This is a genomic window from Pseudomonas sp. B35(2017) (genome assembly GCF_002113645.1).
GTDB classification, from domain to species: domain Bacteria; phylum Pseudomonadota; class Gammaproteobacteria; order Pseudomonadales; family Pseudomonadaceae; genus Aquipseudomonas; species Aquipseudomonas ekonensis.
The window spans coordinates 1-115,343 of record NZ_NEIZ01000005.1; the positions used below are offsets into that span (position 1 = coordinate 1).

Below are 115,343 nucleotides of genomic sequence, written 5' to 3' on the forward strand. Positions count from 1 at the left end.
CCTGATCCCATCCCGAACTCAGAAGTGAAACGATGCATCGCCGATGGTAGTGTGGGGTTTCCCCATGTGAGAGTAGGTCATCGTCAAGATTAAATTCCGAAACCCCAACTGCGAAAGCGGTTGGGGTTTTGTTTTGCCCGCAGGAAAGTTCGTACAGCACACCCAGCCTCCGTCCGGCTGTCACAATCAGTCGACAGTGCTAATGTTCTGCCCTGGTTTTGTTCTTCTCCAAGGAATCCTCCATGCCGGACGCCCAGTCCCTCAACCCTGCATTCATGGTTGTTCAGAGCAACAGCCTGGACGAGCTGCGCAGTCTGGTGGTGAGCGTCATGCGGCGTTATCCGCTGGCACCCCTGGAGAATGAGATCGCTTTGGTGCAAAGCAACGGCATCGCCCAGTGGCTGAAGCTGGCACTGGCCGAGGAGCCCGGCGAGGATGACTCGGGCGGTTGCGGCATCGCCGCCGCCATCGACGTGCAATTGCCGGGCAGCTTCATGTGGCAGCTCTACCGTACGGTGCTGGGGCGGGACGAGATTCCGGCAAAGTCCTTGCTCGACAAGGCCCCGTTGACATGGCGGTTGATGCGTCTGCTGCCGCAGGTCATCGAGCGACCGCACTTCGAGCCGCTTCAGCGATTCCTCACCCGTGACACCGACTTGCGTAAGCGCTATCAGCTTTCCGAGCGCCTCGCCGATCTCTTCGACCAATACCAGGTGTACCGTGCCGACTGGCTCGAGGACTGGGCCGAGGGCCGTCATCAACTGCGCAGCGTCAGAGGCGAGATCAAACCGCTGCCGCCGGCCAGTTGCTGGCAAGCCGAGCTTTGGCGTGCGCTGCTCGACGACGTAGGTGCAGAGGGCATGGCCCAGAGTCGGGCGGGGGTTCATCAACGGTTCATCGAGCGCATCAACAACCTTGAGAGCGCGCCTGCCGCCATACCTCCCCGGGTCATCGTCTTCGGGATCTCTTCGCTGCCCGCCCAGGTTCTGGAGGCGCTGGCAGGGCTGGCCCGTTTCAGTCAGGTGCTGCTGTGTGTCCACAACCCGTGCCGGCACCACTGGGCCGACATCGTCGCCGACAAGGACCTGCTGCGGCACCAGTACAAGCGTCAGACACGCAAGACCGGCATGCCCGTGGTCCTTGATCCGGATTCCCTGCATCAGCATGCCCATCCGCTGCTGGCCGCCTGGGGCAAGCAAGGGCGCGACTACATCAACCTGCTCGACAGCTATGATGAGCCCGACAGCTACCGTGCGGCCTTTCGGGATGGGCGCATCGACCTGTTCAGCGAAACGCAGCCCCATACGCTGCTCAATCAATTGCAGGACGACATCCTCGAGTTGCGCCCCCTCAATGAGACGCGTGAGCGTTGGCCCGCCGTTGTTCCGGAGCAGGACGAGTCCATCCGTTTTCACGTCGCCCATAGTGCCCAGCGTGAGGTGGAGATTCTCCACGACCAGTTGCTGGCCCGCTTCAGTGCCGACCCCGGTTTGCGTCCCCGCGACGTGATCGTGATGGTGCCTGACGTCGACAGCTATGCGCCCCACATCCGGGCGGTGTTCGGCCAGCTCGACCGCCGCGACCCGCGTTTCATTCCTTTCACATTGACGGACCAGGGCCAGCGCGGACGCGAGCCGCTGCTGATCGCGGTCGAGCATCTGCTCAAGCTGCCGGACAGCCGCTTCCCGGTCAGCGAGATCCTGGATCTGCTGGATGTGCCGGCCTTGCGCTTGCGTTTCGGGGTGCACGAGCGTGATCTGCCCACCTTGCACCGCTGGATCGAAGGTGCCGGAGTACGTTGGGGCCTGAACGCCCGGCAGCGTGCCGGACTGGGCCTTCCGGGCGAACTCGAGCAAAACAGTTGGAGCTTCGGTTTGCGCCGGATGCTGCTCGGTTACGCGGTCGGACATTCCGATGCCTACGAACAGATCGAGCCTTACGATGAGATCGGCGGCCTGGACGCTGCGCTGATCGGCCCCCTCGTCGCCCTGCTGGATGCATTGGAGCTTGCCCACCGGGAGTTCATGCAGCCAGCGCGACCTGAGGAGTGGGGGCGCCGGTTGCAGGCCTTGATGCAAGTGTTCTTCAAGGCCGGCGATGAACACGATGAGTACCTGATCACCCAGCTCGAGGATCTGCGGGAGACCTGGCTGGAAACCTGCGACGCTGTGAGGCTGGAGGACGAGCTGCCACTGACCGTCGTTCGGGAAGCCTGGCTGGCGGGGCTGGATCAGGGGCGTTTGTCCCAGCGCTTTCTCGCCGGTGCCGTGAACTTCTGCACACTGATGCCGATGCGCGCCATTCCTTTCAAGCTCGTTTGCCTGCTGGGCATGAACGACGGAGACTATCCGCGGGCGCAGCCTCCCCTGGATTTCGACCTGATGGGCAGCGACTACCGGCCGGGCGACCGTTCGCGACGCGAAGACGACCGCTACCTGTTGCTCGAGGCCCTGCTGTCCGCGCGTCATCAGCTCTACATCAGTTGGGTCGGACGCAGCATTCGCGACAACAGCGAACGTCCTCCTTCCGTGCTGATCGGTCAGTTGCGCGACCATATCGCCAGCGGCTGGCACCTGGGCGACACTGCCGAGAGCCTGGTGCACGTCCTCACCGAGGAACATCCTCTGCAGCCATTCAGTTCGCGCTACTTTCAGGAAGGGCGAGCGCTGTTCAGCTATGCCAGCGAATGGCGGACTCTGCATGAGCGCCAGGAACCCGGCGCCGTCACGCCGATGCTTGAGCCCCATGTGCCGGAGGAGCCCCTGAGCCCGGCGTTGCTGCAGGACTTTCTGCGCAATCCGGTTCGCCATTTCTTTACCCAAAGGCTCAAGGTCCATTTTGAATCTGCCCAGGCGCCACTGGCGGACGAAGAACCTTTCGTGCTGGACGCCTTGCAACGCTACACCCTGAGCGACAACCTGCTGGAAGCCGCACTGGGGCACCCGGACGACGCGGCAACGGCGCTGGAGACGCAGGCCCGTCGTCTGCAGAACAGCGGGTTGTTGCCGATGGCCGGGTTCGGCGAGTGCCTGCAGCGGGAGTTGATCGAGCCGCTGCCGAACCTGCTGCAACGCTATGGGCAGTTGCTGGCCTTGTGGCCGACGCCGCTGACGGGCGCCATTCCGGTCAGTCTCGAATGGCAGGCGCTGCGCCTTGAGGGATGGCTTGGCGGACTGCATCAGCGGGCGGACGGCGGGCTTCTGTCCGTCACCACCATCCCCAACGGCATCGGATCGGTCAGGAACCGCAAATGGCATCGTCTGACCAAACCGTGGGTCAATCATGTGTTGGCCTGTGCCAACGGCGTGTCCTTGACGACCGCACTGGTGGCCAGCGATGACTCGCTGCTGCTCGATCCCATCGCTTCGGACAGCGCCTGGCGGATCCTTGAGGACATGCTGCTTGCCTGGCAGACGGGGATGCGTCAGCCGCTGCCCGTCGCCGTGAAGACTGCTTTCGCGTGGCTGACCCAGAGCGATCCGCTCAAGGCCGCAGCCGCTGCCCGAAAGGCCTATGAAGGGGACGGCCTGACCAGCGAGGGCGAGCGGGGCGAAAGCCCGGCCCTCGTCCGTCAGTTCGCTGACTTCGATGCGTTGACGGCCGACGAAACCTTTCCGGATTGGTGCGGTGCCTTGTATCGCCCATTGCTTGAGGCCGGTTGGCGTTCGTTGAGCGAAGAGGGGAACCGTCCATGACCGCAAAGACGCCTCTGGCCCTGACCTTTCCGTTGCATGGCAGCCAGCTGATCGAAGCCAGTGCCGGCACCGGCAAGACCTTCACCATCTCTGCGCTTTACCTGCGGCTGATCCTCGGCCATGGGGGCGAGCAGTCAGGCTTCGGCCGTGAGCTGCTGCCGCCGCAGATTCTCGTGGTGACCTTCACCGATGCCGCCACCAAAGAATTGCGTGAGCGGATCCGCACCCGCCTGGCCGATGCCGCGCGCTTCTTCCGCGACGAGACGCCGGCGCCGGACGCCTTGATCGAAGCCCTGCGCGAACAGTTCGATCCGCAGCGCTGGCCTGGCTGCGCCAGTCGCCTGGACGTCGCCGCGCAGTGGATGGACGAGGCCGCCGTGTCGACCATCCACGGTTGGTGCCAGCGCATGCTGCGCGAGCATGCCTTCGACAGCGGGAGCTTGTTCACCCAGACGCTGGAGACCGACCACACAGAGCTGCTCGCCGAGGTGCTGCGCGATTACTGGCGTCTGTTCTGCTATCCGATGCAAGGCGATGCCCTGAACTGGGTGCGCAGCAACTGGGGCGGGCCTGCGGCCTTGCTGCCGCGGATACGGGGCCTGCTGTCCAGCGTCCGTGAAAGCGACGAGAGCAAGACGCCTGCCGAACTGATCGAAGAATGCCTGCAGCAACGGCGAGCAGCGATGCTTGAGCTGAAAACGCCTTGGCGGCGTTGGGCCCCCGAGCTGCTTGCGATCTGCCACGAGGGCGTTGCGGGCAAAGCGGTCGACGGCCGCAAGATGCAGGCCCGCTACTTCGAACCGTGGTTCGAGAAGCTCACGGCGTGGGCCGAAGACGAGGCGCTCGAACAACTCGACATCGGCACAGGGTTCACCCGTCTCACCCCCGATGGCATGGCCGAGGCCTGGAAAGGCGTACCTCCAAGCCATCCTGGGCTGGAGGCCATGTTGACGCTCAAGGCGAGCCTCGACGCGTTGCCCACGCCTGATGCCGCCGTGCTGGTGCATGCCGCCGGATGGGTCGGTGCCCGCTTCGAGGCCGAGAAGCGCCGCCGGGCCGAGATGGGCTTCGACGACATGTTGCTGCGCCTGGACGCGGCATTGCGTGCCGACGGCGGAGAGCGCCTTGCCACGCTGATCCGTGAGCAGTTCCCGGTCGCCCTGATCGACGAGTTCCAGGACACCGACCCGGTGCAGTACCGGATCTTCGACAGCATCTACCGCATCGGGGACAACGATCCCGAGACCGGGCTGTTCATGATCGGCGACCCCAAGCAGGCGATCTATGCCTTCCGCGGCGCCGACATCCACACCTATCTGCGGGCCCGGCAGGCCACCGCCGGCCGGTGGCATACGCTGGACACCAACTTCCGCTCCAGCCACGGCATGGTCGATGCGGTGAACCATGTGTTCGACCATGCCGAATCCCGGGAGGGAGGGCGAGGCGCGTTTCTGTTCCGGGAGAAGGACGGTGACAACCCGGTGCCGTTCCAGGCCGTGAAGGCCCAGGGGCGAACGGAGCGGCTGCAAGTGTCGGGGCAGGATGTCGCTGCGCTCAACCTCTGGCAGTTGTCCGTCGATCAGCCCTTGTCCGGTGCGGTCTATCGCCAGCAGTTCGCGGCGGCCTGCGCCAGTGAGATCGTGTTCCGACTCAATGGCGGGCAGACCGGGCAAGTGGGCTTCGCGCAAGAGGGCAAGGCATTCAGGGGGCTGAGGCCGGCGGACATCGCGATCCTGGTGCGCGACGGCAAGGAGGCCAAGGCGGTGCGCGACGAACTGGCGAAACGCGGCGTGCGCAGCGTTTACCTGTCGGACAAGGACTCGGTCTTCGCCGCCCAGGAGGCCCGTGACCTGCTCGGTTGGCTTAAGGCCTGCGCCGAACCGGACGTCGAACGCTCGCTCAAGGCGGCCTTGGCCTGCGTCACGCTGAACCTGCCGCTGCTGGAGCTGGAGCGCCTCAACCGTGACGAACGGGCCTGGGAAAACCGGGTGATGCAGTTTCGCGGATACCGTGAACTCTGGCGCAAGCAAGGCGTGCTGCCCATGCTGCGGCGACTGCTGCACGACTTCCGTCTGCCGCAGACATTGATGGCGCGCAGCGACGGGGAGCGGGTGCTGACCAACCTGCTGCATCTGTCCGAGCTGCTGCAGCAGGCCGCCGCCGAACTGGACGGCGAACAGGCGCTGATCCGGCACCTGGCCGAGCATCTGGTGTTGTCCGGGCAGGCGGGCGAGGAACAGATCCTGCGCCTGGAAAGCGATGAGCAACTGGTCAAGGTGGTGACCATCCACAAATCCAAGGGGCTCGAGTATCCGCTGGTCTTTCTGCCGTTCATCTGCTCGGCGAAACCGGTGGACGGCAGCCGTCTCCCGCTGCATTACCACGATGCACAGGGCGAGGCGCAGGTGAGCCTCAAACCCACGGCGGAGCTGGTCGCCCTGGCGGACGACGAACGTCTGGCGGAGGATCTGCGCCTGCTCTACGTTGCGCTGACCCGTGCGCAGCATGCTTGCTGGCTGGGGGTGACGGATCTCAAACGCGGCAACAGCAACGGTTCGGTGCTGCACCTGTCCGCATTGGGTTACCTGTTGGGCGGCGGTACGCCGTTGGCCGAGTCCGCAGGATTGACCCGGTGGCTGGAGGACCTGCGGCAAGGCAACTCCTCGCTCAGTCTCGAGGCGATGCCCCTGGCGACCGACGAGCATTACCAGCCTCCGGGCGACGACGCGACGCTGCGTCCGGTGCTGATGCCGGCACGCAGAGCCAGCGAGAACTGGTGGATCGCGTCCTACAGCGCCTTGCGCATCAGTGATGTGTTGAGCGATGGCCCGGAGGAAGCGCCCGAGAGTCCGCAGGCGCAGAAGCTGTTCGACGATGAGCGCCTCGACCCCGATGCGCCACAGGAGACCGTCGAAGGAGGCGCCGATATCCACCGTTTCCCCCGTGGCCCCAATCCGGGGACGTTCCTGCACGGCCTTCTGGAGTGGGCGGGCGAGGAAGGTTTTGCCGTGTCCGGCGACGCGCTGAAGGATGCGGTCGCAAGGCGTTGCAGCCGACGTGGCTGGGAGTCCTGGATCGTGACCTTGAGCGAATGGTTGCGGCACCTGCTCAAGTCGCCCCTGCCCGTTGGCGAACAGCCGCCGGTGGTGCTCGAAGGGTTGCGCCAGTACCGGGTGGAGATGGAGTTCTGGTTCGCCAGCCACAAGGTCGACGTGGCGAAGCTGGATGGCCTGGTGCGCCAGTTCACCCACCGTGGCGTGGCACGGGCCGCCGCCGAAGAGGTGCAGCTCAACGGTATGTTCAAGGGGTTCATCGACCTGACGTTCGAACACGATGGCCGTTACTACGTGGTGGACTATAAGTCCAACTGGCTCGGTGCCGACGACACCGCCTACACCGATCAGGCGATGGAGCAATCGATGCTCGACAACCGTTACGACCTGCAATATGTCCTGTACCTGTTGGCGCTTCACCGCCAGCTCAAGGCCCGTCTGGCGGATTACGACTACGACCGGCATGTCGGCGGTGCGCTGTACCTGTTTCTGCGCGGCAGCCGGGCGAACAGCCGGGGCGCATACTTCACTCGGCCGCCGCGGGAGCTGATCGAACGCCTCGACCGGATGTTCCAGGGCAAACCGGAACCCAGAAGCGAACCGGCCTGGGAACAGGGAGTCTTGCTATGAGCCGCACGTTCGCCGATCTGCTGCCCACACCGCTCGCCGCCGACAGCCTGGCCGGCCTGGCACCGTTGACCTGTGCCGATGACTTGCTGATCCTGCTGACCCGTTGGGTCGAGCGCGGCTGGCTTCGTGCACTGGACAAGGCATTTGTGGCGTTCCTTCACGAGCTGGCGCCCGAGGGGGATCCATTGGTGCTGCTTGCCGCGGCGCTCACCAGTCACCAGCTCGGCCACGGGCATGTGTGCCTGGACGTGTTCGAAACCCTCAAGGCGCCGGACTTCGCCCTGTCGCTGCCGCCCGAAGGCGATGTGCAGACGGGCGCGCGGCTGTTGCCGTCGCAGTTGCTCGCCACGGTCGAGGGGCCCCACTGGTGCAAGGTGCTGGCCGGCAGCCCGCTGGTGGCGTTGGCGGCCGATACGGGCGTAGCGGCGTTGCAGCGTCCGCTGGTGCTGTCCGGCAAGCGTCTGTACCTGCGGCGTTACTGGTCCTACGAGCGGCGCATCGATGTCGCGTTGCGCCTGCGTCTCGCGCAGCCCGAAACGACCCCGGACGACCTGCCGCAGCAGCTCGATGGATTGTTCGGCGCGGCGAAGGGATCCGCCGTGGTCGACTGGCAGAAACTGGCGTGTGCCTTGGCGGTCCGGGGCGCCTTCAGCATCGTCACCGGAGGGCCCGGCACCGGCAAGACCACGACGGTCGTGCGTCTGTTGGCCTTGCTCCAGGCGCCGGCGGTGACGGCCGGTCAGCCGTTGCGGATCCGTCTGGCCGCGCCCACCGGCAAAGCGGCCGCGCGCTTGACCGAGTCCATCAGCCAGCAGGTGCAATCGCTGAAGGTCCCGGAAGCGGTTCGGGACAAGATCCCCACGGAGGTGACCACGGTTCACCGTTTGCTCGGCAGCCGGCCCGGCACCCGGCACTTCCGTCACCATGCAGGCAACCGCTTGCCGCTGGATGTGCTGGTGGTCGACGAGGCGTCGATGATCGATCTGGAGATGATGGCCAACCTGCTCGATGCCTTGCCGCCCCAGGCTCGGCTGGTGTTGCTGGGGGACAAGGATCAGCTGGCCTCCGTCGAGGCGGGGGCTGTGCTGGGGGATCTGTGCCGCGATGCCGAGAACGGCTGGTACAGCCCCGAAACCCGGTGCTGGCTGGAGTCGGTCAGCGGCGAGTCCCTGCAGGACAGCGGCCTTCAGGAGGACACCCAAGGGGTGTATCCGCTGGCCCAGCAGGTGGTGATGCTGCGTCACTCGCGGCGTTTCGGCGAAGGCAGCGGCATCGGCCAGCTCGCACGGTGCGTCAATCAGCAAATGCCGGAAGAGGCTCGACGGGTGCTTGCTGCCGGCAACAATAGCGATGTGTTCGCCTTGCAGCTCAAGAACGAGCAACACCATCAACTGGAACGCCTGGTGCTCGACGGGCGAGGTGAGGGCCCCCAGGGCTATCGCCATTATCTGAACGTATTGCGCGATCGGCGTCCGGCTGCGGGGACGCCCCTGGAGCAGCCGGCATGGGCCGACTGGGCGCGCGAAGTCCTGCAGGCGTTCGACACCTTCCAGCTGCTGTGCGCCGTGCGCAAGGGGCCTTGGGGCGTCGAGGGCTTGAACCTGCGCATCGCCGAGGCCTTGCTCAAGGCGCGCCTGATCCCAAGCGACCAGCAGTGGTACGAGGGGCGACCGGTGCTGATGACCCGCAACGATTACGGGCTGGGCCTGATGAACGGCGACATCGGCATCGCGTTGTCGTTGCCCGGGCAGGACGGCGACGACGCGGGCAAGCCGCTGCTGCGGGTGGCGTTCCCGCGCAATGACGGGCGCGGCGGCGTGCGGTTCGTGTTGCCGAGCCGGCTCAACGACGTCGAGACCGTTTACGCGATGACCGTGCACAAGTCCCAGGGCTCGGAGTTCGCCCACACGGCCCTTATCCTGCCGGATGCCTTGAATCCGGTGCTGACCAAGGAGCTGATCTACACCGGCATCACCCGGGCCAAGCATTGGTTCACCCTGATAGAACCTCAAGAGGGCTTGTTCGAGGAGGCCGTGCAACGCAAGGTCAAGCGACTGAGCGGGCTGATGCTGGAACTGGAGGAGGGGATCGGGCACAGCGCGTGAAGACAGCGGCGTTTGGCTGCGCGAACTGACCGACCGGTCAGGGGGCTGGCGTCTCGCTGGTGTACTTGCGCTGTGCTATCGTTGCGGCATCATTTTGTGACGATCCAAGAGAATCCCTGCATGAAGCTGGCTGTCTGGGCCACAGAGCGCGTGGTTGGCTGCAAGCAAGCGCTGCTTGTGGGCCTGCTCTGTTTGCTGACGGGCATGGCGGTCGCCCAACCACAGGCCCCGGCGGGCATGGCCGAGCAACGGGCCAAGTCAGTCACTCAGGTGGTCCTGGGCATCCTCAGCTATGCGCGCTGGCCGGTCGAGCCGGCGCAATTGCGTCTGTGCATCGTCGGCCCCACCGAATACACCGATGACCTGGTCAAAGGCACCACGCAGGCCACGGGACGTCCGGTGGTCGTGCGCCGGCTGCTGGCCGACAGCCCGGCCATCGCCGGCGAGTGCGATGCGGTGTACATCGGCAAACTCACGGCAGAAGAACGCAGTCGCCTGTTCGCCTCCTTGACCGGCCATCCGGTGCTGAGCATCAGCGAGGGCGGCGACCAGTGCACGGTCGGCAGTCTGTTCTGCCTGCGGGTCGGCGACGAGCAGGTGTCCTTCGAGGTCAACCTCGATTCCGTGGCCCGCAGCGGCGTGCGCATCCATCCGAGCGTGCTGCAACTGTCTCGACGCAAGTCGGCGGTGCCATGAAGCGCAAACGATCCATGGGGCGTCCGGCCCTCGGCGCGGTGATCGGCCGTGGTCATCTGATCGTCGCGCTGGTCGCGGTGGCGATGGCCAGCGTTTCCCTGACCCTGTTGGGCGTGCTGGCGCTGCGGGTCTACGCCGACCATAACCTGCACTTGATCGCCCGTTCGATCAGCTACACCGTGGAAGCCGCTGTGGTGTTCGACGACAAGGCGGCCGCCACGGAGGCGCTGGCGCTGATCGCCTCGACCGAAGAGGTGGCGGATGCTCAGGTGATCGACGAGGAAGGCCAGTTGCTCGCCCGCTGGCAGCGCCCGGAAAACGGCTTGATCTCCGAACTGGAAATGCAACTCGCCCGCACCATCCTGGAAAAGCCCATCAACTTGCCGATCCTGCATCAGAACCGCGAGATCGGCCGCATTCTGCTCACCGGCCACGGCGGCAACCTGATGCGTTTTTTGCTGAGCGGCCTGGCGGGCATCATCCTGTGCACGGCGATCAGCGCCTGGGTCGCGCTCTACCTGGCCCGCCGCCAGTTGCGCGGGATCATCGGCCCGCTGCACAGCCTCGCCGCCGTCGCCCACGCCGCCCGCAGCGAGCGGGCGCTGGACCGGCGCGTGCCGCCGGCGCGGATCGCCGAGCTCGACAATCTGGGCAACGACTTCAATGCCCTGCTCGATGAGCTGGAGTCGTGGCAGACGCACCTGCAGAGCGAGAACGAGACCCTCGCCCACCAGGCCAGCCACGACAGCCTCACCGGATTGCCCAACCGCGCCTTTTTCGAAGGCCGCCTGATCCGCGCCCTGCGCAGCGCCAACAAGCTCCACGAGCGGGTGGCGGTGCTGTTTCTCGACAGCGACCGGTTCAAGAGCATCAACGACAACTTCGGCCACGCGGCCGGCGATGCGGTGCTGGTGGCGGTGGCCAACCGGGTGCGGGCGCAGTTGCGCGAAGAGGATCTGGTGGCGCGCCTGGGCGGCGACGAGTTCGCTGTCCTGCTCACGCCCCTGCACAAGACCGAAGACGCCGAGCGCATCGCCGACAAGATCCTCGCCAGCATGGACATGCCCATCGCCTTGCCGGGCGATACCAGCGTCGTGACGTCGCTCAGCATCGGCATCGCGGTCTACCCCGATCATGGCGCCACCCCCGGCGCGCTGCTCGATGCCGCCGACGGGGCGATGTACCAGGCCAAGCGCCTGTCCCGCGGCGCCCAGTTCACCGCCGGGTCGGAGGATCCGGTCGTCAATCTTCAAACCAGGAGCTGAATCCCGTGTTCTCACTTCCCCTGCGATTGTTTGCCAGTTTGCTGCTGATGGCCGTTCTGGCCCTGACCGGTTGCCAGTCCGTTCCGCCCAAAGGCCTGACCCCGGAGCAGATCGCCGTGCTCAAGCAGCAAGGCTTCGAACTGACCGACGACGGCTGGGAGTTCGGCCTGTCGGGCAAGGTGCTGTTCGGCAGCGATGACGACAGCCTGAACCGGCAAAGCACCGAGATCGTCGAGCGCATCGGCAAGGCCCTGACCGGCGTCGGCATCGAGCGGGTGCGGGTGGACGGCCATACCGACGCCTCGGGCAAGGAAGGCTACAACCAGCAGCTGTCCCTGCGCCGCGCCCAAAGCGTCAGCAAGGTCCTGAAAACCGTCGGCATGAAAGAAGAGAACATCCAGTTACGCGGGCTGGGCAGCAGCGAGCCGGTGGCGTCCAATGCCACCGCGACCGGACGCAACGAAAACCGCCGGGTGTCGATCGTGGTCAGCGCCGACTAATCGGCAAAGCGCATCTCGCGGCTTTCCCCCATCAACAGCGCCTGGTTGCGCTCCGTCACCTCGCGGATGTAATCCCACAACAGGGTGATCCGCTTCAACTTGCGCAGATCCTCCCGGCAGTACATCCAGAACTGCCGGGTGATGTCGATTTCCTCCGGCAGCACCGGCAGCAGGCGTGGATCCTGTGCGGCGAGGAAGCACGGAAGGATCGCCAGCGACCGCCCTTGCTGCGCCGCCACGAACTGGGCGATCACGCTGGTGCTGCGCAGGTGCGCGTTGGCGCCGGGCAGCACATTGGCCAGGTAGAGCAGCTCGGAGCTGAACGCCAGGTCGTCCACATAACTGATGAACCGGTGCTGGCTCAGATCCGCGGGGCGGCGGATCGGCGGGTGCTGGTCGAGGTATTCCTGGGTCGCGTACAGCTGCAGGCGGTAGTCGCAGAGCTTGCAGCACACGTAAGGCCCGTGCTCCGGCCGCTCCAGGGCGATGACGATGTCCGCCTCGCGCTTGGACAGGCTGATGAAGTGCGGCAGCGGCAGGATGTCCACCGAGATCGCCGGATAGTCATCGACGAAACGGCTCAACTGCGGGGTGATGAAAAAACTGCCGAAGCCTTCGGTGCAGCCCATGCGCACATGGCCGGACAGCGCGACGCCGGAGCCGGACACCTGCTCGCAGGCCATGTGCAGCGTGCTTTCGATCGATTCGGCGTAACTGAGCAGGCGCTGGCCTTCGGCGGTCAGCACGAAGCCGTTGGTGCGCGACTTCTCGAACAGCAAGGTGCCCAGCGCCGCCTCCAGCGAACCGATGCGCCGCGACACGGTGGTGTAGTCCACCGCCAGGCGCTTGGCTGCCGTGCTGGCCTTGCGGGTGCGGGCGACTTCGAGGAAGAACTTGAGGTCGTCCCAGTTCAGCGACCCCAGCGAGGTGATGTTTTTTTGCATGATGGACGGGCTTATATGTGCGTTCTTATTAGAAGTTTGCACATCTATACTCCAAAAACGGTCCGACAACCAATGTGCGGCACACGCCTCCTCCCAAGGCGGACCTTTCGCCTTGGCTCCCAAGATAAAAACAAGTTCCGGAGACCAGCATGAACGCATCGCTCACGCCCAACGACACCACGGTCCAGAAGGTCAAGCTGCTGATCGACGGTGAATGGGTCGAATCGCAGACCACCGAGTGGCACGACATCGTCAACCCGGCGACCCAGCAAGTCCTGGCCCGGGTGCCGTTCGCCACCGCCGCCGAAGTCGATGCCGCGGTCAGCGCCGCCCAGCGCGCCTTCCAGACCTGGAAACTGACCCCGATCGGCGCGCGCATGCGCATCATGCTCAAACTGCAGGCCCTGATCCGCGAGCACTCCAAGCGCATCGCCGTGGTGCTCAGCGCCGAGCAGGGCAAGACCATCGCCGATGCCGAGGGCGACATTTTCCGTGGCCTGGAAGTGGTCGAGCACGCCTGCTCCATCGGCTCCCTGCAAATGGGCGAGTTCGCCGAGAACGTCGCCGGCGGCGTCGACACCTACACCCTGCGCCAGCCGATCGGCGTCTGCGCAGGCATCACCCCGTTCAACTTCCCGGCGATGATTCCGCTGTGGATGTTCCCGATGGCCATCGCCTGCGGCAACACCTTCGTGCTCAAGCCGTCCGAGCAGGATCCGCTGTCGACGATGCTGCTGGTGGAGCTGGCCATCGAGGCCGGCATCCCGGCCGGCGTGCTCAACGTGGTGCACGGCGGCAAGGACGTGGTGGACGGCCTGTGCACCCACAAGGACATCAAGGCGGTCTCCTTCGTCGGTTCCACCGCCGTGGGCACCCACGTCTATGACCTGGCCGGCAAGCACGGCAAGCGCGTGCAATCGATGATGGGCGCCAAGAACCACGCCGTGGTGCTGCCGGACGCCAACCGCGAGCAGGCGCTCAATGCGCTGGTCGGCGCCGGTTTCGGCGCGGCCGGGCAACGCTGCATGGCCACCTCGGTGGTGGTGCTGGTGGGCGCGGCCAAGCAATGGCTGCCCGACCTGAAGGCGCTGGCGCAGAAGCTCAAGGTCAACGCCGGCAGCGAGCCGGGCACCGATGTGGGGCCGGTGATCTCGAAGAAGGCCAAGGCGAGGATCCTCGACCTGATCGAAAGCGGCGTCAAGGAAGGCGCCAAGCTCGAACTGGACGGCCGCGGCATCAGCGTGCCGGGTTACGAGAACGGCAACTTCGTCGGCCCGACCCTGTTCTCCGGGGTGACCACCGACATGCAGATCTACACCCAGGAAATCTTCGGCCCGGTGCTGGTGGTGCTGGAAGTTGACACCCTTGACCAGGCCATCGCGCTGGTCAACGCCAACCCGTTCGGCAACGGCACCGGCCTGTTCACCCAGAGCGGCGCGGCGGCGCGCAAGTTCCAGGCGGAGATCGACGTCGGCCAGGTCGGCATCAACATCCCGATCCCGGTGCCGGTGCCGTTCTTCAGCTTCACCGGTTCGCGCGGCTCGAAGCTCGGCGACCTCGGCCCGTACGGCAAGCAAGTGGTGCAGTTCTACACCCAGACCAAGACCGTGACCGCGCGCTGGTTCGACGACGACAGCGTCAACGACGGCCCGAACACCACCATCAACCTGCGCTGAGGAACCGGCCATGAAAATCGCATTCATCGGGCTGGGCAACATGGGCGCGCCGATGGCGCGCAACCTGATCAAGGCCGGCCACTCGCTGAACCTGGTGGACCTGAACAAGACCGTGCTGGCGGAGCTGGAGCAACTGGGCGGCACCATCCGCCCGACCGCGAAGGACGCGGCCAAGGACGCTGAGCTGGTGATCACCATGCTGCCGGCCGCCGTGCATGTGCGCGGCGTCTGGTTGGGCGAGGACGGCGTGCTGGCCGGCATCGGCAAAGGCGTGCCGGCGGTCGATTGCAGCACCATCGATCCGCAGACCGCCCGCGATGTGGCCGCTGCGGCCGCCAAGCAAGGCGTGGCCATGGCGGACGCGCCGGTCTCCGGCGGCACCGGCGGCGCGGCGGCCGGTACGCTGACCTTCATGGTCGGCGCCACGCCGGAGCTGTTCGCCACCCTGCAACCGGTGCTGGTGCAAATGGGCCGCAACATCGTGCATTGCGGTGAGGTCGGCACCGGCCAGATCGCCAAGATCTGCAACAACCTGCTGCTCGCCATTTCCATGGTCGGGGTCAGCGAGGCCATGGCGTTGGGTGATGCGTTGGGTATCGACACCACAGTGCTGGCCGGGATCATCAACAGTTCCACCGGGCGCTGCTGGAGTTCGGAGATGTACAACCCGTGGCCGGGCATCGTCGAAACGGCGCCGGCCTCGCGTGGCTACACCGGCGGGTTCGGTGCGGAGCTGATGCTCAAGGATCTGGGCCTGGCCACCGAAGCGGCGCGGCAGGCGCACCAGCCGGTGATGCTCGGCGCGGTGGCGCAGCAGCTGTACCAGGCGATGAGCCAGCGCGGGGAGGGCGGCAAGGACTTCTCGGCGATCGTCAACAGCTACCGCAAGCCGCAGTAGTCGTCAGCCCCACGCCTCAAGTGCTGCAGATGCAGTGACAGTCAGAATGCAGTAGGTGTTGCCGGGAAACCGCGTCGGGCGGTCTCCCGGCTTTTTTGCGTCAGGCGAACACGAAATACTTGCGCACGGTCTCGACCACTTCCCACGTGCCCTTCATGCCCGGCTCGACCACAAAGATGTCGCCGGCGCGCAGGTGGATCGGCGCCATGCCGTCCGGGGTGATGATGCAATAGCCTTCCTGGAAGTGGCAGTACTCCCATTTCACGTAATCCACCCGCCATTTGCCCGGCGTGCAGATCCAGGTGCCCATGATCTTGCTGCCGTCTTCGCTGGTGTAGGCGTTGAGGTTGACGGTGTGCGGATCGCCTTCGAGCTTCTCCCATTTGCAGGCGTCGAGAACCGGCAGCGGGTGGGTGTCGCGCAGAACGGTGATGGGGGCGGTGGCGGTCATGGGGACTCCGGCAATGGAATGGACGAAAGGAATCCGCACCCTATAGCGCGTGGTGTCTGTGCTGTTGTCTGCGCTCGACATCCAGTTGCCCATAAACGCAGTTGCGCCGCAGGCCCTGTTGTTCTTCCTGACGCCGTGCGTTGCGCGAAGGTCGAATTGATGTGGAGCAAAAGTTCTGAAGTTATAACTTATTTAATTGTCCGGTTTTGTTTCTTCATGCGTCTGGAGAGTGCCTGCTCAAGTTAGTGCTTTAGTTCGACCGGCAGCACCTGGCGAAGCAGCGCCGGCGCCATACCGTATACCGTCTCTGTTAAGTAAATGTGTCGTGTCTCCTGAGGTTTGCACCATTGGGGTGCGATGGGCAGGCTCTTTTGTATGTCCGTGCCAAGTGGTCGAAAAACTTCGGAAAGTCCGTTGACTCTCCCCTTAAGGTCAGAGTTTAGATTGCCGCCGCGTGAGAAGTTGTTGTGGGAAAAGTTACTTCTCACGGACGGAATCCATGAAGTAATCACGACATATACGGAGATAAAGATGAACAATCCATTGGACTTGGAAAACGTCATTGCCAGCACCCGCGAAATCCTTGCGCAACTGTTGGTGATGGGCGCCGATGAAATCGACGAGCACAGCAGCATCGTCGAAGACCTGGGCGCCGATTCTCTGGACATCGTCGACCTCAGCTTCCAGCTGGGTCGCCAGTACGGCTGCACCTTGCCCAAGACCAGCGTGCTGGATCACGCCGTTGCCGTGTGCGGTGACGCCAGCGAGTTCCTGGCCAACGGCCGCATCACCGAAAGCGGCAAGGCGTTGCTGGAGCAGAGCCTGAGCGCCTATGCCCCGGACCAGCTCCACGCCGGCATGCAACCGGCCCAGGTGTTTGCCGCCACCACCGTGCGCAACTGGGCGCAGCAGTGCCGCAACCTCTTCAACTACCTGCCCAAGGCTTGCCCCGACTGCAATGCCCATCAAGCCGTGCTGAACGAGCGTCAGCAAGTGGTGTGCGGCGCTTGCAGCGCGCGCCTGACGCCGGCCGACGGCGATGAGGTGTCCCGCCAACTGGTCGAGCGCTTTGTGGCTTCCCACGTCAAAGAAGCGGTCTAGGAGTTCCCATGCGGGCACGAGAAGTCTGTGTGAGCGGGTACGGCCTGGCGGCGCCGATGGCGCTGGACGCCGCCACGTTGTTCGAGCGGATCAGCCGCAAGCGATCCTGTGTCCGCGAGCATCCATGGTTCAAGGCGCTGGGGTTTCACAACAGTGCGGCCGGGTTCATCGATGACCAGCAGTGGCAGCGGATCACGGCGGGGTTCGGCTGCAACGCAGCGCAGCATCCGCGGCAAAGCGTGCTGGCCGACTATGTCGCCCGGCAGGCCCTGCAGCATGCGGGCCTGACGCCGGCGGATTTCGCCCGCAGCCGCAGCGGGCTGTTCCTGGGCGCCAACAAGTACTGCGCCGACAGCCATGACCTGCAATGGGTTGCCCGTTGCATGGACGAGGCGGGTCAGGTCGACCTGGACCGACTGCTGGAGCGTCCGGCGACGTCGGGCACAGCGTTTGCCCGGCGGGTCGATCAGCAGACTCAGGATCTGGCCGAGCGGCTGGGCATCCGCGATCACGTCTCGACCCACTCCGACGCCTGCGCCGCCGGCACCATGGCCATCGGCAGCGCGTTCCGGGCCATCGAGCGCGGCGAGATCGATCTGGCACTGTGCGGCGCTGTGGAGTTGATGGCCAACGAGTTGCCTTACTACATGTTCAACAGCCTTGGCGCGATCTGTCAGGCGGACTTGCCGGCCAGCGAGCAGAGCCGGCCGTTCATGCCCGACCGCAGCGGCTTCGTGCTCAGCGAAGGCGCGGCCCTGGTGGTGCTCGAATCCGCCGAGCATGCCCGCCGGCGCAAGGCCAAGGTGCTCGGTCGGGTGCTGGGCTACGCCAACGTGTGCGAGGCCCAGAAGATGACCTCCAGCAGCCGGGACGGCAGCAAATACGAGGAATGCATGGAAGCGGCAATCGAAGACGCCGGCCTGCTGAGCAGCGCCGTGCAGCACGTCAACACCCACGGCACGTCCACCCAGGCCAACGACAGTTGCGAGGCCCTGGCCCTGCAGCGCGTGTTCGGCGATGTCCAGGACCATGTGACCTACACCGCCAACAAGTCCGCCGTCGGCCATTCCCTGGCCGGCAGCGGCGCAATCGAGGCGGTGCTGTCGCTGATCAGCCTGCGTGACGGCGTGCTGTTGCCGACGCTGAACTATGAGCCCGAGCGTGCCGACTACCCGGCGCTGCGGTTTCTGGATGAACCGTTGCAGCAGTCGATCAGCGTGGTGATGTCCAATTCCTTCGGGTTCGGCGGCATCAACAGTTCGCTGCTGCTGGGGAGGGCGTGAGATGAACAGCGTCTTTATCCATGCGGCGGCCGTGCTGAACGCCGCCGGCAGCGAATGCGCCGATCTGTTGGGCGCGCCGACGTCGGCGCAACGGTTGGCCTTCGACGCCGAGCGTCGGGCGTTTGCGCTGGCGCCGCTGCGCCTGGCCGGCAACCTGTTCGACCGCAAGATCCAACGCAGCGTCGAGCCCCAGGGCCTGCGCCTGCTGCACTGCGCCGCCCGCCTGGCCCCGGCGCTTGCGGCCCTGAACCTGCCGCCGGAGCGCATCGCCCTGACGGCGGCGATTCCGGAGGTCGACGCGCCGAGCCCGTGCTGGGACGCGGTGCGGGCCATCGCTGAGCAACCGCAGAAAAAAGTCGCGCAACTGTTGGCCAATACGCCGCCGTTGCACGCGCTGACCTTGCTCAACAGCAGCGTGATGGCCTACGTCGCCGAAGCGCTGCAATGCCAAGGGCCGATGGGCGGTTTCTGTTCCGGCGACAACGCCGGACTCGATGCGCTGATCGAAGCCAGCCGCCAGATCGGCGAGCAGAACGCCGATGCGGCGTTGGTGGTCAGCAGCAGCCCGAACCTGACGCCGGCGCTGTACCTGCGCGAGGCGGATCCGTCGGGCGAGCCGGTCCACGGTGAAGGCGCCGCTGCCTTGCTGCTGTCCGCCAGCCCTCCCTCCGGTGCCGGGCAGGTGTTGCGCGTCGCCGGATTCGCCCGGGGCTACACCCGCGATCCGCAGCGGGCGCAAGCGGTCGGGCGGCGGGTCATCGAACAGGCGTTGAGCGAGGAAAGGCTGCTTCCCGGCGATGTCGGCCTGGTCGTGGGCAATGCCGGCGACCCGCACTGGCAGGCGCTGTTCGACGCGCCGCCGAGGGCGGTGCGCAGCATCCTGCCGATGACCGGCGACCTCGGCGCCAGCACGCTGCTGACCGAAGCGGCCCTGACCCTGCACCAAAGCCTGGAAGCGGTGGAGCCCGGCTACACGTTGCTGGTCAGCCACAGTCGCGGCGGCCATTGGGGCGCCTTGCTGCTGGCCTGTGAACCCATGGAGAAGTACGCATGAGCGCGACACGGATTGTGATTACCGGCATGGGGGCCGTGACCGGGTTCGGTTTCGAATGGCAGACCCTGTGGGAAAAGATGCTCGGCGGCGAACATTGCGTGCGCCCCTGGCAACCGGAAGACCTTGGCGAGGAACCGTTTCCGGTGCGCTACGCGGCCGCCGTCGACATGGCGCTGATGCCGCAGCGGCTGCAAGGCCATCCGGCCTGGGACATGCCGCTGGAGCGGCGCAGTCGGTTCGGCTGGGTGGCCGCCACCCAGGCGGTGGCCGACAGTCGCCTGACCCCCGACCAACTGCGCGGTGCGGCCGTGCTGTGCGCGTCCGGCGCGCCTCAGCACATGCTTGCCGACATGTTGCTGGCCCAGGCCCCGGACGGCCGCGAGGCGGACTGGCCGCACCTGATGAACCGTGCGGCGCAGGTGAGCGAAGAAGGTTCGCTGCGTCAGGGCAACGACCGCCTGGCTCGGGTGATCGCCGACGACCTGGGCTGCGAAGGCCCGGTGATCAACATCAGCAGCGCCTGCGCCGGCGCGGCCCAGGCCATCGGCAACGCGTTCCAGATGATCCGCCGCGGCGAGGTGAGCGTGGCGCTGGCCGGCGGCGCGGACTCGGTGCTCAATCTCGACACCATGGCCGCGCTGTACCTGCTCGGCGCCGCGTCGGGCGAGCAGCGTTGGGGCGCCGATCTGTGCCGTCCGTTCGACCGTGACCGCAGCGGCCTGATCGCCGGCGAGGGCGGCGGCTTCGTCGTGCTCGAAAGCCTTGAGCACGCCTTGGCGCGCGGGGCGACGCCCTACGCTGAGGTGCTCGGTTTCGGCAGCAGCCTGGACGCCTACAAGGTCACCGCGCCGCAACCGCAAGGCCGGGGTGCGGCGCTGGCCATGCAGGCGGCGCTGGACGACGCGGGACTGCGCGCCGCGCAGATCGACCTGATCAACGCCCACGGCACGTCCACGCCGCTCAATGACGTGGCCGAAACCCTGGCGATCAAAAGCGTGTTCGCCGAGCAGCGCCACTACCGCTCGCTGGCGGTGAGCGCCAACAAATCGCAGTTCGGCCACCTGATCGCGGCGGCCGGCGCGCCGGAATGCATTGTCACGGCCCTGGCCTGCCTGAACGATCTGGTCACGCCGACCGTGAACCTGCACCACGCCGATGAGCAGTGCGACCTCGACTATTGCCCCGGCGAAGCGGTCAGCCGCCGGGTGGATTTTGCGCTGAGCAATTCCTTCGGCTTCGGTGGCCTCAATACCTCGCTGGCGCTTGGCAAATACCGGGAGCAAGGACAATGAACATGGACTCTGTACAGGTTGCCATCGCCGGCAGCGGTTGCGTGCTGGCCAGCGGCCGGGGCCCGGAGCACCTGTGGTCGGCCGCCGTCGAGGGGCGCAGCGGCATCGTGCCGTTGAGCTCGCCCCTGTTTCGCAGCGAGCGGATCGCCGCGTTCGGCCATGTCAGCGAGCAGGCGCACCAGCGCAGCCGTCAGGATGTCCCGCAGAACCTTCAGCGCTACTGCCCGCCGGCGGTGATCTGGGGCGTCAGCAGCGTGCGCCAGGCGTTGGCCGAGGCGGGGCTTGAGCCGAGCGCCGACGGCCTGCGCTACGGACTCTATTGCTGCCAGGGCGGGTACACCCATCCGTCGGTGGCGTCCTACGGCGAACTGCTGGACGAGTGCCGCGACGCCTCCGGTGCCGACATGCAGCGCCTGGCGCAGCGTGTGCTGCAGGAGCGCGCGCTGGATCCGTTCCTGGTGCTCAAGAGCCTGAGCAACGGCTTGCTCGGCATCGTCAGCCTGGCGCTGAAGCTGGAGTGCGAGTGCAACGCCTACATGCAAGGCGTTGCCGGCAACCTGGCCGCTCTGCGCGAGGCGCGGGCGGCCCTGCAAAGCGGACGCATCGATGCCGCGATCGTGGTCGGTGCCGGCAGTGAACTCGACCCGCTGGCGCTGGCCGCCCTGGCCGAGGCCGGGGCCATCGGCACCGACGGGCCGGTGAGCCTGCGCGCGTTCGACCGTCAGGGCGGCGGCGGGATCGCCGGCGAAGGTGCCGCCGCGCTGATCCTGCGCCGTGCCGACGATCTGCCGCCGGGGCCGCAGGTCTGCCTGGCGGAGCTGGCCGCGCACCCGCGCCTGGAGTCGTTGAACCTGCCGGATCGGCAAGCGGATCTGCTGATCGGCAGCGCCAGCGGCGACCCGCAGCAGGACGCCGACCTGGCCCGCACGCTGGCCCGCACCGGCGCCGCGCACATCACCAGCGGCGTCGGGGTCACCGGCCTGCTCAGCGGTGCGCCGAGCTTGGTCGATCTGATCCTGGCCCGCCAGGCCCTGGTCGCCCAGTGCGTGCCGCCGGTCATCGGCCTGGAGCAGCCGGTGGATCCGCACCTGCCGTTCGTGGCCGGCGGACACCGGGATGCGGTGCTGCACGACTGCTTGATCGTCAACCGCGACACCAACGGCTTCAGCGCCTGTTACCGACTCGATTTACGGGCGGCCGACTGACCGCCCGAACGCAATGCATCGCCTCTCGTTTTTTACCCAAGGGATATGACTGTCATGGATTACCGCGATTACGTACGTCCGAAATTCGTTGAACTGATGCAGGCCCTGGGCCTGGAGTGCCAGTTTCACCGGGCATTGGGCAGCAAGCTGTTCTACCGCGACCCGCAAGGCGCGGAAGTCACCGTCACCGATTTCCTCGGCGGCTACGGCGCCGCGCTGTACGGCCACAACGATCCGCAATTCGTCGATCAGCTCTGCGGCCTGTTGCGCGCCGACGTGCCGTTCAACGCACAGATGTCCGTGCGCGGCGCGGCGGGGCAGTTGGGCCGTGAGTTGAGCGAGGCGTTCAACCGCGAACTGAACAACACCGAGCGCTACATTTCGACCTTCTCCAACAGCGGCGCCGAGTCGGTGGAGATCGCGGTCAAGCACGCCGAGTACCGTCGCCAGAAAAACCTGCAGAAGGCGTTCGACGAGCGCGACTTCGCCCTGGCCGAACTGACCGCCAGCGACAAGGCCTATGTGGAGCTTGAGGTCGATGACCTGGACCTGCCGCCAGGCCTGCTGCCGGCCCACCTGACCACCGTGACCGTGCGTCAGGTGGTGGAGGCGGTGCGTCAGCACAACCTGGCGCAACTGCACGTCGAGCCGGTGTTCCTGGCCGTGCGCGGCAGTTTCCACGGCAAACTGGTGAACACCGTCCAGCTGACCTACGGCAAGCAGTACCGCAAGCCGTTCGCCCGGTTCGGCCTGAACGTGGAGTTCATCGATCCGCATCAGCCGCAGCAGCTTCAGGAACTGCCGGCCCGCCATCAGCGCCACTGGCTGAACCTTGAGTGGAGCGGCGAGACCTTGCAGGTGCGCCGCGACGCGTTCAGCGCGATCACTGCCGTGCTGCTGGAGCCGATCCAGGGCGAGGGCGGGATCAACGAGTTCGCCGGTGCGTTCTACCTGGGCCTGCGCAAACTGTGCAACGAGCAGCAGTGCCCGCTGATCATCGACGAAGTGCAGTCCGGTTTCGGCCGCACCGGCACCTTGCTCGGCGCCAGCCACTTCAACCTGCAGGGCGACTACTACTGCCTGTCGAAGGCCCTGGGCGGCGGCCTGATGAAAATCGCCGCGACCGTGATCCGCGCCAGCCACTACGAAGTCGATTTCAGCTACATCCACAGTTCGACCTTCGCCGAGGACGATGTCTCCTGCCACATCGCCCTGTCTGCCCTGCGCCGTCTGTTCGAGAACGACAGCGCGATGCTCAAGGACGTGGAGCGCAAGGGCGAATACCTCAAGTCTTCGCTGCTGGAGCTCAAGGCGGCGTACCCGGACGTGATCGCCGATGTGCGCGGGCGCGGCCTGCTGCTGGGCTTCGAGCTGCATGACCTGACCGGCAGCAGTTCGCTGGTGCAGGCCTCGGCGCAGTACAACGACGCGCTGGGCTACATCATCGCCGGCTACCTGCTGCAGTTCGAATCGCTGCGCGTGGCGCCGTCGGGCAGCAACGCCAACGTGATCCGCCTGGAGCCGCCGGTGTGCATCACCTTCGAGGAGATCGACGGCCTGATCGGTTCGTTGCAGAAGGTCTGCGACATGCTGCGCCGCCGCGACGCCTTCCCGCTGGCCGCCGGCGTGCTGGCCGGCACCGTCCCCGGCGTGCCGGCCCGGGACACCAGCTTCAAGGGGGACGAAAGCCTCCCAAAGCCTGACGCGAACGTCCGCGTGGTCGCGCGCGTGGCGTTCATCAACCACCTGATCGACGCCGACATGCTCAGCGATGTCGACCCGTCGCTGGCCACCCTCAGCCCCGAGCAGAAGCGCGAGTTCATCAAGCGCATGGCCCCCGAGCGCCGCGCGGCGCCCATCGGCCCGGTGCAGATCCGTTCGAAGCTCGGCACGGCGGTGGAGTTCACCCTGTACCCGCTGTGCATGCACTCCGACGCCATGGCGGAGTACATCGCCAACGGCGACCTGGAGACCATCCGCGACGAAATCGGCAACCGCATCCGCGATGCCCGCGCCGACGGCTACAGCGTGGCCGGGCTGGGCATGTACACCTCGATCGTCACCAACAACTGCCAGGCGCTGAAGATTCCCGACATGGCGCTGACCTCCGGCAACGCGCTGACCATCGGCATGGGCCTGGAAGCCATCGAGCAGGGCTGCAAACAGCAGGGCCTGGAACTGGCCCGGCAGACCGCGGCGGTGGTCGGCGCCGCCGGCAACATCGCCTCGACCTATGCCTCGCTGCTGTCCGCCGGCGTCGAGCACCTGATCCTGATCGGCAGTGGCCGCGACGGCTCCCTGCGCCGCCTGGAGAAGACCGCGCAGCAGATCTACGCCGACGCCGCCCGGGCGATCCTCAAGGGTGTCGCCGCCGATGACCGCCTCGCCAGCCGCCTGCAAGGGCTCGACGGCATGGACGCCTTGCTGCAGGCCCACGGCGCCGGCGCCGACCTCGGTCAGCGCGTGGCGAAACTGGTCGAAGAACGTCTGGGCGCGAACGCGTTCATCACCGTCAGCAACGATCTGGAAGTGCTCAAGCAAGCGCGCATCGTGCTGTGCGCGGCGAACGCTCCGCAGCCGTTCCTCGACGCCCGGCATTTCGCCGAAAGCAGCGTGATCTGCGACATCGCCGTGCCGCTGAACGTGGACCAGAACCTCTCCAGCGAGCGTGCCGACGTGCTTTACATGCACGGCGGGATCGTGCAGACGCCGATGGGCGACGGGCTGGCGCCGAACGTGCGGGCCTACCTCAAGCAGGGGCAGCTGTATGCGTGCATGGCCGAATCGGTGTTGATGGGCCTGTCCGGAATGAAGCAGCACTACTCCTACGGCGACATCAGCCGCGAGCAGGTGCAGCAGATCCGTGCGCTGGCCGCGACCCACGGTTTCAGCCTCGCCCAATTCAAAACCGCCAACTCGCTTTAAGGAACGGTCATGCCGAACAAAACAGCAGTGGTGACCGGCGGCAGCCGCGGCATCGGCCGGGCGATCGTCCTGGCCCTGGCCGGCGCGGGTTATCAGGTCGCGTTCAGTTACGTACGTGACGAAACGGCGGCGATGGAGCTGCGCGGGCAGCTCCAGGCCCAGGGCGTCGAGTGCCTGGCGCTGCAATGCGATGTCGCCAGCGCCGACAGCATCCGCGCCTTCTTCGAGCGGGTCGAGGCGCATTTCCAGCGCATCGACCTGTTGGTGAACAACGCCGGCATCACCCGCGACGGCCTGCTGGCGACGATGCCGGTCAAGGACATCGTCGAGGTGATCCAGACCAACCTCGTCGGCACCCTGCTGTGCTGTCAACAGGTGGTGCCGGGCATGATGCGCCAGCGCGGCGGCTGCATCGTCAACATCGGTTCGGTGGCGGCGCAGAAGCCCGGCAAGGGCCAGAGCAACTACGCCGCCGCCAAGGGCGGGGTCGAAGCGCTGACCCGCGCCCTGGCGGTGGAGCTGTCGCCGCGCAACATCCGGGTGAACGCGGTGGCGCCGGGCATCGTCAAGACCGAAATGAGCACCGCGCTGATCGGCAGCCAAGAGGAGGAAATCCAGTCGCGGCTGCTGATCAAGCGTTACGCCGAACCTGAGGAGATCGCCGAGGCGGTGCTGTACCTCGCCGAGCGCGGCCTCTATTTGACCGGGGAGGTCCTGCCGGTCAACGGCGGGCTGAAGATGCCATGAACCGCACCATCCTGATCACCGGTGCCGCCAAGGGCATCGGCCGTGCCGTGGCCGAGGCCTTTGCCGCCGACGCCGGCAACCGTCTGATCCTGCTGGATCTGGATCTGCCGCAGTTGCAAGGCTGGCTCGATGCGCAGCCGCAGCGGATCCGGGCACAGGTCGAGACCCACCGGGCGGACATCGCCGACCTGCCGGCCATGGAAACGCTGTTCAAGGCCCTCGGCAAACAGGTCGCGCAGGTCGATGTGCTGGTCAACAGCGCGGGCATCTGCAACGAGAACGAACCCGATGACCTGCTCAACTGGCACCGGGTGATTTCGGTCAACCTCAACGGCACGTTCTACGTCACGTCGTTGTGCCTGCCGCTGATGCCCGACGGCGGCCGGATCATCAACATGTCGTCGATCCTCGGCCGCGCCGGCAAGGTGCGCAACACCGCGTACTGTGCCTCCAAGCACGGCATCGTCGGCATGACCAAGGCGCTGGCGCTGGATCTGGCGTCGCGCCGGATCACGGTCAACGCGATCCTGCCGGCGTGGATCGACACGCCGATGCTGCAGGGCGAGCTGGCGACGCAGGCGGCGATGGCCGGGCTGACCCAGGAGCAGATCCTGCGCAACGCGAAGAAGAAACTGCCGATGCGCCGTTTCATCGAGAGCGAAGAGGTGGCGGCCATGGTGAGCTACCTGGCGAGCCCGCAGGCGGGGGGCGTGACGGCCCAGAGCCTGGTGATCGACGGCGGCGTCGGGTTGGGAATGTAGCGATGCCCAGACTTCACATCAGCCGGGCCGCCTGGGCCGCCGTGGCCTGCCTGAACGCGGGGCCGGCGCTGGCCGGCCTCACGGCGCAGGACCTGCAGCCGGACTACGCCGACGCCGAGGTCGGCGTGGCCACCGCCGTGCGGTTGCACGGCGATGACCGGGTCACCCAGAAGGCCGTGTATTTCAAGGCCAACCTGGAGGACAACTGGGACGGCGGCTACTACAAGGCCAAGGGCCGCGTGCGCTATGACGCCCGCTACGACGGCAGCAACCCCTACGGCGAGCGGGCGCGGGACAAGTACCGCTTCGACGCCGACTGGCGGCACCTGTACGTCGGCCATTCGTTGGGCGACGGCGAGGTGACCGTCGGCTGGCAGCAGGTGGTCTGGGGCCGTGCCGATGAACTGCGGGTGCTCGACCAGATCAACCCGCTGGACTACCGCGACGGCCTGACGCCGCTGCTGGAGGACAGCCGCATCGCTGTGCCGATGGTGCGTTTCGCCCAGCCGGTGGGCGAGTGGGAACTGGAGGCGCTGTGGATCACCGGTTTCGAAAAGAACCGGCCGCCGGTGGCCGGCAGCGAGTTCGACGCGCCGCTGTTCGCCGTGCCGGACCCGCAGTATTTCCTGGTCGACTCCAAGCCCGGCTATGACGGTGACCAAGGCTTTTCCTACGGCCTGAGCGCCAACGGCCGGATCGGTGCGGTGGACACCAGTTTCGTCGCCCTCAACGCGCGCCAGCAGGATCCGGTGTACGCCGTCGAAGGCCTGGCCGAGGACGGCCGCACGCGTCTGGAACGGCGGTTCCCGCGCTACACCATGGGCGGTGCGGGGCTGGCGATCGATGCCGGCCACAGCATCGTGGTGCGCAGCGAAATCGCCTGGTTCGACCGCTGGCGGGTCACCAACCCGACCCGCGGCTACGGCGCCGACAGCACGCCGATGGTCAAGTCGCTGCTGGGCGTCGACTACCTGTTGCGCGACTGGCTGATCTCCGCGCAGTGGCAGCGTCAGCAATTGGTCGACTGGCAGGCCGGCATGGTGCAGGACAAGCTCGACCACCTGTTCACCCTGTCGGCCGAAGGCACCCACTGGCAGGACCGCCTCAAGAGCCGGCTGGTGGTCGCCGCGTCGCCACCGTTCCACGACGATGCGCTGCTGCAGGGCATCTTCACCTACAAGCCGGTGGACTGGATCAAGCTCGGGCTGGAAGTCGACGTGTTCTTCGGCAAGCCGGACCGCTCGTTCGGCGAGTACAGCGACCGCGATCAGGTGCGGCTGTCCGCCGGTTATCTGTTTTGACCCCATGACGCCTGCGTGCCCCGGCGTACAGGCCTGAAACGACTCAAACAACGAAAAGGGAAGCTCACATGTTGCCGTTACTGAAAACCATGACCGCCGCCGCGCTGATCCTCGGTGCCGCCTGCGCGAACGCCGCCGGCCAGAACGCCGACGACATCATCCAGAAGGTGCGCGACCGCAACGACGGCACCAGCTTCATGTCCCAGGTCTCGCTGATCCTGCACGACAAGAAGGGCAACACCCGGGTGCGGGAGTTCACCTACCTGCAGAAGGATTACCCGGACAGCGACAAATTCAGCATGTACTTCTCCGCGCCCACCGACGTGCGCGACGTGGCGTTCCACATCGAGAACCCCCACGAACCCCTGGGCCTGGAGGACAGCCAGTGGATGTACCTGCCGGTCAGCCGCCAGACCCGGCGCATCTCCACCACCGACAAGCGCGGCTCGTTCATGGGCAGCGAGTACTCCTATGCCGACCTGGACAAGATTCGGGTCAAGGACTACTCGCAGGTGCTGGTCGGCGAAGAGCAGGTCAAGGGCCGCGACTGCTACGTGATCGAGCGCGAACCGGCCTCCCCGGAGGTGCTGGCCAAGACCGGCTACAACAAGCTCAAGGTGTGGATCGACAAGGGCAACTTCCTGGTCATGCGCCAGGACTTCTTCGACATCAAGGGCGTGCTGATCAAGCAGATGCGCACCCAGAAGGTCGAGACCATCGATTCGATCGACAGCATCGTGCTGAGCGAGACCGAGCACTTCATCGACGGCACCCGTTCGGAAATGCGCTTCAACCAGCTGCAGTACAACGTGCCGCTGGAAGACCGCCTGTTCACCCAGACCGCCATCAAGCGCGGCCTGAAGACCGGCGACCTGCCCGAGTTCGCCGTGTCCGCCCGCTAACCGGGCGCCGCCCCGAAGACCCTGGAACGCATGATCATGGAAAGATACCTGAACTTCGTCGAGCGCCATGCGCGGGCGATCGTTTTCCTGCTGGTGGCGATCACCGCGTATTTCACCTATACGCTGGGTGCGCTGGTGTCCGACACCAACCCTTACCTGCTCAAGGACACCCACCCGGCGCGCAAGACCATCATCGACCTGCAAGGTGAGTTCACCGGCACGTTCGACTCGGTGATGGTGGCGCTGAACAACCCGCAGACGGTGTTCAACAAGGACACCCTCAACGCGCTGTTCTCGCTGTCGCAGTCGGTGCGCAAGATGATCCTGGCCAACGACGCCGACAAGGAACAGCTGGCGCAGATCGTCGCCGGCCATCCCGACGACAGCCGCGCGCAACTGCTGACCCGAGACATTCTGGAGGACGGCTTTTCCCAGAACGACTACGCCCAGGCCAAGGCCCTTCGCGACCATGCCCAGAGCGAGGGCTGGGATCCCCACGACCAGCTGTTCCTGACCTTCCTGGCCGAGCGGATCAACCCGATCCGCGAAATGGCGTCCATGGGTGACCTGGAGAACATCGTCCTGACCGACGGCGGCGAGCTACTGATCCACAAGACGCTCAACGCCTATGACATGGATCCGGCGCTGGTCGAATCGCAGATCATGGGCAACGAGCTGATGGTCGACGGGGTGGTGTCCAAGGACAAGAAAGTCGCGATGCTGGTGGCCGAGCTCGGCACCAAGCAGGACGACGCCCAGGCCCAGCTGCGCGCCTACCAGATCGTGCGCGGCCTGGTCGCGCAGTACCAGGCCGAGCACCCGGCGTACAAGGACGAGATCTTCATCGCCGGGATGCCGATCTTCATCGCGGCCCAGCAGGAAATCATCGACCACGACCTGGCGGTGCTGTTCCCGATCGTGTTCCTGCTGATCACGCTGCTGCTGATCTTCTTCTTCCGCAAACCGCTGGGCGTGCTGCTGCCGCTGTTCAACATCCTGTTCTGCACCATCTGGACGCTGGGGCTGATGGCCCTGTGGCGGGTGCCGTTCGACCTGCTCACCAGCGTGTTGCCGGTGTTCCTGTTCACCATCTGCTGCTCGGACGCGATCCACGTCATGGCCGAGTACTACGAGCAGAAGAACGCGGGCAAGAGCAACCGCGAGGCCAACCGCCGCACGCAGCGGCTGATGGTGGTGCCGGTGGTGCTGACGACCGTGACGACCATCGCCACGTTCCTGATCTCCACCACCAACAACATCGTCAGCATCCGCAACTTCGGGGTGTTCATGTCCATCGGCCTGACGGCGGCGCTGATCATTTCGCTGCTGCTGATTCCGGCCTGGATCTCGATCTGGGGCAAGGACCCGACGGCGCAGGCCAAGGTGGCGGTGCACAAGGAATCGGTCATCTCGCGCTATCTGGTGGCGTTCTGCGCGTGGATGATCCGCTTCCGCAAACCGATCCTGGTGGTGCTCGTGCCGTTGCTGGCGCTGGCGACGGTGTTCACGTTCCGCGTCGACATCGAAGACTCCGGCATCGCCTACTTCAAGCCGGACAGCCACATCCGCATCTCCGACCAGTTCATCAACCACGCCAAGGTGGCGGGCACCGCGCCGGGCTGGATCGCCATCGACAGCAAGGAACCCCGTGGCGTGCTGACCACCGAGACGGTGCAGTTCATCGACCGGCTCGACCGCTTCATCAAGCAGCAGCCGAACGTGAGCTACGGCTATTCGCTGGCCACCTACGTCAAGCGCATGAACCTGGTGCTCAACGACATGGACCCCGCGTACCTGCGGGTGCCGGAGGCGGTCGAGAAGGTGTCCTCGGTCAACGACGACGGGCAGGTCGAGCAGTTCGAGGTGACGGGCAACTCACTGATCGAGCAGCACGTGATGCTGTTCGAGAACGGCGGTGGCTCGGACCTGAACAACGTGCTCAACGCCGACTTCTCCAAGGCGTTGACCCTGTACACCATGACCTCGTCCGTGGCCAGCGACTACCAGGGCATGCTGGACCGCCTCGACGCCTGGCTGCTGGTGAACAAGCCGGCCAACCTGGAAGTGACCCACGCCGGCACGCCGCTGATCTGGACCGGCGTGCTGCAGGAGATCACCCAGGGGCAGGTGCTGAGCTTTTCCCTGGCGCTGGTGGTGGTCACGCTGATGATGATGTACTGGCTCAAGTCCGTGCGTCTGGGCCTGCTCGGCATGCTCACGCTGCTGACCACGTCGGTGACGGTCTACGGCTTCATGTTCCTGTTCCACATCGAGCTGAACATCGGCACGACGCTGGTGACGTTCCTGGTGGTCGGCGTGGTCGACTACGCGGTGCACCTGCTGTCGCGGATCAAGCTGCTGGTGCAGGAGGGCGTCGAAGTCGATGCGGCGATTCTGCAGGCGATGCACAGCGTCGGCCGTTCGACGGTGATCAACGTGGTGATCTTCTCCGTCGGCTTCATGGCCCTGCTGTTCTCCGACTTCAAGCCGATCGTCGACCTGGGGGCGCTGGTAGCCATGGCGCTGTTCTCCAGCGGGGTCATGACCATCGTGCTGGTGACGCTGGTGTCGCCGTTGTTCTTCGGGGCGGTCGTTCCGCTGGCGCAGGTGGCCGACACACACTCTGCCGGTGGGGAACCGGCCATGAACTGATTCGGCGAAAACCGCTTCCACCGGCCCTGGTACGGCCTGCGGGAGCGGTCACCCGGTGCAGCAGGACATTCAGTTCAGTGTGTTGCCGGAGTTTTTTTCGCCTTGGCGGGCGATGCGCTCGAACTGACACTCTTGGCGCGCATCGCTGAGGTTGTTCTCAAAGGCTTCCAGGCCATCGTGCAACTGCCGCAATTCGCCGATCCGGGCCACCAGATCGGCTTTTTTTTCGGCGATCGCCTGCTGCGCCATGTCCCAGGGGAACACGTCGCCGCGGTAGCTGTTGAGGATCACCTGAAGTTCCTTGAGCTTGAAGCCCAATTGCTGGGCGCACTTGATGAACGTCAGCACCTCGACGCTCTCCTGGCTGTAGATCCGGTATTTGCCCTCACGCCTGGGCTCCGGCAACAGGCCGATCTCTTCGTAGTGGCGAATGCTTTTGACTGTGGTGCCCGACAGCTGGGCGGCTTTGCCGATATACATAAAGGTCCGTCTCGATGATCAAACAGGGCTGATGCGCGACCAGGCCTCATGCCTGACCGGGGGCGATCATACCGTGGATAACATGGAGAGGTTGCGGCTGCGTGCTTATGACGCGCGCAGCCGACCGACGGCCCCTTGCTGCTAAGAACCGCAAGGGACCGCAGAAGCGCTGACGGCGGTGTGCCGTCAGCGCAATGAAGGGAAATGCCTCAGCTGGCGGCGGCGGTCACGCGCGCCTGCTCCAGCCAGATGTCGCGCTGTTCCGGCTTCGAGCCGAGGATCGGGCCGAACGTCAGGGTCTTGATCGGTTTGATGCCGCAGAACTCCAGGGTGGTCTTGCGCATCTGGTGCAGGCCCGGCATGCGGTAGATCCACTTGTAGTACCAGGGCGGCGTGTCCATGGTCACCAACAGGTGCGCGGTGCGGCCCTTCAGCAGCTTGTCCGGGAAGGCCTTGCCTTTGCGGTACTTGAAGGCGAAGCCGGACAGCAGGATCCGGTCGAGGAAGCCTTTGAACAGCGCCGGGATCCCGCCCCACCAGATCGGGTACACGAAGGTCAGGTGCTCGGCCCAGGTGATGTCGGCCTGGGCCTGGAGCAGATCCGGCTCCAGGGGCTGGGGCTTGTTGTAGCCTTCGTGCAGCACCGGGTCGAAGTCCAGCGTGTCCAGGCGCAGCAGGCGCACGTCGTGGCCGGCCTCCTTGGCGGCCTGGACGTAGGTTTCGGTCAGGGCGCCGCAAAAGCTGTCGGTGGAAGGATGCCCCAGAATCACGAGCATTCGTTTGCGCATCATGTGTACTCCTGAAATGAAGCCCTCAGGATAGAGTCTGCCCCTAACGGTAGAGTCAAGGCGTTCCCGGCGTCAGCGCGGCCAGCAGGGCGCGGGCGTAGGCGGGCAGGTGGGCGAAGTCGCGGGCGCAGAGGTGGAGCTGGCGGTTGGCCCAGTCCTCGGACAGGGTGCGGTGGGCGATCCGTGGTTTTTGCGCGGAGCGCTCCAGCGCCGCCAGCGGCACGATGGCCAGGCCGGCGCCGTGGGCGACCATGCGGATGACGGCGTCGAAACCCTCGGCGCGCATCCGGATCGCCATGCGCTGGCCGATGTGCAGCGCCTGTTCCTCCAGGTGGATCGCCAGTGCGCTGGCGGCGCCCAGGGCCACGTAGTCGTGGCTCAGGGTCTGGGCGAAGGTGAGCGAAGGCCGCTCGGCCAGGGCATGCCCCGGCGGCAGGATCAGCACCAGCGGATCGTCGCGGAAGAAGCGGGTCTGCAAGCCTTCGCGGTCCACCGCATCCGAGACGATCCCCAGGTCCGCCGCCCCCTCGCGCAGGGCGTGGGTGATGCGCGCGCTGGGCAGTTCCTGCAGGTCGATGTCGAGGTTGGGGTGGCGGCCCAGGAAATCCGCCAGGGCTTCGGGCAGGTATTCGGTGATGGCCGTGGTGTTGCACAGCAGGCGGATCCGGCCTTTGACCCCATGGGCGTAGTCGGCCAGGTCCTGCTGCAGGCGTTCGGCCTGCTGCAGCAGGATCCGGGCGTGGTGCGCCAAGGCCTGGCCGGCCGGCGTCGGGGTGACGCCACGGCGGCCGCGCTGCAGCAGATCGGTGCCCAGCGACGCTTCCATGGCGCGGATCCGCGCGCTGGCGGCGGCCAGCGACAGGTGGCTGCGGTCGGCGCCTGCGGTGATGTTGCCGGCGTCGAGGGTGTGCAGGAAGAGGCGCAGGTCGGTGAAGTCGAAGTGCATCGGAGAGTCTCGGGCAGTGTGTCGTTTGCACTGGCCTTATCGCCAGCAGGCTGGCTCCCACAGGGATTGTGGTGTCCCCCGGAACGGTGGGAGCCGGCCTGCTGGCGATGGGGCCTGTGAGGTCGTCCTGTCTACCGCATCCCCCTGTGGGAGCGGGCTTGCCCGCGATGGGGCCAGTGGCCTCAGCATTATTCTCAGCCTCTTGGTTTGCAATAGGCTGCCTCAGTATATGGCAGATTTCCAAAACGTCCGGCCAGGCGCACAGTGGCGCCATGAACGCCTACCTCGATTTCTACCAGAACCTCGGCATTGTCCTGTCTTTGCTGGTTATCGCCACTTTCTTCCTCGCCGGCTCGGTCAAGGGCGTGATCGGCCTCGGCCTGCCCACGGTCGCCATGGGGCTGCTGGGTCTGGCTATGGCGCCGGCGCAGGCAGCGGCGCTGCTGATCGTCCCGGCGACCCTGACCAACCTCTGGCAACTGGCCTTCGGCGGCCACTTGCCTGGGCTTGTGAAGCGCCTGTGGCCGATGCTGCTGTCGATTTTCCTCGGCACCGGCGTCGGCACCCTGTGGCTCGGCATGGCGGGCGGGCATTGGGTCGTGCGCGGGCTCGGCGCGGCGTTGCTGCTGTATGCGCTGTACGGGTTGTGGCTGCCGGCCTTGCGGGTCAATCGTCGGTATGAGCCCTGGCTTGGTCCGGTGTGCGGCGCCGTGACTGGGGTCATCACCTCGGCCACCGGCGTGTTCGTGATCCCGGCGGTGCCTTACCTGCAAGCGTTGGGCTTGAGCCGTGATGAGCTGGTGCAGGCGCTGGGCCTGTCCTTCACCGTGTCGACCCTGGCCCTGGCCGGCGGCCTGCTGTGGCGCGGCGCCCTGGGCGGTGCGGAATTCGGCGCCTCTTGGCTGGCGCTGGTGCCGGCGATGCTCGGCATGGGGTTCGGCCAATGGCTGCGCCGACGGATCAGCGCCACCTTGTTCAAGCGGGTGTTCTTCATCGGTCTGGGCGCGCTCGGCGCCCATCTGCTGGTCAGCGGCTAGCCGACGAGGCGCTGAGCATCTCGATCGGGCGGATGTCGAAATCGCGCTCCAGGTATTCCATGCGCTGCGCCAGGAACTGCTGCATGTGCGGCAGGTTCGAGTGCACGTCCAGGTGCGCCTGGGATTCCCAGATCTCGTAGAAGATGAACAGGGTCGGATCGTGCTTGTCGCGCAGCATGTGGTACTCGATGCAGCCCGGTTCGGCGCGGCTCGGCTCGACGTGGGCGCGGAAGAACGCCTCGAAGGCCTCGGCTTTTTCCGGGCGGGTCTTGGCGTGCAGGATGAAGCCTTGGCGTTCGCTCATCGTTCGGTTCCTCAAGTTGAAGTGGCGGCCAATGCTACGGCACGAATCGTTGGGTGATTCGTGATTTTCATTCAAATGTCATTTGCGCAACCGCTGCTTATTCCGCGCGGGGCGGACCGTTAACCTGCCGCCATTCCTTCACTTCCCTTCTCCATCCGGCGAGTGCGCCGGGCATTGGAATCCATTCGAGGCTGACCCATGAAAAAAGTACTGTTGCTCAACGGCGGCAAAAAATTCGCCCACTCCGACGGCCGCTACAACGCCACCCTGCACGAGGCGGCGCTCGCCGTGCTCGACCGCGGCGGTCTCGACGTCAAGACCACCTTCATCGACGAGGGCTACGACGTGGCCGAAGAGGTGGCCAAGTTCCTCTGGGCCGACGTGATCATCTATCAGATGCCGGGCTGGTGGATGGGCGCGCCGTGGACGGTGAAGAAGTACGTCGACGAAGTGTTCACCGCCGGCCACGGCAGCCTCTACGCCAGCGACGGCCGCACCCGTTCCGACGCCTCGCAGAAGTACGGCAGCGGCGGCCTGATCCACGGCAAGCAGTACATGCTGTCGCTGACCTGGAACGCGCCGCAGCAGGCCTTCGAGGATCCGACCGACTTCTTCGAGGCCAAGGGCGTGGACGCCGTCTACTTCCCGTTCCACAAGGCCAACCAGTTCCTGGGCATGACCGGCCTGCCGACGTTCCTGTGCGTGGACGTGATGAAGCGCCCGAACATCGAGGCCGACGTGGTGCGCTACGAGCAGCACCTGAAAGAGGTGTTTGGCCTCAAGGCTTGAGGCTCGGCTACTATCGCAGGCCTGAGCCTGAGGTGCAGGCCTGCCGATTCGAGGACACCCGTGAAAGCCAGATCCGATGAGTTGCAGATTTTCGTCTGTGTGATCGAGTGCGGTTCGATCTCCGCCGCCGCCGAGCAGGTCGGCCAGACGCCGTCGGCGGTCAGCCGCACCCTGTCGCGGCTGGAGGCCAAGCTCGAAACGACGCTGATCAACCGCACCACCCGGCGTATGGACCTGACCGAAGAGGGCAAGTACTTCTTCGCGCAGGCCAAGCGCATCCTCGACCAGATGGACGAGCTGGAAGAGCGGCTCATTTCCCGCCACCAGACCCCGTCCGGACGGCTGCGGATCAACGCCGCCTCGCCGTTCATGCTGCACGCGGTGGTGCCGTACGTCGACGAGTTCCGCCGTCTCTACCCGGACATCCTGCTGGAGCTCAACAGCAACGACCTGATCATCGACCTGCTGGAGCAAAGCACCGACATCGCCATCCGCATCGGCACCCTGGCCGACTCGACACTGCACGCCCGGTCGCTCGGCTGCAGCCCGCTGCTGATCGTCGCCAGCCCGGCATACCTGGCCGCCCACGGCACCCCCGCCGAAGTGGCCGACCTGAGCCGGCACGTCTTGCTCGGCTTCACCCAGAACGAAGGCCTCAACCAGTGGCCGCTGCGCCACGTGCACGGCGACCGATGGCCGGTCACCCCGGCCATCGGCGCCTCCAGCGGCGAGACCGTGCGTCACCTGGCGTTGGAAGGGCAGGGCATCGCTTGCCTCTCGCACTTCATGACCATCGACGACATCCGCTCCGGGCGCCTCAAGGTGGTGCTGGCGCAATTCAACAGCGGATACCGGCAGCCGATCAACGCCGTGTACTACCGCAACTCGCAGCTGGCGCTGCGGATCCAGTGCTTCCTGGATTTCATCCAGGGCAAGCTGGCGACCTACGCCAATGCGGACTTCAAGGGCTGATCACGCTTGCGCACACAAAACAGACCTGTAGGAGCGAGCCTGCTCGCGATTACGTAGTGTCAGTCGATGCCAATGTCGAATGACAGACCGCAATCGCGAGCAGGCTCGCTCCTACACGTTTTTGTGTGTCTTGAATCGCGCAAACCTTTGGAAACAAAAGACTTCGGGCTGCATTTAAATTTTAGGTCGCGTTTTGCGGGCGCTCCGCACAATTGCGGCTAGGCTGATTCCCGGACACGCAGATTCGATACTGCAGGTTCGGCACCCACTTGATGTCAGGCATGAGGCCGTGTGAGTGGGTTACCTCCCGTGGAGTTTTTTCTACAAAAGGAATTGGCGATGACCATGCGCACTCATGATGCCCTCCCCTAAAGGCATGTCCCGGCGAACGTAACCGCTTCGCCGCCTCACTTGTTAACGACCCACGGCCACTGACGGCCGGAATCCGCCATGGGCCCGGGCAACAGATGCCTGGCGCACGGGCGCGCTCATCCATGAAGTCGGCAATAACAGGGAACAGTCATGCTCATTCTAGGGATCACCAACAACGATCTGTCGGGCGCTTGCCTGGTGCGCGACGGTCAGATTCTGTCTGCGGTCAGCGAAGAACGCTTCACCCGGATCAAGGACCACAAGGTCTGGCCCGCCCAGTCCATCGAATTCGTGCTGAGCCAGGCCGGGGTCTCGCTGGAGGATCTCGACCATGTGGCGTACGGATGGAACGCCGGCTTCAACGCCGACAAGCACATGGAGCTGTACTTCGACCGCATCGTCGAGGAGGCGCGGAACAATCCCGAGGGCCTTGCACAGTTCCGCAAGCGCGTCACCGACGAGATCCGCAACGATAAGGAAAAGCGCGCCGAGTTCGACCGGTTCATCGCAGACAACGGCCTGGCCGGCAAGGCCTACTTCATTGACCACCATGAATGCCATGCCCTGGGTGCCTATGTCTGCTCGCCGTTCGACGAGGCGCTGACCCTGACCTGCGACGGGCGCGGCGACTTCCAGTCCCTCACCGTGAGCTGGTACGGCCCCAACGAAACCACCGTGCTGCAGCGCGAGACCAGCATCGACAGCCTGGGCTATTTCTACGGGCGCATCACCCGCCTGCTGGGTTACAAGCCCAACCGGCACGAGGGCAAGATCACTGGCCTTGCCGCATTCGGCGATCCGCAGAAGCTGCTGGGCGTGATGCAGCAGATGATCCGGTTCGAAGACGGGCGCATCAAGGCGGTGTGCGGCGACCTGTTCCTGCCGTCCTACGACCACTACGCCGACAGCCTGCAGGCCCTGCTGGCCGATGAGACCCCCGAGGACATCGCGGCGGCCGCCCAGCGCCACACCGAAGACCTGCTGGTGGCGACCGTCAGCCATCACCTGGCGCAACGGGGCAGCGCCGCCCTGTGCCTGGCCGGCGGCGTGTTCGGCAACGTGAAGCTCAACCAGCGCCTGCGCGAGATCCCCGGCGTGAAGGACGTCTACGTGCTGCCGTGCATGGGCGACGGCGGCCTGGCCCTGGCGGCGGCGGTCGGCGCGGCGTACCTGGAGAACGGCACCCGCTTCAAGGCCCCGTCGATGATGCTCGGGCCGGATTCGCGCAGCGTGTCGCAGAACATCAACCTGATCCACCGCGACTACCCCGAGCTCGGCTACCACACGCCGTCGAACCTCATCGAGGTGCTCACCGAGGCGTTGCAGGAAAACCAGGTGCTGGGCATGTTCAAGGGCAAGATGGAGTTCGGCCCGCGTTCGCTGTGCAACCGCAGCATTGTCTACCACGCCCAGGATGCCGAGGTGAACGACTGGCTGAACAAACGCATGCACCGCACCGAGTTCATGCCGTTCGGCCCGGTCACCGCCATCGAACAGGCGGCGGCCTGCTACGTCGGCTGGGAGGAAAGCCAGGTGGCGGCGGACACCATGACCATGACCTACGATTGCCACCCGACGTTTCGCGAGGCGAGCCCGGCGGTGGTGCACATCGACGGCACCGCCCGGCCGCAGGTCATCCGTCCGCAGGCTGATCCGTTCATGCATCGCCTGCTGACCGCCTGGCACGAAAAGACCGGCCAGGCCGCGTTGATCAACACCTCGTTCAACCGCCATGAGGAACCCATCGTCTGCACGTCCCGGGATGCCCTGGATGCGTTGAAGGAGGGGATGGTGGACCTGGTGGTGATGAGCGAATCGCTGATCGTCTGGCGCAAGGGCAAGAACCCTTTCACCCAGCACCGTTTCGAATAGACGCAAGACCGACAGCAGGGCTCCGCCGGAGCCCTGACCGGAGGCAAGTCCTATGGATGACGAATGTATCTGATCTTTTTCGGTTTCTTTGCGGCGGAAGGGATCATCTATCCGTTCTGGCCGACTTGGCTGGACTCGCTGGGCTTCAGCGCCAGCCAGATCGGCCTGCTGATCGCGGCGGTGTACTGGCCGCAGGTGGTGACCGGCGTGCTGATCACCTACGTGGCCGATTGGCGCGTGGATCAACTGCGCCTGGCCGCCGCGCTCGGTTTCTCGGCGGCGCTGTGCACGCTGCTGTTCCATTTCATGCCGGCGCACCTGTGGGGATTCGTGTGCCTGAGCATCCTGTTCGGCGGCCTGTGGATGGTGGTGCTGCCGCTGTCCGAGTCCTACCTGCTCAAGCGCGACAAGCAGGCGTTGCAGAACTACGGCTGGGTGCGGGCGGTGGGGTCGTCGGCGTTCATCCTGACGTCGACCCTCGGCGGCCTGCTGTTCGCGCACCAAGGCCAGTCCTGGGTGCCGCTGGTGATCGCGGCGAGCATGGCCTTCACCGGGGTGGCCTGCCTGTGGCTCAAGCATCGGGTGCCGCGCACGCCGCCGGCGCCGGCCGGGCGCCCCCCCAAGCGTCCGGACTGGACAGCGCTGTTCGCCCACAAGCCGCTGCTGATCGCGATTGCGGCGGCCAGCTGCATTCAATTGAGCCACACCCTGTACTTTTCCACCGCCTCGATCGGCTGGGGCGTGAAGGGGTATTCCGCGAGCTGGATCGGCGCGTTCTGGGCGTTGGCGGTGCTGGCGGAAATCACCTACTTCGCGTTCTCCAACAAGGTCCTGGCGCACTGGCCGGCGCTGCCGGTGGTGATGGTCTCCAGCGTCTGCGCCGCCGTGCGCTGGGCGTTCTTCTCCGACAGCGACGCGCTGGCGCTGATCGTGCTGGGGCAATGCCTGCACGCCCTGAGCTTCGCCGCCTACCATTCGGCGATCATGCGCCTGATCCGTGATCACGCGCCGCAGGACATCCAGGTCTTCACCCAAGGCGTCTACTATTCGCTGGCTGTCGCGTTGCCCATGGGGCTGGCCACGCCGTTCGCCGGCTACCTGTACGAGACGCTGCCGCAGTGGTCCTATCGCGTCATGGCCCTGTTCGCCCTGGCCGGCACGGCGCTGGCCTTCATCGCCCACCAGAAAATGCGAAGTTCAACGGATGACACCAAGAACGTTTACAGCCGTCTGCTTTGACATGGACGGCGTGCTGATCCAGTCCCGCGAGGTCATCGAACTCGCCTGGACGACCGTGGCGCGCCAGTACGCAATCGCCGTCGACCAGGCGTTCATCGACGAGCACATTCACGGCCGCCCCGGTGGCTACACCTTGCAGGCCCTGTTCGGCCGCTTCGACGAGCGTAAGCGGGCGGCGATCAAGCAGGAAGTCGACGCCATCGAGGAACGTTCCGCGTGCTCGCTGGTGCCGGGCGTCGCCGAACTGATCGGCCGGCTCAGGGGCCGCGTGCCCATGGCCCTGGTGACCAGCAGTTGGCGGGCGCGGGTCGAGCATGTCCTGCAGCAACATGACCTGGCCTCGGCCTTCGACACCATCATCTGCCGTGACGATGTGCGCCACGGCAAGCCCGCGCCCGATCCCTATCACCTGGCGGCGGCGCGGCTGGGTTGCCGAAGCGATGAATGCCTGGTCTTCGAAGACTCCGTCAGCGGCGTGCAGTCGGCCACCGGCAGCGGCGCGCTGTGCATCGGCATCGGCGACGACCCGACTCTGACCGGGCACGGCGCCGCGTGCGCGTACGCCGACTTCACCCGGCTGCCGGTCTCGCTGGCGGCGGAATCGGCCCATGGCTACGTCGACGGCGGTCTGGTCCTCGGTGCCCGGGAGGCGGTCCTCTCATGACGCCGACCCTCAAGCACGCCAACGTCCTGTGGGACTTTCTCGGGTCGGGGCGCGGGCACGAGTCCTGCGAGCTGATCGTGGTCTGCGGCTCCTATGATCTGCGGGTCTGCGACTACGCCTGCGAGCTGCTCAAGCGCGGCGTCGCCCCGCACCTGCTGTTCACCGGCAACACCGGCAACTGGACGAAGCATTTGTGGGAACGTCCCGAAGCCGAAGTCTTTGCGCAACGGGCCCTTATGCTGGGGGTGCCGGCGGAGCGGTTCACCCTGGAGCGACACGCCACCAATTTCGCCGAGAACATCGCCTTCGCCAAGGCGCTGTTTCCGGACGTGCGCCGGGCGACCTTCCTGACCAAACCCAACTCGATCCGGCGCGTGGCGTTGACCTTGCCCGTGCAGTGGCCGGAGCTCGACGCGTGGGTGGATGCGCCGGCGTTCGGCTTTCCCGACGGGGTCAGTCACTTGATCGGCGTGCTGGGGCTGATCGACGAAATGGTCGGGGATGTGCACCGGATCAAGGTTTATCCGTCGCTGGGCTTTCAGGTCGGGCAGGAAATCCCGGAAGATGTCCAGGTGGCCTGGCGCTACCTGATCGAGCAGGGATTCGATCATCATCTGATCAAGGGAAGGGACTGACGCTGGCCTGATGCCGGAGACCCCATGCGCTACGACACACTGATCCGCAACGCCCACGTCATCGACGGCAGCAATGCCCCCGGCTACACCGCCGACGTGGCGATCCGAGCCGGCCGCATCGAGCGCATCGGCGACCTGCCGGACGCCCGCGCCGGCGATGAGATCGACGCGGCCGGTCGGGTGCTGGCACCGGGGTTCATCGACGTGCACACCCACGACGACACCGTGGTGATCCGCCAGCCGCAGATGCTGCCCAAGCTCAGCCAGGGCGTGACCACGGTGATCGTCGGCAACTGCGGGATCAGCGCCGCACCGGTCAGCCTGCGGGGCGATCCGCCGGATCCGATGAACCTGCTGGGCAGTGCGGCGGCGTTCGTCTATCCGCGCTTTCGCGATTACCGCGCCGCGGTCGAATCGGCGAACACGACGCTGAACGTGGCGGCGCTGGTCGGGCATACGGCGCTGCGCAGCAATCACCTCGATGACCTGTTCCGCACCGCCAGCGCCGAAGAGATCGCCGCCATGCGCGAGCAGTTGCGCGAAAGCCTCGAAGCAGGGGCCTTGGGGTTATCCACAGGCCTGGCCTATGCGAGCGCGTTCTCGGCGTCCACCGAGGAAGTGATGCAACTGACCGAAGAGCTGAACGCCTTCGGCGCGGTGTACACCACCCACCTGCGCAGCGAATTCGAACCGGTGCTGGAGGCCATGGACGAAGCGTTCCGCATCGGCCGCCACGCGCAATCGCCGGTGATCGTCTCCCACCTCAAGTGCGCCGGCGTCGGCAACTGGGGGCGCAGCCCGCAACTGTTGGCCTCGTTGGAGGCGGCGGCGAAAAACCATCCGGTGGGCTGCGACTGCTATCCCTACGCGGCCAGTTCCTCGACCCTGGATCTCAAGCAGGTCACCGACGCCCACCGCATCACCGTCACCTGGTCCACGCCCCACCCGCAGATGGGCGGCCGCGACCTGGCCGACATCGCCGCCGAATGGCAGGTGCCGCTGCTGGAGGCGGCGCGGCGCCTGCAACCGGCGGGCGCGGTGTATTACGGCATGGACGAGAACGACGTGCGGCGGATCCTCGCGCATCCGCTGACGATGGTCGGCTCCGACGGCCTGCCGGAAGACCCGTTCCCGCATCCTCGCCTGTGGGGCGCGTTCCCTCGGGTGCTGGGGCATTTCAGCCGCGATGTCGGGCTGTTTCCGCTGCACACCGCCGTGCACAAGATGACCGGGCTGTCGGCCAAGCGCTTCGGCCTGGCGGAACGCGGGGAAATCCGCGAAGGGCATTGGGCGGATCTGGTGCTGTTCGATCCGGCCACCGTGCGCGACGTGGCGGACTTCAACGACCCGCAACGGCCGGCGCAGGGGATCGACGGCGTGTGGGTCAACGGCGCTTTGAGCTACCGCGACGGGCAAGCTACAGGGTGCCGGGAAGGACGGTTTCTGGCGCGCCGGGGCGACCTGCGGGAGGGATTTCGCTGAGGATTCCGAGCAGTGCGTCACAGTAGTGGCACATTGCAATTAAAGAATGCCGGGCGCAGGCCGAAGCGCTGACATCCAGCCCGTCTACAATTGGGGCCAATCAGTCAGGGAGCAACCCATGAGCTTCGGCAAAACCACTCCGATCCTGCGGATTTTCGATGAGGCCAAGGCGATCGAGTTCTACGTCGGTTTCCTCGGCTTCACGATCGATTGGCAGCACCGCTTCGAAGAAGGCTTCCCGCTGTACCTGCAAATCTCCCGGGGTGATTGCGTGCTGCACCTGTCCGAACACCACGGCGACGCCACGCCGGGCTCGGCCCTGCGCATCGAGACCGACGAACTGGAGGCGTTTCAGCAGCAACTGATCGCCAAGGCCTACAAATTCGCCCGCCCGGACATCCAGGCCATGCCGTGGGGCAGCCAGGACATGACCGTGACCGATCCGTTCGGGAACCGGTTGGTGTTCACCAATGCGATTTGTGTTTGAGGCGTTCGCTGGCGTAGCAGAGCGTCTGCGGTAACGGCCGAACGTTTTCGGCAACCCTTCTGACCGCTTTCGCGGGCAAGTCGCATCGCCGTTCCCACATGGCTTTGCGGTGGGCGCAGATTCTGCATCCACCCCAATCCTCTGTGGGAGCCAGCCTGCTGGCGATGGCGCCAGAGAAGGCGCCCCAGGAAAAGATCAAGACAGTTGCTCCCGCAGGTTCGTTGCGTCCCTGCGGGAGCAGGCTTGCCCGCTGACGGGTGTCAGACGCGGAAGTGACTCACCATCTGCTGCAGCTGACCGCCCAGGCGGGCCAGTTCGACGCTGGACGCGGCGGTCTCGTCGCTTGCGGCGGCGGTCTGTTCGGACACGTCGCGCACGTTGATGATGCTGCGGCTGATCTCTTCGGCCACGGCGCTCTGCTGCTCGGCGGCGGCGGCGATCTGCTGGTTCATCGACTGGATGTTCGACACCGTGCGGGTGATGTTCTCCAGGGAGTCGCCGGCCTTGCGGGTCAGGGCCACGCTGCTGTCGGTCAGGGCGCGGCTGTTGTTCATCACGGCGGCCACTTGCTGGGTGCCATTCTGCAGGCCCGCCACCAGTCCTTCGATTTCCTCGGTGGACTTCTGCGTGCGCTGGGCCAGGCCGCGGACTTCGTCGGCGACCACGGCGAAGCCACGGCCCGCCTCACCGGCTCGGGCCGCTTCGATGGCGGCGTTGAGGGCCAGCAGGTTGGTCTGTTCGGCCACGGCCTTGATCACGTCCATGACGCTGCCGATCTTGTCGCTTTCCTGCTGCAGCACGGTCATGGCTTCGGTGGAGCGCACCACTTCGCTGGCCAGACGCTCGATCTGGGCGATGGCTTCGTTGACCACCTTGTCGCCGTCGCGGGCTTCGCCGTCGGCGGCCGCAGCGGCCTGGGAGGCCTCTTCGGCGTTGCGCGCGACTTCCTGCACGGTGGCGGTCATTTCATGCATGGCGGTGGCGACCTGATCGGTCTCGACCTTCTGGCTGTTGACCCCGGCGCTGGTCTGCTCGGTGACGGCCGACAGCTCTTCGGCGGCGCTGGCGATCTGGGTGACGCCGTCGCGGATGCCGCTGATCAGGTCGCGCAGGGTCACGCCCATGCGGGCGATGCCTTGCTGCAGCACGCCGAGTTCATCGCGGCGGGTGACCTTGACGTTCTGGGTCAGGTCGCCGCTGGCGATGCGCTCGACCACGGTCAGGGTTTCCTGCAGCGGACGGGTGATCTGACGGGTGATGATCACGGCGGCGATCACGCCCACCAGCAGCGCCAGCAGGGTGCTGATCAGTTGCAGGGTGCGGGCCTGGGCGCTTTCCACGTCGCGGCGGTCAAGCTGGATCTGGTACAGCTGCTCGCTCAGGGTCACGATGGTGGCGCCCTGGTCGGTCATTTCCTTGCGCGCCTGCACGGCGTCGGTGTTGGCGGCCTTGTAGGCCTGCAAGGCGCTGCGGTAGCTGACCAGCGCGTCTTCCAGCTGGCGCAGGGCGCTCTGGTGGGAGCTGGCGAAGTGCGCGTTCAGCTGCTTGAGGCTGGCGATCGCGACATTCAGCTGGGCGACGGCTTTCTGTTCGGTGTCAGCGTTGGTGGTGGCGGTATAGCCGCGCACTTCGTAGCGCGCCAGGATGAACGCTTCCTTGGCTTCGGTGATGGCCTGGAACTGCTCGAAGCGCTGCTCGCTCATCGGCAGTTGGCGGACGAAGTCGCTGATGGTCTCAAGCTGGGTGTAGGCGGTCTCGGCGTTGGCGGACATGGTGTCGCGTGCGCTGTTGCCGGTGCGGTAGGCGTTGCGCATCTTGTTCAGCGACGTCTGGTACTCGGCGATGGTCTGCGCCTGCTCCTTGAGCAGTTTGACGTTTTCCGGGCTTTTGAACTTGCTGATCAGCGCCTGCTGCTGAGCGGCGAAGCCGTCGAGGGTGGTCTGCACGTTCTGCGCGGCGGTCTCGTCGCCGTTGGTCAGCATGTATTGCAGGCGCACCACGCGCAGCTTGGTCAGGCCGGCGTTGAGCTGGGTGATGTCGCTCATCCAGTTGCTGCGGTCAATCAGGCCGCCCAGGCTGGTCCAGCCGGTCAGCGCCAGGATGCAGGTCAGTGCCAGGACAAGGCCGAAGCCCAGCCCCAGTTTGAGGTTCACGCTGATGTTGCCGAACCAGCTATTCATCACAATTCCTCCAGAAACGTTGTGCTGCTTGATCGTCGGTTGGGCTGGAAGATTGTTGTTCTTTTGAGCCAGCAAGGGTGTTAGCAGGACTGTATCGGCCGCAATCCCGAGAGCTGAAAGGATTTTGTCGGACGGAATCTGTAACAAAGCTTTCCGGCGCGTCCGCACGTCCTCCCAAGGTTTTTTTCACACGCGTTTCACCGGTCGCCCACGCCGCTGTCCTTAACCTCGCCGCTTTGAATGTCGCGTGCTGTATGCCGGTGAGGCGGCCTGCTGTGGAATTGAGACTGAGTCTGTTCGGGGTCAAACGCTCGCTGTCGCTGGGCGGCCTGGCCCGCTACCGCAATGCCTGGGTGATCCTGGCGGCCACGCTGCTGGCGGTTCCCTTGACCCTGTGGCTGCTGGCGCCTGCGGCGGTGCCGGACCTGGCCCACGGCAACGTGGCCGGCGCAAAGGCGCTGGCGGCGGGGTGGGCCAAGGGCGACATGATCGTGCTGGTGCGCCATGTCGAGCGCTGCGACCACTCCAAGGCGCCTTGCCTGATCGGCAACGATGGCATCACCGACCGCTCGCGCAGCGTCGCCGTGGGCGTCGGCGCGCAGTTCGAGCGCCTGGGCCTGGCCCACGCCGACATCTACAACAGCCCGATGCTGCGCACCGTGCAGACCGCCGGCTACATGTTCAACCGGGCGGCGACCGGCGAGGACTGGCTGATCAACTGCAAGGGCCGGATGCTGCAGGACGCCCTCGCGCACAAGGTGCCGGGGCGCAACCTGATCCTGGTGACCCACAGCGAATGCATGGCGCAGCTGGAAAAGGATCTGAAGGTCTCCGCCTCGACGCCCGGCTACGGCGCCTCCCTGTTCATCTCCGCCGCCAACCCATCGGCGCCGAAAATGCTCGGCCTCATCGAAGCCTCGGACTGGCGCTCGGTGACCGCCCAATGACTGCCTCCCTCACCTCAGGACACTCCATGACGCCCAGCCGCTACTACCTGTTCAACTTCGGCATTCCCCTGGCCTGCGCGGCGCTGGTGTTTGCGGTGTTCGACATGACCCACCTCGATGTCGCCTTCAGCAACCTGCTGTTCGACCCGGTGAGCCAGTTGTTCCCCATCGAGCAGAACCACCTGTTCGAACAGTTCACCCACAAATGGGCGCGAATCATTCCGAACTGGACGGCCGAAGGGGCGTTGATCGCGTTGATGCTGTCGTTCGTCTGGCCATTGTTGGGCACCGACCGGCGCCCGCGCCTGGGTGCGTTCCTGGAGCGCAGCCAGGTGGCGCCGGTTCTGCGCTTCGCCGCTGAGCATCGGCGCGACTGGCTGTTCGTCGTCGTGGCGTTCGCGCTGTGCACCGGCGTGATCCATTTCCTCAAGGCCCACACCAGCGTGTATTGCCCGATCGAAACCACGCTGTACGGCGGCAAGATGGCGCACGTCGACTGGTTCAGCAATTTCCAGCTGTTCCGCGAGGCCGGCGACGGCCGGTGCTGGCCGGGCGGCCACGCGTCGGGCGGGTTCACCATGCTGGCGCTGTACTTTGTGGCGCGCCGCCACCAGTGGCGTTTCTCCAGCGCCGTGCTGTACGGATCGCTGCTGCTCGGCCTGGTCTACGGCACCACGCGGGTGCTGCAAGGCTGGCACTACATGTCCCACACGTTCTGGGCCGGGATCTTCGTCTGGCTGACCTGCCTGCTGACGGCGCTGGCCTTCTACGGCCAGGCCCGGCTGGCATTGCCGGTGCTGCAAGAGCGCCGGCGGCCGGTGTTCGCCGCCCAGGCCGGCACTGCCTGACCCTTCTGCGTCGTGCATGAAAAAACCGCCGTCACTGGCGGTTTTTTCATGGGCGTGAATCCCTCAGTAGCCGACGAAATAATAGGCCTGGCGCCCGACCATCATGGTCTTGAGCACTTTGAGCGGCGCGGCGGGCTCGCTGTCGCCGGACATCACCGCCACGTGGGCCGGCGAGGCGCGCAGGTAGGCGTCCAGTTGGGCGGGGGTGTCCAGGCCCTTGAGGATGCTCTGGGTGTAGAACACGCTGGCGCCACCCAGCCGCTCGTTGGCCTGGAACAGCGCCACCTGTTGGCCGTTGGCCTGCATCGACTGGATCTGCTCGGTCAGCGGCAGGAACGACAACTGGCGGTCGGCCCGGGGCATCGCCCACTGCGCTGCGCCCAGGTAACTGGCGATCACCAGCGCCAGCAGGCCGGATGCCAAGGCCCGGCGGTGCCGAGCGAGCCAGCCGGTGAAGCCGTGTTCGCGGCCCTTCAGCCGTTCGAACAGCACCGCCGCGTACTCCGCTGCGATCACAGCGGCGGCCGGGGTCATCGACATCAGGTACACCGTGCGTTTGCTGGAGGCCAGGGTCAGCATGATGAACTGGGCAATGATCCACAGGCTGAAAAACAACAGGTAACGGTTGGCCCGCAGGCTTTTGCGAAAGTGCCACAGCCCCAGGTACACCAGAATGTTCCACGGCAGGAACGCTTCCGGCAGTTTGGCCAGGTAGTAGTAGAACGGTTCGTAGTGGCCGGCCTCCACGAAGGAGCCGCTGAAGCGCCCGACGCTGTTGGTCAGCAGCACTTCGCCCACGGCCTGCGCGCCGCCGCGCTGGTACAGCACCGCCAGCCAGATCAGCAGCGGCACCAGCCCCAACGCCGTCAGCAGGCCCGGACGCAGCCAGGCGCCGAGCTTCAGGCGCCGGTCCATCAGGTTGTCCGCCAAAAGGTACGCGAAGATCACCACCCCCGGCATGGCCAGGCCCAGCACGCCTTTGCTCAGGGTGGCGACGGCGATCCCGGCGGCGAACAACAGGCCGTTGCCCGCCGTCGGCGAACGCAGGCCCTGGAAAAACGCCAGCAGCGCGGTGGTCACGCCGAGCGCCAGCAACGCGTCTTCTCCGACGCCGCGCACGTTGCTCCAGTAACTGGCCATGGTCGCCAGCAGAATCCCCGCCGTCCAGGCGATGGCCCGTGGCCGCCCGAGACGGCGCAGCATCGTGTACAGCACCATCACGCTGAACAGCCCGGCAAACGCCGACGCCAGCCGCACCGCCCACGGTGACACGCCGAACACGCGCAGGGCGCCGGCGTCCAGCCACAGGCTCAGGGGCGGTTTCTCCAGGAACGGCTCGCCGAACAGGCGCGGCGTCACCCAGTCGTTGTCCAGGTGCATCTCCATGGCGATCCCGGCGACCCGGGCCTCGGTGGAGCCTTGCAGTTGATGGTTGCCCAACGCGAAGAAGAACAGCAGGGCGGCAAGCAGGAACAGGGACGAGGCGGCACGCGACATGGATTCAGGCAACCGGAGTTGAGCAGGAAACCCGAGCTTACCCGGCCAATGCTTAACAAATTGTGAACGTCAGGAAAGACGTCGCGACCAACGCTGCTCTTCCGCCTCGAACCGCTCGTTCACCCGCGCCGTCAGCACATGGTCCTGCCAGCGTCCGGCGATGTTCAGGTACGCCTTGGCGTAGCCCTCACGCTCGAACCCCAGGCGCTCCAGCAACCGCGCACTGCGCTCGTTGCCGGGAATGTAGTTGGCCATGATCCGGTGCAGGTTCTGGCCCTCGAACATGTAGGCGATGCCGGCCTCCAGCGCTTCATGCATCAAACCCTGGCCCTGATGGGCCTCATCGATGTGATAGCCCAGGAAGCAGGCCTGGAACGCGCCGCGGATGATCCCGCTGAAATTGCACGCGCCGATCATCTGTCCGCCGTCCGGCGTCAGCAGCGCCAAATGCACCGCCAGCCCGGCCTCGAAAGCGCTGCCCTGCACCTCAAGGCGCCGGCGGATCTGTTCGGTGGAGAAGTAGTCGTCGGTGCGGATCGGCGACCACGGGGCGAGGTGCCGCTGGTTGCGTCGGTAGAAATCGTGTTCCAGACCCGCCTGCTCCGGATCGAGCACGGCGAGCGTCAGGCGTTGGCAGGGCAAGGTGAACAGCGGCATCGGGCGCTCCGTTGGCGGGACTTACTGGAAGAATTGACCGATAGGGACGAAAACACAAACCGCTCGCTTGAGTTTGCGCAGGGTCTGAAGATTCACGAGGCGGCTTCGTATATCGTCGAGCCCCATGGAATCCGATCAAGGAAAAGGAAATGGAGTTTGCGTTCACCACCGGCCAGCAATCATTGCGCCTGCTGCCCCCCGACCCGACGCTGTGCACCGCGCTAGCCCACGCGCTCAACACCAGCCATGTCGCCCACGCCGAATTCCTGCCCTGGGCCCGTCCCCACACCACCGAGGAACAGGCGCTTGAGTTCCTGCTCATGTCCCGTGACGACTTCAGCAGCGAAACCGGCGAACGCCGCTGGTTCATCGTCACCGACGACGGCCAGACCGTCCTGGGCTGCATTGGCCTGAAGCCTCGGCGACGCAATCGTTACGTCGTGGGGTATTGGGCCAACACCGAGCATTCGGGCAAGGGCTACATGCGTGCTGCATTGAGGCGATTGCTTTGTGGTTTTCCTGACGCGGCCTTCTATCTGAGCGCGTCTTCGGCCAACACCCGCAGCCAACGCCTGGCAGAATCCGTCGGATTCGAGCTGATCCGCGTGCACCGCGCGGCCCGCAACTCGCCGCAGCACGGCGTGCAAGACACACTGGCCTACCGCCTCGATGCCAAATCCCAGGCAAAAAAAAGCCCGCGGGAGAGCGCGGGCGAACCGTAGTTTCTTGAATGAGCGAGGGCAATGTACACGGCCGTCGATTAACGGGGGGTGAAGAAAAGTTCATGTCGATGAATGACTTGCACCCTCGGCGCCAAGCCTGCCGCCTCAGTGGACAACGGGCGCCGGCGGTGGCACGACGACCTGCTGCGGATCGACAGTTTCCAGCGCCCGACACACCAGCATCTCCGTCATGGTCGCCAACTGCTGAATCGCCAGCATCCGACTGCGCTGCGCCCCCTCGAAACCGTCGGCGAAATTGGCCGTCACGGTGGTGAGCGCGGCCAGGGTTTGGGTGGCGTGCGTGAGTAGGGTCAGCGTGTCCACATCGGTGCGGACGCTGAACAGCTCCTTGAAGGGGGGCGCTTGCCGACGCTTGCGCACACGTTCGCTGGGCTGCGGGCGGGACTCGTGGGTTTCCGAATCGGGCGCTGAGGACTGGGCTGGTGGGGTCTGGTTGTCTTTCTTCATGACGGGGCTCCAGGCATTTGATGGCCGGGTGAAAGCGAAGCCAGGAGCCTATCGTGTCGGTGATGCTTGAAACAGTTCATGGAAGTCGACGCGTGTTGCGGGAAACTTCCTAGGACGTGCTTAGCGAAGCACGGAGCTCGGCTGAAGTTGGCGTGTGTCTGAAGTGATGTCCCCACAGTTAAATGCCTAGCCCACCGGAGCGATTCAGTGACGAACTCACGGTCAGGTCGGTGAGCAATGTTGGCTGCAATACGGCGTTGACTGATGCTGGGGGTATCCAGGTAGGCGCAGAGACTTTTTTCGACCGTCGCGCGTGATCGACTGTAGGGCAGCAGTACCAACTTGTGGACAAGTATGTTGCTTCGCCGTCGAGCTGATCGCGGCCTTGTGAAACCTGATTTTTGCCTGCAGGTAAGCAGAGCTACGTGTCGTGCTTTTTTCATTCACACAAAGAATCACCATTGCTACAGTTTCGCCTCAACTCCATGGAAAGAATGAGTATCAACATGCCCACGATGTGGATGATTCGAGGTGACGGCGGCCGTCTCTATGACGATTTCAGAGATCGCAATCTCGCAGCCATTGGGTGGACTCAACTGGCGCTTGAGGCCAAGCCTGGCGTTACCCGAAAGGCGTTGATCCAAGCCTATAAAGATCTACAGCCAGGGATCAAGGATGCAAGTGCCGTATCGGGTGCTTCCCAGGTGTTCCGTTTCGTTAACGAAATCAACATCGGCGATACGGTCGTTACCTATTCTCCTGCGAACCGGACCTACTTGGTGGGCCGCTTCACTGGTGCGTGCCAGCATCGTCCCGACCTGGCAGAGGTGGGTATGTCTTTGACCAGGCCGGTTGAGTGGTTTGCGCAGGAGGTCGACCGCGACAAACTCACCGGTGCCAGCAGAAACAGTCTGGGATCTACGCTTACCGTGTTCAATGTTGCTGAGGATGCCCAGAAGGAATTGCTGGCCCTGGCCACTGGGAAGAACGTGACCACTGCACCAAAGGATTTGATTGAAGAACCAGAAGCTCTTGAGGATCCGCTTAAGGGCGTTCAGGAGATCGCCTTCGAGCGCATCAAGGATCAAATCAACAGTCTGGACTGGGCTGAGATGCAGGAGTTGGTGGCGGGCATTTTGCGAGCCATGGGATACAAAACGCTTGTTTCACCGGCCGGTGCTGACCGCGGCAAGGACATCATTGCATCGCCCGATGGTTTTGGATTTGAGCCACCGCGAATTGTTGTAGAGGTCAAGCATCGGAATGCCCGGATGGGGAGCAACGAAATCCGCAGCTTTCTTGGTGGAAGGCACAAGGATGATCGAGGGTTATATGTGAGCACTGGCGGGTTTACTAAAGAGGCCCTGTATGAAGGAGAGCGGGCCAACGTACATCTGACGATGTGGACGTTGGATGAACGGGCGCGCACGTTGATGGCGCATTATCCAGCTACCGATCCGGAGACTAAGCGATTGGTGCCGTTGAGTTACTTTTATGTGCCTGCGTGAAGGTTGCCTGTCTTGAGTTGGTGATTGGAGAGGTGGAGGATTCGGGTGAGATAATATCTGGCATTACTGAATTCCAAGAAAAATTAAAGACTTTCTTGGATGAGCCGGGGGGATCTGAAATGACTTTTTATCTTATTTAAAAACAACATAAAAATTCGGTTTGTCTTTTTCTATGGAATACCTTTTGGAATACTGCGTCACGAAATTTGAACTCGGGACTCCGGAGCATTGAGGGGGGCACGAGCGCTCGCGTTTAGACTTCAGAATCGCAATTTGCTCAGATCGACCTCGGACTCAGCATCGCATGCTTCGTGACGGCAGCATCGATGGCCTATTGGATTACTCGCATCCGCTGTTCTGTAAGCGCAACTGCCTTTGCTTTCTCACCGTGGGCAGCCTCCGGCAGCTTCAGGACAGACGGGCGGGGGATAGGGATGATCCAGCGGCGTGATCCAATAGCACGTGGGATGTTCATTTCGCCATGCGCTGACGTCACAACGCCGCGCGAATAGCTTGAGTGGAATACTGGTGCTACCTCTGTGCAAAAAAAGCCGCGTTTTGATGGGACGCGAGCTTTACCCATGCTGGCTGGATAGATATTGTGACGTCGTTCGCACACAGTTAGGTCAAAGAGCCATCAGGGACGTAATCAAGGGTTCTAGCGTACACTTTTACGCCGTCCCAATAATCGCCTCGCCAACCAGATATGCGAGGTCAAGGCAGTTCAACGGGACGGATACATGGACAAGAATTCACTGACTGAGCGTGACATCTGCAGCAAATACATCACACCGGCCATCACCGCGGCGGGCTGGGATTTGCACAAGCAGGTTCGTGAGGAAGTCAGCTTTACCAAGGGGCGCATCATCGTCCGTGGCAAGCTGCACAGCCGAGGCGAATCGCGCCGCGCCGACTACATCCTTTATCACCAGGCCAACCTGCCGCTGGCGGTTATCGAGGCCAAGGACAACAAGCACGCGCTCGGCGCCGGTATGCAGCAGGCGCTCGGTTATGCCGAGGCGCTGGATGTGCCGTTCGTGTTCTCCAGCAACGGTGATGGTTTTCTCTTCCATGATCGCAGTGGTACCGGCGTGCAGAAGGAAACCGAGCTGAGCCTGGGGCAGTTCCCCAGCCCCGAGGAGCTGTGGCAGCGCTACTGTCAGTGGAAGGGCCTCAGCGGCGAAAGCCAGCAGAAGGCCGAAGCCCCGTATTACGACGACGGCTCCGGGCGCATGCCGCGCTACTACCAGATGAACGCCGTCAACCGTACCGTTGAGGCCGTGGCGCGCGGGCAGGATCGCATCCTGCTGGTCATGGCCACCGGCACCGGCAAGACCTACACCGCCTTCCAGATCATCTGGCGCTTGTGGAAGTCCGGGCAGAAGAAACGCATCCTCTTCCTCGCCGATCGCAACATCCTCGTCGACCAGACCAAGAACAACGACTTCAAGCCCTTCGGCCAGGCGATGACCAAGATTGCCAAACGGCAGATCGAAAAGTCCTACGAAATTTACCTGTCGCTGTATCAGGCCGTGACCGGCAACGAAGAAGAGAAGAATGTCTACAAGCAGTTTTCCCGCGACTTCTTCGACCTCGTGGTGATCGACGAATGCCACCGAGGCAGCGCCTCCGAAGACTCGGCCTGGCGCGAGATTCTCGACTACTTCTCCGGTGCCACCCACATCGGCCTGACCGCTACGCCGAAGGAGACCAAAGAGGTTTCCAGCATCACCTACTTCGGTGAGCCGGTGTACAGCTACACCCTCAAGCAAGGCATCGAAGATGGCTTCCTCGCCCCGTACAAAGTGGTGCGCATCGACTTCGACAAAGACCTGCAAGGCTGGCGCCCGCCCAAGGGCACGCGCGACAAGAACGGTGAGCTGATCGAAGACCGCGTCTATGACCTCAAAGATATGGACCGCGAACTGGTGATCGAAGCGCGCACCCAGTTGGTCGCCCGCAAGGTCACCGAATACCTGACCGCCACCGACCCCTTCCAGAAAACCATCATCTTCTGCGACGACATTGACCACGCCGAGCGCATGCGCCAGGCCCTGGTCAACCTCAACCCCAAGCGCGTTGAGGAAAACCGCAAATACGTGATGCGCATTACCGGCGACGACAAGGAAGGCAAGGCCGAGCTGGACAACTTCATCAACCCCGAGTCGCGCTACCCGGTGATCGCCACCACCAGCAAACTCATGACCACAGGAGTTGATGCCCAGACCTGCAAACTGGTGGTGCTCGACCAGCACATCAAATCCATGACCGAGTTCAAGCAGATCATCGGTCGTGGCACCCGTATCAACGAGGATTACGGCAAGTACTGGTTCACCATCATGGACTTCAAGAAAGCCACCGAACTCTTTGCCGACCCGGCCTTCGACGGTGAGCCGGTGGTGATCTACAACCCCGAGGGCGACTCCTCACCGGTGCCGCCGGAAGAAACCGAGGGCGAAGAGGGTGACGTGATCGACGGTGGTGCTGGGGCAACCGAAGGTGACGAAACCACCGGTGGCGCTGACGACGATGGCGGCAAGAAGCGCGTCAAATACGTGATCAACAACGTCGCCGTGCACGTCATTGCCGAGCGCGTGCAGTACTACGGCCCGGACGGCAAGCTGATCACCGAATCGCTACGCGACTACACCCGCACCTGCGTTAAGAAACAGTTTGCCTCGCTGGATGACTTCCTGCGTCGCTGGAGCGATGCCGAGCAGAAGAAGGTCATCATCGATGAGCTGGCCGCTCAAGGTGTAATGTGGGAAGCCCTGGACGACGAAGTCTCAGCCAAGCGCGGCCAGCCGCTCGATCCGTTCGACCTGATCTGCCATATCGCCTTCGACCAGCCGCCGCTCACCCGCAAGGAGCGCGCCGAGCAGGTGAAAAAGCGCAACTACTTCGCCAAATACTCCGGCGCCGCCCGCCAGGTACTGGAAGCCCTGCTCGACAAGTACGCCGACACCGGCGTCGAGCACATCGAAGACATCAAGATTCTTCAGCTGGCGCCATTCAGCCAGATCGGTGCGCCGATTGAGCTGGTCAAGGCCTTTGGAGGCAAACCGGGCTATCAGCAGGCCATTCAGGAGCTTGAGCGACAGCTCTACGGATAACCGATGCCCAAACTTAATTCATTTGAGATCGCAGCTGCGCTCATCCGTAAGGGCTTTGTTCTGACCGTCAAAAATCAACATGCTAACGGGTATGAGCAACCTGATTTTAACGGTCGTGTATTCGTCAAAATGAGCAAAACGGGTGCTCCTGTTGCCAAGCAGCCCTTCCTCATTCATCCAGAACATGCCACCGCAGGTAAATGGGACTCAATCAAGGTACTTTCCCCTTCGTTGCCAAATACCGGGTATCGAAACACTAACATGACGGGTTATCCCGCCGTAGCTGGCTCTGACAGTAAATTAGCAATTGCATTGGATATCGCTACAGAGGTCGATCTTAATCAACTGCTTGATCTACTCGGTTATAAATCCTCTGTTTCTGTCCTCCAGTCCGCGACTGCTAAATCTTCGGTCTCAACAGAGGAGTTTCTAAACGAACCCAACCTCACCGACACCGAACGCGATGCCCTGATCAAAGCGCGCATCGGCCAGAGCGGCTACCGCGACGACCTGCTGGCCTACTGGGGCGGCTGTGCGATTACCGACTGCTGCGTACCGGAGTTGTTGCGGGCCTCGCATATCAAACCCTGGCGCGCTGCCAGCCCGGCCGAGCGGCTTGATCCGTTCAACGGGCTGTTGCTCACCCCCAATCTTGATCTTGCCTTCGACCGTGGCCTGATCAGCTTTGACGATCAGGGGCAGATTCTCCTTGGCGACGATCTCGACTCCGACAGCGCCCGTGCGCTCAACATCACCCCTTGTCTGCGCTTGCGCCAGATCAAGCCGCAGCATCGCGGCTATCTGGCCTGGCACCGTGAACACCTTTTCAGGAAGTAAGCATGTCCATCAGCAGCACCATCAAATCCATCCAGGACATCATGCGCAAGGACGTCGGCGTCGACGGCGATGCGCAGCGTATTGGCCAGCTTGTGTGGATCTTGTTCCTGAAAATCTTCGACGACCGCGAGCAGGAGTGGGAGCTGCTCGATGACAACTACCGTTCTCCGATTCCGGAGAGCTGCCGCTGGCGCACCTGGGCGGCCAACCCGGAGGGCATCACCGGCGATGCCCTGAAGGATTTCATCGACAACAACCTGTTCCCGCAGTTGCAGAACCTCCATGAATACAGCACCACGCCGGCTACCTACGTGGTGCGTGGCGTGTTCGAGGATGCCTACAACTACATGAAGTCCGGCCAGTTGATCCGCCAGGTGATCAACAAGATTCAGGAAGGGGTGGACTTCAACAAGGCGCAGGAGCGCCACGCCTTCGGCGACATGTACGAGCAACTGCTGCGCGACCTGCAGAACGCCGGCAATGCCGGTGAGTTCTATACCCCGCGCCCGGTCACCGAATTCATGGTGCGTATGGTCGATCCCAAGCTGGACGAAAAGGTCATGGACCCGGCCTGCGGCACCGGCGGCTTCCTCACCTGCAGCATCGAGCACAAGCGCAAGCGCTATGTGCAAACCGCCGAGGACGAGCGTACCCTGCAGTCGAGCATCTTCGGCGTGGAGAAAAAGCCGCTGCCGCACCTGCTGGCCACCACCAACATGATCCTGCACGGCATCGAGGTGCCCAACCAGATCAAGCACGACAACACCCTGGGACGTCCGTTGATCAGTTGGGGACCGGCTGAGCGGGTCGATTGCATCGTCGCCAACCCGCCTTTCGGCGGCATGGAAGAAGACGGCATCGAAACCAACTTCCCCACGGCCTTCCGCACCCGCGAAACCGCCGACCTGTTCCTGGTGCTGATCATGCACCTGCTCAAGGACGGTGGCCGCGCCGCCGTGGTGCTGCCCGACGGTTTCCTCTTTGGTGAAGGCATCAAGAGTCGCATCAAGGAAAAGCTGCTGACCGAATGCAACCTGCACACCATCGTTCGCCTGCCCAACGGCGTGTTCAACCCTTACACCGGCATCAAGACTAACCTGCTGTTCTTCACCAAGGGCACGCCCACCAAGGACGTGTGGTTCTACGAGCACCAGTACCCAGTCGGTTACAAAAGCTACTCCAAGACCAAACCCATGCGAGTCGAAGAGTTTGCTGTCGAGGAAGCCTGGTGGGGCAGCGAGGTCGATGGCTTTGCCGCACGGCAGGATAATGAGTTTGCCTGGAAGGTCAGCTTCGACGAGCTGCAAAACCGCAACTGGAACCTCGACTGCAAGAACCCTCACGTCGGCGAACAGATCAGCCATGACCCGGACGAACTGCTGCGTGACTACGCCGCGCGGCAAGGCGAGATTTGCGAGCTGCGCGACCAGCTCAAGGCCGTGCTGGCCGGGGCCTTTGCCGCACAGTCGGCGGAGCGTGACGCATGAGCGCAGTGCTGACCGATAACCTGTCACTAGTGGCCGGCGCGCCCAATGGGATAAAAAAACTGCGTGAGCTGATTCTGGAGCTGGCGGTGCGCGGCAAGCTAGTGCCGCAAGATCCGAGTGATGGGCCTGCAAGTGAATTGCTGAAACAGATTACCGAGGAAAAGGCGCGGTTGGTGGCGCAGGGGAAGATTAAGAAGCAGAAGCCGCAGCCTGAAATTACAGACGAAGAAAAGCCATTTCAGCTCCCAACTGGCTGGGAGTGGGTACGCCTGGACTCTTTGCTGAAGAAAATTGGGGCCGGAAGTACGCCATTGGGCGGGAAGCAGGCCTACGTCGCAAATGGAGTCAAATTTCTTCGGTCTCAGAACGTGTGGAGTGAAGGACTTCGGCTCAATGAGGTCGCTTTCATTCCAGAAGAAACCCACCAAAAAATGTCGGGCACACATGTTGAAGCAGGCGACTTACTGTTCAACATCACAGGAGCATCTATTGGGAGATGCGCTGCCGTTCCAGCTGACTTTGATACGGGTAACGTAAGTCAGCACGTAACCATTATTCGACCAGTTTCGGCGGCAACCCAGCCATTCCTTCACACAGCGCTTATCTCACAGTTGGTTCAGCAGACCGTAATGGATGTGCAGGTAGGTGTTTCGCGTGAAGGGCTCAGCATTGGGAAGTTGGCCCAATTCTTAATTCCGTTCCCTCCTGAAGTCGAACAACACCGCATCGTCTCCAAAGTCGGTGAGCTGATGGCCCTGTGCGACCGGCTGGAAGCCCGGCAGACCGATGCCGACAGCGCCCATGCCCAACTGGTGCAGGCACTGCTGAGCAGCCTGACTCAGGCCTCCGATGCCGAAGGCTTTGCGCAAAGCTGGCAGCGCCTGGCCGAGCACTTCCATACCCTGTTTACCACCGAATCCAGCATCGACGCCCTCGAGCAAGCATTTCTTTGTTTAGCTGCGGATGGACGTCTCGTAAGGTCATATATTCCTGCTGACTACCTGGCTCTTTCAGATGTACTTGAAGGTGACTCACTGAACGGTTCTTCGAAGAAACCTCAGGACTCACCAGGCGCTGTGGAAATTCTGAGAATTAGTGCGGGAACCGGAGTTGCTGGCTATGTCACTGACGAGCTTGAGCACAAGTGGGCGGACGTTTCAGAGGCGGAAATACAAAAATTCCTTTTGGCTAGAGACGATCTTCTAGCCTGCCGGTTCAATGGAAATCTTCACTATGTCGGGGCATTCTCTCTTTACTGCGGAAGTAGAGGTGTGCCGCAAATTTTTCCCGACAAACTCATCCGTTTTCGGGCTGATCGTAATAAAGCTTCGCCTCATTACCTCAAATACATATTGAATGCAGCTCCTGCACGAGCGCAGATAGAGTCGTTTTGCGCGACCACCGTCGGAAATATCGGCATCAGTGCCAAGAATCTCAAAACGATAAAACTACGCCTGCCCACTCTGAATGAACAAAGCAATATTGTTAGCCGCCTAGATCAGCTAATGGCGCTCTGCGACCAACTCAAAGCCCGCCTAAACCAGGCTCGGCAGGTGCATGAGCATCTGGCCAGTGCGCTGGTCGAGCAGGCCGTGGCCTAGGCAACAGGAGCGCACGGATGCCCATTCGCACCCAGATCTGGACCGTCGGCGCACAGCCCGCGCCGCTGAAAAGTGCCGTGCTGGCCAGCGAGCAGTTCCTCGAAGACATGATCGTCAGTGCTCCGGCGCTGCTCTCCGAGGACTGGCTGTTGATTGGCCGGCAGGAAAGCACTGGCCAGGGCGGGCGTATCGACCTGCTGGCGCTGGCGCCGGATGCTTCGCTGGTGCTGATCGAGCTCAAACGCGAGCGCACCCCGCGTGAGGTGGTGGCGCAGGCGCTGGACTATGCGGTGTGGGTGGAGCGCTTGCAGGCCAACGAGATTGAGGCCATCTACCAACGCTTCAAGCCGGGTGCCGACTTGGCGGCGGACTTTCAGGCGCGCTTCGACGCGCCGCTGGAGCCCGAGGCGCTGAACCAGAGCCATCAGATCGTTATCGTCGCTGCCGAGCTGGATGCCAGCAGCGAGCGCATTGTCGGCTACCTGAGCGAACGCGATATTGCCATCAACGTGCTGTGCTTCCAGGTGTTCCAACTGGGTGAGCAGCAACTGATCAGCCGCGCCTGGCTGCTCGACCCCAGCGAGGCGCCACAGGCCAGCAGTGTGAGCAAATCGGGCACACCCGCCGAACCCTGGAATGGCGAGTTCTACGCCTCGTTCGGCCACAGCAGCACGCGCGACTGGGCCGAGGCGCGGCGTTACGGTTTTGTCTGCGGTGGCGGCGGCAGTTGGTACAGCAATAGCCTGAAACTGGTCGGCCCCGGCGACCGCCTGTGGGTCAATGTGCCCGGCGCGGGCTATGTCGGCGTCGCCCGCGTAACCGGCCATGCCACGGCGGCCAAGGACTTCTGCCTCAGCGAGGGCGGCGTCGAGCGCCCGGCGCTGGAGCTGCTGCAAGCCGACTACCACCGCGCCTATGTCGATGACCCACAGCGCTGCGAATACTTCGTGCCCGTCGAGTGGCTGTACAGCCTGCCGCTCAATGAGGCCGTGCGGGAAGTCGGCCTGTTCGGCAACCAGAACACCATCTGCCGGCCGACCACGCCAAAATGGCGCTGGACGGTGGAGCGGCTCAAGGAGCGCTTCGCCCAGTAGCGCGGGGCCCTGCCAGGCACTTTTCTTAACCTTTGTCTCACTGGATACACCACCATGCTGGATCTGCTGCAACACCTGATCCCCGAAAGCGGTCGTTTGATGATCCTGTGGGAGAGCAGAGCCAGGCAAGGAGTTGGGATGCTAAAAAGCCACTAGATTGAGGCTGTCAAGACCTTTAGAATCGACCTTTTTTAACACTTGGCTGCTCACATGGATGACGTTTTTACCCCGTTGCGGTCATTGATCGGTGAGCCTAGGCTGCCGAATCTTCTTACCAAGGTACACGACGACGAGCTCAATCAAATGCCTTTTGAACAAGGTCTTTTTTTGATAGACGCCAAGGCTCCGTCTGACCCCCGCCCGAGCTCGTGCTGCCCGGATGTCACTGTTGAGATGAAGGAAAAAGCCCACCTCTGGGCAGTCCGTCAGAATGACGCTGTTCATGCAGCAGAAAACTGTGATTTCGGCAGGTCGCTAGCCCTTGGGAAGATCAAGCACACAAACCTCACTGGAGGTGAGGCCGCTTACATCGGCGGAGAGCTGATCTGGCTCGGTGAGCAAGAAATAATCATCAATGGCTGCTCAGGCCGTTACAAGCCGCAGAGTGCGCTGGAAATCGAGTCGGCCGGAGAGGCTTTCACGTATGCGGGCTACCGGGTATGGTTGACAGGCTATGATGAAGGCACGGGCTATTGCTTTAGGTTCGGCGCCAGTGTCCCTGTAGAGGTGCATCCCAAATGACCACGCCTACGCGAGTTGGCTCGCACCCTGAAAACTCGGATAACGCCCGGGATGGGGAGATAATGTTTGTTCGAAGCCAGTCTCAGCTAGCGCTGGACAACCCGGCAGCAAAAGGATTCCGTTTAACTCGCCATCAAGCTGAGCGCGCGTTTGGCTCGGATATGGTTGAGCGTGTCCTGGATGAGTGCGTTGTCAGTTTGGTGCCTAGCATCCAAGAGCCAGCCCAAACATTGAGAGCTCGTCGTGAGCATATGGGGTTGAGAGTCGAAGAACTAGCTCAGGCAGCCCGTCTTCCTGCGAGCTTGGTGGTTGATGCTGAGAGCCCTGGTAAGGTTGTACCAATTCAGTCACTGAACGAACTCTGTCAAGTCCTTGCCTTGGACGAAAGGATCCTTGGTTATTCGCCAGCAGCTGGAGGTGATGCCGGATTGGGCGTCAGGCTGCGTATGCTGACGGAGATACGAGATGAGAAGTCATTTTCTGCTGCGTCCGTTGCCAAGCTCGGCGAGGCCGCTTGGGTGGTTGCCAAGCAATCTGACTTAGCGGATTCCCTTGGTCGTAAGTTGCATGATCTAGCTTCGAGTGCAAGTCGCAAGGACGCCAATTATTCATATCCGACGTATGAAAAAGGTTACTTGCTAGCTGAAAAAACACGATCTTTGCTAGGTTTGGATGATGAGGAACCGATATTTAGTGTCAGAGCTCTGGTGGAAGAGACGCTAAATATTCCATTGATCCAAACCAACTTGGAGCACCGTTTTGCTGGAGCAACCATAGCTAATGGATCATATCGGGGTATAGTGGTCAATGAGCGCGGTCGGAACTCTGATGTTGCGGTCCGAAGAATGACAATGTGTCATGAAATGGCTCATCTCCTTTGGGATCCAGATGAGAAGCTCGATAAGCTGCTTGTTGACGAGTACGCGAACATTGAAGGTCGTGCTGCGGCAACAGACTATGTGGAAATGAGGGCTAATTCTTTTGCGGTCGCATTTCTAGCACCTAGAGCTGGCGTAAGACGTATTGTGGATCGTAGCGCATCGATTGCCTCTGCCATTGAAGAAATCTCATCTCTCTATGGGATCAGTGTGTCAGCTGCTAAATACCATATAGCTAACGTCTGTAAGAAAGACACGAATGTTGCAGTTGGTGATGTGGATTTGAGTGCTTGGATTCCAGCTGAAAATCTCACGGTTGACTTTATGCCGGGGCTTGGTGAAAACGTTCCGATATCAAGGCGTGGGATGTTTTCTGCTGTCGTGGCGAGAGCTTTTTTAAATAATTTGATTTCGGCTGATACTGCAAGAATGTGTTTGAAGTCTGATAGGCCGTTCGATCATGCTCAAGCAATAACAATTGCTGAACTGTGGGGGATTTGAGTTTATTTTTTAAGTTTTCGTGATGTGTTGACTGGATTTAAATATAAGTCTTTGGCTTTGTAATTTCGGGGTTGGTCAGGAACTCTCCAAGAATCCATGTGTGGAGCATGTTTTAGCCCGGCAAATGCCGGGCTTTCACGTTAATGGGGGTGTGCTTCCGAAGCTCAAGCTTTTCTGCCTCTCCTTCGATGGCTCAGAATGCTTCTGTGCAAAATCTCGCCAAAGCGTTCAACAAAGTTTATTTGATAGCTTGTGAATCGTTGGATAGCAGGGGGGCGGTAAAAGCTTCAGTGCATTTAGCATCTGTTGGATAGTAGCCCCATTATCGTAGTGTTTGCCGGCAATTGATTGAGGGGCATGACCAGTGATAGCGTCAATGATTGAGCGATCTAACTGTTCTCCGTTACGCTTCGCGTGGCTTAGGTTTGTCTCTAGTGTATGTCGGAAGGAATAGAGGCTTTTACCATCGTGAGACTGATGGACTCCGGCCTGAACCAAATAGCCTCCGGGCGTTTCGTTGAAGAACTTGCTGGCGCTTTTCGCCCAGCCTGAATCGCCCCTGGTTTCGTAAATTTGGGCTCAGGGATTCGCCATGATTCTGGCCAGATACCTTTCGATGCAGCCACAGCGGGTTCTAAACCGTTGGAGACATGGCCGATCGCTGTCTTTCATGAGCGACCAGTTTGGATCGTCTGTAAGTTGATTGTGACGAACGAGAATCAGACCCTCGCTCTGAGGTTGAACGTCCATGGTTTTTCTAAGCGACGAGTGAGCAACCGCACGGTTAGCAAATAGTAGTACCACGTCGCGGCGCTGCGCCGATCCAGGTGATGCTCGAGGAACCAAGCCACATGCTTTCTCTGCCAAGCCCATGGAGTCTCTCGTTGCCAACGCTCTGCAATCTCAGCCTGGATGATTTTCGCCTGTCGCACATGACGTTGCCGGGTTGTGTGCGAGCCGGTCAGCACTCCTGCCAAGAACAGCTCCATGTCGAATGGCTTACTCATGACCGACCTCCAATGTACGCGGCAACTACGTCAATTCGTCCGTGCCCCAGCTCATTGCTGATTAGCCTCCGGGCCTCGCGATCAAGGCGTCGATCTACCTGGCAGCATTGGCCACCGTTGACAGGCGCGCGGTGTTGGGTGATTTGCTCATAGCGCTCACATGCGTAAGCCGCTCGTAGCTCATGGAAGCCTTTAAGGTTGTGTGCATGCAGGATGTCCCGCGCAGGGCGGATGATTTCTTGCAGAACAGTCAGGTAGCTTTCGAGTGGTGCAATCAGGTTGCGGCTACCCGCAGGTGACACCTGCCATGCAAACCCAAGTGCACCTCGAACATGGTCGTCCACCGCAATCCAACGTGGCGCCGATGCGCCGGCGCGGCCGCCTTTAGTGCCATCCTGAATGTTTATCCTGCCTAGGTCGTTAGCCTCACGGCTTAGCCGTGGCAGGTCAGCCAAGATAGCCTCACGCAAGCGCATGCCGGTGGCTCGCGCCAACAGAACGATCGCAGCGGCTCGCAGCTGATCACGATTCAAAAGCGCATCGACGATCTGCCTAACCCGCTCGCGGTCTTGACCCTGCGGCACCGACTGGCGAACCCCGCTGCGCTGTATGCCCAATGCCTTGCTCGGACTCGGCAACTTCACGTACTGATCACCGCGAAGCGCTGCCATGGTGCTGTTAACGCTGGATAGGCGGTTTTGTGCGGTGCTGACAGCAAGGTCACCGCGCCTAACCATGTCGCGTAGATACGCCGCATAGTCCGCCAACACCTTCCGATCAATCTGCCGCGCATCATTGATACCCGGCCCCTGTTCTGAGCGGCACCACTTCACGAATGCCTGCCACCGATCACAGTGTGCCTTCACCGTGCCGTAATGGCCGCCGCCGAACATGTCTTTCAACGCCTGCGGGCCTGCATAGCTCAGTTGCCTGCCATAGCCGAAATTGCGACCATCCCGCCTACCTACCAATGCCATGTCGATCACCTCATCGCCTGTTCTCCGATCCTCGCCCCACGTCATCCCGCCAAGAATGCTGAGTGTTATCAGGGATCAAGGCCCCTGCGACCTGTGGGGATGTCCTCTAACGCGGGACTGGCGGCTCCTTACGACCGGGAGCAAGGGCATCTCATGATCTGGCCTCCTGAACACCGTTACCGGTGGGCGGGCGGAGGCTGCATTGGCTGACGAGTCCAGTGCCGCGAGATCCTGAGCCGGGTGAACACAGCGATGCGATGACCGGGGCATGCCTGACTGTCAGTCAGGTGCAGTCCATTCCCTGGCCTGCGGCACCATCATCTACAGCGCTGTTGCTGGTGACATCGGCGTTTGTCACGCCAATTGTCACAGGGGAAGTTGCCGCAAAGCCAAGAGCGATGAGGGCTGCAGCAGTGTTAGAAGCGCCCGTCTCTTTCCAGAGAAAGAGACGGGCGCAAGTTGGCGCAAGATTCGGCCAAGCGGATAGGTTGCTGCAGGGCAGCGAAGTAGGAGGTGTTGCCTGGCGCACGAGGGCCATGATTTGAAGTAGGCATCCATCACCGGGGAGGTGACCGGGCGAGCTGCCGGATGCGAATCGCCATTTGGGGGGAGAACCACCGCGAGAGCGGCGTGACCTTCAAGGTTCGGGTCACCTGGGTTGCTGTCATCGACAGCGCTTGCACGATCAGTTTTACGCCTGTGGATAAACCCGGTCAAGGGTCGAAACTCAGCGCTACTTGGGAGGTGAAAAGCGGTTATCCACCGATGGAATTGAGTGGCAAACCCCGGACAACGTGGTTGCTTTTAGCTCTTCAAAGTAAGGTCCATCCAAACAGGGCGGCTTTGCAGCCCTGTTTGGATGGACCCGCGCTGAGAAGCGGATAAGCGAGGCTGCTTGCCCTGAATCTTGAACGCTCAGTTGCTGCCGTTTTTGCGCCTGTATAGCGCTAGCGTATCGGCACCACGTTCTTGTCTATGACTTGGCCGTACGCTGAGGCGAGCAGGCTGCCGGTGGCGGCTTTCTGGATGTACTCACTCCACCAGGCCATCATCGGTCGTCGGCGCTCAATGTAGTCGGCTCGGTTGTAGGCGCTGCGTACCTCATCCTTGTCGACATGCGCCAGTGCCACTTCGATGAGCTCCGGGTCCCACCCATGTTCATTCAAGATGGTGCTGGCCATCGAGCGCATGCCGTGGCTGACTAACCGATCCTGGAAGCCCATACGTTTCAACGCCATGTTGGCGGTCTGGCTATTGGCGTGTGTGCGCGGATTTCTGTCTGCTGGGAAGACGTATTCGCGATGGCCGCTGTGAGCCTTCAGTGACTCCAATAGTGCGACAGCGTGATCACTCAACGGGATGCTGTGTGGGCGGCGCTTCTTCATCCGCTCCGGTGGGATAGTCCAGACACGCCTTTCAAAGTCGATGTCTGCCCAGCGAGTAGTTGCCGCCTCGGCGGGGCGAGTCATCGTGTGTAACTGCCATTCGATCAAGCAGCGGGTCGTGCGTTTGATACTGGCGTTCGCAATCTCCAGCATGAGCTCGGGGAGCTCCTCAGGTGGGAGCGCAGCCATGTTCTCTTTCTTGGGTTTCTTGAATACCGCCCTGATGCCGCTGAGCGGGTTGGCGAAGATCAGGCCGGAGTTTACGCCGTAGGTCATGATCTCGTTTAGCCGCTGGCTAAGACGTTTGACCGTCTCCAGACTGCCTTTCGCTTCGATGGGACGAAGCAATCCGATCACCATCGGCGCGGTGATTTTCGTGAGTGGTGTCGTCCTCAAGTCGGGGAATACATGCAACGAGAGCGACCGCCAGATGTCCTCGGCGTAGGCCGGGGTGACCGAGTCTTTCTTGAGCTCGAACCAGGCGGTGGCCACGTTCTCGAAGGTATGTTCTGTCTCAGCGCGCTTGGCTTCATTCAGCGTGTTGCGCTGCACCTTCGGATCGATGCCCTGGGCGAGTAGCTCACGCGCATCTACTGCCATCTTTCGTGCGTTCGCCAGTGACAGTTCGGGGTAGGTCCCGAAGCCGATGTTGATGCGCTTCTTGGTCACCGGTTCGCGGTAGTTGAAATTCCACAGCAACGAGCCGTTGCTGCGTACTCGGAGCTGCAAACCGTCACCGTCAGTAAGGACGTAATCCTTGGACGCGGGTTTGACTCCCTTGAGCTGTCGATCGGAGAGGCGGAGGGTTTGAGCAGGCATGAGATTGTCCTCAGGCACTGATTCGGTATTCCAAAGATTAGCACCGGATGGACTGGAATACCGTCTGGAATACCAGAATGGCTGGAACTCAAAAACTCTCAAAAGACCGCAAAAGCGCTGGAGGCCGCGTATTTACTGGATCGCAGGCACAAAAAAAGACGTCCGTGGACGTCTTTTTTTGATCATTTGGTGGAGCCGGGGGGATTTGAACCCCCGTCCGCCAGTGCTCCGCTGTCGGTACTACATGCGTAGCCGTGTCTATTGAGTTAACCCTCAGCGACCCGACGGGCAGGGTGCTTTGGGCGAGTTGTGTAAGTTTTAGCCGCTTCGTCCACAACGTACTGCACGGCGATTCTGTTCTATATGACAATCATTTCGGGTTTACAGACATCCCCTGATGATTGCTGGGCCCGAAGGCACCAGGAGTGCATGTCAGCTGCAATTAAGCAGCGAGAGCAGCACCGTATTGGTCGTCATTGGCAACTATAAGAAGTTGCAACAGTGGATTTACGAGTTCTGTTACCAACTCGGCATGCACCTAAAGTTTCGCCACCGGCGTCGAATCCTAATCGGCCCCGAACCTGTTGCTCGGCATTTCTCTTTGAGCAACAGGCACGTGCAGTGTACGCCAAACCGCTGGCGAGGCCAACCCGAAGGTTGGCCCGTTCACGGATCAGCTCTTGCCGTCCTTGCCGTCCTTGTTCGTGTTGCGGATGTCCTGGAGGGTCTTGGTGGTTTCGGTGATGCATTTCTTGGTGCCATCGTCAGTGTTTTGCGCCTGGTAGGCTTTGGCCTGCTGGACGCTGGCGTCCACCTGGGCGCTCTTGTCCGCAGGAATCTGGGCCTTGGCGTTGGCGATGGATTGCAGGTTGGTCTCGCATAGGTCGCCGGCGGCGAACGCGGCGGAGGTCAGCATCGAGGCGGTGACGAACAGACCGAACAGCACAGAACGTTTCATGGGCAATCTCCTTGAACTGAGGATCCAGACTTCGCTGGCCGTCAGGACGGGCAACCGGATGAAGGAACAGCCCCGTTCGGCGGGGCTTGTTCGGTGGACTGCGGGTGTTCGTCAGGGTTCTGTTTTTTTTCAGGCGAGCGTTTCGCTGCGTTTGGCCCGGGTCACGCGATCCACCAGGTAGACCAGTCCGTGGTAGTCGATGCCGCCGTGCTGCGTCAGGCCGATCTCACAGGTGCGGCTGGTGGAGATCCCCTCGCTGCACTGCTGCACCGCGTCCTTGAGGGTACGCAGCGAATGGCGGTTGAGTTCCGGCGTGGTGAAGCCCTTGTCGCCGGCGAAACCGCAGCAGTGGATGCCTTCCGGGATGACCACGTTCTTGCTGCACTTGCGCGCCAGGTCGATCAGCGCCTGGCTTTCGCCCAGGTGTTGGGTGCTGCAGGTCACGTGCACCGCAATCGGTGCGTCCTGGGGCGTGAACTCCAGCCGGTCGAGAAGATGCGTACGGATGAAGCGCACGGGGTCGTACAGATCCAGGCGAACATCGCCGACATCCTGCACCAGCCGCAGGGTGCAGGGGCTGGTGTCGCAGTAGATCGGGTCGAGCCCGCCGCGGCTGGCCTGGAGCAGGGCGCCGATCAGTTCCTGGCGCTTGTGTTCGGCCTGCTCGGCATAGCCCTTGGAAGCGAACGGCTGGCCGCAGCAGAGGCTGTCCTGATTCTCCGGGAAGACTACTTGATACCCGGCCTTTTCCAGCAGTTGACGGGTTTTGTCGTACAGCGACATCTGCTCCCGGTCACCCGCCGCGGGCCCCATCACCCGCGACACGCACGCCGCCAGGTACACCACGCGCGGGCGCTCGTCGTTGACGGTTGGGCTGAAGCGCACGGCGCGCTCCGGTTGCGGCATCGCATTGGTCCATTGCGGCACTTGTCCCTTGGACAGGCGCGTCAGCGTCGCCGACAGCTTCGCCAAGCGCGGGGCTCCCAACAGCATGCGGGCGCCGTTGGCCACGTGCAGGGTGAAGCGTGCGCCTTGCAGCGTCGTGGCGAAATTTCCTTCGATCCAGTTAGCGGTTTTCGTATGCGTCGCGTGTCGGCCCCGGAGCTTTTTCACCAGCTCGCCGGTATTGATTCCGACCGGGCAGCGTTGCGCGCACAGGCCGGTGGCGGCGCAGGTGTCGATGCCTTGGTAGTCGTAGGCCTTTTCCAGCTCGGTGGTGTCGACCCCGGCGCGCTTCCTCGCCTGAATGTCACGCCAGATCACGATGCGCTGGCGCGGGCTCAGGGTCAGGCCCTTCGACGGGCAAACCGGTTCGCAGAAGCCGCATTCGATGCACTTGTCGACGATCTCGTCCGCCGCCGGCAGCGGTTTGAGGTGCTTGAGGTGGATCTGCGGGTCTTCGCTGAGCACAACGTCCGGATTGAGGATGCCATCGGGGTCGAGGAGGCGCTTGAGTTGCCACATCAACTGGTAGGCGTCGCTGCCCCATTCCAGTTCGACGAACGGCGCCATGTTGCGGCCGGTGCCGTGCTCGGCCTTCAGCGAACCGCCGAACTCCACTGCCACCAATTGCGCCACGTCGTCCATGAACGCCTGGTAGCGTGCGACTTCTTCTGCGCTGTTGAAGCCTTGGGTGAAGACGAAGTGCAGATTGCCTTCCAAAGCGTGTCCGAAAAGGATCGCTTCGTCGTAGCGGTGTTTGTCGAACAGTTCGATCAGACGGTTCACACCGATGGCCAGTTGTTCCACCGGGAAGGTCACGTCTTCGATGATCACCGTGGTGCCGGTCTTGCGCACCGCGCCGACGGCGGGAAAGGTGTCCTTGCGGATCGCCCAGAGCCGGGCGTTCTCGGTCGGGTCTTCGGTGAAGTCGACCTGCTTTTCCACCGGGAATCCACTGAGCGACGCCATGATCTGCGCCAGCTGTTCCTGCAGCAATGTGGAAGAGGCGGCGCGGGATTCGATCAGCAAGGCGCAGGCATTGTTCGACAGGTGCTGTACGAAATCCGGCATGCCGGGTTTGTCCTGCACCGAGCGCAGGCTGCGTCGGTCGAGCAGTTCCACGGCGGACACTGGTTGGCGCTTGAGCACCGTGACGGCGTTGCAGCAGGTTTCCACATCCGGGAACACGATCAGCGCCGAGGCCTTGTTCGGGTGGTCGACCACGGTGTCGTAGGTCACCGCGCTGATGAAGCCGAGGGTACCTTCGGAGCCGACCAGCAGGTGGCTCAAGATATCCACAGGCTCGTCGAAATCCACCAGGGCGTTGAGCGACAGGCCGGTGGTGTTTTTCAGACGGTACTTGTGGCGGATTCGCGCAGCCAGTTCGGCATTGGCGCGGGTCTCGCGGCCCAGTGTCGCCAGACACTCCAGCAGTTCGCCGTGGCTTGCGCGAAACGCCGCGACGCTGGCGGCATCTTCGGTGTCCAGGCGCGTGCCGTCGGCCAGCACCAAACGGATGCCGGCCAGGGTGTGATAGGTGTTCTGCGCAGTGCCGCAGCACATGCCGCTGGCGTTGTTGGCGACGATGCCGCCGATCTTGCAGGCGTTGATCGACGCCGGATCCGGCCCGATCTTGCGCCCGAACGGCGCCAGCCAGGCGTTGGCATGTGCGCCGATCACGCCCGGCTGCAGACGGATCTGCGCGCCCTGGCCGCGGATCTCGCGGCCGTTCCAGTTGTCGCCCAACACGATCAGCACCGAGTCGCTGATCGCCTGGCCGGACAGGCTGGTGCCGGCGGCGCGGAAGGTCACCGGCACCCGGTTGCGGCGGGCCAGTTTCAGCAGCGCCACCACTTCGTCTTCGGATTCGACGCGGACCACCAGTTTCGGGATCAGCCGGTAGAAGCTCGCGTCGGTGCCGAACGCCAGGGTCGACAGGGGATCGTCGAAGCGGCGTTCGGCCGGAATCAGTTGCTGCGCATCGCGCAGGAAAGCCGCCGGTAACGTCATTGGTCCTCCAGGATCAACACCACCAGGTCTTTCGGGCCGTGGGCGCCGTAGGCCAGCACTTGCTCGATGTCGGCGGTCTTCGACGGGCCGGACACCAGCAACGCGTTGGTCGGCATGCCCTGGGCCCATTCGAATTCCTGCTGCACCTGGTAGAAGTTGTCGCGGATCTGGCTGGCCTTGAGCAGGGCGAAGTGCACGGTCGGCACCAGGCTCATCAGGCGCGGCTCTTCCCGGGTCGGCCAGAGGATCAGGCTGCCGGTGGCGGCGATGGCGCCGAGGGTGCCGGTGAGGCTCGCCGGGGTGTCGTTGAACAACTCGGCTTTCCATTCTTCCATCGGCCGGTCGTAGGCCTTGAGCACCGGCAGGGCGGGATTGTTCGACCAGTGTTGTGCGATCTGTCGGCCATGATCGGTGGTCGGTGCGACCAGCAGGCTGGGCAACTGACGGTCGCTCAGCAGTTGGGCGAGCAGGGCAGGCCAGCCGTCGCCGGTGGTCAGATGGATCTCGGTGTGCACCGCTTCCATCAGTTTTCGCAGTTGCGGGATGCGTTGTTCGGCCGCGTAGGTGTAAGGCTGCGTCACCAGATCGACATCGAAGTTGTCGGCAATCGGTGTGGTGCCGGTCAGGCTCTTGCGCAACTTGCCGAGGATGTTTTGCTTGGCGCTCATCAGCGGTCTCCCTCTTTGCCCAGATGTTCCCGGGCCATGTCGTGCAGCGAGCGGGCGGCGGGTTTCGGCGCGCTGTGGTTCTGTGTCCATGGGCCGACGTTGTTCGGCGTCAGTGCGCGCAGGCGTGTGGCTGCGAACGTGAACAGCCGGTACAGCGCCGGCGAGCTGTTGAGCTTGGCCCAGGCGTTCCAGATGAAGCGCTCCTTGCGCGAATACTTGCTGCCCTGGCCGCGCATCACCGGGTTCGGCGCGTCCGGCGCCTTGACGTTCTCTTCGCGCAGGCGGCGCAGCAGCGACGGGATCGGAATCTTCACCGGGCACACCTCGCCGCAAGCACCGCACAGGGACGACGCGCTCGGATGGTCCGGAACTTTCGCCAGGCCGACCATGTGCGGGGTGATGATCTTGCCGATGGGGCCTGGGTAGACCTCGCCGTAGGTGTGGCCGCCGACGCGGGTGTAGACCGGGCAATGGTTCATGCACGCGCCGCAGCGGATGCAGTTGAGGGTCTGGCGCAGTTCGCTGTCGGCGAAGGCCTGGCTGCGGCCGTTGTCGAGCAGCACCAGGTGCACTTCCTGAGGGCCGTCGAGTTCGTGTGCCTTGCGCGGGCCGGAGATCATGTTGACGTAGGTGGTGATCGGGATGCCCAGGGCCGAGCGGGTCAGCAGGGACAGCAGCGGCACCACGTCGCGCAGGTTTTCCACCACCTTCTCGATGCCGGTGACGGCAATGTGCACCGGCGGCACCGTGGTGGTCATGCGGCCGTTGCCTTCGTTCTCCACCAGCAGCAGGGTGCCGGTTTCGGCCACGGCGAAGTTGACACCGGAGACGCCGATGTCCGCCTCGAAGAATTTCTGCCGCAGCACCCTGCGACCGATCTGAATGAGTTGGTCGACGTCCTTGGTGTACTCCACGCCGAGTTTGTCGTGGAACAAGGACGCGACCTGACCGGCGTTCTTGTGGATGGCCGGCATAATGATGTGAGAGGGCTTCTCGTGGTCGAGCTGGACGATGTATTCCCCCATGTCGGACTCCAGACATTCAATGTCCCGAGCCTCAAGGAAATGGTTCATCTCCATCTCTTCGCTGACCATCGATTTGCCTTTGATCACTTGCCGCGCCTCGTGAGCGCGGATGATCGAAAGAACGATGCCATTGGCCTCGTCCACCGTTTCCGCCCAGTGCACAGTCACACCGTTGCGGGTCAGGTTCTGTTCCAGTCGCTCGAGCAGGTCGGGCAGCTTGGACAGCGCGCGGGCCTTGATCGCATTGCCCAAAGCGCGCAGGTGTTCTCGTTCATGGGCATCGCTGAAGGCCGCCGCTCGCTTGGCCATCAGTGAGTCCATCGCGGTGCGGAAGTTGTTCCGCAACTGCTTGTCGCCCAGGGCGTTGTGGGCCCGGGCGCGGAAATCTTCTTCTACGGCAACCGTAGGAATGATTGTCGAGGCGCTCACTTCGCACCTCCGGTCCGCTGCCACAGGAAGCTGGCCAAGTGTTGGCCGCGCAGCGCTTCCTTTTGTTTCTCCAGCGAACCGTTGATGTTCATCAAACAGCCGCAGTCGGCGCTCAGCACCTGGTGCGCGCCGGATTCCTTCAGCGCGCGGGTCTTGTCGGCTACCATCGCGCCGGAAATGTCTGGCATACGGACGCTGAATGTCCCACCGAAGCCACAGCATTCGCTTTCATGGTCATGGTTGACCCGTTCCACGTTGCTCAACTGCGCCAACAGCTCGCGGCCGTGCAGGTGGGTGTTCATCTCCCGGCGCGCCGAGCACGAGGTGTGCAAGGCGACCTTCACCGGCTCACCGCTGTCCTCAAGCTGCACCTTGCAGACGAACAGCAGGAACTCGGCCAGTTCATAGGTGCGGGCCGCGAGGGCCTGCACCTGTTGCAGCGTGTCCGGCTCGTCCTTGAACAAGTCGGCGTAATGCTCGCGGATCATCCCCGCGCACGAGCCCGACGGCACCACCACCGGCCAGTCCCCGGCGAACAGCGCCAGTTGCGAGCGCGCCACAGTCCGGGCCTGTTCGGTGTAACCGGAGGTGTAGGCCGGTTGTCCGCAGCAGGTCTGCCCTTGCGGGTAGTCGACCCGGATGTCTTCGCGCTCCAGCAGGCGGATCGCGTCCATCCCGGCTTCGGGGTAGAACAGATCCACCACGCAGGTCCCGAACAGGTAGACCCGCGACGGTTTCTCGCCGGGGTATTGCCGGGGTTCGGGCAGGGGCGGTGCGACGCGGGTAGCGTTGGGCACGGCGTTGTAGAAAAGCTCGCTCATCAGGCGTGTCTCCGGGTGGGCCCGGTTATCCGTCTGTGCGGCTGCCGAATATAGAGCGCGTTGCTTTCAGCAGCCTTACAGACCGGGGTGTGAATTGCTGACGCCGGAATCACGGACCGGCGTCGGTTTTTTCCTTATGGCTCGTCGTCTCAGTGCACCAGCAGGCCGGTGAACCAGTAGGCCTGGGCCAGGGTGATCAGGCCGACGATCGTTGCAAAGAATAGGCTGTGCTTGAGGGTGAACCGGAACAGATCCGATTCCTTGCCCACCAGGCCGGTCGCGGCGCAGGCCACGGCGATCGATTGCGGCGAGATCATCTTGCCGGTCACGCCGCCGCTGGTGTTGGCGGCCACCAGCAGGGTGTCGTTGACGCCGATCTGGTGCGCGGTGGTCGCTTGCAGCGAGCTGAACAGGGCATTGGACGAAGTGTCCGAGCCGGTCAGGAACACGCCCAGCCAACCGAGGAACGGCGAGAAGAACGGGAACGCCGCACCGGTCGCGGCCAGCACCAGGGCCAGGGTCGAGGACATGCCCGAGTAGTTGGTGACGAAGGCGAACGCCAGCACCATGCCGATCGACAGGATCGGCCAGCGCAGCTCGTAGAAGGTCTCTTTCAAAGTGGTCAGACCAGTTTTGAAGTCGATCTTCAGCACCGCCATCGAGATCAGCGCGGAGAAGAAGATCGCCGTGCCGGTGGCGGAGATCGGGTCGAGCTTGAACACCGCCGGGATTGCGGTCGGCGTGGCGACGATGGGCGCGGTCTTGATCACCAATTGATCGAGGTGCGGGATCGCGAAGTTGAACACCCAGGCGTACATCGAGCCGCCGGCGGCGAACATGGCCTTGAACGGCTTGAGGGTCCAAATGGTCACCAGCACGGTGAGGATCAGGAACGGCGACCAGGCCTTGAAGATTTCGCCCAGGCTGTAGGGCGATTCGACGGTCGTGCGCTTCTGGCCGAAACCGCCTGCGCTGGCCGTCACCACCGAGGCGGAAACGGCGCCGGCGATGTGTTGGCCGGCGGCGCGTTTTGGCTGCCAGACCTTCAGGAACAGGGTCAGCGAAATCAGGCTGGCCAGGGCCGAGGTGATGTCCGGCAGCTCCGGGCCGATGAAGTTCGAGGTGAAGTACTGGGTCACGGCGAAGCTCAGGCCCGCCACCAGCGCGGCCGGCCAGGTCTCACGCACGCCGCGCAGGCCGTCCATCATGAACACCAGCCAGAACGGCACGAACAGCGACAGCAGCGGCAGTTGGCGGCCGGTCATGGCGCCGATCTTGAACGCGTCGATGCCGGTCACTTGGCCGGCGACGATGATCGGGATCCCCAGCGCACCAAAGGCGACCGGCGCGGTGTTGGCGATCAGGCACAGGCCGGCGGCGTACAGCGGGTTGAAGCCGAGCCCCACCAGCAGCGCGGCGGTGATGGCCACCGGTGCGCCGAACCCGGCGGCACCTTCCAGGAATGCGCCGAAGCAGAAACCGATCAGCAGAACCTGCAGACGTTGGTCGTCGGTGATCGACAGCACCGAGCTGCGGATGACTTCGAACTGGCCGCTCTTGACCGTCAGTTTGTAGAGGAACACGGCCGCCACGATGATCCAGGCAATCGGCCACAGACCGTAGGCGAAACCGTAGCCGGCGGCGGCGAAGGCCATGTCCACCGGCATGTGGAACGCGAAGATCGCCACGGCGATGGCCAGCGCCAGGGTGATGCTGCCGGCGACATGGCCCTTGAGGCGGAACACCGCCAGGGCGAGGAAGAAGAAGACGATGGGGATGACGGCCGCGAGGGCGGACACGCCGAGGCTGCCGAGCGGGCTGTAGAGCTGTTGCCAGGTTTGCATATGGGGTGGCCCCTAATTGTTGTTGGTCAGGCACTGTCAGCAATTTGGGTAATTGGTAAGACCAATTTACAATCGCTGTCGGCTAGGGTAAAAGCCTCGGTATCGGTGTGTCAATTTGCCGCCCTAAAACTTTTGTCGAACAACCGGACGACCGGGCCGGTTGAACCGGTCGAATCGATGGGATCTGAGAGGTGCCGGCAACGCGGCGATAGGCCAGAATAGAGAGCCCGGCGAGCGGTCGGGGTCGTGGAGAATTGAGTGATGGGGTTTGATCAGATACGTCAGCGCCGTTTGTCTGACGATATTGTCGAGCGGCTTGAGGGGATGATTCTCGAGGGCACGCTGAAGTCCGGCGAACGCTTGCCGGCCGAACGTACGCTGGCCGAACAGTTCGGGGTGTCCCGGCCGTCGCTGCGCGAAGCGATTCAGAAGCTGACGGCCAAGGGCCTGTTGGTCAGCCGCCAGGGCGGCGGCAACTATGTGGTGGAAAGCCTCGGTTCGACCTTCAGCGATCCGCTGCTGCAACTGCTGGAGAGCAATCCTGAGGCCCAGCGCGATCTGCTGGAGTTTCGGCACACCCTGGAGGCATCGTGCGCCTATTACGCGGCATTGCGCGCGACCGACGTGGATCGCGAGCGGCTGACGGCGGCGTTCGAGGAACTGCAGGATTGCTATTCACGGCACGACGAAGTGAGTCGGGCGGAAGAGGGTGCGGCGGACGCGAAATTTCATCTGGCGATTGCCGAAGCCAGCCACAACGCCGTGTTGCTGCACACCATCCGCGGGCTGTTCGACCTGCTCAAGCGCAACGTGGTGACCAACATCGGCGGCATGTACAAGCAGCGCGCGGAAACCCGCGACATGCTGATCACCCAGCACCGGGAGCTGTATCTGGCGATTGTCGAGGGGCGGGCGGAACAGGCGCGTGAGGTGTCCAGCCGGCACATTCTGTATGTGCAGGAAGTGCTGGAGGAAGTGCGTCAGGAAGTTCAGCGCGTGGCCCGGGCGGAGCGGCGCAAGGGGATGTGACGGTGGTTTGCCTGGCTTGATCTGTGGCGAGGGAGCTTGCTCCCTCGCACGGCACTTGACTGGACTGGCGTCAGTCTTCCTTGCCCTTGTTGCGCACGGCGCGCTGCAGCTCGCGGCCGGCGTCGCGTTCGCGCTCGGTGTCGCGCTTGTCGTATTCCTTCTTGCCCTTGCCCAATGCGATCTCGCATTTGACCATGTGCTTGCTCCAGTAGAAGGACAGGCATACGCAGGCGTAGCCCTTCTGCTGAACGGCGGCGGACAGCTTGTCCAGCTCGCGGCGGTTGAGCAGCAGCTTGCGGGTGCGCACCGGGTCGGCGATGACGTGGGTGCTGGCGGTCATCAAGGGCGTGATGTGGCTGCCGAGCAGCCAGGCTTCGCCATCCTTGAGCAGCACGTAGCTGTCGACCAGCTGCAGCTTGCTTGCCCGCAGACTCTTTACTTCCCAACCGGCCAGAACCAGACCGGCCTCGAACTTGTGCTCGATGAAGTAATCGTGTCGCGCCTTTTTGTTCTGCGCGATGGTTCCTGTTGGGTGTTTTTTCTGTTTGGCCATAGGGGCGGCATTATATGGAGATAAACGGCTGGCGGCTACGGTGATGCGCGCGCTTGAGCAGGTTGAGTGAATCCCGGACAATGCGGCCTCTTTTTCGAACGCTTGGGCGTGATAAACGATGTCGACAGACAAGGTTTCTGTCCACGGCAGTTGGGCTAGCCGCTGGGTTTTCATATTGGCGGCGACGGGCTCGGCCGTGGGCTTGGGCAGCATCTGGAAGTTCCCCTACATGGTCGGGGTCTACGGCGGCGGCGCCTTTGTGCTGATGTTCCTGGCGTGCATCGCCCTGATCGGGATCCCGGTGATGCTCGCCGAAACCCTGATCGGCCGGCGCGCCCGGCAGAGCCCGGCCAACGCCCTGAAGGTGCTGGCGCTGGAGGCGGGGCACACGGCCAAGTGGTCGTGGGGCGCGTTCGCCGGGATGATCACGGCGCTGCTGATCCTGTCTTTCTATAGTGTGGTGGGCGGCTGGTCGCTGGACTACATCGTCGACATGGGGCGCGGCGACTTCCAGGGCGCCAGCGCCGATCAGGTGGGCGCCTACTTCGGCAACGTGATCGCCGACCCGTGGCGCCTGACGCTGTGGCACACCGTGTTCATGCTGCTGTCGGCCGTCGTGATCGCCAAGGGCGTGGTCGCCGGTCTTGAGCGCAGCCTGCGGATCATGATGCCGCTGCTGTTCGTGATGGTGCTGGTGCTGCTCGGCTACAGCATGACCACCGGGCATTTCATGGAAGGCGTGCATTTCATGTTCGACTTCCATCCGGACAAGGTGCTCGACGGCCTGCTGCCGGCGATGGGGCATGCGTTCTTCTCGCTCAGCGTGGGCGTCGGTTCGATCATGATCTACGGCGCTTACATGCCGAAACACACCTCGCTGTCCGGCACCGTCGTGGGTGTCGCGCTGCTCGACACGTTCGTGTCGCTGCTGGCGGGGCTGGCGCTGTTTCCGATCGTGTTCGCCGGTGGCCTGAACCCCAGCGAAGGGCCGGGGCTGATGTTCGTCAGCCTGCCGTTCGCCTTCGGCAACGTCGCGTTCGGTCAGCTGATGGGCGTGGTGTTCTTCGTCCTGGTGGCCATCGCCGCCTGGAGCTCGGCCATTTCCTTGCTGGAGCCGATGGTCGCCTATCTGGTGGAGCGGACTAAAATCAGCCGTGCGTGGGTGACGTTCTGGCTGGCCTTCATTTGCTGGTTCGTCGGCCTGGGCACGGTGTTCTCCTTCAACATCTGGAAGGAGGCCAAATTCTTCGTGAACGAAGGTGGCCTGTTCCACCTCTACCAGTGGGGCGCGGCGGGCGGTCTGGATTTCTTCGGCGTGATCGATTTCTTCACTTCGCGGATCATGCTGCCGCTCGGCGGGTTGTGTTTCGTGATGTTTGCCGGTTGGGTGATGGGGCGTGAGGCGGTGCGTGACGAGCTGTCGATCCGCAGCCCGGCGCTGTTCGCCTTGTCTCTGTTCTTGATGCGCTATGTGGCGCCTATCGGCATTCTTGTGGTGTTTGCCGCCCAGCTCTGGAAGTGACGCTGACATGACGACACATATTCAACGTTCGGCGCTGTTGCCTTATCCGGCGCAGTTTCTCTACGACCTGGTCAACGACGTGGCGCGCTACCCGGAGTTCCTGCCTTGGTGTTCGTCCGCCGAGGTGCTGGAAAGCTCGGACGTCTACATGCGCGCCAGCGTCGGCGTGGCCAAGGGCGGCCTCAGCCAGCATTTCGTCACCCGCAACACGCTGGTGCCGGGGCAGTCGATCGAGATGAACCTGGAAGAGGGGCCGTTCACGCAACTGCACGGCATCTGGGTGTTCAAGCCGTTGGGCGAGAAGGCGTGCAAGATCAGCCTGGACTTGTCCTTCGACTACGCAGGACCGCTGGTGCGCGCCACCCTCGGCCCGCTGTTCAATCAGGCGGCCAACACCCTGGTGGATGCGTTCTGCCAGCGCGCCAAGCAGAAGCATGGTTGATCCGGTGATCGAGATCGAAGTGGTGTATGCCGCCGTCGACCGTCAGATCCTGCGTTCGGTGAGCGTGGGCGAGGGCACGACGGTGCGCGCTGCGCTCATGGCCTCGGGCTTGGGCAGCGAGTGTCCGGAGCTGGATCTGGCCGGCTGCCCGTTGGGCATTTTCGGCAAGGTGATCGCCGACCCGCAAGTGCGTGTGGTTCAGGCAGGGGATCGCATCGAGGTCTATCGCCCGTTGCTGGCCGATCCGAAGGAAGTGCGGCGTCTGCGTGCGGCCAGGGCCGCCGAGGCGAAAGCGCGAAACCAGTGAGTCGGCCGGTGGCCAGGCAATAAAAAACCCGGAATCTCCGGGTTTTTTATTGCGTCGCAAATTATTGCGGCGAGGTTTCCAGCGGCTCCGGCGTCGGCACCGGAACGGTTTCCACGCCATCCACGTCCTTCTGGATCTGATCCAGCAGGGAACCCGGCTTGACCGGTTTTTCCGGTTTCGGCTTCTCGCCGTTTTCTGTGGCAGGGGCGGTCACGGTGGTGCCGGTGTCCTTGCCGAGGATGGCTTCGTCACGGCTTACGCCGGGCATGAAGTCACCGGAGAGGCTGACGAGCTGGTCGTTCGCGTTGAAGTTGACGCTGATGCGTTCCTGTTGGCGTTCACCGCCGCCCGGCTGCAGGCTGTACAGGTAATCCCAGCGGTCGGGGTGGAATGTGTCGGCGATCAGGGGGTTGCCCATGATAAACCGCACTTGCCGCCGGGTCATTCCCGGACGCAACTGGTCTATCATGTCCTGCGTGACGACATTGCCCTGCTGGATGTCGATTTTGTAAACCCCGGGGAATGAACAACCGGCGAGTGCGAGCAGTCCCACGAAGGTGAAACTGGTTAGCAAGAGCTTGGTGTTTTGCATCGGTGGGCGACTTCCACTATCTTGGCTGGGACAACGTAAACGCCGATCATACCCGCATTAAGAGAAGCTGCGAAGCAGCATCGCGAGAAAGCTGACCATGGTTGAAAATAGCGAACTACGCAAAGCCGGCCTCAAAGTGACCCTGCCTCGGGTCAAGATCCTGCAAATGCTGGACTCCACCGAGCAGCGCCACATGAGTGCCGAAGACGTCTACAAGGCGTTGATGGAGGCTGGCGAGGACGTCGGTCTGGCCACGGTCTACCGTGTCCTGACCCAGTTCGAAGCGGCCGGCCTCGTGGTCCGTCACAATTTCGACGGCGGCCACGCGGTATTCGAACTGGCCGACAGCGGACACCACGACCATATGGTCAACGTGGAAACCGGTGAGGTGGTCGAGTTCGTCAGCCCGGAAATCGAAAAGCTCCAGAAGGCGATCGCCGAAGAGCACGGTGTCGAGTTGGTCGACCACAATCTGGTGCTGTACATCCGCAAGAAAAAGTAAGCCTGTCGCGCGAGCGTCAGGTTCGCGAAACGAACGAAGGCGACCCGAGGGTCGCCTTCGTGCTTTGTGCAGGGGTCAGGCCTTTGCGGCGACGACCATCTTTTTGGCGTGTGCCAGGGACTCCTTGGTCAGGTCGATGCCGCCGAGCATCCGCGCCACCTCTTCTATGCGGTCGTTCTTGCCCAGCCGGGACACGGCCGTGTGGGTGGCCTGTTCGCCACGCACCTTGTGCACGAACAGGTGCTGGTGACCTTGGGCCGCCACCTGCGGTAGGTGGGTCACGGTCAGCACTTGGCCCCGTTCGCCGAGGCGCCGCAGCAACTGGCCGACAATCTCTGCCGTCGGCCCGCCGATCCCCACGTCCACTTCGTCGAACACCAGCGTCGGCACGCGGGAGGTCTGGGCGGTGATGACCTGGATCGCCAGGCTGATCCGGGAGAGTTCGCCGCCGGACGCCACCTTGGCCAGCGCCTTGAGCGGTTGGCCCGGGTTCGCGCTGACCAGCAGTTCTACGTGCTCCAGGCCGTTGGGCTGCAGCTCGTCGCTGTCGTTGGGGCGAAGCTCGATGGTGAAGCGGCCGCCCGGCATGCCCAGGCGTTGAATCTCCTGCTTCACCGCGCCGGCCAGGCTGCCGGCGGCCTGATGCCGCAAGTCACTCAGCTCCCGGGCCTTCTCCTGATAATGACGGGCGAAAGCGTTGAGCTCCTCGCCCAGCCGCTCGATGGATTCGTCATTGGCGTTCAGGGTTTCGATTTCGTCCAGCAGCCTCTGCTGCAGTTCGGCGACCTCGGTGGGTTGGATCCGGTGTTTGCGCGCCAGGGTATAGATGGTGTCCAAACGTTCTTCCAGATACTGCAGGCGTGCCGGATCGGCGTCGAAGTTGTCGAGGAACCGGTTGAGTTCGCCCACGGCCTCTTCGACCTGGATCTGCGCGCTGGTCAGCAGGCTGCTGGCCTCGTTCAGGGCGCCGATGGTGCTGTTGACGCTGGTCAGGCGATTGAGGCAAGCGGTCAGGGCGCTCAGCACGTTGCCGGAATCGCTTTCGCTGCAATGGTCAACCACTTGTCGGCAAATGCCGAGCAGGGCCTCAGCGTTGGTCAGGTTCTTGTGTTCCTGCTCCAGCTCTTCCAGCTCGTTTTCGCCGAGCCCGAGGTTTTCCAGCTCTTCGAGCTGATAGCTGAGCAATTGGTGGCGTGCCCGCTGCTCGTCGCCGGAATTGGAGAGACGCTCCAGTTCCTGGCGGGTCTGGCGCCAACGCTGGGCGGCCAACTGCACCTGGCGGGCGAGGTCGGTGGCGCCGGCGTATTCGTCGAGCAGGCGTCTGTGGGTGTCGGTCTTGAGCAGCGATTGGTGTTCGTGCTGGCTGTGGATGTCGATCAGCAGTTCGCCGAGGGCCTTGAGGTCGCCCAAGGGGCAGGGGGTGCCGTTGATGTAGCCGCGGGAGCGGCCCTCGCTGGTGATGACCCGGCGCAGGATGCACGGGCCATCGGTTTCCAGGTCCCGTTCGGCCAGCCAGGCGCCGGCCTCGGGGATGTCGCCCAGGTCGAAGGTCGCCAGGATGTCGGCCTTGTCGGCGCCGGGGCGCACCACGCCGCTGTCGGCGCGGTCGCCGAGGGTCAGGCCCAGGGCGTCGAGCATGATCGACTTGCCGGCGCCGGTTTCACCGGTGATCACGCTCATCCCGCGATCCAGCTCGAGATCGAGGTGTTCGACGATGGCGTAGTTGTGTACGGACAGGTGCACCAGCATGTGGGCCGCTCCCAGGCTTGAGGTCTGGTTATTTATACAGTGTTTTGTTTTGGGCTGACAATGCCTTCCCTTAGCTCGATTGGCTTGGATGCGATCGGCGGTTATCGCGTGCGGGAATGACAATGCGGCACTTTTTTGTAGGGTTAATCGCGCCAGGCCCTTGAAGCCTGATTTTGCGGCCCCATATACGGGGCAGAAGCGCGGGTAGAGCCCGCGGACGAAATTGAGAGGAGAATTCTATGGCTGACGAACAGACAGTGGATACGCAAAATCCAGAAGCCAATCAGGCGCCCGAGGCGTCGGGTGATGACCTGGCGACCCGTGTGCAAGTGCTCGAAGAGCAACTGGCCGCCGCGCAGGATCAATCTCTGCGCGTAGCCGCCGATCTGCAGAACGTCCGCCGCCGTGCCGAGCAGGACGTCGAGAAGGCGCACAAGTTCGCGCTGGAGAAGTTCGCCGGCGACCTGCTGCCGATCGTCGACAGCCTGGAGCGCGGCCTCGAGCTGTCGAGCCCGGACGACGAAAGCATCCGTCCGATGCGCGAAGGCATCGAACTGACCCTGAAGATGTTCCACGACACCCTCAAGCGCTACCAGCTCGAAGCGATCGACCCGCATGGCGAACCGTTCAACGCCGTTCACCATCAGGCGATGGCCATGCAGGAGAGCGACGATGTCGAGCCGAACAGCGTCCTGAAAGTGTTCCAGAAGGGCTACCAGCTCAACGGCCGCCTGCTGCGTCCGGCGATGGTCGTGGTCAGCAAGGCGCCGGCGCCGATTTCGCCTTCGATCGACGAGAAGGCTTGAAATCTGCCGTAAGGCCCCCATTTAGAAGTCAAGCGTTTAAGTGCTACCGCAGTTGGCCAAGACCGCTGCGGCAACCAAATCCAAAGTTTCGGGAGAGTGAACATGGGCAAAATTATCGGTATCGACCTGGGGACTACCAACTCCTGCGTCTCCGTGCTGGAAAACGGCAAGGCCAAAGTGATTGAGAACGCCGAAGGCGCGCGCACCACGCCTTCGATCATCGCTTACGCCAACGACGGCGAAATCCTGGTCGGCCAGTCCGCCAAGCGTCAGGCGGTGACCAACCCGCACAACACACTGTTCGCGGTGAAGCGTCTGATCGGTCGTCGTTTCGACGAAGAAGTCGTGCAGAAAGACATCAAGCTGGTGCCTTACAAAATCGTCAAGGCCAGCAACGGTGATGCATGGGTCGAGGCCGCCGACAAGCAAATGGCTCCGCCGCAAATCAGCGCCGAAGTCCTGAAAAAGATGAAGAAGACCGCCGAAGACTATCTGGGCGAAGCGGTTACCGAAGCGGTCATCACCGTTCCGGCCTACTTCAACGACAGCCAGCGTCAGGCCACCAAGGACGCCGGTCGCATCGCCGGTCTGGACGTCAAGCGCATCATCAACGAACCGACGGCCGCTGCGCTGGCCTACGGTATGGACAAGGCCAAGGGCGATCACACGGTCATCGTTTATGACCTGGGTGGCGGTACTTTCGACGTGTCGGTCATCGAGATCGCCGAAGTCGACGGTGAGCACCAGTTCGAAGTATTGGCCACCAACGGCGATACGTTCCTGGGTGGTGAAGACTTCGACATGCGCCTGATCGACTACCTCGTCGACGAGTTCAAGAAAGAGTCGGGCATGGATCTGAAGAACGATCCGCTGGCGCTGCAGCGTCTGAAAGAAGCCGCCGAGAAGGCCAAGATCGAACTGTCTTCTTCTCAGTCGACCGACGTCAACCTGCCGTACATCACTGCAGACGCGTCCGGTCCGAAGCACATGAACGTGAAGATCTCCCGTGCCAAGCTGGAATCGCTGGTCGAAGATCTGGTGAACCGTACCATCGAGCCATGCCGCATCGCCCTGAAAGATGCCGGCATCGACGCCAGCCAGATCAACGACGTGATCCTGGTCGGCGGTCAGACCCGTATGCCGCTGGTGCAGAAGGCAGTGACCGATTTCTTCGGTAAAGAAGCACGTAAAGACGTCAACCCTGACGAAGCTGTTGCCATGGGTGCTGCGATCCAGGGCGCCGTTCTGGCTGGTGACGTGAAAGACGTCCTGCTGCTCGACGTCAGCCCGCTGACCCTGGGCATCGAGACCATGGGCGGCGTGATGACCGCGCTGATCGAGAAGAACACCACGATTCCGACCAAGAAATCGCAAGTGTTCTCGACCGCCGACGACAACCAGGGCGCCGTGACCATTCACGTCCTGCAGGGCGAGCGCAAGCAAGCCGCACAGAACAAGTCCCTGGGCAAGTTCGACCTGGCCGACATTCCGCCGGCTCCGCGCGGCGTGCCTCAGATCGAAGTGACCTTCGACATCGACGCCAACGGCATCCTGCACGTCGGCGCGAAAGACAAGGCCACCGGCAAGACCCAGTCGATCGTGATCAAGGCCAACTCCGGCCTGTCCGACGAAGAGATCGAGCGCATGGTGCGTGACGCCGAGGCCAACGCCGAGGAAGACCGCAAGTTCGAAGAGCTGGCCGCTGCCCGTAACCAGGGTGACGCACTGGTTCACTCGACCCGCAAGATGATTGCCGACGCGGGCGACAAGGTCACCGCCGAAGAGAAGACTGCGATCGAAGCGGCTGTGGTTGCCCTGGAAGCCGCCGTCAAGGGCGACGACAAGGCTGCCATCGACGCGAAGGTCGAAGAGCTGTCCAAGGTCTCCGCTCCGGTTGCCCAGAAGATGTACGCCGAACAGGCCCAGCCTGCCGAAGGCGCGGCACCGCACGACGAGAAAGCCGAAAAGGCTGACGATGTCGTCGATGCCGAGTTCGAAGAAGTCAAAGACCACAAGTAAGTTGTTGGTCGGCCGGTTGACTGCCGTTGGGCGGTGACTGGTAGGATGTCGCCGCGCGGGAGCTTGCTCCCGCGTTGGCGTATCTGGAATACGCGAATTTTTACAGCATGCGACAACGTTCGGATGCTGGCGGCATGGCCGGAAATGCTCCTGCTTTTCGCGCCGCAAGTGCCGCATCGGATCAAAGACCAGGATCGTTGAAATTGACGTGAGTTGGGTCCGGGCCTGTTTGGGGGCTCAACGAGTTCGGCGAAGCTCAGGAGGGGTTTGCCGAACGTCCTTAAGAGTGCGAAGACTTATGGCAAAGCGTGACTATTACGAAGTGTTGGGTGTGGAGCGCGGCTCAAGCGAAGCCGAGCTGAAGAAGGCTTACCGCCGCCTGGCGATGAAGCATCACCCGGACCGTAATCCTGATGACAAGGCGTCGGAAGAACTGTTCAAGGAGGCCAACGAGGCCTACGAAGTGCTGTCCGACTCCAGCAAGCGCGCCGCCTACGACCAGTACGGCCACGCCGGCGTCGACCCGAGCATGGGCGGCGGCGGTGCTGGCTTCGGCGGCCAGAACTTCTCCGACATCTTCGGCGACGTGTTCAGCGACTTCTTCGGCGGCGGCCGCGGCGGTTCCCGCGGCGGCGCACAGCGCGGCAGCGACCTGCGCTACACCCTGGAGCTGAACCTGGAAGAGGCGGTGCGCGGCACGACCGTGAACATCCGCGTTCCGACGCTGGTGAACTGCAAGCCTTGCGACGGCTCGGGCGCCAAGAAGGGTTCCTCGCCGTCCACGTGCCCGACCTGCGGCGGCATCGGCCAGGTGCGCATGCAGCAGGGCTTCTTCTCGGTGCAGCAGACCTGCCCGCGCTGCCATGGCCAGGGCAAGATCATCACCGACCCGTGCGACTCCTGCCACGGCGAAGGCCGTGTCGAAGAGTACAAGACCCTGTCGGTGAAAGTGCCGGCCGGCGTCGACACCGGCGACCGCATCCGTCTGTCCGGCGAGGGTGAGGCGGGCACCCAGGGCGGGCCGACCGGCGATCTCTACGTGGTGATCAACGTGCGCGAGCACGCGATCTTCCAGCGCGACGGCAAGCACCTGTTCTGCGAAGTGCCGATCAGCTTCGTCGATGCGGCGCTGGGCGGCGAGCTGGAGATCCCGACCCTTGATGGCCGGGTCAAGCTGAAGATCCCGGAAGGCACCCAGACCGGCAAGCAGTTCCGCGTGCGCGGCAAGGGCGTGGCGCCGGTGCGCGGCGGCGGTGCGGGCGACCTGATGTGCCGGGTGGCGGTCGAGACGCCGGTCAACCTTGACCGTCGTCAGCGTGAGCTGCTGGAGGAGTTCCGCAGTTCGCTGGCGGGCGACAACAGCCATTCCCCGAAAACCGCCGGTTGGTTCGACGGCGTGAAACGCTTCTTCGGCGATCTGTAAGGAGTCGGCATGCGACGTATAGCTGTGATGGGCGCTGCCGGGCGCATGGGCAAGATCCTGGTCGAGGCGGTGCAGCAACGCGCACCGCTGACCGGCCTGACGGCCGCCATCGTTCGTCCCGGCAGCACGCTGATCGGGGTGGATGCCGGTGAGCTGGCTTCGCTGGGCCGCATCGGCGTGCCGCTGTCCGGCAACCTGGAGTCGGTGGCGCAGGAATTCGACGTGCTGATCGACTTCACGCTGCCGGAAGTGATGCTGAAGAACCTGGCGTTCTGCCGCAAGGCTGGCAAGGCCATGGTGATCGGCACCACCGGTCTGGATGCTGCCCAGAAGCAGATCCTGGCCGAGGCCGGCCGGGAGATCCCGATCGTGTTCGCCGCCAACTTCAGCGTCGGCGTCAACCTGTCCCTGAAGCTGCTCGACATGGCGGCGCGGGTGCTGGGCGACGAGGCGGACATCGAGATCATCGAGGCTCACCACCGGCACAAGATCGACGCGCCGTCGGGCACCGCGCTGCGCATGGGCGAAGTGATCGCCGATGCGCTGGATCGCGATCTGCAGAAGGTGGCGGTGTACGGCCGTGAAGGACATACCGGCGCCCGCGAGCGGGAGACCATCGGTTTCGCCACCGTGCGCGGCGGCGATGTGGTGGGCGATCACACCGTGCTGTTCGCCTGCGAGGGCGAGCGCCTGGAGATCACCCACAAGGCCTCGAGCCGCATGACCTTCGCCAAGGGCGCGGTGCGTGCCGCGCTTTGGCTGGATGCCCGCGAGCCGGGTCTGTACGACATGCAGGACGTGCTGGACCTGAAGTAAGGGATCAGCAAGCAAACAAACAAAAGGCGCCTAAGGCGCCTTTTGTTTTGCCCGGTGTTTGCCTCGGGTCAGGCCAGTTCGAGGTTGAACTGGTGCTTCTGCTTCTGCTGTTCGAACAGATTAAGCCACTCGGTGTGGGACGTGGCCTGGTAGCGCGAAAACGGAAAGTTCTGCGGAGGGACGGTGTCGGTGCCGGCCAGCAGTTGGCGGATCAGCCTGCCGACCGCATGGCCGAGGCTCACCGGCACGGCGTTGCCGACCTGCTTGTACTGCTCGATCAGCGGGCCCGCCAGTTGCCAGTCGTCCGGAAACTCCTGGATGCGTTTGTACTCCTGGATCGACAGCGGACGGTCTTCCTCGGGGTGGGCCAGGTCGGTGGCCGGCATGGCCGGATGGGTCACCAGGGTCGGGGACGGCTTGTCCCAATGCAGGCGTCGCAGGAAACCGGTTTTGCCGCCGCCGGAAAAGTACGATTTGCCGAGGGCTTCCTGTTGCAGCTCTGGCGTCAGGCTGCGCCAGTTCTGTCCGGCCTTGAGCATGCGGTAGTACTTGAGGCGTTTTTCCGGGAAGTTCAGGTGCGTGTGCTGGCCGATGCCCTGCAGGGCGCCGCGCAGTTTGTTCCAGACCGGCAGGCCGTGGGAGCCGTCCTCGGAATGCGTAGGCGTCAGGAAAGGCGCTTCCTTGCCGTCGCGGGAGCAGATGATGATCACCCGCTCGCGGATCTGCGGCGTGCCGAAGTTGGCCGAGTTGTAGAGGTTGAACGTGCAGGTGTAGCCCGCCCGCTTGAGCACGCTGATGACGAAGTTCAGCGCGCCGCCCTTCATTTCGTCGAGGGACAGGTCCGGGAATTCGCTGCCGCGCTGGTTGTGCGGGCGGTGATCCATCGGACACGACAGCAGGCCGCGCACGTTCTCGATGACGATGAAGCGCGGGCGGATCTCCAGGGCGAGGTCGATGTACTTGAGGAAGGCGTTGCCGCGGTCGTCATTGAACGCCTTGCGCTTGCCGGCGGTGCTGAACGCCTGGCAGGGCGGGCCGCCGACGATCAGGTCGACGTCTTCGGCGCGCACTTGGGCAGCTTCCAGGATCCGCTCGGCGGTGCAGTCGTTGATGTCGCCGAGCAGGGCGGTGTTGGGGCGGTTCAGGGCGATGGTCTGGCGGCAGTGCTTGTTCGACTCGCACGCCAGGCGGATGTCGAAGCCAGCCTTTTCCAGGCCCAGGTCCAGGCCCATGGCGCCGGAGAAGAAGCTCAGGGCGATCGGTTTGCGTGAGTCGGACGACGTCTGGACGGCGTAGGCAGGGTGGTCTTGTGCGATCATGTGTGCGGTTCGAAGGCCGTAGTTTTTCAGGCTGGCTTGCTCGACGATCCAGGTGTTGCCGATCTTCTCGGACTGGAGCTCGCCGCAGCGGCATAAGGTTCTGACCCGCTGCGTGCTGACGTTCAGCAGTGCGGCGGCGTCGGCGATGCTGAGATGGGTACTCATCGCGGGTTTCTTTCTCGAAACTTGAGATGGGTACCCATTCTAGAGAGGGGCAAAGGGGTGTCAACCGCAGGGACGGTTTAATCTCAATTTGCCCTGCCGGCGTCCTGTCGAGTTTGTGCGAACCTACCCTTTCGATTTTGAAGGCATTCCTGTAAGCTACAGCTTTAGTGTGTCCACTAAAAGCGCGCAGAATAATTCAGTGAAGAAGCGGGGTGACGTGTCCATACGTCACTCCGCTTTTTTACAACCTGCGATTGCCCCTTCATGCGTTATTTACGGGAGGTCTTCTTGACTAAGCCAGCCATACTCGCCCTTGCTGATGGCAGCATTTTTCGCGGCGAAGCCATTGGAGCCGACGGTCAGACCGTTGGTGAGGTGGTGTTCAACACCGCAATGACCGGCTATCAGGAAATCCTTACCGATCCTTCCTACGCCCAGCAGATCGTTACCCTGACCTACCCGCACATCGGCAACACCGGCACCACGCCGGAAGACGCCGAGTCCAACCGCGTGTGGTCGGCCGGCCTGGTCATCCGCGACCTGCCGCTGGTGGCGAGCAACTGGCGCAACACGATGTCCCTGTCCGACTACCTGAAGGCCAACAACGTCGTGGCCATCGCCGGTATCGACACCCGTCGCCTGACCCGTATCCTGCGTGAGAAAGGCGCGCAGAACGGCTGCATCATGGCCGGCGACAACATTTCCGAAGAAGCCGCCATCGCCGCCGCGCAAGGCTTCCCGGGCCTGAAGGGCATGGACCTGGCCAAAGTCGTCAGCACCAAGACCCAATACGAATGGCGCTCCACTGTCTGGGATCTGAAGACCGACAGCCACGCCACCCTCGAAGCCTCCGAGCTGCCTTACCACGTCGTCGCCTACGACTACGGCGTCAAGGTCAACATCCTGCGCATGCTGGTCGAGCGCGGCTGCCGCGTCACCGTGGTGCCGGCCCAGACCCCGGCCGCCGACGTGCTGGCCCTCAAGCCGGACGGCGTGTTCCTGTCCAACGGCCCTGGCGATCCGGAGCCGTGCGACTACGCGATCCAGGCGATCAAGGATGTGCTGGAAACCGAGATCCCGGTGTTCGGCATCTGCCTCGGCCACCAGCTGCTGGCCCTGGCCTCCGGCGCCAAGACCCTGAAGATGGGCCACGGCCACCACGGCGCGAACCACCCGGTGCAGGACCTGGACACCGGTGTCGTGATGATCACCAGCCAGAACCACGGTTTCGCGGTAGACGAAGCGACCCTGCCGGCCAACGTCCGTGCGATCCACAAATCGCTGTTCGACGGCACCCTGCAAGGCATCGAGCGCACCGACAAGAGCGCGTTCAGCTTCCAGGGCCACCCTGAAGCGAGCCCGGGCCCGAACGACGTGGCGCCACTGTTCGACCGCTTCATCAACGAGATGGCCAAGCGACGCTGAGCGTTGCCTTGAGACTGTAGCGAGAAGCCCTTCGAGGGCGGCCCCGCGACCGGCGGCCCCCTCGATACTTCAGAAATCGATCAGGACGGCTTGCCGACTGACCTGCGGATTTGAGTGACAAACCCATGCCAAAACGTACAGACATTAAAAGCATCCTGATTCTCGGCGCCGGCCCGATCGTGATCGGCCAGGCCTGCGAATTCGACTACTCCGGCGCCCAGGCCTGCAAGGCCCTGCGCGAAGAGGGTTACCGCGTCATCCTGGTGAACTCCAACCCGGCCACCATCATGACCGACCCGGCCATGGCCGACGCCACCTACATCGAGCCGATCAAGTGGCAGACCGTCGCCAAGATCATCGAGAAAGAGCGTCCGGACGCGCTGCTGCCGACCATGGGTGGCCAGACCGCGCTGAACTGCGCCCTGGACCTGGAGCGCGAAGGCGTACTGGAAAAGTTCGGCGTGGAAATGATCGGCGCCAACGCCGACACCATCGACAAGGCCGAAGACCGCTCGCGCTTCGACAAGGCCATGAAGGCCATCGGCCTGGAATGCCCGCGCTCCGGCATCGCCCACAGCATGGAAGAAGCAAATGCGGTGCTTGAGCGCCTGGGCTTCCCGTGCATCATCCGTCCGTCCTTCACCATGGGCGGCACCGGCGGCGGCATCGCCTACAACCGTGAAGAGTTCGAAGAGATCTGCGCCCGCGGCCTGGACCTGTCGCCGACCAAGGAACTGCTGATCGACGAATCCCTGATCGGCTGGAAAGAATATGAGATGGAAGTTGTCCGCGACAAAAAGGACAACTGCATCATCGTCTGCTCGATCGAGAACTTCGACCCGATGGGCGTGCACACCGGCGACTCGATCACCGTGGCCCCGGCCCAGACCCTGACCGACAAGGAATACCAGATCCTGCGCAATGCCTCCCTGGCGGTGCTGCGTGAGATCGGCGTCGAGACCGGCGGCTCCAACGTGCAGTTCGGCATCTGCCCGAACACCGGCCGCATGGTCGTGATCGAGATGAACCCGCGGGTGTCCCGTTCGTCGGCCCTGGCCTCGAAGGCCACCGGTTTCCCGATCGCCAAGGTCGCCGCGAAACTGGCCGTCGGCTACACCCTCGACGAGCTGTCGAACGACATCACCGGCGGCAAGACCCCGGCGTCCTTCGAGCCGTCCATCGACTACGTCGTCACCAAGCTGCCACGCTTCGCCTTCGAGAAGTTCGCCAAGGCCGACGCACGCCTGACCACCCAGATGAAATCGGTGGGTGAAGTCATGGCCATCGGCCGTACCTTCCAGGAATCCCTGCAGAAAGCCCTGCGCGGCCTGGAAGTGGGCGTCTGCGGCCTGGACGAGAAGCTCGACCTGAGCAACCCGGAAAGCATGAGTGTCCTCAAGCGCGAACTGACCGTGCCGGGCGCCGAGCGCATCTGGTACGTGGCGGACGCGTTCCGTGCCGGCCTGACCGTCGAAGACATCTTCGGCATGAACATGATCGACCCATGGTTCCTGGTGCAGATCGAGGACCTGGTCAAGGAAGAAGAGAAGGTCAAGACCCTCGGTCTGTCGGCCATCGACCGCGATCTGATGTTCCGCCTCAAGCGCAAGGGCTTCTCCGACCAGCGTCTGGCCAAGCTGCTGGGCGTCACCGAGAAGAACCTGCGCACCCACCGCCAGAAGCTGGAAGTGTTCCCGGTCTACAAGCGCGTCGACACCTGCGCCGCCGAGTTCGCCACCGACACCGCCTACCTGTACTCCACCTACGAGGAAGAGTGCGAAGCGGCGCCGTCCGGCCGCGACAAGATCATCATCCTCGGTGGCGGCCCGAACCGCATCGGCCAGGGCATCGAGTTCGACTACTGCTGCGTGCACGCGGCACTGGCGCTGCGCGATGACGGCTACGAGACCATCATGGTCAACTGCAACCCGGAAACCGTCTCCACCGACTACGACACCTCCGACCGCCTGTACTTCGAGCCGGTGACCCTGGAAGACGTGCTGGAAATCGTCCGCGTCGAGAAGCCGAAAGGCGTGATCGTCCAGTACGGCGGCCAGACTCCGCTGAAACTGGCCCGTGCCCTCGAAGCGGCCGGCGTGCCGATCATCGGCACCAGCCCTGACGCCATCGACCGCGCCGAAGACCGCGAGCGCTTCCAGCAGATGGTCGAGCGCCTGAACCTGCGTCAGCCGCCGAACGCCACCGTGCGCAGCGAAGACGAAGCCGTCCGCGCCGCCGCCAAGATCGGCTACCCGCTGGTGGTGCGTCCGTCCTACGTGCTGGGCGGCCGGGCGATGGAAATCGTCTACAAGGAAGAAGAGCTCAAGCGTTACCTGCGCGAAGCGGTGCAGGTGTCCAACGACAGCCCGGTGCTGCTGGACCACTTCCTCAACTGCGCCATCGAGATGGACGTGGATGCGGTCAGCGACGGCAAGGACGTAGTGATCGGCGCGATCATGCAGCACATCGAGCAGGCCGGCGTTCACTCCGGTGACTCCGCATGCTCGCTGCCGCCGTACTCGCTGCCGGCGCACATCCAGGACGAGATGCGCGAACAGGTCAAGAAAATGGCCCTGGAACTGGGCGTGGTCGGTCTGATGAACGTGCAGCTGGCGCTGCAGGGCGAAGACATCTACGTCATCGAAGTCAACCCGCGCGCGTCCCGTACCGTGCCGTTCGTGTCCAAGTGCATCGGCGTTTCCCTGGCGATGATCGCGGCCCGCGTAATGGCCGGCAAAACGCTGAAAGAACTGGGTTTCACCAAGGAAATCATCCCGAACTTCTACAGCGTGAAAGAGGCGGTGTTCCCGTTCGCCAAGTTCCCTGGCGTCGACCCGATCCTCGGCCCAGAAATGAAGTCCACCGGTGAAGTGATGGGCGTCGGCGACACCTTCGGCGAAGCGTTCGCCAAGGCCCAGATGGGCGCCAGCGAAGTGCTGCCGAACGGCGGCACCGCATTCATCAGCGTCCGCGACGACGACAAGCCGCTGGTGGCGGGCGTGGCCCGTGACCTGATCGGCCTGGGCTTCGAAGTGGTGGCCACCGCCGGCACAGCCAAGGTGATCGAGGCCGCAGGCCTGAAGGTACGCCGCGTGAACAAGGTGACCGAAGGTCGTCCGCACGTGGTCGACATGATCAAGAACGACGAAGTCACCCTGATCATCAACACCACCGAGGGTCGGCAGTCGATCGCTGATTCCTACTCCATCCGCCGCAATGCCCTGCAGCACAAGATCTACTGCACCACTACCATTGCTGCGGGCGAAGCCATTTGCGAAGCGCTGAAGTTCGGTCCCGAGAAGACCGTGCGCCGCTTGCAGGATCTACACGCAGGATTGAAGGCATGAACAAATACCCAATGACCGTCCGGGGCGCCAAGGCCCTGGAGGAAGAGCACACGTTCCTGAGCAAGGTCGAGCGTCCGCGCTTGAGCCAGGCCATCGGCGAGGCCCGCGAGCTCGGTGACCTCAAGGAAAACGCCGAGTACCATGCCGCCCGCGAGGAGCAGGGCATGGTCGAGGCGCGGATCCGCGACATCGAAGGCCGTCTGCAGAACTCGGTGGTGATCGATGTCACCACCATCGCCCATACCGGCAAGGTGATTTTCGGCACCACCGTGGATCTGGAAAACACCGAGACCGGCGATCAGGTGACCTACCAGATCGTCGGCGAGGACGAAGCCGACATCAAGAAAGGCAGGCTTTCGGCGGCAGCGCCGATCGCCCGTGCGATCATCGGCAAGGAAGAAGGCGATACGGTCGTGGTCAAGACTCCGAGCGGCACGGTCGAGTACGAGATTGTCGAAGTCAAGCACATCTGACGCGATGTTCCGGGCGCCCACCCTTGAGGCCATCCTTTGGCAGCTGTCCCAGGTCTTCTGGGTCGGCGGCCTTTGGGTGTTTCATGTCGGATTGATTCCGGCGCTGAAGGTCAGCGGGCTGGCGCCGTTGCTGATCGACGACGTCGCGACGCAGATCGACCGTTGGTTGATCGGTGTGGCGGCGGTGGGAATGCTGGTTCAGCTGACGCTGCTGGCGAGGGTTGCCGGTGTCGCGGCATGGTGGCGGGTGTTCAGTGGCCGGGTGCTGCTGGTCGGCCTGGCCGCCTGCTTCGGCTATTACACGCTGCGCTACGGCGTGTCGGTCGATCAGCGCTGGCAGATGTACTGTTTCGTGGTGCTGGGGATCAGCGGCATCGTGCTGGTGGCCCAGTCCGTGCCGGTCAGGGTGCGCAAGCCGCACCGCTGACCGGGGCCACCGTCATTTGTAGCGGTGGATGTTCGACAGCTGCTTGTTCGGCTGCGGGTTCTTGCGGTACAGCAGCACCATCTTGCCGATGATCTGCACCTGCTCGGCGCGGCCGGCCTTGGCCAGCTCGTCCATGACGGCGCGACGGTCGTCGCGGTCTTCGAGCTTGACCTGCACCTTGATCAGTTCATGATCGGTCAACGCACGCTCCAGCTCGGCGAGAACACCTTCGGTCAGGCCGTTGCCGGCCACCATCAGAACCGGCTTCAGGTCGTGACCAATGGATTTGAATTGTTTCTTCTGCTCGTTGCTGAGCGGCATAATCTGACCCTTTCGTCTGGATTCTGTAAAAATGGCGGCCATTTTACCCGAGGGCTCGTGGATCCGCCCGATAAATCACGACCCTTATCATCGAGGTGCCCAATGGCGCGTTCCAAGACAAGCCTTGGTTGGCTGAAACGACATGTCAACGATCCTTATGTGAAACAAGCGCAGAAGGATGGTTACCGCTCGCGCGCGAGCTACAAGCTTCTGGAGGTCCAGGAGAAGTACAAGCTGATCCGTCCGGGCATGAGCGTGGTCGACCTGGGCGCCGCGCCCGGCGGCTGGTCGCAGGTCACTAGCCGGCTGATCGGCGGCCAGGGCCGGCTGATCGCCTCGGACATCCTGGAGATGGACAGCATCCCGGACGTGACCTTCGTCCACGGCGACTTCACCCAGGACGAAGTGCTCGCCCGCATTCTTGAAGCCGTAGGCAATTCGCAGGTGGATCTTGTGATTTCCGATATGGCCCCCAATATGAGTGGTACGCCTGCCGTGGACATGCCCAAGGCCATGTTCCTCTGTGAGCTGGCCCTTGATCTGGCGGCCCGGATCCTCAAGCCTGGCGGCAATTTCCTAATCAAGATTTTCCAGGGCGAGGGGTTCGATGCCTATCTGAAGGACACTCGTCAGAAATTCGACAAGGTCCAGATGATCAAACCGGACTCTTCCCGCGACAGTTCCCGCGAGCAATACCTGCTGGCTTGGGGCTATCGCGGCGAGTGAAAGGCGTCAGGCCGGGGCTTTCAGAGGCGTCCCATAGTTTTTTGCAATGGGACACGGAACCTGGCCTGGAACAACATCGTGTAGTCTAGGTTTCACAAAGGGTTACAGACGGCGCCTGCAGTCGTGCGGGTAATGTAGTAAGTTAAGCCGGTGATTATCATGCGAGGCACGGCTGCGCCTGGCCTGCTTCAGAGGGTAACGAATTGAACGATATGGCAAAGAACCTGATTTTGTGGTTGATCATCGCGGCGGTCCTCGTGACTGTGATGAACAACTTCTCCAGTCCGAACGAGCCGCAGACCCTCAACTATTCCGACTTCATCCAACAGGTCAAGGACGGCAAGGTCGAGCGCGTGGCCGTCGACGGCTATGTGATCACCGGCAAGCGCAATGACGGCGACAGCTTCAAGACCATTCGTCCGGCCATCCAGGACAACGGGCTGATCGGCGACCTGGTCGACAACCATGTGGTGATCGAAGGCAAGCAGCCTGAGCAGCAGAGCATCTGGACCCAGTTGCTGGTGGCCAGCTTCCCGATCCTGGTGATCATCGCGGTGTTCATGTTCTTCATGCGCCAGATGCAAGGCGGTGCCGGCGGTAAGGGCGGCCCGATGAGCTTCGGCAAGAGCAAGGCGCGCCTGCTTTCCGAGGATCAGGTGAAGACCACCCTGGCTGACGTCGCCGGCTGCGACGAAGCCAAGGAAGAAGTCGGCGAGCTCGTCGAGTTCCTCCGCGACCCGGGCAAGTTCCAGCGTCTGGGCGGTCGCATCCCTCGCGGCGTTCTGATGGTCGGCCCTCCGGGTACCGGTAAGACCCTGCTGGCCAAGGCGATCGCCGGCGAAGCCAAGGTGCCGTTCTTCACCATTTCCGGTTCCGACTTCGTCGAGATGTTCGTCGGTGTCGGTGCCAGCCGTGTTCGCGACATGTTCGAACAGGCCAAGAAGCACGCGCCGTGCATCATCTTCATCGACGAGATCGACGCCGTGGGTCGCCATCGTGGCGCCGGCATGGGCGGCGGTCATGACGAGCGCGAACAGACCCTCAACCAACTGTTGGTCGAGATGGATGGCTTCGAGATGAATGACGGCATCATCGTCATCGCCGCGACCAACCGTCCTGACGTGCTCGACCCGGCGCTGCTGCGTCCGGGGCGTTTCGACCGTCAGGTGGTGGTCGGCCTGCCGGACATCCGCGGCCGCGAGCAGATCCTCAAGGTGCACATGCGCAAGGTGCCGGTGGGCGACGATGTCGCTCCGGCCGTCATCGCCCGCGGTACTCCGGGCTTCTCCGGCGCCGACCTGGCCAACTTGGTCAACGAGGCCTCCCTGTTCGCGGCCCGCGCCGGCAAGCGCATCGTCGAGATGAAGGAATTCGAACTGGCAAAAGACAAGATCATGATGGGCGCCGAGCGCAAGACCATGGTCATGTCCGAGAAAGAGAAACAGAACACCGCTTACCACGAGGCCGGTCACGCCATCGTCGGTCGCGTCGTGCCAGAGCATGACCCGGTCTACAAGGTGTCGATCATCCCGCGTGGCCGTGCGCTGGGCGTGACCATGTTCCTGCCGGAAGAGGATCGCTACAGCCTGTCCAAGCGCGCGCTGATCAGCCAGATCTGCTCGCTGTACGGTGGCCGTATCGCCGAGGAGATGACCTTGGGCTTCGACGGCGTCACCACCGGTGCTTCCAACGACATCATGCGTGCAAGTCAGATTGCCCGGAACATGGTGACCAAGTGGGGCCTGTCGGAAAAACTCGGTCCGCTGATGTATGCCGAAGAAGAGGGCGAAGTTTTCCTCGGACGCGGTGGTGGCGGTCAGAACGCGAGCTTCTCCGGCGAGACGGCCAAACTGATCGACTCCGAGGTGCGCAGCATCATCGACCAGTGCTACGGCACCGCCAAGCAGATCCTCACGGACAACCGTGACAAGCTCGACGCCATGGCCGATGCGCTGATGAAATACGAAACGATCGATGCCGAGCAGATCGACGACATCATGGCCGGACGCGAACCGCGCGAGCCTCGCGACTGGTCGGGCGGCACCGGTACGCCTCCGCCCGTGGTGCGGGATGAGCGTCCGGAAACTCCGATCGGCGGCCCGGCAGCTGACGTTTAAGGTTTGAAATGACTTCTGCTCAGTCCCTGACCCGGTTGCCTTGCGGCAACCGGGTTCTTGATTTGGCCCGGACGCATGTCATGGGCATTCTCAATGTCACTCCCGATTCTTTCTCCGATGGCGGCCGGTACGGTCAGCTCGATGCTGCGTTGCGCCATGCCGAAGCGATGGTGCAGGCCGGCGCGACGTTGATCGATGTCGGTGGCGAATCCACCCGGCCCGGTGCGCGGGCGGTTTCTCCGCTGGAGGAGCTCGAGCGCGTGGCCCCGGCCGTGGAGCGGATCGCCCGGGAGCTGGATGTGATCATTTCGGTCGACACGTCGACCCCGTCGGTGATGCGCGAGACGGCTCGGCTGGGGGCGGGGTTGATCAACGACGTGCGCTCGTTGCGCCGGGACGGTGCATTGGATGCGGCGGCGGCCACGGGTTTGCCGGTGTGCCTCATGCACATGCTGGGCGAGCCTGGCGACATGCAGGACAATCCGCGGTACCAGGACGTCACCCGTGAAGTGGGCGAGTTTCTGGTCGAGCGGATGTCGGCGTGCGCCGCGGCGGGCATTCCTGCCGAGAGGATCATTCTCGACCCCGGTTTCGGTTTCGCCAAAACCCTGCAGCACAATCTAAGCTTGTTCAAGCACATGGAGTCCCTGCATGCGCTTGGGCGGCCGCTGCTTGTGGGCGTGTCCCGCAAGAGCATGATCGGGCAGACCTTGAATCGCCCCGTGGATGAACGTTTGAGCGGTGGTCTGGCACTGGCGGCGCTGGCGTCGGTCAAGGGTGCGCGCATACTGCGCGTGCATGACGTGGCGCAAACGGTGGATGTCGTGCGGATGATCGAAGCCGTGGATTCGGCCGAATAGGAATATGGAGCACTTATGAGCAAGAAATATTTTGGCACCGACGGTATTCGCGGCCGGGTCGGTGAGTATCCGATCACTCCAGACTTCATGCTCAAGCTCGGCTGGGCGGCCGGCATGGCATTCCGCAAGATGGGCGCCTGCAAGGTGCTGGTCGGCAAGGACACCCGGATTTCGGGGTACATGTTCGAATCGGCGCTTGAGGCCGGCCTGACCTCCGCCGGGGCCGATGTGATGCTGCTCGGCCCTATGCCGACGCCGGCCATCGCCTACCTGTCGCGCACGTTCCAGGCCGAGGCCGGGATCGTGATCAGCGCTTCGCACAACCCGCACGACGACAACGGCATCAAGTTCTTCTCCGGCAAGGGCACCAAGCTCCCGGACGAGCTGGAGCTGATGATCGAAGAGCTTCTCGACACGCCGATGACCGTGGTCGAGTCGAGCAAGATCGGCAAGGTCTCGCGGATCAACGATGCCTCGGGCCGCTACATCGAATTCTGCAAGAGCAGCGTGCCGTCCGGCACCAGCTTCTCGGGCCTCAAGATCGTGATCGACTGCGCCCACGGTGCGACCTACAAGGTGGCGCCGAGCGTGTTCCGTGAGCTGGGCGCCGAGGTCGTGGTGCTGTCGGCCCAGCCGAATGGCCTGAACATCAACGACAACTGCGGCTCGACCCACATGGGGCCGTTGCAGGCCGCGGTGCTGGCGGAGCACGCCGACCTGGGCATCGCCTTCGACGGTGACGGCGACCGGGTGCAGATGGTGGATCACACCGGCGCCGTGGTCGACGGCGACGAGCTGCTGTTCATCATCGCGCGGGACCTGCACGAGCGCGGCAAGCTTCAGGGCGGTGTGGTCGGCACCTTGATGAGCAATCTCGGGCTGGAACTGGCGCTGGCCGATCTGGGCATCCCGTTCGTGCGCGCCAATGTCGGCGACCGTTATGTCATCGCCGAACTGCTGGAACGCAACTGGTTGGTGGGCGGTGAGAACTCAGGGCATGTCGTGTGCTTCAACCACACCACAACCGGGGATGCGATCATCGCGGCGCTGCAGGTGCTGATGGCGCTGAAGACCCGCAACGAAGGGCTGGCCCAGACCCGCCAGGCGCTGCGCAAGTGTCCGCAGGTGCTGATCAACGTGCGTTTCGGCGGCGGCGAAAGTCCGCTTGAGCATCCTGCTGTCAAAGAAGCCAGTGCCCGTGTCACCCAGGCGATGGCCGGTCGTGGCCGCGTTCTGCTGCGCAAGTCCGGGACAGAGCCTTTGGTGCGTGTCATGGTCGAAGGCGAGGACGAGGCCCAGGTTCGCGGCTACGCCGAAGAGCTGGCAAAACTGGTGACTGAAGTTTCTGCATGATTCGGCTTGCCAGCCATGATTGTGTTGGGTAACATCTGCGCCCACTTTGACCGACGAGGTAAAGCATGCGTCGCCCTATGGTAGCTGGTAACTGGAAAATGCACGGTACCCGCGCCAGCGTCGCTGAGCTGATCAACGGCCTCCGTCATCTGGCATTGCCAAGCGGCATTGATGTCGCGGTATTCCCGCCTTGCCTGTTCATCAATCAAGTGATTGATGGCCTGAAAGGAAAATCGATTTCGGTCGGTGCGCAGAATTCTGCGGTGGAATCCATGCAAGGTGCCTTGACGGGTGAGATCGCTCCGAGTCAGTTGGTGGACGCAGGTTGTTCCCTGGTGCTTGTCGGGCACTCCGAGCGTCGCCAGATCATGGGTGAGCGTGACGGGATGCTGAACCGCAAGTTCGCGGCGGCACAGGCCTGCGGTCTGGTTCCGGTGCTCTGCATAGGGGAAACCCTTGAGCAGCGCGAAGCTGGACAGACCCTTGAGGTTGTCGGGCGTCAGCTGGGCAGCATCATCGAAGAGTTGGGGGTGGGTGCCTTTGCAAAGGCGGTCATCGCTTACGAGCCGGTCTGGGCCATTGGCACCGGGCTGACTGCGACGCCGCAGCAGGCTCAGGATGTGCACAAGGCCATCCGCGAGCAATTGGCGGCAGAGAATCCTGAAGTGGCACGAGGTGTGCGGCTTCTGTACGGCGGCAGCGTGAAGGCGGCCAATGCGGCTGAACTGTTCGGCATGCCGGATATCGATGGGGGGCTCATTGGTGGAGCTTCCCTGAATGCAGATGAGTTCGGTGCGATTTGCCGCGCCGCGGGAAACTGAAAAAATGCTGGAAACAGTCGTAGTCGTTTTTCATCTGCTGGGTGCATTGGGCGTAGTTGCTCTGGTTTTGCTGCAGCAGGGTAAGGGAGCGGACGCTGGTGCGTCTTTCGGAGCAGGTGCTTCAAATACTGTGTTCGGAAGCCAAGGTTCCTCTACCTTTCTTAGTAAGTTTACTGCTATACTCGCCGCCGGTTTCTTCATAACCAGCTTAGGGTTAGGATACTTTGCTAAAGAGAAGGCTCATCAGCTGACTCAAGCAGGTCTGCCAGATCCAGCGGTGTTGGAAGTTCCAAAGCAACAGCCGGCTTCTGATGATGTCCCGGTGCTTCAAGAGCAAAAGTCGGCCAACTCGGCGACTGACGTACCTCCAGCTCAAGAGCAGAAGTAAGAAGGGTTTCAAACGTAGTTTTGCCGAGGTGGTGGAATTGGTAGACACGCAACCTTGAGGTGGTTGTGCCCATAGGGTGTAGGGGTTCGAGTCCCCTTCTCGGTACCAATTAGTCAGGAGAGCCCGCTGTTGCGGGCTTTCTTGCAGGTGGAAGGTTGCATTGACCCTCGTTAGGGTTCGGTCGTATACTTTCGCCCCAGCTTTGTCGCGGGGTGGAGCAGTCTGGTAGCTCGTCGGGCTCATAACCCGAAGGTCGTCGGTTCAAATCCGGCCCCCGCAACCAGTTTAAGGAGCCCCTTCTTCAGGGGCTTTTTGTTAGCTGGACACTTTCAATGCCGCTGTCGCGCGGCAATCTCATGGTGGGCTTCTTGCCCATTTTTTATTTGCACAGCATGCACGAGGGGGTTCAGGTGTCGAGCAAGCTAGAACAGTTGCAGGCCTTGTTGGCCCCGGTGGTCGAGGCTCTTGGCTATCAATGCTGGGGGATCGAATTCATCTCTCAAGGCAAACATTCGGTTTTGCGGATCTACATCGATAAAGAGGGCGGCATCCTGATCGACGACTGCACGGCAGTGAGTCGTCAGGCCAGCGCGGTCCTCGATGTGGAAGACCCGATCAGTTCCGAATACACCCTTGAGGTGTCCTCTCCTGGCATGGATCGCCCGCTGTTCACTCTGGAACAGTTTGCTTCGCATGCCGGCGAACAAGTGAAGATCAAATTGCGTTCGCCTTTTGAAGGCCGGCGCAACTTTCAGGGCCTTCTGCGCGGAGTGGAAGAACAGGATGTCGTGGTGCAGGTGGATGACCATGAGTTCCTGTTGCCGATCGATATGATCGACAAGGCCAACATTATTCCCAGTTTTGACTGAGACCTGCCAGATACTGCGGATCCCGCGGATCCAATGGCTTGCGAAAGGCGAGGCGTACGATGAGCAAAGAAGTACTGCTGGTTGTTGAGTCGGTATCCAATGAAAAGGGTGTACCGGCAGGCGTGATTTTTGAAGCGCTGGAGCTGGCTCTGGCCACTGCAACCAAAAAACGTTTTGAAGACGAAGTGGACCTGCGTGTGGAAATCAACCGCCACACCGGTTCCTACGAGACTTTCCGTCGCTGGACGGTGGTCGAGGAAGCCGATCTGGACGATCCGGCCATCGAGACCTGGCCGAGCAAGGTTGCCGAAACGCACCCGGGCGCCAAGGTCGGCGACGTCGTCGAAGAGAAGATCGAGTCCATCGAGTTCGGCCGCATCGCGGCGCAGACCGCCAAGCAGGTCATCGTACAGAAGGTTCGTGAAGCCGAGCGCGCCCAAGTCGTGGACGCGTACCGCGAGCGCCTGGGAGAGATCATCTCCGGCACCGTGAAGAAAGTGACCCGCGACAACGTGATCGTCGACCTGGGCAACAACGCCGAAGCGTTGCTGGCCCGTGAAGACATCATCTCCCGCGAGACCTTCCGTGTCGGCGTGCGCCTGCGTGCGCTGCTCAAGGAAATCCGCACCGAGAACCGCGGCCCTCAGCTGATCCTGTCGCGCACCGCGCCGGAAATGCTGATCGAGCTGTTCCGCATCGAAGTGCCGGAAATCGCCGAAGGCCTGATCGAAGTGATGGCCGCCTCCCGGGATCCGGGTTCGCGCGCCAAGATCGCCGTCCGCTCCAAGGACAAGCGCATCGACCCGCAGGGCGCGTGCATCGGCATGCGCGGTTCGCGCGTCCAGGCCGTGTCGGGCGAATTGGGTGGCGAGCGTGTGGACATCGTCCTGTGGGACGACAACCCGGCGCAGTTCGTGATCAATGCCATGTCGCCTGCCGAAGTGGCGGCGATCATCGTTGACGAAGACGCCCACGCCATGGACATCGCGGTGGGTGCCGACAACCTCGCTCAGGCCATCGGCCGCGGCGGCCAGAACGTGCGTCTGGCCAGTCAGCTGACCGGTTGGACCCTGAACGTGATGACCGAATCGGACATCCAGGCCAAGCAACAGGCGGAGACCGGCGACATCCTGCGCAACTTCATCGACGAGCTGGAAGTCGACGAAGAGCTGGCCCAGGTGCTGGTCGACGAAGGCTTCACCAGCCTGGAAGAGATTGCCTACGTACCGCTGGAAGAGATGCTCAACATCGACGGCTTCGACGAGGAAATCGTCAACGAGCTTCGCGCTCGCGCCAAGGACCGGTTGTTGACCAAGGCCATCGCTACTGAGGAAAAGCTGGCAGACGCCCATCCGGCCGAAGACCTGCTCTCGCTTGAGGGCATGGACAAGGATCTGGCGGCGGAACTGGCGGTGCGCGGCGTAGTTAACCGCGAAGACCTGGCCGAGCAGTCGATTGATGACCTGCTCGACATCGACGGTATCGACGAAGAGCGTGCCGGCAAGTTGATCATGGCCGCCCGAGCCCACTGGTTCGAGTAATTAGGCGCGGCCTGAGGAGAGAAGTGCATGACGCAAGTCACGGTGAAACAACTGGCCGATGAGGTCAAAACACCGGTAGAGCGCCTGTTGCAGCAGATGCGTGAGGCAGGTCTGCCGCACACCGCCGCCGAAGAACATGTGACTGACAGTGAAAAGCAGTCCCTGCTGACTCACTTGAAGAGCAGCCACAAGGCGAAAGTGGAAGAGCCACGCAAGATCACGCTGCAGCGTAAAACCACCAGCACCCTGCGGGTGGCCGGCAGCAAGAGCATCAGCGTAGAAGTGCGCAAGAAGAAAGTTTTCGTGCAGCGCAGCCCGGAAGAGATCGAGGCCGAGCGTCAGCGTGAGCTGGACGAGCGCCGCGCCGTGGAAAACGCCGCCCGTCAAAAGGCAGAAGAGGAAGCCCGCCTGCGCGCCGAAGAAGAAGCGCGCCGTCAGCCTCCTGCTGCCCCGGCCGCTGCGGCCGAGCCTGTTGCAGCCCCGGCTCCGGTTGCCGAGCCTGTGCGCGAAGCGGTATCCGCAGCGCCGGCCGCTCCGGTCGTCGAAGTGCGCAAGCGTGACGACCAGCGTCGTCCGGACAAGCCACGCGCCGACGAGAACAGCCGTCGCGGCGGCGGTGACGGCGAGCGCAAGAACGCTCCGCACCGCGCATCGGTCAAGGAAAAGGCGCCGGCCCCTCGCGTGGCGCCCCGCACTACCGACGAAGAAAGCGATGGCTTCCGCCGCGGCGGTCGCAGCAGCAAGTCCAAGCTGAAGAAACGCAACGCCCACGGTTTCCAGAGCCCTACCGGGCCGGTGGTGCGTGACGTGAAGATCGGCGAGACCATCACTGTGGGCGATCTGGCCCAGCAGATGTCGGTCAAGGCTGCTGAAATCATCAAGTTCATGTTCAAGCTGGGCACCCCGGCCACCATCAACCAGGTTCTGGACCAGGAAACTGCCCAGCTGGTCGCCGAAGAACTGGGCCACAAAGTGACCCTGATCAGCGACACCGCCCTGGAAGATTCCCTGGCCGAGTCCCTGAAGTTCGAAGGCGAGGCGGTGCCTCGTGCTCCGGTCGTGACCGTCATGGGTCACGTTGACCACGGCAAGACCTCGCTGCTCGACTACATCCGTCGCGCCAAGGTCGCTGCGGGCGAAGCCGGCGGCATCACCCAGCACATCGGTGCGTACCACGTCGAAACCGAACGCGGCATGGTCACCTTCCTCGACACCCCGGGTCACGCGGCGTTCACCGCGATGCGTGCCCGCGGCGCCAAGGCGACCGACATCGTGATCCTGGTGGTCGCGGCCGACGACGGCGTGATGCCGCAAACCATCGAAGCCGTTCAGCACGCCCAGGCTGCTGGCGTGCCGCTGGTGGTGGCGGTGAACAAGATCGACAAGCCGGGTGCCGACCTCGATCGCATCCGCAGCGAGCTGGCGACCCACGGCGTGACGCCGGAAGACTGGGGTGGCGACACGCCGTTCGTTCCGGTTTCGGCGAAGATGGGTACCGGCGTCGACGAACTGCTCGAAGCCGTGCTGCTGCAGGCCGAAGTGCTTGAGCTCACCGCCACTCCGTCGGCCCCTGGCCGTGGTGTCGTGGTCGAGTCGCGTCTGGACAAGGGCCGCGGCCCGGTGGCCACCGTGCTGGTTCAGGACGGTACCCTGCGTCAAGGCGACATGGTGCTGGTCGGTTCGAACTATGGCCGCGTGCGCGCCATGCTCGACGAGAACGGCAAGCCGATCAAGGAAGCGGGCCCGGCCATTCCGGTCGAGATCCTCGGCCTGGACGGCACGCCTGACGCCGGTGACGAGATGAGCGTGGTGGCCGACGAGAAGAAGGCCCGTGAAGTGGCCCTGTTCCGTCAAGGCAAGTTCCGCGAAGTCAAGCTGGCCCGCGCCCACGCCGGCAAGCTGGAAAACATCTTCGAAAGCATGGGCCAGGAAGAGAAGAAGACGCTCAACATCGTCCTCAAGTCCGACGTCCGCGGCTCGCTGGAGGCCCTGCAAGGCGCCCTCAACGGCCTGGGCAACGACGAAGTGCAAGTGCGTGTGGTCGGTGGCGGCGTCGGTGGCATCACCGAATCCGACGCCAACCTGGCACTGGCTTCCAACGCCGTGCTGTTCGGCTTCAACGTGCGTGCCGATGCGGGCGCACGGAAGATCGTCGAGCAGGAAGGTCTGGACATGCGTTACTACAACGTGATCTACGACATCATCGAAGACGTCAAGAAGGCCCTGACCGGCATGCTCGGCAGCGATGTCCGCGAGAACATCCTGGGTATCGCCGAAGTGCGTGACGTGTTCCGTTCGCCGAAGTTCGGCGCGATCGCCGGTTGCATGGTGGTCGAGGGTGTCGTGCACCGTAACCGTCCGATCCGCGTACTGCGTGAAGACATCGTGATCTTCGAAGGCGAGCTGGAATCCCTGCGCCGCTTCAAGGATGACGCTTCCGAAGTCCGTGCCGGCATGGAATGCGGCATCGGCGTGAAGAGCTACAACGACGTCAAGGTCGGCGACAAGATCGAAGTCTTCGAGAAGGTTCAGGTTGCTCGCAGCCTCTGACTCGCGCACTTCGGGAGCCGCAACGGGCCGCCGCAGCGATCTGCGCAGCCCGTCCGGCGGACTCTAAACGCAACGCCCGGTCTGGCCTCCGCCAGGCCGGGCGTTTGCCGCTTTCAGACCTCACGGGTTTCGCCGTGGGGCAGTTACAGGTAACAAACCATGGCAAAAGAATACAGCCGTACCCAACGTATCGGCGATCAGATGCAGCGTGAGCTGGCCCAGCTGATCCGTCGTGAAGTCAAAGACCCGCGCGTCGGCCTGGTCACCATCACTGCGGTGGATGTCAGCCGTGACGTCGGTCACGCCAAGATCTTCATCACTGTGATGGGGCAGGACAACGCTGCCGACATCGCGCAGAGCATCAAGGTGCTGAACGCCGCCGCCGGTTTCCTGCGCATGCAGCTGGCCCGCGAAATGAAGCTGCGCAGCGTGCCGCAACTGCATTTCCACTACGACGAAAGCGTCGCCCGCGGCGCGCACCTGTCGGCCCTGATCGACCGTGCGGTGGCTGAAGACAGCCTGCACGAGACGGCGGCCGAACCCGAAGACACCAAGGAGTAATCCGGTGGCCCAGGTCAAACGTATCCGTCGTAACGTCAGCGGCATCATCCTGCTCGACAAGCCGCTGGGGTTCACCTCCAACGCGGCGCTGCAAAAGGTTCGCTGGCTGCTCAACGCCGAGAAGGCCGGGCACACCGGCAGCCTCGACCCGCTGGCCACCGGCGTGCTGCCGCTGTGCTTCGGCGAGGCGACCAAGTTCTCGCAGTACCTGCTCGATTCCGACAAGGGCTATGAGACGCTGGCGCAACTGGGCAAGACCACTACCACGGCCGATGCCGAGGGCGAGGTTCTGCAGGAGCGTCCGGTGACCGTTGGTCGCGCCGACATAGAAGCCGTCCTGCCGAAATTCCGTGGGCAAATCAATCAGATACCGCCGATGTACTCGGCGCTCAAGCGTGATGGCCAGCCGCTCTACAAGTTGGCCCGTGCAGGTGAAGTAGTGGAGCGCGAACCGCGTTCTGTTACTATTGCGCGCTTGGAATTGCTGGCCTTCGAAGGCGATACTGCGCGACTGGCGGTGGATTGCAGCAAGGGCACCTATATCCGTACCCTGGTGGAGGATATCGGTGAGCAGCTCGGTTGCGGTGCGTACGTCGCTGAATTGCGGCGTACCCAGGCCGGGCCTTTCACCCTGGCGCAGACCGTGACCCTTGAAGAGCTCGAAGCGGCCCATGCCGAAGGCGGCAACGAAGCGCTCGACCGCTTCCTGATGCCGGCGGACAGCGGCCTGCAGGATTGGCCGCTGCTGAAGTTCTCGGAGCACAGCGCGTTCTACTGGCTCAACGGCCAGCCGGTGCGCGCTCCGGATGCGCCGAAGTTCGGCATGGTGCGGGTACAGGATCACAACGGTCGCTTCATCGGCATCGGTGAAGTGAGCGAAGACGGGCGCATCGCGCCGCGTCGCTTGATTCGGTCGGAATGACCGGAACCGGTCCGCGTAACAGCGGGCCGGCGAGGGTGGCTGTCAACAGGCACGGTCACTGCTCTTTTATTGATACAGGGATTTGTCCCTGGCCTGTTGAAACCGTCCCTGGACGGTTTCCTGATAAAAGGATTGCCTCATGGCTCTCAGCGCAGCAGAAAAAGCTCAAATCGTTACCGACTACCAGCAAGCCGTTGGTGATACCGGCTCGCCAGAAGTGCAAGTTGCACTGCTGACCGCCAACATCAACAAGCTGCAAGGTCACTTCAAGGCCAACGGCAAAGACCACCACTCCCGTCGTGGTCTGATCCGCATGGTTAACCAGCGTCGCAAGCTGCTGGACTACCTGAAAGGCAAAGATCTGAGCCGCTACAGCGCTCTGATCGGCCGCCTGGGCCTGCGTCGCTAATCAGCGATTGCGCTATGAGGTTGGTTGCCTGTCGGCTGTCTGCGGTTTTCCGCCGGCAGGCGGCAGGCTTCCAGCCTCAAGTTTTATCTGAGGCACCTGTTTCATCCCGGCAGCACCCCGGACAATCCGCATCGGGCCGATTCCCGACATTGCCCAAGAATTTCGCAAGAAACCAGTTCCCCCAAGAGCCACAAAGAAGGTAGGACACCGTGAACCCGGTAATCAAGAAGTTCCAGTTCGGTCAGTCGACCGTCACCCTCGAGACAGGCCGCATCGCCCGTCAGGCCACCGGCGCAGTGCTGGTCACCGTTGACGACGACGTCAGCGTATTGGTGACCGTGGTCGGCGCCAAGCAAGCCGATCCGGGCAAGGGTTTCTTCCCCCTGTCCGTTCACTACCAGGAAAAGACCTACGCCGCAGGCAAGATCCCTGGCGGTTTCTTCAAGCGCGAAGGCCGTCCTTCCGAGAAGGAAACCCTGACTTCCCGACTGATCGACCGTCCGATCCGTCCGCTGTTCCCTGAAGGCTTCATGAACGAAGTGCAGGTCGTCTGCACCGTCGTCTCCACCAGCAAGAAGACCGATCCGGACATCGCTGCGATGATCGGCACCTCGGCTGCCCTGGCCATCTCCGGCATTCCGTTCGACGGCCCGATCGGCGCCGCCCGCGTCGCTTTCCACGAAAGCACCGGCTACCTGCTGAACCCGACCTACGAGCAACTGGCCGCATCGAGCCTGGACATGGTCGTGGCCGGTACCGAAGAAGCCGTGCTGATGGTCGAGTCGGAAGCCAAGGAACTGACCGAAGACCAGATGCTGGGCGCCGTGCTGTTCGCCCACGACGAATTCCAGTCGGTCATCAAGGCCGTCAAGGAACTGGCCGCCGAAGCCGCCAAGCCGACCTGGGACTGGGCGCCTGCCGCCGAGGCCACCGAACTGCTGGGCGCGATCCGTGCCGAGTTCGGCGAAGCGATCTCCCAAGGCTACACCATCACCGTCAAGGCCGACCGCTACGCCCGTCTGGGCGAGCTGCGCGACCAGGCGGTCGCCAAGCTGTCCGGTGAAGAAGGCCAGCCTTCGGCCGGCGACGTCAAAGCCGCTTTCGGCGAAATCGAATACCGCACCGTTCGCGAGAACATCGTCAACGGCAAGCCACGCATCGACGGCCGCGACACCCGCACCGTGCGTCCGCTGAACATCGAAGTCGGCGTGCTGCCGAAGACCCACGGTTCGGCGCTGTTCACCCGTGGCGAAACCCAGGCCCTGGTGGTCGCGACCCTGGGCACCGCCCGTGACGCGCAACTGCTGGACACCCTGGAAGGCGAGAAGAAAGACTCGTTCATGCTGCACTACAACTTCCCTCCGTTCTCGGTGGGCGAGTGCGGTCGCATGGGCGGTGCCGGTCGTCGCGAAATCGGTCACGGCCGTCTGGCCCGCCGTTCGGTCCAGGCCATGCTGCCTGCCGCCGACGAATTCCCGTACACCGTTCGCGTGGTGTCGGAAATCACCGAATCCAACGGCTCCAGCTCGATGGCTTCCGTGTGCGGCGCTTCCCTGGCCCTGATGGACGCCGGTGTGCCGATGAAGGCACCGGTGGCCGGTATCGCCATGGGCCTGGTGAAGGAAGGCGAGAAGTTCGCCGTCCTGACCGACATCCTGGGTGACGAAGACCACCTGGGCGACATGGACTTCAAAGTGGCCGGTACCGCCAAGGGCGTCACCGCGCTGCAGATGGACATCAAGATCAAGGGCATCACCGAAGAGATCATGGAGATCGCCCTGGGCCAGGCCCTGGAAGCTCGCCTGAACATCCTCGGCCAGATGAACCAAGTGATCGGCCAGTCGCGTACCGAACTGTCGGCCAACGCACCGACCATGATCGCGATGAAGATCGACACCGACAAGATCCGCGACGTGATCGGCAAAGGTGGCGCGACCATCCGTGCAATCTGCGAAGAGACCAAGGCGTCGATCGACATCGAAGACGACGGCTCGATCAAGATCTTCGGCGAAACCAAGGAAGCCGCAGAAGCTGCCCGTCAGCGCGTTCTGGGCATCACCGCCGAAGCCGAGATCGGCAAAATCTACGTGGGCAAGGTTGAGCGCATCGTCGACTTCGGCGCGTTCGTCAACATCCTGCCGGGCAAGGACGGTCTGGTGCACATCTCGATGCTGAGCGACGCTCGCGTAGAGAAAGTCACCGACATCCTGAAAGAAGGCCAGGAAGTGGAAGTGCTGGTGCTGGACGTGGACAACCGCGGCCGCATCAAGCTGTCCATCAAAGACGTGGCGGCTGCCAAGGCTTCGGGCGTTTAATCGACCCCAGGCTTTCGCGCAATGAAAATGCCCCGCCGTGAAAACGGCGGGGCATTTTTTTTCCTGTCAAAAATGATTGCGGCGCGAGATGGGTTGCCGGGCGCCGAGACCGATGCTAGGTTTAGCCCACCGCCCGTGTAGCTCAGCCGGTAGAGCAGCGCACTCGTAACGCGAAGGTCGCAGGTTCGATTCCTGTCTCGGGCACCATTCCCCTCATTTCACCTTGCGGCTCAGCTCCTCCACGGTGCGCTTGAGCTGATCCATCGCACGGTCCTGATCGCTGACGTCCCGCTTGAGGCTCGACAGCTCGCTTGAGCTGGAGCTGGAACCGCTGCTGCGTTTGAGTTCCTCGACCTGCCGGCGCAGGTTGTCCAGTTCCCGGTCCTGCTCCTTGACCTTGTTCCTCAGTTCGTCGGTGTCGCGGCTGCCGGCGCTTGAGCTGGAACCGCTGCTGCGTTTGAGTTCTTCCATCTGCCGGCGCAGGGTGTCCAGTTCACCGTCCTGTTTCTTGACCTGTTCCTTGAGCTGGTCAGTCTCCCGGCTGCCGGCGCTGGCGCTGGAGCCGCTGCTGCGTTTGAGCTCTTCGAGCTGGCGCGTCTGGTCGCCGAGGGTGTCGCGCATCTTCTTCAGTTCATCGAGGCTGATGTCGGTTCTGACGATCACGGTCTTGCCGTTGTCGTTGTGGATGGCGGGAACCGAGTCGCCGTAGCCGGGGAGCCGGTCGCTCAGCTCGATGGCCATTGCATTGCCCGGCAGGGCCAGCGCCCCGAGCAGGGCGGTCATTGCGGTAGTGGACACAACAGACGACAACTTCGAAAGGCTGCGCATCACTGGGTTTCCTTGTGGACAGCGGAGAGGCGTGCCGATATGGCACATCGCTATGACTCGGAATCCGGATTTATGTTCCCCCGGTCAGCTTTTTGTGCGAGAGATGTAAAGACCCGTGTCATTCGTCATCCAAACGTCCTATATTCGGCGCCAGCACAAGCATCGCCCTGCAGTGTTCAGATGATCCCGAATGGTTCCGAGGCCGGACAATCCGCGGCAGAGAGATCCCAGAAGATCCAGATCCATCACCCATTCCCCTGATCAGCGAGAACGCCATGATCCCAAAAGAACAACGAATCGATGTAGCGCTGGAGAAATACCTGGCGGCGACGCCTTCCCTTCAGGAAGAGATCAGCGCCCTGGACGCCACCGAGCAAAAGCAGCAGGCGCAGTGGGCGTTCGAGGACGAAGCCGAGTCCCGCGGGCTGGAGCCTTGGGAACTGGTGCTGGAGCTGGTGGCCGAGACGCCGCAGGAGCTCAAGGCCATGCGCCTGGAAGTGCATCAGGAAGTGGCCGAAGCCTTGGGCATGAAGCTGCAGGCCTATCTTGAACTCAACGAAATCGACGATTGAAACAAAAACGCCAGCCCCGACGGAGCTGGCGTTTTTCGTTGCGCGGCGGCTTCAGAGGCTCAGGCGCATCGACAGGTCCACCGCCTTCACGTCCTTGGTCATGGCGCCGATGGAAATGTAGTCCACGCCGGTGCGGGCGATCGGCAGCAGCGTGCTTTCGTTGATGCCGCCGCTGGCCTCCAGCTTCGCCTTGCCGCCGTTCAGGCGTACGGCTTCGCGCATGTCGTCCAGGCTCAGCTCGTCGAGCATGATGATGTCGGCGCCGGCGTCCAGCGCCTCCTTCAGTTCATCCAGGCTTTCCACTTCGACCTCCACCGGCTTGCCCGGCGCGATCCGGTGCGCGGCGGCGATGGCCTGGGGGATGCCGCCGCTGGCGGCGATGTGGTTTTCCTTGATCAGGAACGCGTCGTACAGGCCGATGCGGTGGTTGTGGCAGCCGCCGCAGGTCACCGCGTACTTCTGCGCCAGGCGCAGGCCCGGCAGGGTCTTGCGGGTGTCGAGCAGCTTCACGCCGGTCTCGGCGACGAAATCCGCCAGTTGTCGGGCGCGGGTCGCGACACCGGAGAGCATCTGCAGGAAGTTCAGCGCGCTGCGTTCGCCGGTCAGCAGCGAACGGGCCGGGCCTTCCAGGTGGAACAGCGGCTGGTTGGGGCTCACCCGGTCGCCGTCGCGCACCTGCCAGTGCACCGCCACCCGCGGGTCGAGCTGACGGAACACGGCGTCGACCCAGGCGGTGCCGCAGATGACGGCGGCGTCGCGGGTGATGATGGTCGCCTTGGCCAGGCGTTCGGCCGGGATCAGTTGTGCGGTGATGTCGCCGCTGCCGATGTCTTCGCGCAACGCACGGCGGACGTTGGCTTCGATTTCGGCGGTCAAATCGGCGAGACGTAGGTTCGGCATAACGGGCTCCACAGACAAAGTGGCCCGATTATAGGGGCATGGCAGGGCCCAACCCAAGGCGGGTGCGCAGGGACTTGAGCGCAGCCGGTCGATTTCCTTGAGCAAATGCGCGCCGGGAGCGGTCACTGGAACAGCGCCGGGGCCTAGGGGAATCCCTGAGGGCTCTGGCGCCGGGGACATTTTTTGCAAGATAATCCGCCTTGCATTTGACGTCATGGCTTTGACGTTTGTCTTTGAGCCCGCTTTCCGGCCGTTCCCCGACAGGGATCGGCAGGCCCGCGCACTTGAAGAATCACCGTTTCAGGAGGCTTGGATGCACAACGACGGGAATGTAGTGCCTTTGCGCAAGGCCGCTACCGATCCGGCGAACCCTTCGCCGCTCGCCCGCCTGCCTGTGATTCTGCTTCAGGTGCGCGACAAGGCCACCCAGCAACTGCGCCACGGCCTGCAGGCGCTGTTCGACAATGCCGACGACACCCTGTTCGAAATGGCCGACCGAGCCCGCAGCGACGTCGAGCAGAACCTCTTTTTCGAGGCCATGCGCGACCTGCGCCTGAAGCGCAAGAACATCGAGCGCGGCTTTCTCGAACATCTCTTCGAGGCGTTCGTCGGCCTCACCCAGTACGATCCCGCGCAAAACGCCTTGCCGTCCTCGCTGCTGCCGGACGAAACCTCTGAACGCACCGACGACCGGGAGCGCAGCGTCGCCATCGAGACCATGGTCGGCCGTGTGCTGAGCCGCGACGGTTTCGCCCTCGATCAATTGACGGCGCGGCTCAATGCCCTGCTCGGCAAGACCCTGGAGGATCGGCACAACCCGCTGGGTCCTTCGATGTTGTGCGAATATTTCCTGCTGGCCGGGCGCAACCTGGGGGTGGGGATCAAGGTCAAGCTGATTCTGCTCAAGCTGTTCGAGCGTTACGTGCTGGCCGACACCGATCAGCTGTATGCCGAAGCCAATCAGTTGCTGGCCGCCACCGGCGTGCTGCCCGAGCTGAAACCGGCGCCCGCGCGCCGTGCCATCGACCAGGCCGTCACCCGTGCCAGCAGTGAGCCGACGCACAGCGAACCGCCTCCGCTGGAGGACGGCGTGCAGGAAGTCTTCTCGGCGTTGCAGGCACTGCTGTCGCACCTGCGCGGCAGCGTGGCGCCGATCCTGGAGCCCAGTTCGGCGGTTCAGCCGATCTCCACCCGCGACCTGCTGCGCCTGCTTTCGCACTTGCAGCAGTACGTGCCGACGCTGGCGGCGTTGGACGATTTCGACCTGCGCAACCAGCTCGAGCAATTGCTGACCCAGGTGAGTGTGCGCAGTGGCAAGTCGCGCATCGTCGGCGGCGCCGACGAGGACGTGATCAACCTGATCGCCATGCTGTTCGAGTGCATCCTCGACGACCGCAACCTGCCGGATTCGCTCAAGGCGCTGATCGCTCGGCTGCAGATCCCGATGCTCAAGGTCGCGGTGCTCGACAAGAGTTTCTTCAGCCGCAGCAGTCATCCGGCGCGGCGCCTGCTCAACGAAATCGCGGACGCCGCCATGGGCTGGGGCGAGTGCGACGGCCATGCGCGGGACAGCCTGTACCTGCGCATCGAGCAGGTGGTGCAGCGCTTGCTGACCGATTTCAATGACGATCCGGCGATCTTCTCCGAGCTGCTGGCGGATTTCCTGGCCTTCACCGGCGACGAGCGCCGCCGCAGCGAATTGCTCGAGCAGCGCCTGCGCGATGCCGAGGAGGGGCGGGCGAGGACCGAACTGGCTCGCCGCCGGGTGGAGCAGGCGCTCAACCAGGCGTTGCCGGGCAAGGTGCTGCCGCCCAAAGTGGTGGCGTTCGTCCAGGATGCCTGGAGCAAGGTGCTGCTGCTGACCTGCCTGAAGCACGGCGACCAGAGCGCCGAATGGCGGGCGGACGTGCAGACCATGGAGCAATTGGTCTGGAGCGTGCAGCGTCACGATGGGCCGGAGTCCGGCATGCGCCTGCTGGCGATGGTGCCGGGGCTGCTCAAGTCGTTGCGCGACGGCCTGAGCAGTTCGGCGTTCGACCCGTTCGCCACCAGCGAGTTTTTCAGCGAGCTGGAAGCGCTGCACGTGCGCCTGTTCGAGCGTGCCGATGAGTCCGGCCCCACCGAGGCGCTGGTCTTAGTCGAGGTGGCGTTGCCGGTGGCCCTGCGCGCGGCGGACGAGGGCATGCCTTTGCGCCTGCCGCAGGACGATGCCGGCCTGCGGCAGGTCGAGCAGTTGCGGCTGGGCAGTTGGGTGGTGTTTCGCGAAGACGAAGAGCACACCTTGCGCTGCAAGCTGGCGGCCATCAACGAGACCACCGGCAAATACGTGTTCGTCGACCGCACCGGCATGAAAGTGCTGGAGCGCGACCGCACCGGGCTCGCCCTGGAGCTGCGTCGCGGCGCGGCGTGGCGGCTGGACGACACCTTGCTGTTCGACCGCGCGCTGGAGTCGGTGCTGGGCAATCTGCGGCGGCGCAATCGCGCCAAGTGATCGCGTCCGGCACGCCGATCACGGCATACTGGGCGCCAACACAGATGGCGTTGAAGGAATCGGTATGCAGTTGGATCCCGCAAGCGGGTGGTGTCACGGGGTGCAGGTCTGTCCGTCGCCCAACTTCAATGAACGCCCGACGGGCGAAGTCTCCCTGCTGGTCATCCACAACATCAGCCTGCCGCCGGCGCAGTTCGCCACCGGCAAGGTGCAGGAATTTTTCCAGAACCGTCTGGATGTCACCGAACATCCCTACTTTGCGGGTATCGCCGACCTGCGGGTGTCTGCGCACTTTCTGATCGAGCGTGACGGCAAGGTCACTCAGTTTGTCTCCTGTCTTGAGCGCGCCTGGCACGCCGGCGTCTCCCGTTTCGAGGGACGCGAGACCTGTAACGATTTTTCCGTGGGCATCGAGCTCGAGGGCACCGATGATCTACCGTTCACCGACGCGCAGTACCAGGCGCTGACCGCGCTGACCCGGCAGTTGCAGGCGAGGTTTCCGGCCATCACCGGACAACGCATCTGCGGGCACAGCGACATCGCCCCCGGCCGCAAGACCGACCCGGGGCCGGCATTCGACTGGGCACGCTACCGGGCGGCCCTGGCACAAGAGGAAGGACAATGAGTTTTCTGGTGTTGCTGTTGGCGGTCTGGATCGAGAAATTCTCGGCCCTGCGCCATCGGGTCCAGCGCGACGGCGGATGGATCCGCGAACT

The 115,343-nt window shown here is 63.2% G+C and carries 94 protein-coding genes, 3 tRNA genes, 1 rRNA gene, 1 other RNA gene and 3 pseudogenes (1 of these 102 running past the window's edge); 73 read left to right on the forward strand and 29 right to left on the reverse strand.

From position 1 onward, the window contains the following. The 7 genes from rrf to CAG41_RS11230 form a co-directional block, all read left to right on the forward strand. A 5S ribosomal RNA gene (gene rrf / locus CAG41_RS11200) occupies positions 1–89 on the forward strand; the annotation flags it as partial. Between the two features lie 153 nt (positions 90–242). Continuing rightward, positions 243–3,695, forward strand: coding sequence for an exodeoxyribonuclease V subunit gamma (gene recC / locus CAG41_RS11205; RefSeq protein ID WP_085706998.1), 3,453 nt, complete (start codon positions 243–245; stop codon positions 3,693–3,695). Further along, the gene (gene recB / locus CAG41_RS11210; RefSeq protein WP_085706999.1) at positions 3,692–7,378 is read left to right on the forward strand and encodes an exodeoxyribonuclease V subunit beta; all 3,687 of its coding nucleotides are present in this window, start codon (positions 3,692–3,694) and stop codon (positions 7,376–7,378) included. Before recC ends, recB begins: the two co-directional genes overlap by 4 nt. Beyond that, positions 7,375–9,483 (forward strand): exodeoxyribonuclease V subunit alpha, encoded by a 2,109-nt coding sequence (gene recD / locus CAG41_RS11215; protein WP_085707000.1) that lies wholly within the window; start codon positions 7,375–7,377, stop codon positions 9,481–9,483. Before recB ends, recD begins: the two co-directional genes overlap by 4 nt. A gap of 120 nt (positions 9,484–9,603) precedes the next feature. Beyond that, positions 9,604–10,179, forward strand: a complete 576-nt coding sequence (locus CAG41_RS11220; protein ID WP_085707001.1) for a YfiR family protein — start codon at positions 9,604–9,606, stop codon at positions 10,177–10,179. Next, positions 10,176–11,444 (forward strand): diguanylate cyclase domain-containing protein, encoded by a 1,269-nt coding sequence (locus CAG41_RS11225; RefSeq protein ID WP_085578312.1) that lies wholly within the window; start codon positions 10,176–10,178, stop codon positions 11,442–11,444. The genes CAG41_RS11220 and CAG41_RS11225 overlap by 4 nt, the downstream gene beginning before the upstream one ends. Positions 11,445–11,449: 5 nt before the next feature. Beyond that, the gene (locus CAG41_RS11230) at positions 11,450–11,944 is read left to right on the forward strand and encodes an OmpA family protein (protein ID WP_085707002.1); all 495 of its coding nucleotides are present in this window, start codon (positions 11,450–11,452) and stop codon (positions 11,942–11,944) included. On the opposite strand, the gene CAG41_RS11235 is transcribed toward CAG41_RS11230, so the two are convergent. Further along, on the reverse strand, positions 11,941–12,888 hold the full coding sequence (locus CAG41_RS11235) for a LysR family transcriptional regulator (protein ID WP_085578316.1): 948 nt from the start codon (positions 12,886–12,888) through the stop codon (positions 11,941–11,943). The genes CAG41_RS11230 and CAG41_RS11235 overlap by 4 nt on opposite strands. A gap of 149 nt (positions 12,889–13,037) precedes the next feature. On the opposite strand from CAG41_RS11235, the gene CAG41_RS11240 reads away from it, so the two are divergent. Both CAG41_RS11240 and mmsB read left to right on the forward strand, forming a co-directional pair. Beyond that, positions 13,038–14,564 (forward strand): CoA-acylating methylmalonate-semialdehyde dehydrogenase, encoded by a 1,527-nt coding sequence (locus tag CAG41_RS11240; RefSeq protein ID WP_085578318.1) that lies wholly within the window; start codon positions 13,038–13,040, stop codon positions 14,562–14,564. 10 nt (positions 14,565–14,574) lie between these two features. Continuing rightward, the gene (gene mmsB / locus CAG41_RS11245) at positions 14,575–15,462 is read left to right on the forward strand and encodes a 3-hydroxyisobutyrate dehydrogenase (RefSeq protein WP_085656181.1); all 888 of its coding nucleotides are present in this window, start codon (positions 14,575–14,577) and stop codon (positions 15,460–15,462) included. 100 nt (positions 15,463–15,562) lie between these two features. On the opposite strand, the gene CAG41_RS11250 is transcribed toward mmsB, so the two are convergent. Next, positions 15,563–15,913 (reverse strand): cupin domain-containing protein, encoded by a 351-nt coding sequence (locus CAG41_RS11250; protein WP_003221437.1) that lies wholly within the window; start codon positions 15,911–15,913, stop codon positions 15,563–15,565. A 531-nt stretch (positions 15,914–16,444) separates the two neighbouring features. Between CAG41_RS11250 and CAG41_RS11255 the strand changes: the two genes are divergently transcribed. The 11 genes from CAG41_RS11255 to CAG41_RS11305 all read left to right on the forward strand — a co-directional run bounded on the left by CAG41_RS11255 (position 16,445) and on the right by CAG41_RS11305 (position 31,136). Beyond that, a complete protein-coding gene (locus CAG41_RS11255) occupies positions 16,445–17,014 on the forward strand; it encodes an acyl carrier protein (RefSeq protein WP_085633642.1) in 570 nt (189 codons plus the stop codon). A gap of 8 nt (positions 17,015–17,022) precedes the next feature. After that, positions 17,023–18,297 (forward strand): beta-ketoacyl-[acyl-carrier-protein] synthase family protein, encoded by a 1,275-nt coding sequence (locus tag CAG41_RS11260; protein ID WP_085707003.1) that lies wholly within the window; start codon positions 17,023–17,025, stop codon positions 18,295–18,297. 1 nt (position 18,298) lies between these two features. Beyond that, positions 18,299–19,351: a beta-ketoacyl synthase gene (locus CAG41_RS11265; RefSeq protein ID WP_085707004.1), complete on the forward strand. Its 1,053-nt coding sequence runs from the start codon at positions 18,299–18,301 to the stop codon at positions 19,349–19,351. Next, positions 19,348–20,643, forward strand: a complete 1,296-nt coding sequence (locus CAG41_RS11270) for a beta-ketoacyl synthase (RefSeq protein WP_085707005.1) — start codon at positions 19,348–19,350, stop codon at positions 20,641–20,643. Before CAG41_RS11265 ends, CAG41_RS11270 begins: the two co-directional genes overlap by 4 nt. A gap of 2 nt (positions 20,644–20,645) precedes the next feature. After that, positions 20,646–21,848: a beta-ketoacyl synthase N-terminal-like domain-containing protein gene (locus tag CAG41_RS11275; protein ID WP_371917478.1), complete on the forward strand. Its 1,203-nt coding sequence runs from the start codon at positions 20,646–20,648 to the stop codon at positions 21,846–21,848. Positions 21,849–21,902: 54 nt separating this feature from the next. Beyond that, entirely contained in the window at positions 21,903–24,773 is a 2,871-nt protein-coding gene (locus CAG41_RS11280; protein WP_085707007.1) for an aminotransferase class III-fold pyridoxal phosphate-dependent enzyme, read from the forward strand. Positions 24,774–24,782: 9 nt separating this feature from the next. Further along, the gene (locus CAG41_RS11285) at positions 24,783–25,520 is read left to right on the forward strand and encodes a 3-oxoacyl-ACP reductase family protein (RefSeq protein ID WP_085633632.1); all 738 of its coding nucleotides are present in this window, start codon (positions 24,783–24,785) and stop codon (positions 25,518–25,520) included. Continuing rightward, positions 25,517–26,281: an SDR family NAD(P)-dependent oxidoreductase gene (locus CAG41_RS11290; protein ID WP_085638313.1), complete on the forward strand. Its 765-nt coding sequence runs from the start codon at positions 25,517–25,519 to the stop codon at positions 26,279–26,281. The genes CAG41_RS11285 and CAG41_RS11290 overlap by 4 nt, the downstream gene beginning before the upstream one ends. 2 nt (positions 26,282–26,283) lie before the next feature. Then, a complete protein-coding gene (locus CAG41_RS11295; RefSeq protein ID WP_085578339.1) occupies positions 26,284–27,582 on the forward strand; it encodes a DUF1302 family protein in 1,299 nt (432 codons plus the stop codon). Positions 27,583–27,650: 68 nt separating this feature from the next. Next, positions 27,651–28,484, forward strand: a complete 834-nt coding sequence (locus CAG41_RS11300) for an outer membrane lipoprotein-sorting protein (RefSeq protein WP_085578341.1) — start codon at positions 27,651–27,653, stop codon at positions 28,482–28,484. 36 nt (positions 28,485–28,520) lie between these two features. Further along, positions 28,521–31,136, forward strand: a complete 2,616-nt coding sequence (locus tag CAG41_RS11305; protein ID WP_085707072.1) for an RND family transporter — start codon at positions 28,521–28,523, stop codon at positions 31,134–31,136. Between the two features lie 69 nt (positions 31,137–31,205). On the opposite strand, the gene CAG41_RS11310 is transcribed toward CAG41_RS11305, so the two are convergent. From CAG41_RS11310 to CAG41_RS11320, 3 genes are all read right to left on the reverse strand, one after another. Next, positions 31,206–31,616, reverse strand: coding sequence for a MerR family transcriptional regulator (locus CAG41_RS11310; protein WP_085578343.1), 411 nt, complete (start codon positions 31,614–31,616; stop codon positions 31,206–31,208). A gap of 209 nt (positions 31,617–31,825) precedes the next feature. Further along, the gene (locus CAG41_RS11315) at positions 31,826–32,407 is read right to left on the reverse strand and encodes an NAD(P)H-dependent oxidoreductase (protein WP_170929982.1); all 582 of its coding nucleotides are present in this window, start codon (positions 32,405–32,407) and stop codon (positions 31,826–31,828) included. Positions 32,408–32,459: 52 nt separating this feature from the next. After that, entirely contained in the window at positions 32,460–33,350 is an 891-nt protein-coding gene (locus tag CAG41_RS11320) for a LysR family transcriptional regulator (protein ID WP_085633628.1), read from the reverse strand. 272 nt (positions 33,351–33,622) lie between these two features. On the opposite strand from CAG41_RS11320, the gene CAG41_RS11325 reads away from it, so the two are divergent. Then, the gene (locus tag CAG41_RS11325; RefSeq protein WP_085633626.1) at positions 33,623–34,387 is read left to right on the forward strand and encodes a sulfite exporter TauE/SafE family protein; all 765 of its coding nucleotides are present in this window, start codon (positions 33,623–33,625) and stop codon (positions 34,385–34,387) included. On the opposite strand, the gene CAG41_RS11330 is transcribed toward CAG41_RS11325, so the two are convergent. Further along, positions 34,377–34,691 carry a putative quinol monooxygenase gene (locus tag CAG41_RS11330; protein WP_085578349.1) on the reverse strand — a complete coding sequence of 105 codons (315 nt, stop codon included), beginning with the start codon at positions 34,689–34,691 and terminating at the stop codon, positions 34,377–34,379. The genes CAG41_RS11325 and CAG41_RS11330 overlap by 11 nt on opposite strands. 198 nt (positions 34,692–34,889) lie before the next feature. Here CAG41_RS11330 and CAG41_RS11335 point away from each other — a divergent pair, with 198 nt between their 5' ends. The 8 genes from CAG41_RS11335 to CAG41_RS11370 all read left to right on the forward strand — a co-directional run bounded on the left by CAG41_RS11335 (position 34,890) and on the right by CAG41_RS11370 (position 43,203). After that, on the forward strand, positions 34,890–35,480 hold the full coding sequence (locus CAG41_RS11335; RefSeq protein ID WP_085578351.1) for an NAD(P)H-dependent oxidoreductase: 591 nt from the start codon (positions 34,890–34,892) through the stop codon (positions 35,478–35,480). Positions 35,481–35,540: 60 nt separating this feature from the next. Further along, the gene (locus CAG41_RS11340; protein ID WP_085633624.1) at positions 35,541–36,452 is read left to right on the forward strand and encodes a LysR family transcriptional regulator; all 912 of its coding nucleotides are present in this window, start codon (positions 35,541–35,543) and stop codon (positions 36,450–36,452) included. Positions 36,453–36,974: 522 nt separating this feature from the next. Beyond that, a complete protein-coding gene (locus CAG41_RS11345; RefSeq protein WP_085707008.1) occupies positions 36,975–38,696 on the forward strand; it encodes a carbamoyltransferase C-terminal domain-containing protein in 1,722 nt (573 codons plus the stop codon). Positions 38,697–38,759: 63 nt separating this feature from the next. Continuing rightward, on the forward strand, positions 38,760–39,935 hold the full coding sequence (locus CAG41_RS11350; protein WP_085707009.1) for an MFS transporter: 1,176 nt from the start codon (positions 38,760–38,762) through the stop codon (positions 39,933–39,935). 1 nt (position 39,936) lies between these two features. After that, positions 39,937–40,599 (forward strand): HAD family phosphatase, encoded by a 663-nt coding sequence (locus CAG41_RS11355; RefSeq protein ID WP_256575506.1) that lies wholly within the window; start codon positions 39,937–39,939, stop codon positions 40,597–40,599. Further along, positions 40,596–41,234, forward strand: a complete 639-nt coding sequence (locus CAG41_RS11360) for a YdcF family protein (RefSeq protein ID WP_085707010.1) — start codon at positions 40,596–40,598, stop codon at positions 41,232–41,234. The genes CAG41_RS11355 and CAG41_RS11360 overlap by 4 nt, the downstream gene beginning before the upstream one ends. Positions 41,235–41,258: 24 nt before the next feature. Further along, entirely contained in the window at positions 41,259–42,716 is a 1,458-nt protein-coding gene (locus CAG41_RS11365) for an amidohydrolase family protein (protein ID WP_085707011.1), read from the forward strand. Between the two features lie 118 nt (positions 42,717–42,834). Continuing rightward, positions 42,835–43,203 (forward strand): glyoxalase superfamily protein, encoded by a 369-nt coding sequence (locus CAG41_RS11370; protein ID WP_085578365.1) that lies wholly within the window; start codon positions 42,835–42,837, stop codon positions 43,201–43,203. Positions 43,204–43,463: 260 nt separating this feature from the next. Here the strand turns inward: CAG41_RS11370 and CAG41_RS29140 are convergent, their stop codons facing one another. Together CAG41_RS29140 and CAG41_RS29145 are read right to left on the reverse strand one after the other, a co-directional pair. Beyond that, a complete protein-coding gene (locus tag CAG41_RS29140; protein ID WP_371856092.1) occupies positions 43,464–44,327 on the reverse strand; it encodes a methyl-accepting chemotaxis protein in 864 nt (287 codons plus the stop codon). A gap of 42 nt (positions 44,328–44,369) precedes the next feature. After that, positions 44,370–45,320: pseudogene (locus CAG41_RS29145) on the reverse strand (methyl-accepting chemotaxis protein); the annotation flags it as partial. A gap of 338 nt (positions 45,321–45,658) precedes the next feature. Between CAG41_RS29145 and CAG41_RS11380 the strand changes: the two are divergent. Both CAG41_RS11380 and CAG41_RS11385 read left to right on the forward strand, forming a co-directional pair. Then, complete coding sequence (locus CAG41_RS11380) at positions 45,659–46,330, forward strand: histidine phosphatase family protein (protein ID WP_085578369.1); 672 nt, start codon at positions 45,659–45,661, stop codon at positions 46,328–46,330. A gap of 26 nt (positions 46,331–46,356) precedes the next feature. Then, positions 46,357–47,178 carry a phosphatase PAP2 family protein gene (locus tag CAG41_RS11385; RefSeq protein ID WP_085707012.1) on the forward strand — a complete coding sequence of 274 codons (822 nt, stop codon included), beginning with the start codon at positions 46,357–46,359 and terminating at the stop codon, positions 47,176–47,178. 63 nt (positions 47,179–47,241) lie between these two features. Here the strand turns inward: CAG41_RS11385 and CAG41_RS11390 are convergent, their stop codons facing one another. Both CAG41_RS11390 and CAG41_RS11395 read right to left on the reverse strand, forming a co-directional pair. Next, complete coding sequence (locus tag CAG41_RS11390) at positions 47,242–48,675, reverse strand: glycosyltransferase family 39 protein (RefSeq protein WP_085707013.1); 1,434 nt, start codon at positions 48,673–48,675, stop codon at positions 47,242–47,244. Between the two features lie 69 nt (positions 48,676–48,744). Then, entirely contained in the window at positions 48,745–49,332 is a 588-nt protein-coding gene (locus tag CAG41_RS11395) for a GNAT family N-acetyltransferase (RefSeq protein ID WP_085707014.1), read from the reverse strand. 149 nt (positions 49,333–49,481) lie between these two features. On the opposite strand from CAG41_RS11395, the gene CAG41_RS11400 reads away from it, so the two are divergent. Continuing rightward, positions 49,482–50,054, forward strand: a complete 573-nt coding sequence (locus tag CAG41_RS11400; protein WP_139834968.1) for a GNAT family N-acetyltransferase — start codon at positions 49,482–49,484, stop codon at positions 50,052–50,054. Positions 50,055–50,159: 105 nt separating this feature from the next. Here CAG41_RS11400 and CAG41_RS11405 read toward each other — a convergent pair whose 3' ends face one another. Together CAG41_RS11405 and CAG41_RS28815 are read right to left on the reverse strand one after the other, a co-directional pair. After that, positions 50,160–50,522, reverse strand: coding sequence for a DUF6124 family protein (locus CAG41_RS11405; protein WP_085707015.1), 363 nt, complete (start codon positions 50,520–50,522; stop codon positions 50,160–50,162). 178 nt (positions 50,523–50,700) lie between these two features. Next, positions 50,701–50,790, reverse strand: a pseudogene (locus CAG41_RS28815) (hydrolase); the annotation flags it as partial. 238 nt (positions 50,791–51,028) lie between these two features. Here CAG41_RS28815 and CAG41_RS11410 point away from each other — a divergent pair. From CAG41_RS11410 to CAG41_RS11445, 8 genes and pseudogenes are all read left to right on the forward strand, one after another. Next, on the forward strand, positions 51,029–52,030 hold the full coding sequence (locus tag CAG41_RS11410) for a restriction endonuclease (protein ID WP_085707073.1): 1,002 nt from the start codon (positions 51,029–51,031) through the stop codon (positions 52,028–52,030). 740 nt (positions 52,031–52,770) lie between these two features. Further along, positions 52,771–55,143, forward strand: a complete 2,373-nt coding sequence (hsdR, locus tag CAG41_RS11415) for an EcoAI/FtnUII family type I restriction enzme subunit R (protein WP_085707016.1) — start codon at positions 52,771–52,773, stop codon at positions 55,141–55,143. Positions 55,144–55,587: 444 nt separating this feature from the next. Next, a pseudogene (locus CAG41_RS29150) lies at positions 55,588–55,980 on the forward strand (HNH endonuclease); the annotation flags it as partial. A gap of 2 nt (positions 55,981–55,982) precedes the next feature. Continuing rightward, complete coding sequence (locus CAG41_RS11425; RefSeq protein WP_085707018.1) at positions 55,983–57,467, forward strand: class I SAM-dependent DNA methyltransferase; 1,485 nt, start codon at positions 55,983–55,985, stop codon at positions 57,465–57,467. Then, positions 57,464–59,068 carry a restriction endonuclease subunit S gene (locus tag CAG41_RS28575; RefSeq protein WP_170930281.1) on the forward strand — a complete coding sequence of 535 codons (1,605 nt, stop codon included), beginning with the start codon at positions 57,464–57,466 and terminating at the stop codon, positions 59,066–59,068. The genes CAG41_RS11425 and CAG41_RS28575 overlap by 4 nt, the downstream gene beginning before the upstream one ends. Before the next feature lie 17 nt (positions 59,069–59,085). Next, positions 59,086–60,162, forward strand: coding sequence for an endonuclease NucS domain-containing protein (locus CAG41_RS11435; RefSeq protein WP_085707019.1), 1,077 nt, complete (start codon positions 59,086–59,088; stop codon positions 60,160–60,162). Positions 60,163–60,372: 210 nt separating this feature from the next. Beyond that, positions 60,373–60,903: a hypothetical protein gene (locus CAG41_RS11440; protein ID WP_085707020.1), complete on the forward strand. Its 531-nt coding sequence runs from the start codon at positions 60,373–60,375 to the stop codon at positions 60,901–60,903. Continuing rightward, positions 60,900–62,282, forward strand: coding sequence for an XRE family transcriptional regulator (locus CAG41_RS11445; protein WP_085707021.1), 1,383 nt, complete (start codon positions 60,900–60,902; stop codon positions 62,280–62,282). The genes CAG41_RS11440 and CAG41_RS11445 overlap by 4 nt, the downstream gene beginning before the upstream one ends. A 719-nt stretch (positions 62,283–63,001) precedes the next feature. Here CAG41_RS11445 and CAG41_RS11455 read toward each other — a convergent pair. From CAG41_RS11455 to CAG41_RS11505, 10 genes are all read right to left on the reverse strand, one after another. Continuing rightward, positions 63,002–63,289: a hypothetical protein gene (locus tag CAG41_RS11455; RefSeq protein WP_085707022.1), complete on the reverse strand. Its 288-nt coding sequence runs from the start codon at positions 63,287–63,289 to the stop codon at positions 63,002–63,004. Continuing rightward, positions 63,286–64,266 carry an integrase domain-containing protein gene (locus tag CAG41_RS11460; RefSeq protein WP_085707074.1) on the reverse strand — a complete coding sequence of 327 codons (981 nt, stop codon included), beginning with the start codon at positions 64,264–64,266 and terminating at the stop codon, positions 63,286–63,288. Before CAG41_RS11460 ends, CAG41_RS11455 begins: the two co-directional genes overlap by 4 nt. A gap of 947 nt (positions 64,267–65,213) precedes the next feature. Continuing rightward, entirely contained in the window at positions 65,214–66,470 is a 1,257-nt protein-coding gene (locus CAG41_RS11470; protein ID WP_085707023.1) for an integrase domain-containing protein, read from the reverse strand. Positions 66,471–66,657: 187 nt separating this feature from the next. Next, positions 66,658–67,047: a transfer-messenger RNA gene (gene ssrA / locus CAG41_RS11475) on the reverse strand. Between the two features lie 96 nt (positions 67,048–67,143). Then, entirely contained in the window at positions 67,144–67,428 is a 285-nt protein-coding gene (locus CAG41_RS11480; RefSeq protein ID WP_085631776.1) for a hypothetical protein, read from the reverse strand. A 129-nt stretch (positions 67,429–67,557) separates the two neighbouring features. Next, complete coding sequence (locus tag CAG41_RS11485; protein ID WP_085707024.1) at positions 67,558–70,380, reverse strand: FAD-binding and (Fe-S)-binding domain-containing protein; 2,823 nt, start codon at positions 70,378–70,380, stop codon at positions 67,558–67,560. After that, positions 70,377–71,048 carry a lactate utilization protein C gene (locus CAG41_RS11490; protein ID WP_085656194.1) on the reverse strand — a complete coding sequence of 224 codons (672 nt, stop codon included), beginning with the start codon at positions 71,046–71,048 and terminating at the stop codon, positions 70,377–70,379. Before CAG41_RS11490 ends, CAG41_RS11485 begins: the two co-directional genes overlap by 4 nt. Next, positions 71,048–72,502 carry a LutB/LldF family L-lactate oxidation iron-sulfur protein gene (locus tag CAG41_RS11495; RefSeq protein WP_085631770.1) on the reverse strand — a complete coding sequence of 485 codons (1,455 nt, stop codon included), beginning with the start codon at positions 72,500–72,502 and terminating at the stop codon, positions 71,048–71,050. The genes CAG41_RS11490 and CAG41_RS11495 overlap by 1 nt, the downstream gene beginning before the upstream one ends. Next, positions 72,499–73,323, reverse strand: coding sequence for a (Fe-S)-binding protein (locus CAG41_RS11500; RefSeq protein WP_085707025.1), 825 nt, complete (start codon positions 73,321–73,323; stop codon positions 72,499–72,501). The genes CAG41_RS11495 and CAG41_RS11500 overlap by 4 nt, the downstream gene beginning before the upstream one ends. Before the next feature lie 149 nt (positions 73,324–73,472). Further along, on the reverse strand, positions 73,473–75,167 hold the full coding sequence (locus CAG41_RS11505; RefSeq protein WP_085578401.1) for a lactate permease LctP family transporter: 1,695 nt from the start codon (positions 75,165–75,167) through the stop codon (positions 73,473–73,475). 261 nt (positions 75,168–75,428) lie between these two features. On the opposite strand from CAG41_RS11505, the gene CAG41_RS11510 reads away from it, so the two are divergent. Further along, positions 75,429–76,196 (forward strand): FCD domain-containing protein, encoded by a 768-nt coding sequence (locus tag CAG41_RS11510; protein ID WP_085578403.1) that lies wholly within the window; start codon positions 75,429–75,431, stop codon positions 76,194–76,196. Between the two features lie 70 nt (positions 76,197–76,266). Here CAG41_RS11510 and smpB read toward each other — a convergent pair whose 3' ends face one another. Next, positions 76,267–76,749, reverse strand: a complete 483-nt coding sequence (smpB, locus tag CAG41_RS11515) for an SsrA-binding protein SmpB (RefSeq protein WP_085578405.1) — start codon at positions 76,747–76,749, stop codon at positions 76,267–76,269. 118 nt (positions 76,750–76,867) lie between these two features. Between smpB and CAG41_RS11520 the strand changes: the two genes are divergently transcribed. The 3 genes from CAG41_RS11520 to CAG41_RS11530 are packed head-to-tail and all read left to right on the forward strand — an operon-like array spanning position 76,868 to position 79,020. Then, positions 76,868–78,271, forward strand: coding sequence for a sodium-dependent transporter (locus CAG41_RS11520; protein ID WP_085578407.1), 1,404 nt, complete (start codon positions 76,868–76,870; stop codon positions 78,269–78,271). A gap of 7 nt (positions 78,272–78,278) precedes the next feature. Next, complete coding sequence (locus CAG41_RS11525) at positions 78,279–78,713, forward strand: type II toxin-antitoxin system RatA family toxin (protein ID WP_085578409.1); 435 nt, start codon at positions 78,279–78,281, stop codon at positions 78,711–78,713. Further along, positions 78,706–79,020, forward strand: a complete 315-nt coding sequence (locus tag CAG41_RS11530; RefSeq protein WP_085578411.1) for an RnfH family protein — start codon at positions 78,706–78,708, stop codon at positions 79,018–79,020. Before CAG41_RS11525 ends, CAG41_RS11530 begins: the two co-directional genes overlap by 8 nt. 61 nt (positions 79,021–79,081) lie before the next feature. On the opposite strand, the gene CAG41_RS11535 is transcribed toward CAG41_RS11530, so the two are convergent. Next, positions 79,082–79,612 (reverse strand): outer membrane protein assembly factor BamE, encoded by a 531-nt coding sequence (locus tag CAG41_RS11535; protein WP_085578413.1) that lies wholly within the window; start codon positions 79,610–79,612, stop codon positions 79,082–79,084. A 97-nt stretch (positions 79,613–79,709) separates the two neighbouring features. On the opposite strand from CAG41_RS11535, the gene fur reads away from it, so the two are divergent. After that, a complete protein-coding gene (gene fur / locus CAG41_RS11540; RefSeq protein WP_007915216.1) occupies positions 79,710–80,114 on the forward strand; it encodes a ferric iron uptake transcriptional regulator in 405 nt (134 codons plus the stop codon). Between the two features lie 75 nt (positions 80,115–80,189). On the opposite strand, the gene recN is transcribed toward fur, so the two are convergent. Beyond that, positions 80,190–81,863: a DNA repair protein RecN gene (gene recN / locus CAG41_RS11545; RefSeq protein WP_085707026.1), complete on the reverse strand. Its 1,674-nt coding sequence runs from the start codon at positions 81,861–81,863 to the stop codon at positions 80,190–80,192. A 239-nt stretch (positions 81,864–82,102) separates the two neighbouring features. Here recN and grpE point away from each other — a divergent pair, with 239 nt between their 5' ends. From grpE to dapB, 4 genes are all read left to right on the forward strand, one after another. After that, complete coding sequence (gene grpE / locus CAG41_RS11550) at positions 82,103–82,669, forward strand: nucleotide exchange factor GrpE (RefSeq protein ID WP_085578416.1); 567 nt, start codon at positions 82,103–82,105, stop codon at positions 82,667–82,669. A 102-nt stretch (positions 82,670–82,771) separates the two neighbouring features. Continuing rightward, a complete protein-coding gene (gene dnaK, locus CAG41_RS11555; protein ID WP_085578418.1) occupies positions 82,772–84,688 on the forward strand; it encodes a molecular chaperone DnaK in 1,917 nt (638 codons plus the stop codon). 298 nt (positions 84,689–84,986) lie between these two features. After that, positions 84,987–86,111 (forward strand): molecular chaperone DnaJ, encoded by a 1,125-nt coding sequence (gene dnaJ / locus CAG41_RS11560; RefSeq protein ID WP_085578420.1) that lies wholly within the window; start codon positions 84,987–84,989, stop codon positions 86,109–86,111. A gap of 9 nt (positions 86,112–86,120) precedes the next feature. Beyond that, positions 86,121–86,927: a 4-hydroxy-tetrahydrodipicolinate reductase gene (gene dapB, locus CAG41_RS11565; RefSeq protein ID WP_085578422.1), complete on the forward strand. Its 807-nt coding sequence runs from the start codon at positions 86,121–86,123 to the stop codon at positions 86,925–86,927. A gap of 68 nt (positions 86,928–86,995) precedes the next feature. Here the strand turns inward: dapB and CAG41_RS11570 are convergent, their stop codons facing one another. After that, on the reverse strand, positions 86,996–88,411 hold the full coding sequence (locus tag CAG41_RS11570; protein WP_085694968.1) for a DNA cytosine methyltransferase: 1,416 nt from the start codon (positions 88,409–88,411) through the stop codon (positions 86,996–86,998). Positions 88,412–88,699: 288 nt separating this feature from the next. Here CAG41_RS11570 and carA point away from each other — a divergent pair, with 288 nt between their 5' ends. The 4 genes from carA (at position 88,700) to CAG41_RS11590 (ending at position 94,083) form a co-directional block, all read left to right on the forward strand. After that, positions 88,700–89,836, forward strand: a complete 1,137-nt coding sequence (carA, locus tag CAG41_RS11575) for a glutamine-hydrolyzing carbamoyl-phosphate synthase small subunit (protein WP_085578426.1) — start codon at positions 88,700–88,702, stop codon at positions 89,834–89,836. A gap of 125 nt (positions 89,837–89,961) precedes the next feature. Continuing rightward, a complete protein-coding gene (gene carB, locus CAG41_RS11580) occupies positions 89,962–93,183 on the forward strand; it encodes a carbamoyl-phosphate synthase large subunit (RefSeq protein WP_085707027.1) in 3,222 nt (1,073 codons plus the stop codon). Continuing rightward, positions 93,180–93,656, forward strand: coding sequence for a transcription elongation factor GreA (gene greA / locus CAG41_RS11585; RefSeq protein WP_085578431.1), 477 nt, complete (start codon positions 93,180–93,182; stop codon positions 93,654–93,656). The genes carB and greA overlap by 4 nt, the downstream gene beginning before the upstream one ends. After that, complete coding sequence (locus CAG41_RS11590) at positions 93,634–94,083, forward strand: MFS transporter (RefSeq protein ID WP_085578433.1); 450 nt, start codon at positions 93,634–93,636, stop codon at positions 94,081–94,083. Before greA ends, CAG41_RS11590 begins: the two co-directional genes overlap by 23 nt. A 12-nt stretch (positions 94,084–94,095) precedes the next feature. On the opposite strand, the gene yhbY is transcribed toward CAG41_RS11590, so the two are convergent. Continuing rightward, complete coding sequence (yhbY, locus tag CAG41_RS11595; RefSeq protein ID WP_085578435.1) at positions 94,096–94,404, reverse strand: ribosome assembly RNA-binding protein YhbY; 309 nt, start codon at positions 94,402–94,404, stop codon at positions 94,096–94,098. 102 nt (positions 94,405–94,506) lie between these two features. Between yhbY and rlmE the strand changes: the two genes are divergently transcribed. From rlmE to CAG41_RS11675, 16 genes are all read left to right on the forward strand, one after another. Further along, on the forward strand, positions 94,507–95,130 hold the full coding sequence (gene rlmE, locus CAG41_RS11600; protein ID WP_085578437.1) for a 23S rRNA (uridine(2552)-2'-O)-methyltransferase RlmE: 624 nt from the start codon (positions 94,507–94,509) through the stop codon (positions 95,128–95,130). A 212-nt stretch (positions 95,131–95,342) separates the two neighbouring features. After that, positions 95,343–97,247: an ATP-dependent zinc metalloprotease FtsH gene (gene ftsH, locus CAG41_RS11605; RefSeq protein WP_085578439.1), complete on the forward strand. Its 1,905-nt coding sequence runs from the start codon at positions 95,343–95,345 to the stop codon at positions 97,245–97,247. Between the two features lie 8 nt (positions 97,248–97,255). Beyond that, the gene (gene folP / locus CAG41_RS11610) at positions 97,256–98,107 is read left to right on the forward strand and encodes a dihydropteroate synthase (protein ID WP_085578441.1); all 852 of its coding nucleotides are present in this window, start codon (positions 97,256–97,258) and stop codon (positions 98,105–98,107) included. Positions 98,108–98,122: 15 nt separating this feature from the next. Then, positions 98,123–99,460 carry a phosphoglucosamine mutase gene (gene glmM / locus CAG41_RS11615; protein ID WP_085578443.1) on the forward strand — a complete coding sequence of 446 codons (1,338 nt, stop codon included), beginning with the start codon at positions 98,123–98,125 and terminating at the stop codon, positions 99,458–99,460. Between the two features lie 65 nt (positions 99,461–99,525). Further along, positions 99,526–100,281 carry a triose-phosphate isomerase gene (gene tpiA / locus CAG41_RS11620; RefSeq protein WP_085578445.1) on the forward strand — a complete coding sequence of 252 codons (756 nt, stop codon included), beginning with the start codon at positions 99,526–99,528 and terminating at the stop codon, positions 100,279–100,281. A 4-nt stretch (positions 100,282–100,285) separates the two neighbouring features. After that, on the forward strand, positions 100,286–100,669 hold the full coding sequence (gene secG, locus CAG41_RS11625) for a preprotein translocase subunit SecG (RefSeq protein ID WP_085631752.1): 384 nt from the start codon (positions 100,286–100,288) through the stop codon (positions 100,667–100,669). A 22-nt stretch (positions 100,670–100,691) separates the two neighbouring features. Further along, positions 100,692–100,777, forward strand: a tRNA-Leu gene (locus CAG41_RS11630). A gap of 98 nt (positions 100,778–100,875) precedes the next feature. After that, positions 100,876–100,952 (forward strand) — tRNA-Met (locus tag CAG41_RS11635). 127 nt (positions 100,953–101,079) lie between these two features. Continuing rightward, positions 101,080–101,538 carry a ribosome maturation factor RimP gene (rimP, locus tag CAG41_RS11640; RefSeq protein ID WP_085638536.1) on the forward strand — a complete coding sequence of 153 codons (459 nt, stop codon included), beginning with the start codon at positions 101,080–101,082 and terminating at the stop codon, positions 101,536–101,538. Between the two features lie 59 nt (positions 101,539–101,597). Further along, positions 101,598–103,079: a transcription termination factor NusA gene (gene nusA / locus CAG41_RS11645; RefSeq protein WP_085578449.1), complete on the forward strand. Its 1,482-nt coding sequence runs from the start codon at positions 101,598–101,600 to the stop codon at positions 103,077–103,079. A 27-nt stretch (positions 103,080–103,106) separates the two neighbouring features. Then, a complete protein-coding gene (gene infB, locus CAG41_RS11650; protein ID WP_085578452.1) occupies positions 103,107–105,629 on the forward strand; it encodes a translation initiation factor IF-2 in 2,523 nt (840 codons plus the stop codon). Between the two features lie 159 nt (positions 105,630–105,788). After that, a complete protein-coding gene (rbfA, locus tag CAG41_RS11655) occupies positions 105,789–106,190 on the forward strand; it encodes a 30S ribosome-binding factor RbfA (RefSeq protein WP_085578454.1) in 402 nt (133 codons plus the stop codon). 4 nt (positions 106,191–106,194) lie between these two features. After that, positions 106,195–107,112: a tRNA pseudouridine(55) synthase TruB gene (truB, locus tag CAG41_RS11660; RefSeq protein WP_085578456.1), complete on the forward strand. Its 918-nt coding sequence runs from the start codon at positions 106,195–106,197 to the stop codon at positions 107,110–107,112. 139 nt (positions 107,113–107,251) lie between these two features. Further along, positions 107,252–107,521 carry a 30S ribosomal protein S15 gene (gene rpsO / locus CAG41_RS11665; RefSeq protein WP_085578459.1) on the forward strand — a complete coding sequence of 90 codons (270 nt, stop codon included), beginning with the start codon at positions 107,252–107,254 and terminating at the stop codon, positions 107,519–107,521. A 209-nt stretch (positions 107,522–107,730) separates the two neighbouring features. Next, complete coding sequence (gene pnp, locus CAG41_RS11670) at positions 107,731–109,836, forward strand: polyribonucleotide nucleotidyltransferase (protein WP_085578461.1); 2,106 nt, start codon at positions 107,731–107,733, stop codon at positions 109,834–109,836. A 131-nt stretch (positions 109,837–109,967) separates the two neighbouring features. Continuing rightward, positions 109,968–110,043 (forward strand) — tRNA-Thr (locus CAG41_RS11675). 6 nt (positions 110,044–110,049) lie between these two features. Here the strand turns inward: CAG41_RS11675 and CAG41_RS11680 are convergent. Further along, on the reverse strand, positions 110,050–110,664 hold the full coding sequence (locus CAG41_RS11680; RefSeq protein ID WP_085638371.1) for a hypothetical protein: 615 nt from the start codon (positions 110,662–110,664) through the stop codon (positions 110,050–110,052). A 275-nt stretch (positions 110,665–110,939) separates the two neighbouring features. Here CAG41_RS11680 and CAG41_RS11685 point away from each other — a divergent pair, with 275 nt between their 5' ends. Beyond that, positions 110,940–111,236 (forward strand): DUF6388 family protein, encoded by a 297-nt coding sequence (locus CAG41_RS11685; protein WP_085638374.1) that lies wholly within the window; start codon positions 110,940–110,942, stop codon positions 111,234–111,236. Positions 111,237–111,287: 51 nt separating this feature from the next. Here the strand turns inward: CAG41_RS11685 and nadC are convergent, their stop codons facing one another. Further along, complete coding sequence (nadC, locus tag CAG41_RS11690; protein ID WP_085578467.1) at positions 111,288–112,136, reverse strand: carboxylating nicotinate-nucleotide diphosphorylase; 849 nt, start codon at positions 112,134–112,136, stop codon at positions 111,288–111,290. A 313-nt stretch (positions 112,137–112,449) separates the two neighbouring features. Here nadC and CAG41_RS11695 point away from each other — a divergent pair, with 313 nt between their 5' ends. The 3 genes from CAG41_RS11695 to ampE all read left to right on the forward strand — a co-directional run. Then, entirely contained in the window at positions 112,450–114,627 is a 2,178-nt protein-coding gene (locus CAG41_RS11695; protein WP_085578469.1) for a DUF1631 domain-containing protein, read from the forward strand. A gap of 64 nt (positions 114,628–114,691) precedes the next feature. Continuing rightward, complete coding sequence (gene ampD, locus CAG41_RS11700; RefSeq protein WP_085578471.1) at positions 114,692–115,252, forward strand: 1,6-anhydro-N-acetylmuramyl-L-alanine amidase AmpD; 561 nt, start codon at positions 114,692–114,694, stop codon at positions 115,250–115,252. Further along, a protein-coding gene (gene ampE, locus CAG41_RS11705; protein ID WP_085578473.1) for a regulatory signaling modulator protein AmpE crosses the window boundary here: on the forward strand, positions 115,249–115,343 show its 5' portion. The gene runs 742 nt beyond the window's last position; the window shows 95 of its 837 coding nt (coding positions 1–95); the start codon lies at positions 115,249–115,251; its stop codon lies off the right edge, out of view. Before ampD ends, ampE begins: the two co-directional genes overlap by 4 nt.

Bases quoted from the DNA above. Each gene is read 5' to 3' on its own strand.
- CAG41_RS11265 (WP_085707004.1), top strand. From the start codon at position 18,299: ATGAACAGCGTCTTTATCCATGCGGCGGCCGTGCTGAACGCCGCCGGC.
- CAG41_RS11425 (WP_085707018.1), top strand. From the start codon at position 55,983: ATGTCCATCAGCAGCACCATCAAATCCATCCAGGACATCATGCGCAAG.
- CAG41_RS11455 (WP_085707022.1), bottom strand. From the start codon at position 63,289: ATGAGTAAGCCATTCGACATGGAGCTGTTCTTGGCAGGAGTGCTGACC.
- rlmE (WP_085578437.1), top strand. From the start codon at position 94,507: ATGGCGCGTTCCAAGACAAGCCTTGGTTGGCTGAAACGACATGTCAAC.
- CAG41_RS11270 (WP_085707005.1), top strand. From the start codon at position 19,348: ATGAGCGCGACACGGATTGTGATTACCGGCATGGGGGCCGTGACCGGG.
- CAG41_RS11530 (WP_085578411.1), top strand. From the start codon at position 78,706: ATGGTTGATCCGGTGATCGAGATCGAAGTGGTGTATGCCGCCGTCGAC.
- nusA (WP_085578449.1), top strand. From the start codon at position 101,598: ATGAGCAAAGAAGTACTGCTGGTTGTTGAGTCGGTATCCAATGAAAAG.
- recN (WP_085707026.1), bottom strand. From the start codon at position 81,863: ATGCTGGTGCACCTGTCCGTACACAACTACGCCATCGTCGAACACCTC.
- CAG41_RS11350 (WP_085707009.1), top strand. From the start codon at position 38,760: ATGTATCTGATCTTTTTCGGTTTCTTTGCGGCGGAAGGGATCATCTAT.
- CAG41_RS11290 (WP_085638313.1), top strand. From the start codon at position 25,517: ATGAACCGCACCATCCTGATCACCGGTGCCGCCAAGGGCATCGGCCGT.
- CAG41_RS11260 (WP_085707003.1), top strand. From the start codon at position 17,023: ATGCGGGCACGAGAAGTCTGTGTGAGCGGGTACGGCCTGGCGGCGCCG.
- CAG41_RS11240 (WP_085578318.1), top strand. From the start codon at position 13,038: ATGAACGCATCGCTCACGCCCAACGACACCACGGTCCAGAAGGTCAAG.
- dnaK (WP_085578418.1), top strand. From the start codon at position 82,772: ATGGGCAAAATTATCGGTATCGACCTGGGGACTACCAACTCCTGCGTC.
- CAG41_RS11685 (WP_085638374.1), top strand. From the start codon at position 110,940: ATGATCCCAAAAGAACAACGAATCGATGTAGCGCTGGAGAAATACCTG.
- CAG41_RS11695 (WP_085578469.1), top strand. From the start codon at position 112,450: ATGCACAACGACGGGAATGTAGTGCCTTTGCGCAAGGCCGCTACCGAT.
- CAG41_RS11275 (WP_371917478.1), top strand. From the start codon at position 20,646: ATGGACTCTGTACAGGTTGCCATCGCCGGCAGCGGTTGCGTGCTGGCC.
- CAG41_RS11480 (WP_085631776.1), bottom strand. From the start codon at position 67,428: ATGAAACGTTCTGTGCTGTTCGGTCTGTTCGTCACCGCCTCGATGCTG.
- CAG41_RS11345 (WP_085707008.1), top strand. From the start codon at position 36,975: ATGCTCATTCTAGGGATCACCAACAACGATCTGTCGGGCGCTTGCCTG.
- rbfA (WP_085578454.1), top strand. From the start codon at position 105,789: ATGGCAAAAGAATACAGCCGTACCCAACGTATCGGCGATCAGATGCAG.
- yhbY (WP_085578435.1), bottom strand. From the start codon at position 94,404: ATGCCGCTCAGCAACGAGCAGAAGAAACAATTCAAATCCATTGGTCAC.
- CAG41_RS11680 (WP_085638371.1), bottom strand. From the start codon at position 110,664: ATGCGCAGCCTTTCGAAGTTGTCGTCTGTTGTGTCCACTACCGCAATG.
- CAG41_RS11370 (WP_085578365.1), top strand. From the start codon at position 42,835: ATGAGCTTCGGCAAAACCACTCCGATCCTGCGGATTTTCGATGAGGCC.
- CAG41_RS11535 (WP_085578413.1), bottom strand. From the start codon at position 79,612: ATGCAAAACACCAAGCTCTTGCTAACCAGTTTCACCTTCGTGGGACTG.
- CAG41_RS11330 (WP_085578349.1), bottom strand. From the start codon at position 34,691: ATGAGCGAACGCCAAGGCTTCATCCTGCACGCCAAGACCCGCCCGGAA.
- CAG41_RS11395 (WP_085707014.1), bottom strand. From the start codon at position 49,332: ATGCCGCTGTTCACCTTGCCCTGCCAACGCCTGACGCTCGCCGTGCTC.
- CAG41_RS11305 (WP_085707072.1), top strand. From the start codon at position 28,521: ATGGAAAGATACCTGAACTTCGTCGAGCGCCATGCGCGGGCGATCGTT.
- CAG41_RS11365 (WP_085707011.1), top strand. From the start codon at position 41,259: ATGCGCTACGACACACTGATCCGCAACGCCCACGTCATCGACGGCAGC.
- infB (WP_085578452.1), top strand. From the start codon at position 103,107: ATGACGCAAGTCACGGTGAAACAACTGGCCGATGAGGTCAAAACACCG.
- CAG41_RS11285 (WP_085633632.1), top strand. From the start codon at position 24,783: ATGCCGAACAAAACAGCAGTGGTGACCGGCGGCAGCCGCGGCATCGGC.
- secG (WP_085631752.1), top strand. From the start codon at position 100,286: ATGCTGGAAACAGTCGTAGTCGTTTTTCATCTGCTGGGTGCATTGGGC.
- recC (WP_085706998.1), top strand. From the start codon at position 243: ATGCCGGACGCCCAGTCCCTCAACCCTGCATTCATGGTTGTTCAGAGC.
- CAG41_RS11470 (WP_085707023.1), bottom strand. From the start codon at position 66,470: ATGCCTGCTCAAACCCTCCGCCTCTCCGATCGACAGCTCAAGGGAGTC.
- CAG41_RS11435 (WP_085707019.1), top strand. From the start codon at position 59,086: ATGCCCATTCGCACCCAGATCTGGACCGTCGGCGCACAGCCCGCGCCG.
- folP (WP_085578441.1), top strand. From the start codon at position 97,256: ATGACTTCTGCTCAGTCCCTGACCCGGTTGCCTTGCGGCAACCGGGTT.
- CAG41_RS11570 (WP_085694968.1), bottom strand. From the start codon at position 88,411: ATGAGTACCCATCTCAGCATCGCCGACGCCGCCGCACTGCTGAACGTC.
- fur (WP_007915216.1), top strand. From the start codon at position 79,710: ATGGTTGAAAATAGCGAACTACGCAAAGCCGGCCTCAAAGTGACCCTG.
- CAG41_RS11360 (WP_085707010.1), top strand. From the start codon at position 40,596: ATGACGCCGACCCTCAAGCACGCCAACGTCCTGTGGGACTTTCTCGGG.
- CAG41_RS11320 (WP_085633628.1), bottom strand. From the start codon at position 33,350: ATGCACTTCGACTTCACCGACCTGCGCCTCTTCCTGCACACCCTCGAC.
- CAG41_RS11525 (WP_085578409.1), top strand. From the start codon at position 78,279: ATGACGACACATATTCAACGTTCGGCGCTGTTGCCTTATCCGGCGCAG.
- CAG41_RS11400 (WP_139834968.1), top strand. From the start codon at position 49,482: ATGGAGTTTGCGTTCACCACCGGCCAGCAATCATTGCGCCTGCTGCCC.
- grpE (WP_085578416.1), top strand. From the start codon at position 82,103: ATGGCTGACGAACAGACAGTGGATACGCAAAATCCAGAAGCCAATCAG.
- CAG41_RS11520 (WP_085578407.1), top strand. From the start codon at position 76,868: ATGTCGACAGACAAGGTTTCTGTCCACGGCAGTTGGGCTAGCCGCTGG.
- CAG41_RS11225 (WP_085578312.1), top strand. From the start codon at position 10,176: ATGAAGCGCAAACGATCCATGGGGCGTCCGGCCCTCGGCGCGGTGATC.
- CAG41_RS28575 (WP_170930281.1), top strand. From the start codon at position 57,464: ATGAGCGCAGTGCTGACCGATAACCTGTCACTAGTGGCCGGCGCGCCC.
- CAG41_RS11510 (WP_085578403.1), top strand. From the start codon at position 75,429: ATGGGGTTTGATCAGATACGTCAGCGCCGTTTGTCTGACGATATTGTC.
- recD (WP_085707000.1), top strand. From the start codon at position 7,375: ATGAGCCGCACGTTCGCCGATCTGCTGCCCACACCGCTCGCCGCCGAC.
- dapB (WP_085578422.1), top strand. From the start codon at position 86,121: ATGCGACGTATAGCTGTGATGGGCGCTGCCGGGCGCATGGGCAAGATC.
- CAG41_RS11500 (WP_085707025.1), bottom strand. From the start codon at position 73,323: ATGAGCGAGCTTTTCTACAACGCCGTGCCCAACGCTACCCGCGTCGCA.
- glmM (WP_085578443.1), top strand. From the start codon at position 98,123: ATGAGCAAGAAATATTTTGGCACCGACGGTATTCGCGGCCGGGTCGGT.
- CAG41_RS11255 (WP_085633642.1), top strand. From the start codon at position 16,445: ATGAACAATCCATTGGACTTGGAAAACGTCATTGCCAGCACCCGCGAA.
- CAG41_RS11280 (WP_085707007.1), top strand. From the start codon at position 21,903: ATGGATTACCGCGATTACGTACGTCCGAAATTCGTTGAACTGATGCAG.
- CAG41_RS11315 (WP_170929982.1), bottom strand. From the start codon at position 32,407: ATGATGCGCAAACGAATGCTCGTGATTCTGGGGCATCCTTCCACCGAC.
- CAG41_RS11300 (WP_085578341.1), top strand. From the start codon at position 27,651: ATGTTGCCGTTACTGAAAACCATGACCGCCGCCGCGCTGATCCTCGGT.
- CAG41_RS11460 (WP_085707074.1), bottom strand. From the start codon at position 64,266: ATGGCATTGGTAGGTAGGCGGGATGGTCGCAATTTCGGCTATGGCAGG.
- nadC (WP_085578467.1), bottom strand. From the start codon at position 112,136: ATGCCGAACCTACGTCTCGCCGATTTGACCGCCGAAATCGAAGCCAAC.
- mmsB (WP_085656181.1), top strand. From the start codon at position 14,575: ATGAAAATCGCATTCATCGGGCTGGGCAACATGGGCGCGCCGATGGCG.
- carB (WP_085707027.1), top strand. From the start codon at position 89,962: ATGCCAAAACGTACAGACATTAAAAGCATCCTGATTCTCGGCGCCGGC.
- greA (WP_085578431.1), top strand. From the start codon at position 93,180: ATGAACAAATACCCAATGACCGTCCGGGGCGCCAAGGCCCTGGAGGAA.
- dnaJ (WP_085578420.1), top strand. From the start codon at position 84,987: ATGGCAAAGCGTGACTATTACGAAGTGTTGGGTGTGGAGCGCGGCTCA.
- CAG41_RS11490 (WP_085656194.1), bottom strand. From the start codon at position 71,048: ATGAGCGCCAAGCAAAACATCCTCGGCAAGTTGCGCAAGAGCCTGACC.
- CAG41_RS11485 (WP_085707024.1), bottom strand. From the start codon at position 70,380: ATGACGTTACCGGCGGCTTTCCTGCGCGATGCGCAGCAACTGATTCCG.
- CAG41_RS11250 (WP_003221437.1), bottom strand. From the start codon at position 15,913: ATGACCGCCACCGCCCCCATCACCGTTCTGCGCGACACCCACCCGCTG.
- hsdR (WP_085707016.1), top strand. From the start codon at position 52,771: ATGGACAAGAATTCACTGACTGAGCGTGACATCTGCAGCAAATACATC.
- CAG41_RS11440 (WP_085707020.1), top strand. From the start codon at position 60,373: ATGGATGACGTTTTTACCCCGTTGCGGTCATTGATCGGTGAGCCTAGG.
- ftsH (WP_085578439.1), top strand. From the start codon at position 95,343: ATGGCAAAGAACCTGATTTTGTGGTTGATCATCGCGGCGGTCCTCGTG.
- CAG41_RS11325 (WP_085633626.1), top strand. From the start codon at position 33,623: ATGAACGCCTACCTCGATTTCTACCAGAACCTCGGCATTGTCCTGTCT.
- CAG41_RS11410 (WP_085707073.1), top strand. From the start codon at position 51,029: ATGCCCACGATGTGGATGATTCGAGGTGACGGCGGCCGTCTCTATGAC.
- CAG41_RS29140 (WP_371856092.1), bottom strand. From the start codon at position 44,327: ATGGGCGTGACCCTGCGCGACCTGATCAGCGGCATCCGCGACGGCGTC.
- CAG41_RS11295 (WP_085578339.1), top strand. From the start codon at position 26,284: ATGCCCAGACTTCACATCAGCCGGGCCGCCTGGGCCGCCGTGGCCTGC.
- CAG41_RS11390 (WP_085707013.1), bottom strand. From the start codon at position 48,675: ATGTCGCGTGCCGCCTCGTCCCTGTTCCTGCTTGCCGCCCTGCTGTTC.
- ampD (WP_085578471.1), top strand. From the start codon at position 114,692: ATGCAGTTGGATCCCGCAAGCGGGTGGTGTCACGGGGTGCAGGTCTGT.
- rpsO (WP_085578459.1), top strand. From the start codon at position 107,252: ATGGCTCTCAGCGCAGCAGAAAAAGCTCAAATCGTTACCGACTACCAG.
- CAG41_RS11445 (WP_085707021.1), top strand. From the start codon at position 60,900: ATGACCACGCCTACGCGAGTTGGCTCGCACCCTGAAAACTCGGATAAC.
- smpB (WP_085578405.1), bottom strand. From the start codon at position 76,749: ATGGCCAAACAGAAAAAACACCCAACAGGAACCATCGCGCAGAACAAA.
- CAG41_RS11355 (WP_256575506.1), top strand. From the start codon at position 39,937: ATGGACGGCGTGCTGATCCAGTCCCGCGAGGTCATCGAACTCGCCTGG.
- CAG41_RS11310 (WP_085578343.1), bottom strand. From the start codon at position 31,616: ATGTATATCGGCAAAGCCGCCCAGCTGTCGGGCACCACAGTCAAAAGC.
- tpiA (WP_085578445.1), top strand. From the start codon at position 99,526: ATGCGTCGCCCTATGGTAGCTGGTAACTGGAAAATGCACGGTACCCGC.
- CAG41_RS11505 (WP_085578401.1), bottom strand. From the start codon at position 75,167: ATGCAAACCTGGCAACAGCTCTACAGCCCGCTCGGCAGCCTCGGCGTG.
- recB (WP_085706999.1), top strand. From the start codon at position 3,692: ATGACCGCAAAGACGCCTCTGGCCCTGACCTTTCCGTTGCATGGCAGC.
- CAG41_RS11385 (WP_085707012.1), top strand. From the start codon at position 46,357: ATGACGCCCAGCCGCTACTACCTGTTCAACTTCGGCATTCCCCTGGCC.
- CAG41_RS11220 (WP_085707001.1), top strand. From the start codon at position 9,604: ATGAAGCTGGCTGTCTGGGCCACAGAGCGCGTGGTTGGCTGCAAGCAA.
- CAG41_RS11405 (WP_085707015.1), bottom strand. From the start codon at position 50,522: ATGAAGAAAGACAACCAGACCCCACCAGCCCAGTCCTCAGCGCCCGAT.
- CAG41_RS11335 (WP_085578351.1), top strand. From the start codon at position 34,890: ATGAAAAAAGTACTGTTGCTCAACGGCGGCAAAAAATTCGCCCACTCC.
- CAG41_RS11235 (WP_085578316.1), bottom strand. From the start codon at position 12,888: ATGCAAAAAAACATCACCTCGCTGGGGTCGCTGAACTGGGACGACCTC.